This window comes from Pseudomonas koreensis, assembly GCF_025447595.1.
GTDB classification, from domain to species: Bacteria; Pseudomonadota; Gammaproteobacteria; order Pseudomonadales; family Pseudomonadaceae; genus Aquipseudomonas; species Aquipseudomonas koreensis_H.
This window is the reverse complement of sequence record NZ_JAOEJU010000027.1, coordinates 1-81,709: the sequence shown is the minus strand read 5'-3', so window position 1 is coordinate 81,709 and position 81,709 is coordinate 1. Positions and strand designations below refer to the sequence as shown.

The following is an 81,709-nucleotide window of genomic DNA, read 5'->3' as shown; positions in this document are numbered from 1 at the left end:
GCGCTGTTGAAGGGGCAAAGCGAATATCAGCCGAAGGCCGGTTGAGGGTTTCCCCTCAACCATAGAATCTCCCACAGTTGTTATTTCAGTGCAGCGAGAATCTCGTCCGGATCAAACCCGCGAATCAGCGTGCCATTGACGTCGATCAGTGGAATTCCGCGTCCGCCCAACGCTTCATACGCCTTGCGTGCCTCGGCATCTTTCTCGATATCGAACTCCTTGAACGGAATGCCTTTCTGATCGAGAAAGCGCTTGGTCTGCTTGCAGTAGCCACACCAGTCCGTTGCATACAGCACGACATTGGCGTTGGCGCGGACCTGTTCCGACGCCATCTGCGACGGGTTGAACACCCGCTCGATCTTGCCCCAGTTTTGATAGACCACGATTACCAGCAGAACCAGCAGAACCTTTTTCAACACATTGCCGAGCATCAGTTGCGACGCTTCAGCTGATCGGTGAGTGAGGTCGGCAGGCCTTTGATGACCAGCGTCCCGGCTTCTTCGTCGTATTCGATCTTCGAACCCAGCAGGTGCGCTTCGAAACTGATCGACAGGCCTTCGGCGCGGCCGGTGAAGCGACGGAACTGGTTGAGTGTGCGTTTATCCGCCGGAATCTCCGGCGACAGGCCGTAATCCTTGTTGCGGATGTGATCGTAGAAGGCCTTCGGGCGTTCTTCGTCGATCAGCTCCGAGAGTTCTTCCAGACCCATCGGCTCGCCGAGTTTGGCCTGGCTGCTGGCGTAGTCGACCAGGGTTTTGGTCTTTTCGCGCGCGGAGTCTTCCGGCAGGTCTTCGCTCTCGACGAAGTCGCTGAAGGCCTTGAGCAGGGTGCGGGTCTCGCCCGGGCCGTCGACGCCTTCCTGGCAGCCGATGAAGTCGCGGAAGTACTCCGAGACCTTCTTGCCGTTCTTGCCCTTGATGAACGAGATGTATTGCTTGGACTGCTTGTTGTTCTGCCACTCGGAAACGTTGATTCGCGCCGCCAGGTGCAGTTGGCCGAGGTCGAGGTGGCGCGACGGGGTCACGTCCAGTTGGTCGGTTACCGCCACGCCTTCGCTGTGGTGCAGCAGGGCGATGGCCAGGTAATCGGTCATGCCTTGCTGATAGTGGGCGAACAACACGTGGCCGCCGACCGACAGGTTCGACTCTTCCATCAGCTTCTGCAGGTGCTCGACCGCGACTTTGCTGAACGCGGTGAAGTCCTTGCCGCCTTCCATGTATTCCTTCAGCCAGCCGCTGAACGGGAACGCGCCGGACTCCGGATGGAACAACCCCCAGGCTTTACCCTGTTTGGCGTTATAGCTTTCGTTGAGGTCGGCGAGCATGTTCTCGATGGCGGCGGACTCAGCCAGTTCGGAATCACGGGCGTGCAGGACTGCGGGTGTGCCGTCGGGTTTTTTGTCGATCAAATGGACAATGCAATGACGGATCGGCATAGGCTTCTCGGCTGGTGGAAGGGAGGAGGGCGGGCTCCCCCGAAAAAGCGCTCAGTGTACCGCAACCACTGGATTTGGCGCGGGGTGAAGGGCAAATCCGGGTCACCCGACGGCCCTTATGCATTTATTTACCGATTTAGCGCAATAAACCTGACCATTTGGCTAGCTAGAGGCGGATATTTCCTTGTCTCTGTGCTAGTTTTGCCCGGTCTTGTGCGAAGTCACCGCGACAAGCATGCATTCAGCTTTTGTCAGGTCGAACCAAACCTTGATTTCGGCATCTATAACCCCGACTCGTCGTGGTTATCGCCGAGGGTGCCAGATCCAGAAGATCGGGCTCGATGGCTGACACTGCACTCTGCAATCCATATGAATTTGATAGGGAAGGAACACTACATGGCTCTTACTAAAGACCAACTGATCGCCGACATCGCTGAAGCTATCGACGCGCCGAAAACCACCGCGCGTGCCGCTCTGGACCAACTGGGCCAAATCGTTGCCGATCAGCTGGAAAACGGTGCCGAAATCACTTTGCCAGGTATCGGCAAGCTGAAAGTGACCGAGCGTCCTGCCCGCACTGGCCGTAACCCATCGACTGGCGCTGCCATCGAAATCCCTGCCAAGAAAGTGATCAAGCTGGTTGTGGCCAAAGGCCTGACCGACGCTGTGAACAAGTAAGACGCAGCGATAAAAAAAACCGTGCGCCGGAGTGATCCGGGCACGGTTTTTTTATGCCTGCTGTTTGTGTTTCAGCAGTAGTGGCGGCCGCTTTGCACTCAAACGCCGCCCCGGTTAAAACGTCTTACTTGCGCACCCAGCGTTCGCGCCGCCAGATCTGCTGCTCGGACTTGGTCTGGAAGGTCCAGGCAACGAACCGGCTCTGCTTCTGCCCCTGGGACATTTCCACCACCTGGCTTTCCAGTGCACCGGCCTTTTTCAGCGCGGTTTCGATGGCAGGCAGGTTCGAGGCTTTCGAGACCAGGGTGCTGAACCACAACACCTTGTGCGCAAAGTTCGCACTTTCGGCGATCAGTTGCGTCACGAAACGCGCTTCGCCGCCTTCACACCACAGTTCAGCCGACTGACCGCCGAAGTTCAGCACCGGCAATTTGCGTTTCGGGTCGGCCTTGCCCAGGGCTCGCCATTTACGCTCGCTGCCATTGGTGGCTTCTTCCATCGACGCGTGGAACGGCGGGTTGCACATGGTCAGGTCAAAGCGCTCGCCGGGCTCCAGCAGGCCGATCAGGATGTGCTTGCGGTTTTCCTGTTGGCGCAGCTGGATGACCTTGTTCAGGTCGTTGGACTGGACGATGGCCCTGGCGGCGGCCACGGCGGTCGGATCGATCTCCGAGCCGAGGAAGTGCCAGCGATATTCGCTGTTACCGATCAGCGGGTACACGCAGTTGGCACCCATGCCAATATCCAGCACGTTGACGATAGCGCCGCGTGGAACCACGCCGTCGTTGTTGCTGGCCAGCAGGTCAGCCAGAAAGTGGATGTAGTCGGCGCGGCCCGGCACCGGCGGGCACAGGTAATCGGCCGGGATGTCCCAATGCTGGATGCCGTAGAACGACTTGAGCAGCGCCCGGTTGAACACACGCACCGCATCGGGACTGGCGAAGTCGATGCTTTCCTTGCCGTACGGGTTGGTGATCACGAACTTCGCCAGTTCCGGCGTAGTCTTGATCAGCGCCGGGAAGTCGTAACGACCCTGATGGCGATTGCGCGGATGCAGGCTGGCTTCTTTACGCGGTTCCACGGGCTTGGCCGGGGTGGCGGAGTCAGGCTTCTTGCGCGCAGGTTTCGGTGTACGTGGGGCGTTCATGGGCGTGGTCGATTCGGGTAGGGCTGAAAGTGGCGGCCATTGTCCCACAGGGAGCCGAGTTGTTGGCCGGAAAAGTGCCGGGCACAAAAAAGGGAGGCCGTTGCGGGCCTCCCTTTTTCAGTGCGATTTGCCGTTACAGGCTGGCAATCCGCGCGTGCTGCTCGGCCAGCTTGGCCAGAGCCTGTTCGGCTTCGGCCAGTTTGGCGCGTTCCTTCTCGATGACTTCGGCCGGGGCCTTGTCAACGAAACCGGCGTTGGACAGCTTGCCGCCAACGCGCTGGACTTCGCCCTGCAGACGCAGGATTTCCTTGTCCAGACGCGCTAGCTCGGCGTTCTTGTCGATCAGGCCGGCCATCGGCACCAGCACTTCCATCTCGCCAACCAGCGCGGTGGCGGACAGCGGCGCTTCTTCGCCGGCCGCCAGTACGGTGATCGATTCCAGACGCGCCAGCTTTTTCAGCAGCGCTTCGTTCTCGGTCAGGCGGCGCTGGTCTTCAGCGGTGACGTTCTTCAGGTAGATCGGCAGCGGTTTGCCCGGGCCGATGTTCATCTCGCCACGGATGTTGCGCGTGCCGAGCATCAGGCCCTTGAGCCATTCGATGTCGTCTTCGGCCGCCGGATCGATGCGCTCTTCGTTGGCCACCGGCCACGCTTGCAGCATGATCGTCTTGCCCTGAATGCCGGCCAGCGGCGCGATGCGCTGCCAGATTTCTTCAGTGATGAACGGCATGAACGGATGCGCCAGACGCAGCGCCACTTCCAGTACGCGAACCAGCGTGCGGCGGGTGCCGCGCTGACGCTCGACCGGCGCGTTTTCGTCCCACAGCACTGGCTTGGACAGTTCCAGGTACCAGTCGCAATATTGGTTCCAGATGAACTCGTACAGCGCTTGCGCCGCCAGGTCGAAACGGAACTGATCCAGTTGACGGGTCACTTCGGCTTCGGTGCGTTGCAGTTGCGAGATGATCCAGCGGTCTGCCAGCGACAGCTCGTACGCTTCGCCGTTCTGGCCGCAGTCTTCGCCCTTGTCCAGAACATAACGCGCGGCGTTCCAGATCTTGTTGCAGAAGTTGCGGTAGCCCTCGACGCGGCCCATGTCGAACTTGATGTCGCGACCGGTGGACGCCAGCGAGCAGAAGGTGAAGCGCAGGGCGTCGGTGCCGTAGCTGGCGATGCCGTCGGCGAACTCGTCGCGGGTCTGCTTCTCGATCTTCTTCGCCAGTTTCGGCTGCATCAGACCGGAGGTGCGTTTCTGCACCAGGGTTTCGAGCTCGATACCGTCGATGATGTCCAGCGGGTCCAGGACGTTGCCCTTGGACTTGGACATCTTCTGGCCCTGGCCATCACGCACCAGACCGTGCACATAAACGGTCTTGAACGGAACCTGCGGTGTGCCGTCCTCGTTCTTGATCAGGTGCATGGTCAGCATGATCATCCGGGCGACCCAGAAGAAAATGATGTCGAAGCCCGTCACCAGCACGTCGGTAGAGTGGAATTTCTTCAGGAACTCGGTCTTTTCCGGCCAGCCCAGGGTGGAGAAGGTCCACAGGCCCGAACTGAACCAGGTGTCGAGAACGTCGTTGTCCTGTTGCAGCGCAACGTCCGGGCCGAGGTTGTGCTTGGCGCGCACTTCGGCTTCATCGCGACCGACGTAGACTTTGCCCGACTCGTCATACCAGGCCGGAATCCGGTGGCCCCACCACAGCTGACGGCTGATGCACCAGTCCTGGATGTCACGCATCCACGAGAAGTACATGTTTTCGTACTGCTTCGGTACGAACTGGATGCGGCCGTCTTCTACGGCGGCAATCGCAGGCTCGGCCAGCGGTTTGGTGGACACGTACCACTGGTCGGTCAGCCAAGGCTCGATGACGGTGCCGGAGCGGTCGCCTTTCGGCACTTTCAGGTTGTGGTCGTCGACGCTGACCAGCAGGCCGGCGGCGTCGAACGCAGCCACGATCTGCTTGCGCGCTTCGAAACGCTCGAGGCCGGCGTATTCGGTCGGAATCTTGCCGTCGATGCTGTCGTTCAGCGTGCCGTCGAGGTTGAACACTTGCGCTGCTGGCAGCACGTTGGCGTTCTTGTCAAAGATGTTCAGCAGCGGCAGGTTGTGACGCTTGCCGACTTCGTAGTCGTTGAAATCGTGGGCCGGGGTGATTTTCACGCAGCCGGTGCCGAATTCAGGATCGCAGTAATCGTCGGCGATGATCGGGATGCGGCGGCCGACCAGCGGCAGCTCGACAAACTTGCCGATCAGGGCTTTGTAGCGCTCGTCGTTCGGGTTCACCGCGACGGCGGAGTCGCCGAGCATGGTTTCCGGACGGGTGGTCGCGACGATCAGGAAATCGTTGCCTTCAGCGGTTTTCGCGCCATCGGCCAGCGGGTACTTCAGGTTCCACAGAAATCCTTTCTCGTCGTGGTTTTCCACTTCGAGGTCGGAAATCGCCGTGTGCAGCTTGGTGTCCCAGTTGACCAGACGCTTGCCGCGATAGATCAGACCGTCTTCGTGCAGGCGCACGAAGGCTTCTTTAACGGCTTCCGAGAGGCCGTCATCCATGGTGAAGCGCTCGCGGCTCCAGTCCACGGACGAGCCGAGGCGGCGGATCTGACGGCTGATGTTGCCGCCGGATTGATCCTTCCATTCCCAGACTTTCTCGAGGAATTTTTCGCGTCCCAGATCATGGCGGTTCTGACCCTGGGCTTCGAGTTGGCGCTCCACCAGCATCTGCGTGGCGATACCGGCGTGGTCGGTGCCCGGCTGCCACAGGGTGTTGCGACCCTGCATGCGGCGGAAACGGATCAGGGCGTCCATGATCGCGTTGTTGAAACCGTGACCCATGTGCAGGCTGCCGGTGACGTTCGGCGGCGGGATCATGATGGTGTAGGAGTCGCCCGCGCCTTGCGGGGCGAAGTAGTTCTCGGACTCCCAGGTGTTGTACCAGGAAGTTTCAATGGCGTGCGGCTGGTAGGTCTTATCCATGCGCGGCGGGACCCTATTGGCATTTATTCAGGAAAAGCCGGGAAGTATAGCGGGGCATGGGGCGCAGGGCGAGCGAGTGGCGACTGGACGTGGAACTAAATGTGGGAGCGAGCTTGCTCGCGATGGCATCGCCGCGATATTAGGAAAGATCGCAGTGCCTGCATCGCGAGCAAGCTCGCTCCCACAAGGGATTGGGGGATTATTCGTACTGGCCGAGAAGCCGTTCCATCCGCGCCTCGAGGCGACGTTTGATTTCGGTTTCGATGTGCGGAGCGAAATCGTCGATCACGTCCTGCATGATCAGTTGCGCGGCGGCGCGCAGTTCGCTGTCCAGGTGCAGGAGGGCGTCGGGGCCCTTATCCACAACAGCAGCGGCAGGTTGCGGGGTATGCGTCGGCGCGGGTGCAGCTTCGACGGCTTGCGGTGTGTTGTCGACCGAATCGAACAACATCGGAATCTGTTCCTGTTCGCCATCATCGACCGTGTCGGTCAACAGCGGTGGTTGCAGGTTGTCATCGCCCAGCAACTGGCGGATCGACTCGAGGTCATCCAGCAGGTGCGCGGGTTTTTGCAGCGGTTTTGGAGTGTCCATCGGCGTACTCAGAGTCGCTGTAAACGGTGGTCTTGCAGAGGATAGCCCTGTTCGCGGTAGAAACGGAAACTCTCCCGCGCCGCAGTGCGGATCGCCGGATCTTCCACCACAACCTCCGCCACCCGGGCGAATTTGTTGGCGAAAACCGGGACTTTCAGGTCGAGGTTGACCAGCAGATCCGTGTGTTGGCCACAGTCCTCGCCCAGTCCCAACACGATCAAACCTTCCGGTTCGCTTTCAGCCGGGCCGTGAGGCACGAAGGTTTCGCCCTTGAACGCCCACAGTCGCGCATCGAGATCATCACGCTGGGCGGCATCGCTGCAATGCAGGTAGATGCGGTGGCCCATGCGCCAGGCTTTATCGGTGAGCTTGCAGGCAAAGTCCAGGCGAGCCGAAGGATCGGCGCTGGGCAGGATATAAAAGTCGACTTTGGTCATTGCGGTTCCTGAGCTGAAAGCGGCGCCCCTCAAGAGAGGCGCCGCTCGCAGTCATCGGTTTCAGGCTTTGGCGCGGTCCAGCAGGTACTGGGTCAGCAGCGGAACCGGACGGCCGGTTGCGCCCTTGTCCTTGCCGCCGCTGGTCCAGGCGGTGCCTGCGATGTCCAGGTGCGCCCAGTTCAGGTTCTTGGTGAAGCGCGACAGGAAGCAGGCAGCAGTGATGGTGCCGGCTTTCGGACCGCCGATGTTGGCGATGTCGGCGAACGGGCTGTCCAGTTGCTCCTGGTACTCGTCGAACAGCGGCAGTTGCCAGGCGCGGTCATCGGCAGCCTTGCCGGCGCTCAGCAGTTGCTCGATCAGTTCGTCGTTGTTGCCCAGCAGGCCCGAAGTGTGGGCGCCCAGCGCAACGACGCAGGCGCCGGTCAGGGTGGCGATGTCGATCACCGCTTGCGGTTTGAAGCGCTCGGAGTAGGTCAGGGCGTCGCACAGCACCAGACGGCCTTCGGCGTCGGTGTTGAGGATTTCCACGGTCTGGCCGCTCATGGTGGTGACGATGTCGCCCGGACGCGAAGCGGTGCCGCTCGGCATGTTCTCGGCGCAGGCCAGGATGCACACCAGATTGATCGGCAGTTTCAGTTCCAGCACGGCGCGCAGGGTACCGAACACGCTGGCGGCGCCACCCATGTCGTACTTCATCTCGTCCATGCCGGCGCCCGGCTTCAGGCTGATGCCGCCGGTGTCGAAGGTGATGCCTTTGCCGACCAGTGCGTACGGCTTCTCGGATTTCTTGCCGCCGTTGTATTGCATGACGATCAGGCGCGGTGGCTGGGCGCTGCCCTGGCCGACGGCGTAGAAGGAGCCCATGCCCAGGGACTTGATCTTCTTCTCGTCGAGGACTTCGACTTTCAGATCCTTGAACTCTTTGCCGAGGTTCTTGGCTTGCTCGCCGAGGAAGGTCGGGTGGCAGATGTTCGGTGGCAGGTTGCCCAGGTTACGGGTGAATGCCATGCCGTTGGCAATCGCGGTGGCGTGGTTCACGGCGCGCTGCACTTCGGCCTGAGCGGCCTTGATGGTCAGCAGGGTGATTTTCTTCAGGGCGCGCGGTTCGGCTTTCTGGCTCTTGAACTGGTCGAAGGTGTATTCGCCGTCGACCAGGGTTTCGGCCAGCAGGCGGGTCTTGCCGTAGCTGTCGCGGTTCTTGACGATGATTTCATCGAGTGCCAGTACGGCGTCGCTGCCGGCCAGGCCTTTGAGGGTGTTGAGGATGCCGGCGACGATCTTGCGGAACGGACGGTCGCCCAGTTCTTCGTCCTTGCCCACGCCGACCAGCAGCACGCGCTCGGCTTTCAGGTTCGGCAGGCTGTGCAGCAACAGGCTTTGGCCGACCTTGCCGGCCAGGTCGCCACGCTTGAGCACGGCGCTGATGGCGCCACCGCTCAGTTCGTCGACCTGTTTGGCGGCGACGCCGAGTTTGCGGCCTTCGCCGACGGCAACCACCAGGGTGGCGGTTTTCAACGTTTCTGGGCTAACGCTTTTTACAACCAGTTCCATGTCCGGATCCCTGAATGAATGGTCAACACGCAGGCGTTCGACGGTGTCCGCCGTCGCCTGCTTATAGAGAGAAGAGGCGCAGGCCAGTGCCTGCGACAGAGGCGGCAGTTTGAACCTCGCTCACCGCGCCTGACAACCCTCGGTTGTACGATCTTCAACGGATTGCATGCTTGCGTGAGTGTGTGCAGTGACAGGCGCCCTCAATCACAGGATAATGCCGCATCTTTTTTCGACGGCTCTGCCTTGCGGGCCCGTCGATACGTTTGCTTGTTTGGCCGCCTTAGCCTGACAACCCTGGAGTGTCTGGTTTGATCGTCTTCCGTTATCTGTCCCGCGAAGTCCTGTTGACCCTGAGTGCGGTAAGCGCCGTGCTGCTGGTCATCATCATGAGCGGTCGCTTCATCAAATACCTCGCCCAGGCCGCCGCGGGCCAGCTCGATCCGGGATCGCTGTTCCTGATCATGGGCTTCCGTCTGCCGGGTTTCCTGCAACTGATCCTGCCGCTGGGCCTGTTTCTCGGGATCCTGCTGGCGTACGGCCGGTTGTACCTGGAAAGCGAGATGACCGTGCTCTCGGCCACCGGCATGAGCCAGCAGCGTCTGTTTCGCATGACCCTGTTCCCGGCCACCCTGGTGGCACTGGTGGTTGCGTGGCTGAGCCTGAGCCTGGCCCCGCAAGGCGCCAACCAGTTCCAGTTGCTGCTGAACAAGCAGGACGCCCTGACCGAATTCGACACACTCGAGCCCGGCCGCTTCCAGGCCCTGCGCGACGGTACGCGGGTGACCTACACCGAAACCCTGAGCGATGACCGGGTCAACCTCGGCAGCGTGTTCATCTCGCAGAAGAACCTCGGCGCCAACCAGAAAGATCGCGGAATTTCCGTGCTGGTGGCGGAAAAGGGCCGTCAGGAAGTGCGTCCCGACGGCAACCGCTACCTGATTCTCGACAACGGCTACCGCTACGACGGCAGCCCGGGTCAGGCCAACTACCGCGCCATTCACTACGAAACCTACGGCGTGCTGCTGCCCAAGCCGGATGTCAGCGAGGAAGTCACCGACCGTGACGCCATGCCGACCTCGTCTCTGGTGGGCAGCGATGACATCCGCTCGAAAACCGAACTGCAATGGCGCCTGTCGCTGCCGTTGCTGGTATTCATCGTGACCCTGATGGCGGTGCCGCTGTCGCGGGTCAATCCGCGTCAGGGGCGTTTCCTCAAGCTGCTGCCGGCGATTCTTCTTTATATGGCTTATCTGACCATCCTGATTGCCGCCCGCGGCGCCCTCGAGAAAGGCAAGATTCCACCGGCGCTCGGCTTGTGGTGGGTGCATGCAATCTTCCTGGTCATCGGTCTCGGCCTGCTGTACTGGGAACCTCTGCGCCTGAAACTGGCCAGCCGTCGCAGCGCAGCGCTGGAGGTGGCCCGTGGTTAAACTCGACCGCTACATCGGCAGCAGCGTGTTCATGGCGATCATCGCGGTGCTGGCGATCATTCTTGGCCTGGCAACCTTGTTCGCGTTCATCGACGAGATGGGCGACGTCAGTGACACCTACACCCTGGTCGATGTCCTGAGCTTCGTACTCTTGACCGCGCCGCGCCGCATGTACGACATGTTGCCGATGGCGGCGCTGATCGGTTGCCTGATCGGCCTCGGCAGTCTGGCGAGCAGCAGCGAGCTGACTGTGATGCGTGCAGCGGGTGTGTCCATCGGGCGTATCGTCTGGGCGGTGATGAAGCCGATGCTGGTACTGATGCTGGCCGGCGTGCTGATCGGCGAGTACGTTGCCCCGGCCACCGAGAGCATGGCCCAGGCCAACCGTTCGCTGGCGCAAGGCAGCGGCGATGCGCAAAGCGCCAAGCACGGCATGTGGCACCGTCAGGGCGAGGAGTTCATTCACATCAACTCCGTGCAGCCCAACGGTCGCCTGTATGGCGTGACCCGCTATCACTTCGACAAGGAGCGTCATCTGCTGAGCTCGAGCTTCGCCAAGCGCGCCGAGTTCGACACCGATCACTGGCAGCTGACCGACGTGACCACCACCAAATTCCACGAGCGCAGCACTGAAGTGGTCAATACGCCGGTCGAGCGCTGGGATGTGTCCCTGAGTCCGCAATTGCTGAGCACTGTGGTAATGGCGCCGGAATCGCTGTCGATCACCGGCCTGTGGGGTTATATCCACTATCTGGCCGATCAGGGTCTGAGCAACGGCCGTTACTGGCTGGCATTTTGGGTCAAGGTGTTGCAGCCGCTGGTGACCGCCGCGCTGGTACTGATGGCGATCTCCTTCATCTTCGGTCCGCTGCGTTCGGTGACCCTCGGTCAGCGGGTGTTCACTGGTGTGCTGGTGGGCTTCACCTTCCGCATCGTTCAGGATCTGCTGGGGCCATCCAGTCTGGTGTTCGGCTTCTCGCCGCTGTTCGCGGTGCTGGTGCCGGCTGGCGTGTGTGCGCTGGCGGGTGTCTGGTTGTTGCGTCGAGCCGGTTGATGAACAAGGTTTCACTATCGCTTTAGCCTTGAAAACGCCTCGGTCGCCAGACCGGGGCGTTTTTGCATGCAATCCGGGTGACAGGCGAACGTGACGCTTGCGCCGTGTATCAGGTACAATTCCCGGCTATTTTTCGGCGGGCCAAGCCTGCAGCCTTTTTGAGTGTTGATCCGTGAGTGATTTGAGTCATATCCGCAATTTCTCCATCATCGCCCACATTGACCATGGCAAGTCGACGCTGGCTGACCGTTTCATCCAGATGTGCGGTGGCCTGGCCGAGCGTGAAATGGAAGCCCAGGTACTGGATTCCATGGATCTGGAGCGCGAACGCGGGATCACCATCAAGGCCCACAGCGTTACTCTCTATTACAAGGCCAAAGACGGCGTCACCTACCAGCTGAACTTCATTGACACCCCGGGCCACGTCGACTTCACCTACGAAGTCAGCCGTTCCCTGGCGGCCTGTGAAGGTGCGTTGCTGGTGGTCGATGCGGGTCAGGGCGTTGAAGCCCAGTCCGTGGCCAACTGCTACACCGCCATCGAGCAGGGCCTCGAGGTCATGCCGGTCCTGAACAAGATCGACCTGCCGCAGGCCGAGCCTGATCGCGTGAAGGACGAGATCGAAAAGATCATCGGTATCGACGCCACCGACGCCGTCACTTGCAGCGCCAAGACCGGCCTGGGGGTCGACGAAGTGCTCGAGCGTCTGGTCGCGACCATTCCTGCGCCGACCGGCAACATCGAAGATCCGCTGCAAGCGTTGATCATCGACTCCTGGTTCGACAACTACCTGGGCGTTGTTTCTCTGGTGCGTGTGCGTCACGGCCGCGTGAAGAAGGGCGACAAGATCCTGGTGAAGTCCACCGGCAAGGTGCATCTGGTCGACAGCGTCGGTGTGTTCAACCCGAAACACACCGCCACCGCTGACCTGAAGGCCGGCGAAGTGGGCTTCATCATCGCCAGCATCAAGGACATTCATGGTGCGCCGGTCGGTGACACCCTGACCCTGAGCTCCACCCCGGACGTTCCGGTGCTGCCAGGTTTCAAACGCATCCAGCCACAGGTTTACGCCGGTCTGTTCCCGGTCAGCTCCGACGACTTCGAGGACTTCCGCGAAGCGCTGCAGAAACTGACCCTGAACGACTCGTCGCTGCAGTACACCCCGGAAAGCTCCGACGCACTGGGCTTCGGCTTCCGTTGCGGCTTCCTCGGCATGCTGCACATGGAGATCATCCAGGAGCGCCTGGAGCGCGAATACGACCTGGACCTGATCACCACGGCGCCGACGGTAATCTTCGAACTGGTGCTGAAAACCGGTGAAACGATTTACGTCGACAACCCGTCGAAGCTGCCGGACGTGTCTGCAATCGAAGACATGCGCGAGCCGATCGTGCGCGCCAACATCCTGGTACCGCAGGAGCACCTGGGCAACGTCATCACCCTGTGCATCGAGAAACGCGGTGTGCAGGTCGACATGCTGTTCCTCGGCAATCAGGTGCAAGTGACCTACGACCTGCCGATGAACGAAGTGGTCCTGGACTTCTTCGATCGTCTGAAATCCACCAGCCGCGGCTATGCTTCGCTGGACTACCATTTCGATCGCTACCAATCGGCTAATCTGGTGAAACTGGACGTGCTGATCAACGGCGACAAGGTCGACGCTCTGGCGCTGATCGTGCACCGTGACAATTCGCACTTCAAAGGTCGCCAGTTGACCGAGAAGATGAAAGAACTGATTCCTCGTCAGATGTTCGACGTGGCCATCCAGGCTGCCATTGGCGGTCAGATCGTCGCCCGGACAACCGTCAAGGCACTCAGAAAGAACGTATTGGCCAAGTGCTACGGCGGCGACGTCAGCCGTAAGAAAAAACTGCTTGAGAAGCAGAAGGCCGGTAAGAAACGCATGAAACAGGTCGGCAACGTGGAAATTCCACAAGAAGCCTTCCTCGCCGTGCTCAGGTTGGAATAGTCAGGTCCTATGTCACTAAATTTCCCGCTGTTGCTGGTCATTGCCGTGTTCGTCTGCGGTCTGTTGGCGTTGCTCGATCTGTTGATCCTGGCACCGCGTCGGCGTGCTGCCATTGCCTCCTATCAGGGCAGCGTCAGCCAGCCTGACGTGGTGGTGGTCGAGAAGCTGAACAAGGAACCGCTGCTGGTCGAGTACGGCAAGTCGTTCTTCCCGGTGTTGTTCATCGTGCTGGTGCTGCGTTCGTTCCTGGTGGAGCCGTTCCAGATTCCGTCCGGCTCGATGAAACCGACCCTGGACGTCGGCGACTTCATTCTGGTGAACAAGTTTTCCTACGGGATCCGCTTGCCGGTGATCGACAAGAAGGTCATCGAAGTCGGTGACCCGCAGCGCGGCGATGTGATGGTTTTCCGCTATCCGAGCGATCCGAACGTCAACTACATCAAGCGTGTGGTCGGCCTGCCGGGCGACACCGTTCGGTACACCGCCGACAAGCGTCTGTTCGTCAATGGCGAGTCGATTGCCGAGCAACTGGTCGGCTCCGAGCCGGGCACCCTTGGCAGCGCGGAACTCTACAAGGAAAAACTCGGCGTCGCCGAGCACCTGATCCGCAAGGAAATGAGCCGCTACCGCGCCACGCCGGACCATACCTGGACCGTGCCGGCCGGGCACTACTTCATGATGGGCGACAACCGCGACAACTCGAACGACAGTCGCTACTGGGATGATCCGAACATTCCCAAGGATCTGCTGGGCATGGTTCCCGACCAGAACATCGTCGGCAAGGCCTTCGCGGTCTGGATGAGCTGGCCGGAACCGAAACTCAGCCACCTGCCGAACTTCTCGCGGGTCGGCCTGATCAAGTAAACAAACACGGCGCTGTTGACCACAGCGCCGAATGCATTTCTGGCGTCGGCACAACCGGCTCCGGGGCATGAAGCCACGATATTCAGGACGTCATTTTTGAACACAGCGTTAATTGTCCCAGGCCTGCGTCGTATCCCGGCGATGGCAGTGGAATCCAGCCACGAACTCAGCGTGGGTAAACCGTGAGCGTTTCTCTAAGCCGTCTCGAGCGTCAGCTCGGTTACACCTTCAAGGACCAGGAACTGATGGTCCTGGCCCTTACGCACCGCAGCTTTGCCGGACGCAACAACGAGCGTCTGGAATTCCTCGGCGATGCGATCCTCAACTTTGTTGCCGGCGAAGCCCTGTTCGACCGTTTCCCGCTGGCGCGCGAAGGCCAGTTGTCGCGTTTGCGCGCACGGCTGGTAAAAGGTGAGACGCTGGCGGTGCTGGCCCGCGGTTTCGATCTGGGCGATTACCTGCGTCTGGGTTCCGGCGAGTTGAAGAGCGGCGGTTTCCGTCGCGAGTCGATTCTGGCCGACGCCCTGGAAGCACTGATCGGTGCGATCTACCTCGATGCCGGCATGGAAGTCGCCCGCGAGCGCGTACTGGCCTGGCTGGCCGGCGAGTTCGAAGGTCTGACGCTGGTCGACACCAACAAGGATCCGAAGACCCGCCTGCAGGAATTCCTGCAATCGCGCGGCTGCGAACTGCCGCGTTATGAAGTGGTGGATATCCAGGGCGAGCCGCACTGCCGTACCTTCTTCGTCGAGTGCGAAGTTGTCCTATTGAATGAAAAAAGCCGGGGTCAGGGTGTGAGCCGTCGTATTGCCGAACAGGTAGCGGCCGCCGCAGCTCTGATTGCCCTGGGTGTGGAGAATGGCAATGACTGATACAAACGCAACGCGCTGTGGCTATGTTGCCATCGTCGGCCGTCCCAACGTGGGCAAGTCCACGCTGCTGAACCACATCCTCGGCCAGAAGCTCGCGATCACTTCGCGCAAGCCGCAGACCACTCGCCACAACATGCTCGGGATCAAGACCGAGGGTGACGTGCAGGCGATTTACGTCGACACCCCCGGCATGCACAAAGGTGGCGAAAAGGCCCTGAACCGCTACATGAACAAGACCGCTTCGGCGGCGTTGAAAGACGTCGACGTGGTGATCTTCGTGGTCGACCGCACCAAGTGGACCGAAGAGGACCAGATGGTGCTGGAACGCGTGCAGTACGTGACCGGCCCGCTGATCGTCGCGCTGAACAAGACCGACCGTATCGAAGACAAGGCCGAGCTGATGCCGCACCTGTCGTGGTTGCAGGAACAGCTGCCGAACGCGCAGATCATTCCGATCTCGGCGCAACACGGGCACAACCTCGACGCGCTGGAAAAGGTCATCGCCGACCATCTGCCGGAGAACGATCACTTCTTCCCGGAAGACCAGATCACCGACCGCAGCAGCCGTTTCCTCGCCGCCGAACTGGTACGCGAGAAGATCATGCGCCAGCTCGGCGCCGAGCTGCCGTACCAGATCACCGTGGAAATCGAAGAGTTCAAGCAGCAGGGTGCGACGCTGCACATCCATGCGCTGATCCTCGTCGAGCGTGACGGCCAGAAGAAAATCATCATTGGCGACAAGGGCGAGCGCATCAAGCGCATCGGCACCGAGGCGCGCAAGGACATGGAGCTGCTGTTCGACTCCAAGATCATGCTCAACTTGTGGGTCAAGGTGAAGGGCGGCTGGTCCGACGACGAGCGTGCGCTGCGTTCGCTGGGTTACGGCGACCTGTAAAGCAATACATCGATCCATTGTGGGAGCGAGCTTGCTCGCGAAGACGATGTAACATTCGGCATTGATGTTGACTGTTGCACCGCTTTCGCGAGCAAGCTCGCTCCCACATTGGTTTTGGGTGATGAGTAAACCGCGTTTCCCTCAACGAGAAATCCATGTCTCAAGCGCCTCCCGCCCAACCCGCGTACGTCCTCCACTCCCGCGCCTACCGCGAAACCAGCGCATTGGTGGATTTCCTCACGCCGCAAGGTCGGCTGCGAGCGGTGTTGCGCAGCGCGCGGGGCAAGGCGGGAACGCTGGCGCGGCCGTTCGTGCCGCTGGAAGTGGAGTTTCGCGGCAAGGGTGAGTTGAAGAATGTCGGGCGCATGGAAAGCGTCGGCAACGCAACCTGGATGGTCGGCGAGGCGCTGTTCAGTGGCTTGTATCTCAATGAACTGCTGATTCGCCTGTTGCCCGCAGAAGACCCGCACCCTGCGGTGTTTGATCATTACGCCGCGACCTTGCTCGCATTGGCCGAAGGCCGGCCGCTGGAACCGCTGTTGCGTTCCTTCGAATGGCGGCTGCTCGACGACCTTGGTTACGGTTTTTCCCTGAACACTGACATCAATGACGAGCCTATCGCTGCGGACGGTCTCTACCGCTTGCAGGTGGATGCCGGACTCGAGCGGGTCTATCTGCTGCAACCCGGTCTGTTCAACGGCACCGAACTGTTGGCCATGGCTGAAGCCGACTGGTCCGCTCCCGGTGCGTTGTCCGCCGCCAAGCGTCTAATGCGCCAAGCCTTGGCCGTGCATCTGGGCGGTCGTCCCCTCGTCAGTCGAGAGCTGTTTCGCAAGCCCTGATATGCTGTGCGCCGAATCTTTCCATTCAGGAGCGCATCCGTGACCACCAGCAATCGCATTCTTCTTGGCGTGAACATCGACCACGTCGCCACCCTGCGTCAGGCCCGTGGCACGCGCTATCCGGATCCGGTCAAGGCTGCGCTGGACGCGGAAGAGGCGGGCGCCGACGGCATCACCGTGCACCTGCGCGAAGACCGCCGGCATATTCAGGAGCGCGACGTGCTGCTGCTCAAGGATGTGCTGCAAACCCGCATGAACTTCGAAATGGGCGTCACCGAGGAAATGATGGCGTTCGCCGAACGCATCCGTCCGGCGCACATCTGTCTGGTGCCGGAAACCCGTCAGGAGCTGACCACCGAAGGCGGTCTGGATGTGGCGGGGCAGGAGGAGCGGATCAGGGCGGCGGTTGAGCGTCTGTCGAAGATCGGCAGCGAGGTATCGCTGTTCATCGACGCCGACGAGCGGCAGATCGCTGCGTCGAAGCGTGTCGGCGCACCGGCCATCGAACTGCACACAGGGCGTTACGCCGATGCCGAAACGCCGACCGAAGTGGCTGAAGAGCTCAAGCGTGTGGCGGACGGCGTGGCCTTCGGTCTGGCCCAGGGCCTGATCGTCAATGCCGGCCATGGCCTGCACTATCACAACGTCGAGGCGGTTGCCGCGATCAAGGGCATCAACGAGCTGAACATCGGCCATGCGCTGGTGGCGCATGCGTTGTTCGTAGGCTTCAAGTCTGCTGTCTCTGAAATGAAAGCGCTGATCCTGGCCGCCGCCAAGCACTAAGCCTCAACATATCCCCTGTGGGAGCGAGCTTGCTCGCGATAGCGGTGTATCAGCCAAAGAATTTGTTGACTGACACTACGCATTCGCGAGCAGGCTCGCTCCCACTTAGGGTTCTTGGTGATGATTAAAGCGGAGCGGGCTCTTGAGCGGGTTTCGACTTGTCGATCCCCGGCACATGCAGATTGCCCTCGGCCACCTGATCGCCTTCAAGCTGCGGCTGGGTCACCCAGGTCAGGATGTCGTAGTAGCGGCGGATGTTCGCCACGAAATGCACCGGCTCGCCGCCTCGGGCGTAGCCGTAGCGTGTCTTGCTGTACCACTGCTTTTGCGAAAGGCGCGGCAGGATCTTTTTCACATCCAGCCACTTGTCCGGGTTCAACCCTTCCTTGGCCGCCAGTTTGCGTGCGTCATCCAGATGACCGCTGCCGACGTTGTAGGCCGCCAGGGCAAACCAGGTGCGATCCGGCTCCTGGATCGACTCGTCGAGCTGATCCTTCATGTAGGCCAGGTACTTGGCGCCGCCCATGATGCTCTGCTTCGGATCGAGCCGGTTGGACACGCCCATGGCCTGAGCGGTGTTCTGGGTCAGCATCATCAGGCCGCGCACGCCGGTCTTCGAGGTGACCGCAGGTTGCCACAGCGATTCCTGATAACCGATGGCCGCCAGCAGGCGCCAGTCGACTTTCTCTTTCTTGGCGTAGGCCTTGAAGTGCTGTTCGTATTTGGGCAGCCGTTGCTGCAAATGCTGGGCAAAGGTGGTGGCGCCCATGTAGCCGAGGACGTCGACGTGGCCGTAATAACGGTCTTTCAGGCGTTGCAGGGTGCCGTTCTTCTGCACCTTGTCCAGATAACTGTTGATCTCGTTGAGCAGGCTGTTGTCTTCGCCAGCCGCCACGGCCCAGCTCTGGCTGCGCGCGTCGCCGAGGTCGAAGGCAACGCGGATGTTGGTGAAGTACACCTGGTTCATCGCCACTTCGTTGGAATCGACGAGGGTCAGGTCGATCTGACCTTCATCGACCATCCGCAGCAGGTCGACCACTTCAACGGCGTCGGATTCTTCGTACTGGATGCCAGGATATTTCTGTTTCAGCTCCGCCAGTTGTTCGGCGTGGGTGCTGCCCTTGAGCACCATGATTTTCTTGCCCACCAGATCGCCGGCGTCGGTGGGGCGTGACTGGCCGTTGCGATAGATGATCTGCGGGGTGACTTCGAGGTAAGAGCGAGAGAAGCGCACCTGTTTCTTGCGCTGTTCGCTGCTGACCAGACCGGCGGCCGCCAGTACCGGGCCGTTGGGTTTGCCGATCTGGTCAAAGAGATCGTCGAGATTGTCGGCGGTTTCGATCTTCAGCTCGACCCCCAAATCGTCGGCGAAGCGCTTCACCAGCTCGTATTCGAAGCCGGTTTCACCGCTGCGATCCTGAAAGTAGGTGGCGGGGCTGTTTCGGGTGACCACCCGCAGCACGCCATCCTCCTTTACGCGCTCGAGTGTGTTGGGTTTATCAACACAGCCACTGAGCATCAGGAAGAGTCCGGTAGCGATCAGCCATTTGGCGTACCGCGGACGCAAAGCCGTTGGGGAAAACATGTGCGCAGTATACGCAAAGGACAACGGGCGCCATATCTCGACAGTTGCGGGGTTGTCTGCTAGGGATCACAAAACCGCGCGAAACCCCGCAGGAACGGGCCCGAAAGGCATTTTGTGACAGAAAAAATAACCCGCGTTCCAACACTCCATAAATTTGACCCTCAAGGCAGGAACACCACTCGACATCCGGGTGTAACCGTGCGTAGCGTTTCGGGTGATGTTGAGGGCGGTTTAGGCTAGAATGCACGGCCTCAAAGCACACCCCTTCCCGAGGCTGTCCCGAAGATGTTGATCCTGCGCGGCGCTCCTGCCCTTTCTGCCTTTCGCCACAGCAAACTCCTTGAGCAACTGAGCCAGAAGGTTCCGGCTGTCAGTGGCTTGTATGCTGAATTCGCTCACTTCGCCGAAGTCACCGGCGTCCTGACCGGCGACGAACAGCAGGTGCTTGCGCGCCTTCTGAAGTACGGTCCAAGCGTTCCGGTTCAAGAGCCGACCGGTCGTCTGTTCCTGGTGTTGCCGCGTTTCGGCACCATCTCGCCATGGTCGAGCAAGGCCAGCGACATCGCCCGCAACTGCGGCCTGAGCAAGATCCAGCGTCTGGAGCGCGGCATCGCGTTCTACGTGACCGGCCAGTTCAGCGAAGCCCAAGCGCAACAGATTGCAGACGTACTGCATGACCGCATGACTCAGATCGTTCTGGCCAACCTCGAGCAGGCCGCCGGTCTGTTCAGCCACGCCGAACCGAAGCCGCTGACCGCCATCGACATCCTCGGCGGTGGTCGCGCCGCGCTGGAAAAAGCCAACGTCGAACTGGGCCTGGCCCTGGCCGAAGACGAGATCGATTATCTGGTCAACGCTTTCAACGGTCTCAAGCGCAACCCGCACGACATCGAACTGATGATGTTCGCCCAGGCCAACTCCGAGCACTGCCGCCACAAGATCTTCAACGCCAGTTGGGATATTGACGGCGAGAGCCAGGAAAAAAGCCTGTTCGGCATGATCAAGAACACCTATCAGATGCACAGCGAAGGCGTGCTGTCCGCGTACAAGGACAACGCTTCGGTGATCGTCGGTAACGTCGCCGGCCGCTTCTTCCCGGATCCGGAAACCCGCCAGTACGGCGCGGTGCAGGAGCCGGTGCACATCCTGATGAAGGTTGAAACCCACAACCACCCGACCGCGATCGCTCCATTCCCGGGCGCGTCCACCGGTTCCGGCGGCGAGATCCGCGACGAAGGTGCAACCGGTCGTGGCGCCAAGCCGAAAGCCGGCCTGACCGGTTTCACCGTGTCGAACCTGCAGATCCCGGGCTTCGAACAGCCGTGGGAAGTGCCGTACGGCAAGCCTGAGCGCATCGTCAACGCGCTGGACATCATGATCGAAGGCCCGCTGGGCGGTGCTGCGTTCAACAACGAATTCGGCCGTCCGGCCCTGACCGGTTACTTCCGTACCTTCGAACAGTCGATCACCACCCCGCACGGTGATGAAGTTCGCGGTTACCACAAGCCGATCATGCTCGCTGGCGGCATGGGCAACATCCGTGAAGAGCACGTCAAGAAAGGCGAGATTCTGGTCGGCTCCAAGCTGATCGTCCTCGGCGGCCCGGCGATGCTGATCGGTCTGGGCGGCGGCGCTGCTTCCTCCATGGCCACCGGCACCAGTTCGGCGGATCTGGACTTCGCTTCCGTTCAGCGTGAAAACCCTGAAATGGAGCGTCGCTGCCAGGAAGTCATCGACCGTTGCTGGCAGCTGGGTGACAAAAACCCGATCAGCTTCATTCACGACGTGGGTGCGGGCGGTCTGTCCAACGCCTTCCCGGAACTGGTCAACGACGGCGACCGCGGTGGCCGTTTCGAACTGCGCAATATTCCAAACGACGAGCCGGGCATGGCCCCGCACGAAATCTGGTCCAACGAATCTCAGGAACGTTATGTTCTGGCAGTCGGCCCGGCCGACTTCGAGCGCTTCAAGGCGATCTGCGAACGTGAGCGTTGCCCGTTCGCCGTCGTCGGTGAAGCCACCGCCGAGCCGCAACTGACCGTGACCGACAGCCACTTCGGCAACAACCCGGTGGACATGCCACTGGAAGTGTTGCTGGGCAAGGCCCCGCGCATGCACCGTTCGGTGGTTCGCGAAGCCGAGCTGGGCGATGACTTCGATCCGTCGAGCCTTGACATCGGCGAAAGCATCGAACGCGTTCTGCATCACCCGGCCGTGGCGAGCAAAAGCTTCCTGATCACCATCGGCGACCGCACCATCACCGGTCTCGTGGCCCGTGACCAGATGGTCGGCCCATGGCAGGTTCCGGTGGCCGACGTTGCCGTCACCGCCACCAGTTTCGACGTCTACACCGGTGAAGCGATGGCGATGGGCGAGCGCACTCCGCTGGCGCTGCTGGACGCTCCGGCGTCGGGCCGCATGGCCATCGGCGAAACCCTGACCAACATTGCCGCTTCGCGCATCAACAAGCTCTCCGACATCAAACTGTCGGCGAACTGGATGTCCGCTGCCGGCCACCCGGGCGAAGACGCGCGTCTGTACGACACCGTGAAAGCGGTCGGCATGGAACTGTGCCCTGAGCTGGGCATCACCATTCCGGTCGGCAAGGACTCGATGTCCATGGCCACCCGCTGGAACGACAACGGCGAAGACAAGACCGTCACCTCGCCGATGTCCCTGATCGTGACCGGTTTCGCGCCAGTGGCTGACATCCGTCAGACCCTGACCCCGGAACTGCGTATGGACAAGGGCACCACCGACCTGATCTTGATCGACCTCGGTCGCGGCCAGAACCGCATGGGCGCCTCGATCCTGGCGCAGGTTCACGGCAAGCTCGGCAAGCAGGCTCCCGACGTCGACGACGCCGAAGACCTGAAAGCGTTCTTCGCCGTGATCCAGGGCCTCAACGCCGACGGCCACCTGCTGGCTTACCACGACCGTTCCGACGGTGGTCTGCTGACCTCCGTGGTGGAAATGGCCTTCGCCGGCCACTGCGGTCTGAGCCTGAACCTCGACAGCGTTGCCGAAAGCTCCGCTGAAATCGCTGCCATCCTGTTCAACGAAGAACTGGGTGCCGTGATCCAGGTTCGCCAGGACGCCACCCCGGACATCCTCGCGCAATTCAGCGCGGCCGGTCTGGGCGACTGCGTTTCGGTGATCGGTCAGCCGATCAACAACGGCCAGATCAACATCACCTTCAACGGTGACACCGTGTTCGAAGGCCAGCGTCGTCTGCTGCAACGTCAGTGGGCCGAGACCAGCTACCAGATCCAGCGTCTGCGCGACAACGCCGACTGCGCCGAGCAAGAGTTCGATGCGCTGCTGGAAGAAGACAACCCGGGCCTGAGCGTCAAGCTGAGCTACGACGTCAACCAGGACATCGCCGCGCCTTACATCAAGAAAGGTATCCGCCCACAGGTTGCCGTGCTGCGTGAGCAGGGCGTCAACGGTCAGGTGGAAATGGCGGCAGCGTTCGACCGCGCCGGTTTCAACGCGATCGACGTGCACATGAGCGATATTCTGGCCGGCCGTGTCGACCTGAACGAGTTCAAAGGTCTGGTGGCCTGCGGTGGTTTCTCCTACGGCGACGTTCTCGGCGCCGGTGAAGGCTGGGCCAAGTCCGCACTGTTCAACAGCCGTGCGCGCGATGCGTTCCAGGGCTTCTTCGAGCGTAACGACAGCTTCACCCTCGGCGTGTGCAACGGTTGCCAGATGATGTCCAACCTGCACGAGCTGATCCCGGGCAGCGAGTTCTGGCCGCACTTCGTGCGCAACCGCTCCGAGCAGTTCGAAGCGCGTGTGGCGATGGTCCAGGTTCAGGAGTCGAACTCGATCTTCCTGCAGGGCATGGCCGGTTCGCGCATGCCGATCGCCATCGCTCACGGCGAAGGTCATGCCGAATTCGAAAGCGAAGAGGCACTGCTCGAAGCCGATCTGTCGGGTTGCGTGGCGATGCGTTTCGTCGACAACCACGGCAAGGTCACCGAAGCCTACCCGGCCAACCCGAACGGTTCGCCGCGCGGGATCACCGGTCTCACCAGCCGCGACGGTCGCGTGACGATCATGATGCCGCACCCGGAGCGTGTGTTCCGTGCCGTGCAGAACTCGTGGCGTTCGGAAGACTGGAACGAAGACGCTCCTTGGATGCGTATGTTCCGTAATGCTCGTGTGTGGGTGAACTAAGCGCTGTGTACAAGCTCGCTTTTTTTGTTCCCGACAGTCATGTCGAGGTGGTCAAGGATGCTGTGTTCGCTGCCGGTGGTGGGCGGATCGGTGATTATGACCACTGTGCGTGGCAGGTGCTTGGATCTGGTCAGTTTCGGCCTCTGGACGGCAGTCAGCCGTTCATCGGTGAGGCGGGGCGGGTTGAGCGGGTCGAGGAGTGGAAGGTTGAGCTTGTTGTTGGCGATGAGTTGATTCGCTCGGTAGTGGCGGCTCTTAAGTTGAGCCATCCCTACGAGACGCCGGCTTATGAAGTGTGGCGGTTGGAGGATTTTTGATCTTCCTTGGCTGCTGAAACGGGAAACCCGCTGAGAGTGATTTCAGCGGGTTTTTTGTTGTTTGGGGTTTGGGTTGAGTGAATATCCGTTTCTTCGGGTGCGGCGGCTTATGGTTCCGCCCTTACGGCGGGTCACTTTGGCAAACGCCCCAAAGTAACCAAAGGTCTGGGCCCCTGCGTTCGGCACCTCGCTTTGGCTCGGTGTTCCTTCGTTCCGGGATTCATCCGGGGGCATCGCCTACGGTTTGCTTCGCTGCACCTCCTCTCGATGCATGCGGCTGCGCCGCACGGTCGCTGCGCTCCCACCCCCGGATAAATCCCTCCACTCAGCCTTCCGATGGGGCCGGCACGTCAAAAGCTTTACTCGAGCTAACGCTCATTGTGTTGAGTGGTGAGAAGCGGGAAGCGAATGCGGGCTCCTTTTGATCTTTCCCACGTTTTGCGTGGGAATGCCGCCCGGGACGCTCCGCGTTCCATTTTCGAATGTTTAAAGATGTGGAGGATTTACCGAGACTTCCCATAGGCTTTTCAGGTTGCCCCTCGGAAGTCCCGGTCCTATTGTGGTCGGGGTGTCTCAAATGGCCTGTCAGCTCTACTTACAACAGCACGAAGTGACTACCTGGAGGAATCAGATGTTGAAGTCATTTGACGATCACGTCCTTTCATCCGCATTGGACACTTTGGTCAGAAGTCCTCTGGATCAGGCTGATGGCGTAGCGTTGGTGAATGCGGCCAAAGAAGTCTGGTATTCAGAGTCGAATCTTGAGAATGAGGTCAAAACCTTCCTCACGTTTCATTGCGATGAAACCGAGCGCCGTCGGGCGGCTTATCTGCTTGAGCGATTCACTCGTTTTGCTTGCGTATCGGATAACCGCGTAATGGAAACTCTTCACGCGCTTGAGCTTTTTACCCATTCAACACCCAAGCAGAAGGTGACGCCTCAAAAAGCGGTTTCTTTACGCAATCGTCGTGACGAGTTGGCTGTCGCTTGGGGATTGAAAGAAAGTCTGGGTTTGAAAGTTCAGACTCTCATGCCATTACAGACCCGGCATTACGAGGCAGAGCAGCGAGGAAAGCTCTCTTGAGGTTAATGCGCATAAACAGGAAACCCGGCTTAGGCCGGGTTTCCTGTTTGTAATCGCTTCAAGTCAAAACTTGATGGCAACCATCAGACCTTGGCACTCACCTCACTCCGATTAACCAACCCCTCCAGCGCCGCACTCAAGCTCTGCGCCCGCTCGCCCACCAGCAAGTGCCACACGCCATCTTCCAGCGCGCTCACACCCAGACATCCAAGCTCTTTCAATCGGCTTTCCGACAGCGCCTTGCCATCGGCCAGTTGCAGGCGGATCCGGCTCATGGCGATGCAGTCGAGTTGCAGCACGTTGTCGCTGCCGCCCAAGGCGGTCAGCCATTGTTGGGCCTGGGGTGTGGAGACTGCGATGGGTTCGCTGGTTTCGACGACGGCGACAGGAGAAGTAGTCGCTGCGGCTCGGCCCAATGCGGGCATTGCCAGGCGGATTTCGTCGGCAATGCTGTCGGCCATCGGCCCCACAACAACCTGCAAACTGCCCCCCTTGCCCGGACGTACCACGGCCATCGCGCCCAGTGCTTTCAAGTCCGCATCGGAGGCTTTGTTGCGATCGACCATTTCCAGTCGCAGTCGCGTAGTGCACGCGCCAACCGTAACCAGATTCTCCGCACCACCAAGTGCCTTGATGTAAGCCCCGGCGCGTTCGTTTTCGGTCAGGACCGCTTTGTCGGCGGTGGCGACGTCTTCGCGGCCCGGGGTTTTCAGGTTGAAGCGGCGGATGCAGAAGTCGAACACCGCGTAGTAGATGACGGCATACGCCAAGCCCACTGGCACCACCAGCCAGCCGTTGGTCGAGCGTCCCCAACCCAGCACCATGTCGATGAAGCCGCCGGAGAAGGTGAAGCCCAGGTGGATGTTCAGTGCGTTGGTGATTGCCATCGACAATCCGGTCAGCAGCGCATGCAGCAGAAACAGCAATGGTGCGAGGAACATGAAGGCGAATTCGATGGGCTCGGTGACGCCAGTGAGGAAGGCGGTCAGGGCCATCGACAGGAAGATCCCGCCCATGACTTTGCGTCGCTCCGGCAGGGCGTTGCGGTACATCGCCAGGCAGGCGGCGGGGAGTCCGAAGATCATGACCGGGAACATGCCGGTCATGAACTGGCCGCCTTTCGGGTCGCCGGCGAAGTAGCGGGACAGGTCGCCGGTGACCAGCGCGCCCGTGGTCGGGTCGGTGAAGTTGCCAAACACGAACCACGCCATGTTGTTGAGGATGTGGTGCAGGCCGGTGACGATCAGCAGGCGGTTGAACACGCCGAAGACGAAGGCGCCGAAGCTGCCACTTTCCATCAGCAAGGTGCCGAAACTGTTGATGCCGTGCTGGATCGGCGGCCAGATGTAGCCGAACAGCACGCCCAGGCCGACCGCGCTGAAACCGGTGACGATGGGAACAAAACGCCGGCCGCCGAAGAACGCCAGGTACTCCGGCAGCTTGATGTCCTTAAAGCGGTTGTACAGCGCGCCGGCCATCAGGCCGCTGACGATACCGGCGAGCATACCCATGTTGATGCTCGCATCGAGCACCTTGAGGGTGGAGATCATCACCAGGTAACCGATCACACCGGCGAGGCCGGCGGTGCCGTTGTTGTCACGGGCGAAACCGACGGCGATGCCGATGGCGAAGATCATCGCCAGGTTGGCGAAGATCACCTGACCGGCGTCGTGGATGATCGCGATGTTCAGGAGGTCGGTGTCGCCCAGGCGCAGCAGCAGGCCGGCGATCGGCAGGATCGCGATCGGCAGCATCAGTGCCCGGCCGAGGCGTTGCAGGCCTTCGATGAAGAGTTGGTACATGGCGTTTGTCCTTGTTGTTTTTGTTAGCGCAGAGGCCAATGTTGATGACAGGCATGACGCACCGCGGCGGCGCTGCTCAGCTTGAGCAGATCCCGGGCGAGGCGTTGGCATTCGGCTTCGTGCAGCTGGCGCACGCGATCCTTGATTTCGCCGATCTGTACCGGGCTCACCGACAGTTCGGTCACGCCCAGGCCGATCAACACCGGCGTCGCCAGCGGATCGGAAGCCAGGGCGCCGCACACGCCGACCCAGCGTTTATGCACCGCCGCGCCTTCGCAGGTCATGGCGATCAGGCGCAGCAGCGCCGGGTGCAGGGCATCGACCCGTGCGGCGAGGCCGGCGTGGTCGCGGTCCATGGCCAGGGTGTATTGCGACAGGTCGTTGGTGCCGATGGACAGGAAGTCCGCGTGTTCGGCCAGTTGTTCGGCTTGCAGGGCGGCGGCCGGGACTTCGATCATCACGCCGATTTCCGGACGTTGATTGATGCCCAGTTCCAGGCACAGCGCATCGACCCGCTGGCGGATGTGCAGCAGTTCGTCGACCTCGGTGACCATCGGTAACAGGATCCGGCAGCGCTGCAACGGGCTGACTTGCAGTAGCGCACGCAGTTGCTGATCGAGGATTTCCGGGCGGGCCTGGGCCAGGCGAATGCCGCGTAGGCCGAGTACCGGGTTGGCTTCCACGGGCAGTGGCAGGTAGTCGAGTTGTTTGTCGCCACCGACGTCGATGGTGCGGATGATCACCGACTTGTCGCCCATGGCATCGATCACGGCTTGATAGGCGGCGCGTTGCTCTTCGACGTCCGGCGCAGTGTGGCGATCGACGAACAGGAACTCGGTGCGCAACAGGCCGACGCCGTCGGCGCCATTGGCAAACGCGTCCGCCGCTTCATGGCTGGAGGCGACGTTGGCGACCACTTCGATGGCCACGCCATTGCGGGTTTCGGCTGGCAGATGGGCCTGGGCCTGCTGGGCATCGCGCCGTTGTTGGCGGTCGATCTGCGCCTGGCGGACTTCGGCCAGACGCTCGGCATTCGGCGTCAGTTCGAGGCGACCACCGTCGGCGTCGAGGACCACCGATTGGCCTTGTGCTCGATCCAGCAGCGCCGAGCCCAGTGCGACCATGCACGGCAGGCCTTTGCCCCGGGCCAGAATCGCCACGTGGGAAGTCGCGCCACCTTCGGCCATGCACAACCCGGCGACACCTTGCGCGCTCAGTTGCAGCAGGTCCGACGGCGTCAGTTCGTGGGCGGCGACGATGGCGCCGGCTGGCACTTCGTAATGCCAGGCTTCGCCGAGCAGTGCGCGCAGCACCCGTTGCTTGAGGTCGCGCAGATCGTTGGCGCGTTCGGCCAGCAGCGCGCTGCCGGTGTTTTGCAGCACCTCGCATTGCGCGTCGATGGACTGGCTCCAGGCGTGAGTCGCCGCCGTGCCGGTTTCAATCGATTGCTGGGCGGCGTCGAGCAGTGCCGGGTCTTCCAGCAAGGCCAGATGCGCGGCGAAGATGGCTTCTTCGTCGGCATTACGGTGTTTTTTCGCCTGGGCGAGGGTGCCGTCGATTTCGCTGCGAACCTGGTTCAGCGCGGTGTCGAGGATCTGCAATTGTTGCTCGGGCTGATGATTGCCGCTGTCCGCCGGCAGGCTGATCGCGTTCAAGCGAAACAGCGGCCCGCCGACCAGACCCGGTGCGGCGCAAACACCGTGCAACACGCCAGCCTCGGCCGGGCGGTTGCGTGGGGTGGCGGCTACCGGTGCAGCAGCGTGATGATCTTCGGGCAGGGCGGTGGCCAACGCGGTGAGCAAGGCTTGCAACGCAGCCTGTGCGTCCGGCCCCTGGCAACTGACCTGCACTTCGTCCTGCTCGCCAATCGCCAGGCCCATCAAACCGATGAGGCTGTTGCACGACGCCGACTTGCCGGCGAAATGCAGCTGTGACTGGCTCTTGAAACCTTGCGCCGTCTGGCGGATCAACGCCGCCGGGCGTGCATGCAGCCCGCCGCGATGGGCGACCTGCACGTGACCGTGAACTTTCGGGCCGCCGAGTTCTTCTGTGTTCGCCGCGGCAGTATGACGAGCGACGATGTGCAGCAGCGGTTCGCCCACCTTCACCGTTTTCAGGGTGATGGGGCGCGCCTGGAAATCCTGGCTGTTGGTCAGGATCAGCAGGCTGACCAGGCTTTTGCACTGGCGGCCGACCTTGTCCAGGTCATAGCGCAGCAGCGGCTGGCCATTGCTGACCCGCGCGCCTTCCTTGACCAGCATCGAGAACCCTTCGCCTTGCAACTCCACCGTGTCCAGACCGAGGTGCAGCAACAGCTCGGCGCCGTTGTCGGCGCGCACGGTCAGTGCGTGGCCGGTGCGGGCGACGTGGATCACCACCCCGGCGCAGGGCGAGTACAAGGTGTCGTTCAGCGGATCGATGGCAATGCCGTCGCCCATCGCGCCGCTGGCGAACACCGCGTCCGGGACTTTGGCGAGCGTGAGCACCGGGCCGCTGAGCGGGGCGCTTAAAGTCAGCTCTTTATTGTTGTTGTGCATGGCTCGGTCTCATCAGGAAAACGTTCGGTTCGGACTCAGTGCGTACGGGTGACTTTGCTCAGGTGTCGCGGCTGATCCGGGTCCATGCCACGGGCCACGGCCAGACCGGCCGCCATCACGTAGAAACTCTGGATCGCCAGGATCGGATCGAGGGCCGGATGCTCGGCACGGCTCAGGGTCAGGTCGCGTTCGCTGACGTCGTCTGGCGCGGCCAGCAGCACCCGGGCGCCACGCTGGCGCATCTCGGCTGCCAGGCTCAGCAGGCCGGCCTGTTCGGCACCGCGCGGGGCGAACACCAGCAATGGGTAGTGTTCGTCGATCAGGGCCATCGGGCCGTGACGGACTTCGGCGCTGCTGAAGGCTTCGGCCTGGATCGCCGAGGTTTCCTTGAATTTCAGTGCGGCTTCCTGGGCAATGGCGAAACCGGCGCCACGGCCGATCACCATCAACCGTTCGCAATCGCGCAGGGCGTCGATGGCCGGGCTCCAGTCCTGTTGCGCGGCTTCGCGCAGGCCTTCGGGCAGGGCGTTGTGCGCTTCCAGCAATTCGCTGTCTTCTTTCCAGTGCGCGATCAGACGGGCGCTGGCGCTGAGGGTGGCGATGAAACTCTTGGTCGCGGCGACGCTGCTTTCGGTGCCGGCCAGCAATGGCAGGCTGAATTCACAGGCAGCTTCCAGCGGCGAATCGGCGGCGTTGACCATCGACACGCTGAGGGCACCGCGCTTGCGCAGCAGACGCAGGCTGTTGACCAGATCCGGGCTCTGGCCCGATTGGGAGAACGCGAACGCAACCTGACCGCTGACCTTCAACGGCGCCTGCTGCATGGTCACCACCGACATCGGCAGCGACGCCACTGGTACGCCGAGTTGCTGCATCGTCAGGTAAGCGAAGTAGCTCGCCGCATGATCGGAGCTGCCACGGGCAACGGTCATCGCCACTTGCGGCGGCTGACGGCGCAGGCGCCCGGCGATCTCGATCATTTGCGGGTCGAGCTGTTGCAGTTGGGCTTGCACGGCCTCGAACGAGGACAGCGCCTCCTCAAGCATTTTTGAAGTCAATGTCTTCTCCTTCGACCATGACGGCGGTCAGTGTGAGTGAGCGATCCAGCCGCACGCAGTCGGCCCAGGCGCCTGGTTCAAGGCGCCCGCGTTCGGTGATGCCGAGGTAGTCGGCGGGGAATTGCGAAAGACGTTGCGAGGCCTCGGCGATCGGCAAACCGATCTTCACCAGGTTGCGCAGGGCCTGATCCATGGTCAGGGTGCTGCCGGCCAAGGTGCCGTCGGGCAGGCGCACGCCGCCCAGGCATTTGGTGACGGTGTGGCTGCCGAGCTTGTACTCGCCGTCGGGCATGCCGGCAGCGGCGGTCGAATCAGTGACGCAGTACAGGCACGGAATCGAGCGCAGGGCGACGCGGATTGCACCCGGGTGTACGTGCAGCAGATCCGGAATCAGCTCGGCGAATTTGGCGTGGGCCAGTGCCGCGCCGACGATGCCCGGTTCGCGGTGATGCAGCGGGCTCATGGCGTTGTAAAGGTGGGTGAAACTGGTGGCGCCAGCTTCGAGGGCGGCGACGCCTTCCTCGTAACTGCCGAGGGTGTGGCCGATCTGCATGCGGATGCCCCGGCTGCTGAGTTCACGAATCAAACCGTCATGGCCGGCGATTTCCGGCGCGATGGTAATCACCCGGATTGGCGCGAGTGCCAGATAGTCTTCGACCTCAGCCATCAACGCGGTGTGGGCGAAGTTCGGCTGGGCGCCGAGCTTGCCGGGATTGATGTACGGGCCTTCGAGGTGAACGCCGAGGACTCGGGCGGCACCTTTCGGACGCTGCTCGCAGAACTCGCCGACCTCCTTGAGCACGCTGGCAATCTCGGCACTCGGCGCGGTCATGGTGGTGGCCAGCAGCGAGGTGGTGCCGAAGCGCACGTGGGTCTTGGTGATGGTCTCGAACGCGCTGGCGCCTTCCATGATGTCCTTGCCGCCACCGCCGTGGACGTGCAGGTCGATGAAACCCGGCAGCAGATACGGCAAGTCATTGGTCGCCGGATCGCAAGGCACGCCGTCGATCGACACGACTCTGCCGTGTTCGTGGATCAGCCGGCCGCGAATCCAGCCGTCAGCGGTAAGGATGTTGTCTTCGGACATTTCGCTTCTCTCGTTTGGCCTGGCTGCTGATCAGCGGCGAAGCTCTGCAACAAAGTCGTAGTAGTCGTTGCGGCAATAGGTGTCGGTGACTTCGATCGGCGTGTTGTCTTCCAGGTAGCCGACCCGGGTCATCAGCAGCATCGCGGTGCCGGGGGCGATGCCGACGAGAGCGGCGAACTCGTCCGAGGCGTTGATTGCCTGGATGTGCTGCAAGGCACGCACGATCGGTTTGCCGATGCTGTCGAGGTGTTCGTAGAGGGAATCGCCCACCACCTGTGGCTTGGGCATGATCGAGGCGGGCAGGGTGCTCATCTCGATGGCCATCACGGTGTCGTCGGCTTTGCGCAGGCGTTTCATGCGCGCGACCTTGTCGTTAGGCGACAGGCCCAGTCGGATCAGTTCTTCGTGGGTGGGCAGGGTGACCTCACGCTCGAGCCAATGCGAACTGGGCACGAAGCCCTTGAGGCGCAGCATCTCGCTGAAACCCGACAGGCGCGACAGCGGTTGCTCAAGGCGCGGGGTGATGAAGGTGCCGGAACCTTGCAGGCGGCGAATCAAACCTTGATCGAGCAGGACTTCCAGCGCCTTGCGGGCGGTGACCCGGGAGATTCCGAGCATTTCGCTGAGGTTGCGCTCCGAGGGCATCGCCTGTTCGGCTTTCCACTGGCCGGCATGGATCGCCGCTTCCAGGTTGCGCGCCAGTTGCAGGTACAGCGGCGTCGGCTGGGAGTCGTCGGGACGTAGGGCGTGGAGGTCGTTCATGTAAGGCATTTCCGGCGCTGATATAGGATTGTTGTCGCTCGGTATTTCGGCGAAAACTAATACCACTTGCATACCATGTCAACGCGTCGGAAAGGCCTGTAGTCCTTTGGATTCGGGTGTTACAGGGTGGGTGGTTTGAAGTGGTATTAGAGGTGAGGGCTGGAAAGCAAAAGATCGCAGCCTGCGGCAGTTCTGGCGGGTGAAAGTGGTATCACCGTTCGGACGTTGCCGCAGGCTGCGATCTTTTTGATTTATTTTTTTGCGAGCGACCAATGGTCGGGAGAGAGGGCCGTTTGGCGGCCCCTCGGGAGCGTGCTCCCTGGATGACAGAGTCAGGGGCGGATTTCAATCATCGTGCCGTCCGGCACCAGGTTCCAGACTTCGCGCATGTCGACGTTGCGCATTGCGATGCAGCCATCGGTCCAGTCCAGGGTGTGGAACAGTTGTTCCGGGTTGTCCTCGGAGTCCGGCGTGCCGTGGATCATGATCATTCCGCCAGGCTCGACGCCTTCGCGGCGGGCGCGGGCGGAGTCGCTGATGTTCGGGTAGGAGATGTGCATCGACAGGTTGAATTTGTCGCTGGTCTTGCGCCAGTCGATCCAATAGAAACCTTCCGGTGTGCGTTTGTCGCCTTCAATCAGCTTCGGGCCTTTTTTCGCGCCTTTGCCCAGGGAGATGCGATAGCTCTTGAGTGGCTTGCCGTCGGCGATCAACTGCAGTTGATGGGCCGATTTGAGCACCAGTACTTTTTCGATGAGCGGGGTGTTCGAAGGCGTCACGGTGGTCACGAATGACGCTTGGGAGACGGTGACGAACGACAGGCAGAACAGGGCAAGCAACCAGCGCATTGAAACGATTCCCCAAGAATGAAGCAGATACGTTATCTATTTATAGGTGTCATGCAGGCGCTTTCGCGAGCTGCGTGCGCTGGTTATCGGCAGGCTGGCGGTGAAATCAAGTGATGACCGGTTGAGCGAGCGGCGGTATCGACTCCGAACGAACCGGGTAGGTCTCGGCGCGCCGATCAGCGAAGAAGCATTCTAAGGTACGGCCCACCGTGCGGAAAGCCAGCTCGTCCCAAGGGATGTCCGCTTCGTCGAACAGTTGCACTTCCAGGCTTTCGGGGCCGGCGGCGAAGTCCAGATCCGCCAGCTCGGCGCGGAAAAACACATGGACCTGGCTGATGTGCGGCACGTCGATCAGGGTGTAAATGCTCAGGTTACGCACCCGGGCGCAGGCTTCCTCGGCGGTTTCGCGAATAGCGGCCTGTTCGATGGTCTCGCCGTTCTCCATGAAGCCGGCGGGCAGCGTCCAGTAACCGAGGCGAGGCTCGATGGCGCGGCGGCACAGCAGCACTTTGCTGCCCCAGGTCGGTACACAACCGGCCACGATGTTGGGGTTCTGGTAATGAATGGTCTGACAGCTGTCGCAGACGAATCGCAGCCGCGAGTCGCCTTCGGGAATGCGCTGGGTGACCGGGTTGCCGCACTGGCTGCAAAATTTCATGCTGGGGTTCCTGAATGCTGCGCCTATCTTGGCGTGCAGCGGTGGCAGTCGGCAAGTTGTCGTTTCGCGACATGACGCCCGTTCGGGGCTTGGGCGGTCGCATTGATTGGTGCATGATGCAGGGCAAGGCACCGATCGAGAACACCTATGCTGGACGAGCTATTGCACCGGGTAAGCAATCACACGCCGCGCACGCTGGAGACCGACACGCGTTTCCCCGAGGCCGCTGTCCTAGTGCCGATTACTCGCAGTGACGAACCTGAACTTGTCCTGACCTTGCGCGCCAGCGGGCTCTCGACCCACGGTGGCGAAGTTGCCTTTCCCGGCGGTCGACGGGATCCGGAGGATCCAGACCTGATCTTCACCGCGCTGCGTGAAGCCGAAGAAGAAATCGGCCTGCCACCGGGACTGGTCGAAGTGATCGGTCCGCTCAGCCCGCTGATTTCCTTGCATGGCATCAAGGTCACGCCGTATGTCGGGGTGATTCCGGACTTTGTCGAATACCAGGCCAATGATGCCGAGATCGCTGCGGTGTTCAGTGTTCCGCTGGAGTTCTTCCGCAAGGACCCGCGTGAACATACCCACCGCATCGACTATCAGGGTCGCAGTTGGTACGTGCCGAGCTATCGTTACGGCGAATACAAGATCTGGGGGCTGACGGCGATCATGATCGTCGAGTTGATCAACCTGCTCTATGACGCCAGAATCAGCCTGCATCAGCCGCCTAAAACTTTCATTAATACTTGAAAGCACCAATACCTGAAGCCATCGTTCGAATGGCCAGCCATCGTGAGCCCCTGAGGAAAACAAGATGAAATACCGCCTGGGCGACGCCCGTGTCGAAACCCATCCGCAGAGCTGGGTCGCCCCCAATGCCGTGCTGGTGGGCAAGGTCAAACTGGAAGAGGGCGCCAACGTCTGGTTCAACGCCGTCCTGCGCGGTGACAACGAACTGATCCTGATCGGCAAGAACAGCAACGTGCAGGACGGCACAGTGATGCACACCGACATGGGGTATCCGCTGACCATCGGCACCGGCGTAACCATCGGCCACAACGCCATGCTCCATGGCTGCACGGTCGGCGACTACAGCCTGATCGGCATCAACGCCGTCATCCTCAATGGCGCGAAGATCGGCAAGAACTGCATCATCGGCGCCAACTCGCTGATCGGCGAAGGCAAGGAAATCCCTGACGGTTCACTGGTGATGGGCTCGCCGGGCAAGGTCGTGCGTGAACTCACCGAGCCGCAGAAGAAGATGCTCGAAGCCAGTGCCGCGCACTATGTGCATAACTCCCAGCGCTATGCGCGCGATCTGGTCGAGCAGGAAGAATGACAACCCCGGAAAGACCCGTCGCCTCGCCGTGCGTGAGCATTTGCGCGCTGGACGAGGACGACATTTGCACCGGTTGCCAGCGCACGGTCGAGGAGATCACTCGCTGGAGCCGGATGACGAATGATGAGCGCCGGGTTGTACTCGGGCTCTGTCATGAGCGGGCGAAGGCCAGTGGCCTGGTCTGGATGATCGGCAAAACGCCAGGGCAATAGCCGATTTGATTGGCGTCATCGAAGGGCTGAAGTAACCTGTGCGCCAAATTGACAGGTCACGCCCATGATTTTCCTCATCGCTTACATCAGCAGCGTCGTGCTGATCAACTTCGCCTTCTCCACCGCGCCGCACCTGGACATCATCTGGTCGGCCTGGGGCGGGCTGGTGTTCGTGCTGCGCGACATGGTGCAGATCCGTTTCGGCCACGGTGCGATCGTGGCGATGCTGGCGGCGCTGGTGCTGTCCTATATCACGTCCGATCCGTCGATTGCGCTGGCCAGCGCCACGGCATTCGCGGTCTCCGAGTGCATCGACTGGCTGGTGTTCACCATCACCAAACGCCCGCTGCGCGACCGCTTGTGGATCAGCTCGGCGCTGAGCATTCCCCTCGATACCTTCATCTTCTTCGGCATGATCGACCTGCTGACGCCGCCGGTGCTGATCACCGCGCTGGCCTCGAAGTTCGCCGGCGTTACTGCGGTCTGGCTGATCATGGCCTGGCGTGAACGCAAACAGGCTGTCGCCGGCTGAAGCCAAACCCTCAGGTTCATGTAAAATGCCGCGCTTTCTCCCCATGGAAAGCGCGTCTGGCGTTGCTTTCCTCGATGATCCGCTTCTTTGAGGACCTGAGATGACCCGTATCGGAACTCCATTGTCGCCGACCGCGACCCGCGTATTGCTGTGTGGCTGTGGTGAGTTGGGCAAGGAAGTGGTAATCGAGCTGCAACGCCTGGGCGTTGAAGTGATCGCCGTTGACCGCTACGCCAATGCGCCGGCCATGCAGGTTGCCCATCGCAGCCACGTGATCAACATGCTCGACGGCGCCGCCCTGCGTGCAGTGATCGAAGCCGAGAAGCCGCACTTCATCGTGCCGGAAATCGAAGCCATCGCCACCGCCACTCTGGTCGAACTGGAAGCCGAAGGCTTCACCGTGATCCCGACCGCTCGCGCTGCGCAACTGACCATGAACCGCGAAGGCATCCGTCGTCTGGCCGCCGAAGAGCTGGACCTGCCGACTTCTCCGTATCACTTCGCCGACACTTTCGAGGATTACAGCAAGGCCGTTCAGGATCTTGGCTTCCCGTGCGTCGTCAAACCAGTGATGAGTTCGTCGGGCAAAGGCCAAAGCCTGCTGCGCAGCGCCGATGACGTGCAGAAAGCCTGGGATTACGCCCAAGAGGGCGGTCGCGCCGGTAAAGGTCGCGTGATCATCGAAGGCTTTATCGATTTCGATTACGAAATCACTCTGCTGACCGTGCGTCATGTCGGCGGCACCACGTTCTGTGCGCCTGTCGGTCACCGTCAGGAGAAGGGTGACTACCAGGAATCCTGGCAGCCACAAGCCATGAGTCCGATCGCACTGGCTGAATCCGAGCGCGTTGCCAAAGCCGTGACTGAAGCGTTGGGTGGTCGTGGTCTGTTCGGCGTCGAGCTGTTCATCAAGGGCGATCAGGTGTGGTTCAGCGAAGTGTCGCCGCGTCCGCACGACACCGGTCTGGTGACCCTGATTTCCCAGGACCTGTCGCAGTTCGCCCTGCACGCCCGGGCAATTCTTGGTCTGCCGGTGCCGCTGATCCGTCAGTTCGGCCCATCGGCTTCGGCGGTAATTCTGGTGGAAGGCCAGTCGACCCAGACCGCATTCGCCAACCTCGGCGCTGCACTGAGCGAGCCGGATACCGCGCTGCGCCTGTTCGGCAAGCCTGAAGTCAATGGTCAGCGCCGCATGGGTGTTGCGTTGGCCCGTGACGAGTCGATTGAGGCCGCTCGTGCCAAGGCGACCCGTGCTTCCCAGGCTGTTGTTGTAGAGCTGTAAACCGAGTCACATCTATCGCGAGCAAGCTCGCTCCCACAGGTTCGGCGGTGGACACAAGTTATGTGTGTGGCACGGACAATGTGGGAGCGAGCTTGCTCGCGAAGCTTTTGATCTAAGATCAGGCAACCTGATTCAAATCGTTATTGCGCGTTTCCTTCAGGCACAGCACGGCGATCAAGCTGAGCACTGCGGCCGCAGACACATACCCGCCCACGTAACTCAAACCACCCATCGCCACCAGTTTCTGCGCGAAGAACGGTGCTGCCGAGGCCCCGACAATGCCGCCGAGGTTGTAGGCCGCCGATGCGCCGGTATACCGGACGTGCGTCGGGAACAGCTCCGGCAGCAGCGCGCCCATCGGGGCGAATGTCACCCCCATCAGAAACAGTTCGATGCATAGAAACAGCGCCACGCCCCAGGTTGAGCCCTGAGTCAGCAACGGCTCCATCAGAAATCCGGAAAGAATCGCCAGCACACCGCCGACGATCAGCACCGGCTTGCGCCCGTAGCGATCACTGGCCCACGCCGACAACGGCGTAGCGGCTGCCATGAACAGCACCGCGAAGCACAGCAGCCCGAGGAACGTCTCGCGGCTGTAACCCAATGTGGAGACGCCGTAGCTCAGGGAAAACACGGTCGAGATGTAGAACAGCGCGTAGCACACCACCATGGCGGCGGCGCCCAGCAGCGTCGGTGCCCAGTACTGGCTGAACAGCTCGACCAGCGGCACTTTCACCCGTTCCTGGCGGGCGATGGCATTGGCGAACACCGGGGTTTCGTGCAGTTTGAGGCGCACGTACAAGCCGACCATCACCAGCACGGCGCTGAGCAGGAACGGAATCCGCCAGCCCCAGCTGCGGAACTGATCGTCACTCAGGCTCATGGCCAGCGTCAGGAACAGACCGTTGGCCGCCAGAAAACCAATCGAAGGCCCAAGTTGCGGGAACATGCCGAACCACGCCCGTTTACCTTTCGGGGCATTTTCGGTCGCCAGCAGCGCTGCGCCGCCCCATTCGCCACCCAATCCCAGGCCCTGGCCGAAGCGCAGCACGCACAGCAGGATCGGCGCCCAGGCCCCGATGCTGTCGTAACCCGGCAGCACGCCGATCAGGGTGGTGCAGACACCCATCAGCAGCAGCGAAGCGACCAAAGTCGATTTGCGCCCGATCCGGTCGCCGAAGTGGCCGAACAGCGCCGAACCCAAAGGTCGGGCGAGGAAGGCGATGCCGAAGGTCAGGAACGCCGAGAGCATCTGCGCGGTGCCGGAGGTCTGCGGGAAGAACACCGGCCCGATCACCAGCGCAGCGGCGGTGGCGTAGACGTAAAAATCGTAGAACTCGATGGCCGTGCCGATGAAACTCGCGGTGGCCACGCGGGTGGCGGAGTTGGTCGGTTGGGCAGGCGTGGTGTCGCTGTAAGCGGTACTGGTCGTCATGCGGTGATCCCTGACAGTCATGAGCTCCGTTGGAGCGAATTATTATGGTCGAACACCCAGGGATGTGGGATGAGGCGCGATCGCTGCTTCAGGTAGGAACAGTCGTCGGTGTGATGCGGATATTGCCGATGAACCGGCCGGAACTTGTCGGGTGCGGGGTAAGCACGCGGTTCGGCGGGGCTTGGGTAAGCACCGCGATTATAGGAAGGTGGCTAACGATTGAACAAGGGGCTGTCTAGCGCGCCGTGGCCAGCGCCGGGGAGGAAGTGGTGTGCCAGATCAAGACCTTGCTCACCCGGTTCTCCTCGGTTTCGAGAATCTCCAGGCGATAGCGGCCGATCTTCAGGCAGACCGCGCTTTCCGGGATGGTTTCCAGCGCTTCGGTCACCAGGCCATTGAGGGTCCGGGGTCCGTCGCTGGGCAGGTGCCAGCCCAGGCATTTGTTCAGTTCGCGGATCGATGCCGCGCCATCGATCACCATGCGGCCATCGGCTTGCGGGTGGATGTGCGGGTTGTCGAGGCTGTGCTCGCTTTCGAATTCGCCGACGATCTCTTCGAGAATATCTTCCAGGGTGACAATCCCCAGCACTTCGCCGTACTCGTCCACCACCATGCCCAGACGCCGCTGCTGCTTGTGGAAATTCAGCAGTTGCAGTTGCAGCGGAGTGCTTTCAGGGACGAAATACGGCTCGTAACTGGCTGCCAGCAACGCTTCGCGGGTCAGGCTGCGATTGTCCAGCAGGTGCCGGATCTGCCGGGTGTTGAGCACCGCTTCGACCTGATTGATATCGCTGTGGAAGACCGGCAGGCGAGTGCGCCGGTTCTTGCGCAATTGCTCGATGATTTCTTCGATCGGATCGTCGAGGTTGATGCCGTCGACATCGCTGCGCGGCACCAGAATGTCGTTGACCGTGATGTTGTCCAGCGCATGGATGCCTGAAACCGGGTGCGGACGCACCGGATGATCCGGATCGTCATGACGCTCCGCCGGCACATCGTCTTCGCTCTGTTGCACCACCTGGGCCTTGCGGATAAACGGGCGCATCAGCAAACCACTTGCGTGAGCGAGCAACCACGCAAGCGGGTAAACCGCTTTTAGCGGTACCGCCAGCAACGTATTGCCGAACGACAACACCGCATCCGGATACCGCTGGGCGAGCGCGCGTGGGAAATAGTCGGCAAAGACCAACAGCAGGGCGCCGGCGCCGAGGCAAGCCGCCCAAGGGCCGTTTTCTTCACAGAGAAAGATTGCCAGCAGCGTGGCCAGGATCACGGCGAGGGCGCGGCACAGAGTATTGCAGAGGATCAGGCTGTCGAGCGGGAAGCTGAGCTTCGCCAGCGGTTTGTCGCTGGCGCGGGAGGCGGTGCGTTGCGCGAGCAGGTGCTGTTGCGCCGCTTCGACGGCGGTAAACAGCCCTGACCAGAGAATCAGCAGGACAAATACCGCGAGCATCGGCCCTATGGGCAAACCGTCCATTTATGCCGCCCGTCAGATGTGCAGGATGTATTCACGGACCAGTTTGCTGCCGAAATACGCCAACATCAGCAGACAGAAACCGGCGAGGGTCCAGCGGATTGCCTTGTGGCCGCGCCAGCCGAGGCGGTTACGGCCCCACAGCAGGACGCTGAACACGACCCAGGCCAGGCAGGCCAGCAGGGTTTTGTGCACCAGGTGCTGGGCAAACAGGTTCTCGACGAACAGCCAGCCGGAGATCAGCGACAGCGACAACAAAGTCCAGCCGGCCCAGAGGAAACCGAACAGCAGGCTTTCCATGGTTTGCAGCGGAGGGAAGTTCTTGATCAGCCCGGACGGGTGCTTGTGCTTGAGCTGGTGATCCTGCACCAACAGCAGCAACGCCTGGAACACCGCGATGGTGAACATGCCGTAGGCGAGGATCGACAACAGGATGTGCGCGAGGATCCCCGGCTCTTCGTCGATGATCTGCACCGTGCCGGTCGGCGCAAATTGCGCCAGCAGCACCGTGATCGCACCCAGCGGGAACAGTAGCACCAGCAGGTTTTCCACCGGGATCCGCGAGCAGGCCAGCAGGGTCAGGGCGATGACGGCCGCAGCAATCAGGCTCGAGGCGCTGAAGAAGTCCAGGCCCAGGCCGATCGGCGTCAATAAATGGGTGAGCAGGCTGGCGCTGTGGGCCAGCACGGCGAGGACGCCGAGCGAGACCAGCAGGCGCTTGTTGGCCTTGGCGCCAGTGGCCAGGCGGGTGCCCTGATAGAGAGTCGCAGCGGCATAGAGAAGGGCGGCGGCGAGGGTGGTCAGCAAACTCGGTGACAAGGGGAGCATAAATCCTGTTAGGCAAGCCCGAAAGGGGCTGAGTTTGGCATAGAACCGCCATTGCACGAAAGACCGACAAGCTGACAGCGAGGTGTCCGCCAGACGCAGTCTTCGCTATAATCCGCGACCTGCCCACGCCGCAGGCTCGCCGAGCACATGTTGATTCCGGTCTGGGCCGCCATTATCCCGGTCTACACAGGGCCTGAAAGGATCGCGCAATGTTTGAAAACTTAACCGACCGTCTCTCGCAGACGCTGCGCCATGTCACCGGCAAGGCGAAGCTGACCGAGGACAATATAAAAGACACCCTGCGCGAAGTGCGCATGGCGTTGCTCGAAGCCGACGTCGCCCTGCCGGTGGTCAAGGACTTCGTCAATTCGGTCAAGGAACGCGCTGTCGGCACCGAGGTGTCGCGCAGCCTGACGCCGGGCCAGGCGTTCGTGAAGATCGTCCAGGCCGAACTCGAAAGCCTGATGGGCGCGGCCAACGAAGACCTGAACCTGAGCGCCGTGCCGCCCGCCGTCATTCTGATGGCCGGTCTGCAGGGCGCTGGTAAAACCACTACCGCCGGCAAGCTGGCGCGCTTCCTTAAAGAGCGCAAGAAGAAGTCGGTCATGGTCGTGTCGGCGGACATCTACCGTCCTGCTGCTATTAAACAGCTGGAAACCCTGGCCAACGACATCGGCGTGACGTTCTTTCCGTCCGACCTGAGCCAGAAACCGGTCGACATCGCCAACGCGGCTATTAAAGAAGCAAAACTGAAATTCATCGACGTGGTCATCGTCGATACCGCCGGTCGTCTGCACATCGACGAAGAGATGATGGGCGAGATCAAGGCGCTGCACGCCGCGATCAATCCGGTTGAAACCCTGTTCGTGGTCGACGCCATGACCGGTCAGGACGCGGCCAACACGGCCAAGGCCTTCGGTGATGCGCTGCCGCTGACCGGTGTGATCCTGACCAAGGTCGACGGTGATGCCCGTGGCGGTGCCGCGCTGTCCGTTCGCGCGATCACCGGCAAGCCGATCAAGTTCATCGGTATGGGCGAGAAGAGCGAAGCGCTCGATCCATTCCACCCTGAGCGTATCGCTTCGCGGATCCTCGGCATGGGCGACGTGCTCAGCCTGATCGAACAGGCTGAAGCGACCCTCGACAAGGACAAGGCCGACAAGCTTGCCAAGAAGCTGAAGAAGGGCAAGGGCTTCGACCTCGAAGACTTCCGTGATCAGCTGCAACAGATGAAGAACATGGGCGGCCTCGGCGGGCTCATGGACAAACTGCCGAACATCGGTGGCGTCAATCTCTCGCAAATGGGCAACGCCCAGAACGCCGCAGAGAAGCAGTTCAAGCAGATGGAAGCCATCATCAACTCCATGACCCCGGCCGAGCGCCGCGACCCTGAGCTGATCAGCGGTTCGCGCAAGCGCCGGATCGCCATGGGTTCCGGCACCCAGGTGCAGGACATCGGTCGCTTGATCAAGCAGCACAAGCAGATGCAGAAGATGATGAAGAAATTCTCCGCCAAGGGCGGAATGGCGAAAATGATGCGCGGCATGGGCGGAATGTTGCCCGGCGGCGGCATGCCAAAAATGTAAAGAACTCGCCGGTCGTCGCACCGGCGCAGAACCCGCAGGGACGCGGGATCTCCAGTAAACCCGCATATGGCGGGAGCTGACCGGCCGTTTTGAACGACGGCTCAATATGCAAATCTGCACGGCATGCCACAGGCGCCGGAAAAAGTCATTTGCAAAAGTCCGGATATTCCTTAGAATATGCGGCCTTTCGGGCACCCATGCCCGCTGTGCATTTAGATTTGCAGCACCGACTACAGGAACGATGTTCACATGCTAACAATCCGTCTTGCCCTTGGCGGCTCCAAAAAGCGCCCGTTTTACCACCTGACCGTAACCGACTCCCGCAACCCGCGTGACGGTTCCCACAAAGAACAGATTGGTTTCTTCAATCCTGTTGCCCGTGGTCAGGAAATCCGTCTGTCCGTGAACCAAGAGCGCGTTGCCTACTGGCTGAGCGTTGGTGCACAGCCTTCTGAGCGTGTTGCTCAGTTGCTGAAGGAATCGGCTAAGGCTGCGGCCTGAGCAATATGAACGCGACGCCTGCTGTTGCCGATGATTTGATCGTTATTGGCAAAATTTACTCTGTTCACGGCGTTCGCGGCGAAGTGAAGGTTTATTCCTTTACTGATCCGACTGAAAACCTGTTGCAGTACAAAACCTGGACGCTCAGGCGCGAAGGTAATGTCAAGCAGGTCGAGCTGGTCAGTGGACGCGGGAGCGACAAGTTCCTGGTCGCAAAGCTCAAAGGTCTTGATGATCGTGAAGAAGCTCGTCTTCTGGCCGGTTACGAGATTTGCGTGCCGCGCAATCTGTTCGCTGAATTGACCGAAGGCGAGTACTACTGGTACCAGCTGGAAGGTCTGAAGGTCATCGATACGCTTGGGCAATTGCTCGGGAAAATCGATCATCTTCTGGAAACCGGCGCCAATGATGTAATGGTAGTCAAGCCTTGCGCTGGCAGCCTGGATGATCGCGAACGCCTGTTGCCCTATACGGAGCAATGCGTGTTGGCAGTCGACCTCGCAGCGGGCGAGATGAAGGTGGATTGGGACGCGGACTTCTAAGCGTGGCTAACTTGCGCGTAGAAGTGATCAGTTTGTTTCCCGAGATGTTTTCCGCCATCGGCGACTACGGCATCACCAGTCGTGCGGTCAAACAGGGGCTCTTGCAGCTGACCTGTTGGAATCCGCGGGATTACACGACGGATCGGCATCACACTGTGGACGATCGCCCGTTTGGCGGTGGTCCGGGCATGGTGATGAAGATCAAGCCCCTGGAAGATGCTCTGGTTCAGGCCAAGGCAGCAGCCGGGGAGGCGGCGAAGGTGATTTACCTGTCCCCCCAAGGCCGTCAACTGACTCAGTCGGCGGTACGCGAACTGGCTAAATCGGATGCATTGATCCTGATTGCCGGTCGCTATGAAGGCATTGACGAGCGTTTTATTGATGCTCATGTCGATGAAGAGTGGTCGATTGGTGACTATGTGTTGTCTGGCGGCGAGCTGCCGGCCATGGTCATGATCGATGCGGTTACACGACTGCTGCCCGGAGCTTTAGGGCATGCGGATTCCGCTGAGGAAGATTCCTTTACGGATGGTCTGCTGGATTGCCCGCACTACACCCGACCTGAGGTGTATGCGGATCAGCGTGTTCCCGACGTGTTGCTGAGTGGCAATCACGCGCATATCCGGCGTTGGCGTTTACAGCAGTCCCTTGGTAGGACCTATGAACGGCGCGCCGATCTTCTGGAAAGCCGCTCGCTTTCTGGAGAAGAGAAGAAGCTGCTCGAGGAATACATCCGCGAGCGGGACGATAGTTAACAACGTATCGATGGTAGATCAGACGATTTACCTTAGGAGCACAGCATGACTAACAAAATCATCCTTGCACTCGAAGCAGAGCAGATGACCAAAGAAATCCCTACCTTTGCCCCAGGCGACACCATCGTCGTTCAGGTGAAAGTGAAGGAAGGCGATCGTTCCCGTCTGCAAGCGTTCGAAGGCGTTGTAATCGCCAAGCGTAACCGCGGCGTGAACAGTGCGTTCACCGTTCGTAAAATCTCCAACGGTGTTGGCGTAGAACGTACTTTCCAGACCTACTCCCCGCAGATCGACAGCATGGCTGTTAAACGTCGCGGTGACGTACGTAAAGCCAAGCTGTACTACCTGCGCGACCTGTCGGGTAAAGCAGCTCGCATCAAGGAAAAACTGGCTTAAGTCCAGCTTCCGATGCAGAAAAAAGCAGCCTACGGGCTGCTTTTTTGTTGCCCGCCATTTATCCACAGCACTCTGTTTCAGGCCAGGCCCATGACCCCTCGCGAGCAAGAAATCGAACGCCGCACCGAGCTCTCGGTGACCCGCGTGACCAAGGCGGTTTTCCCGCCGACCACCAACCACCACAACACCCTGTTCGGCGGCACTGCGCTGGCCTGGATGGACGAAGTGTCGTTCATCACTGCTACGCGGTTTTGCCGTTTGCCTTTGGTGACCGTGTCCACCGACCGCATCGATTTCAATCATGCGATCCCGGCGGGTTCCATCGTCGAACTGGTCGGGCGGGTGATCAAGGTCGGCAACACCAGTCTCAAGGTCGAGGTGGAAGTGTTCGTCGAAAGCATGAGCTGCGACGGCCGTGAGAAAGCCATTCACGGGCAGTTCAGCTTTGTTGCGATTGATGATGACAAGCGTCCGGTGCCAGTGCTGCCCGGGTTTGCAGCCTGATTCAAAATCGAGTCGCGGCATTCGCGGGCAAGCTCGCTCCTACAGATTTTGTGTAGTCCGTTGATGTTGCGTTTGAAACGGATACTCTGGGAACGGGCTTGCCCGCGATTTGATCTTTCAGGCGCTGACGCTCTCAGGCTGAATCAGCGCCAGCAGCGTCCACCCCGGCCCTGGTTTCAACACGGTTTCCGGCGAGACGACGTGCACCCAGTCGCTGTCATCGCGCATGAACAGCAGCGTCGCGCGGTTGCCATGCAACGCACGGTAATCGTCCCAGCCAAAACCGTCCGTCAGCGTCGTGCTGTACAACTCGGCACCCTGACTCAGTTGGCTGGCCAATCTGGCGTAAGTCAGCGCTTCGCTCCCCAGTTGATTACCGCGATGTTCAAGGCTGGCGCGGTGCTTGGCGCTGCGACGGCTTTCCTGGCCGCTGGCCAGACCAAACAGGCGCTGGTGGCCGAAATCATGGCGAAAGCGCATGGCGGCCAACGTATTGAGTTCGCCGGACGGTGACAGCGCCAGCAAATGTCCCAGCCCCACCAGATCCAGGTGCGCATCGGCATGCTGCGAGGCCGGGTTGCCGAAGTAGGTCGGCAAGCCTTCCATGCGCGCCGCGCGGATGTTTTCCCAGCTCGAATCGGTCAGCAGCACGCGGCTGCCCAGTTGCTGCAAATACTTGCCCAGCAGGCGGGCCGGACCGTTGGCACCGACGATCAGAAAGCCACTGGGCGCAGGCTCCGCTACTTTAAGAAAACGTGCCAAAGGGCGAGCGGTAGCACTTTGCAGCACTACGGTGCCAATGATTACGGCGAATGTCAGTGGAACCAATAACAAGGCGCCTTCGTGCCCTGCCTCATCCAGGCGAATGGCGAAAATCGCCGACACGGCTGCTGCCACAATTCCCCGTGGGGCAATCCAGCACAACAGTGCGCGCTCGCGCCAGCTCAGCGTGGAGCCAGCCGTACTCAGCAATACGTTCAATGGCCGCGCAATCAGTTGAATCACCAGAAGCAGTATCAGTACCAGTGGCCCCAGGCCGATCAGTGCGTTCAAGTCCAGACGCGCCGCCAGCAGAATGAACAACCCGGAAATCAGCAGTACGCTGAGATTCTCCTTGAAGTGGAGGATATGTCTTACATCCACGCCCTTCATGTTCGCCAGCCACATGCCCATTAATGTCACTGCGAGCAGACCCGACTCGTTCATCACCTCGCTGGATGCAATGAATATCCCCAAGACCGCCGCCAATGAAGCGAGGTTGTGCAAGTATTCTGGCAACCAGTGTCGGCGAATGACGGTGCCGAGCAGCCAGCCACCGGCTATCCCGAATGCGCCTCCACACAGAATCACACCGGCGAACGTAATCAGGCTTTGCTTGAGCCCGTGGCCCTCGGCACTCGCGATGATGAAGCTGTAGACGACCACAGCGAGCAGCGCGCCAATAGGGTCGATAACGATGCCTTCCCAGCGCAGGATATTGGCGATCGAGGCTTTGGGGCGTACTACGCGCAGCATTGGCACGATCACCGTGGGCCCGGTGACGAGCGTCAGGCTGCCGAACAGGATTGCCAGCAGCCAGTCGAACCCGAGCAGCCAGTGAGTCGCCAGTGTAATGATGACCCAGGTTGAAATTGCCCCGATGGTCACCAGCCGGCGGACCACACTGCCAATTTCGCGCCATTCCGAGAGATGCAGGGTCAGGCTGCCTTCGAATAGAATCAGCGCCACCGCCAGCGACACCAATGGCATCAGCAGTGGTCCGAACATTTCCTGTGGGTCGAGCCAGCCAACTACCGGCCCGATGAAAATGCCCGTTAACAATAAAAACAAAATCGCCGGTAGCTTCAAACGCCACGCAAGCCACTGGCAACCCAGCGCCGCAACGCCGATTGCGCCGAACACCAAGAGAATTTGCTGTTCGCTCATTTAGGCTCCCTGTTCCTTGAAATAGCGGGCTATGAAAGACTAGCGGCCATTTCAACCGTTCACTCTTTATTTGCGCGCAGTGCCAAGCCTGCGTGTCTTGAGCGCCCATGCCTGCCATCGACCACCCACTGATTGACCAGTTTCTCGACGCCCTCTGGCTGGAGAAAGGCCTGTCCGACAACACCCGCGACGCCTATCGCAGCGATCTCGCGCTGTTCAACGGCTGGTTGCAGGACAAAGGCCTCGAGCTGATCAATGCCGGTCGCGAACTGATCCTCGATCACCTGGCCTGGCGTCTGGAACAGAACTACAAACCTCGCTCCACCGCGCGATTCCTCTCCGGTGTGCGTGGCTTTTATCGCTACCTGCTGCGGGAAAAACTGATTTCGGTCGATCCGACCTTGCGCGTTGATATGCCGCAACTCGGTCGGCCGCTGCCCAAATCCTTGTCGGAAGCCGACGTTGAAGCATTGCTTAAGGCGCCAGACTTGAGTGAAGCCATCGGCCAGCGCGACCGCGCCATGCTCGAAGTGCTTTACGCCTGTGGACTGCGGGTGACCGAGTTGATCAGTCTGACCCTGGAACAGGTCAACCTGCGTCAGGGCGTGTTGCGGGTGATGGGCAAGGGCAGCAAGGAACGGCTGGTGCCGATGGGCGAGGAGGCGATTGTCTGGGTCGAACGCTACCTGCGCGATGGTCGCGACGAGTTGCTGGGCGGGCGCCCCAGTGATGTGCTGTTCCCCAGCCAGCGTGGCGAGCAGATGACCCGCCAGACCTTCTGGCACCGTATCAAGCATCAGGCCAAGGTCGCCGGGATCGGCAAGTCGCTGTCGCCACACACCTTGCGTCACGCGTTTGCCACGCACTTGCTCAACCATGGCGCCGACCTGCGGGTGGTGCAGATGCTGTTGGGCCACAGCGACCTGTCGACCACGCAGATCTACACTCACGTCGCCCGGGCACGTTTGCAGGATCTGCATGCCAAACATCACCCGCGTGGCTGAGCGCCGTTTGTCTTGCGACAGGCGCATTCGGCCACGGGAGCCTTATGTGGTAGGCTTTGCCGGTTTGCACGATGGGCGGTTATGACCCGGTGTTCCGGCACGGGCGTTCTGATCGTTCCATTTGTCCGCCTTCAGGAGTTCTCATGCGTCTGACCCAGATTTTCGCCGCCGCAGCCATTGCGTTGGTCAGCACCTTTGCCGTCGCCGATGACGCGGCCGACAAAGCGATTCGCCAAAGCCTGGAAAACCTCCAGCTCGATGTGCCGGTGGACACCATTACCGCCAGCCCGCTGCCGGGCCTGTATGAAGTCAAGCTCAAGGGTAGCCGCGTGCTCTACGCCAGCGCCGACGGCCAGTACATCGTTCAGGGCTACATGTTCCAGCTCAAGGACGGCAAACCGGTCAACCTGACCGAGAAGACCGAGCGCCTGGGCATTTCCAAACTGATCAATGCGATCCCGGTGGCCGAGACCGTGGTTTACCCGGCCGTGGGCGAGACCAAGTCGCACATCACCGTTTTCACCGACACCACGTGCCCGTACTGCCACAAGCTGCACGCCGAAGTGCCCGAGCTGAACAAGCGCGGCATCGAAGTGCGCTACGTGGCGTTCCCGCGTCAGGGCCTCGGTTCGCCGGGTGACGAACAACTGCAAGCCGTGTGGTGCTCGAAAGACAAGAAAGCCGCCATGGACAAAATGGTCGATGGCAAGGAAATCAAGGCCGCCAAGTGCGAGAACCCGGTTTCCAAGCAGTTCGCCCTCGGTCAGTCGATCGGCGTGAACGGCACACCGGCCATCGTTTTGGCTGACGGACAAGTCATTCCGGGCTACCAGCCTGCGCCACAAGTCGCCAAACTGGCGCTGGGCGCGAAGTAATTCGCATCGTCACGCTCAGGCGTTGACGAGCGTGGTCCGGCGGCAGGATTGCCGGGCCATCAACAGAGAGCCGCGAACCTGCGGTTGTTTTCACGGCCGGCCTCGTGTCGGCCGTTTTATGGGGAGTTCACAGTGAAACCGGTCAAAGTAGGCATCTGTGGGTTAGGGACCGTCGGTGGCGGAACCTTCAACGTACTTCAGCGCAACGCCGAGGAAATTGCTCGTCGTGCCGGGCGTGGAATCGAAGTGGCACAAATTGCCATGCGCACGCCAAAGCCTCAGTTCCAGACGACCGGTATTGCGATTACCAACGATGTCTTCGAAGTGGCCACGAACCCTGAGATCGACATCGTCATAGAGCTGATGGGCGGCTACACCGTTGCCCGCGAGCTGGTACTCAAGGCCATCGAGAATGGCAAGCATGTGGTCACCGCGAACAAGGCTCTGATTGCCGTTCACGGTAATGAAATTTTCGCCAAGGCACGCGAGAAAGGCGTGATCGTGGCATTCGAAGCGGCGGTAGCCGGCGGCATTCCGGTGATCAAGGCGATCCGTGAAGGCCTGTCCGCCAACCGTATCAACTGGGTCGCCGGGATCATCAACGGCACCGGCAACTTCATCCTCACCGAAATGCGCGAGAAGGGTCGCACCTTCGAAGACGTGCTGGCCGAGGCGCAAGCGCTGGGCTACGCCGAAGCCGATCCGACGTTCGATGTCGAAGGTATCGACGCCGCGCACAAACTGACGATCCTGGCATCGATTGCATTCGGTATTCCGCTGCAGTTCGACAAGGCTTACACCGAAGGCATCACCAAGCTGACCACCGCCGACGTGAACTACGCCGAAGCGCTGGGCTACCGCATCAAGCACCTGGGCGTGGCACGCAGCACCGCCGCCGGTATCGAGCTGCGCGTACACCCGACGCTGATCCCGGCCGATCGCCTGATCGCCAACGTCAACGGCGTGATGAACGCGGTGATGGTCAACGGTGACGCTGCCGGTTCGACCCTGTTCTACGGCGCCGGCGCCGGCATGGAGCCGACCGCTTCGTCGGTGATCGCGGATCTGGTGGACGTGGTTCGCGCCATGACCTCCGACCCGGAGAACCGCGTGCCGCACCTGGCCTTCCAGCCGGACTCGCTGTCGGCGCATCCGATCCTGCCGATCGAAGCCTGCGAAAGCGCCTATTACCTGCGCATCCAGGCCAAGGACCATCCGGGCGTGCTCGCTCAGGTGGCGAGCATCCTCTCGGAGCGCGGCATCAACATCGAGTCGATCATGCAGAAGGAAGTCGAGGAACACGACGGCCTGGTGCCGATGATCCTGCTGACCCACCGCGTGCTGGAACAGCACATCAACGATGCGATCGCCGCCCTCGAAGCGCTGGCGGGCGTGGTCGGTCCGGTTGTGCGGATCCGCGTCGAGCACTTGAACTAAGCCGATCTCCTTCACCGGTCCCGCCAGCGGGGCCGGTGTCGTGAACACTGTCCATTGGAGTCAGTCATGCGTTACATCAGTACCCGCGGCCAGGCACCGGCCCTGAATTTCGAAGACGTCCTGCTGGCCGGTCTTGCCACCGACGGCGGTCTGTACGTCCCGGAAAACCTGCCACGTTTCACCCAGGAAGAAATCGCTTCCTGGGCCGGCCTGCCGTACCACGAGCTGGCCTTCCGCGTCATGCGCCCGTTCGTCACCGGCAGCATTCCGGACGCCGATTTCAAAAAGATTCTTGAAGAAACCTATGGTGTGTTCGCCCACAACGCCGTTGCGCCGCTGCGTCAGCTGAACGGCAACGAATGGGTGCTGGAGCTGTTCCACGGCCCGACCCTGGCGTTCAAGGACTTCGCCCTGCAACTGCTCGGTCGTTTGCTCGACTACGTGCTGGAAAAGCGTGGCGAGCGCGTGGTAATCGTCGGCGCCACCTCCGGTGACACCGGTTCGGCCGCCATCGAAGGCTGCAAGCACTGCGAAAACGTCGACATTTTCATCCTGCACCCGCACAACCGCGTGTCCGAAGTGCAGCGTCGGCAGATGACCACCATCCTCGGTGAGAACATCCACAACATCGCCATCGAAGGCAACTTCGACGACTGCCAGGAAATGGTCAAGGCCAGCTTCGCCGACCAGAGCTTCCTCAAGGGCACGCGCCTGGTGGCGGTGAACTCGATCAACTGGGCGCGGATCATGGCCCAGATCGTTTACTACTTCCACGCAGCCCTGCAACTGGGCGGCCCGGCGCGTTCGGTGTCGTTCTCGGTGCCGACCGGCAACTTCGGCGACATCTTCGCCGGCTACCTGGCGCGCAACATGGGCCTGCCGATCAATCAGTTGATCGTCGCCACCAACCGCAACGACATCCTGCACCGCTTCATGAGCGGCAACCAGTACGTCAAGGAAACCCTGCACGCCACGCTGTCGCCGTCGATGGACATCATGGTCTCGTCGAACTTCGAACGCCTGCTGTTCGACCTGCACGGTCGCAACGGCGCGGCGATTGCCGGGCTGATGGATTCGTTCAAGCAGGGCGGCGGCTTCAGCGTCGAACAGGAACGCTGGACCGAAGCACGCAAACTGTTTGACTCGCTGGCCGTGGACGATGCGCAAACCTGCGAAACCATTGCTGAAGTCTACGAACAGACCGGTGAAGTGCTGGATCCGCACACCGCCATCGGCGTAAAAGCCGCTCGCGAATGCCGTCGCAGTCTGGACATCCCGATGGTGATTCTGGGCACGGCGCATCCGGTCAAGTTCCCGGACGCGGTGGAGAAAGCAGGCGTAGGAAAAGCTCTCGAGCTACCTGCACATCTTTCTGATTTGTTTGAGAGAGAAGAGCGCTGCACTGTCCTGCCGAACGAGCTCAAAGCCGTGCAAGCCTTTGTCAGTCAGCATGGCAACCGCGGCAAGCCTTTTTAAGCCCGCAAAGCTGTCACATTTTGAAGCCCGTCTCCTGACGGGCTTTCTTGTTTTTGCATGCCACACTGCGCGCGTTTCGCCCACCAAGGACGGGCGAGTCGATGACGAAGGATGTGGCAATGCGGTTTTTTTCAGGATTGAAACCAGCCCTGTGCTGGTTGTTTTTATTGGGCTGCTTCGGGTTGTCACAGTGGGCCGAAGCAGCCCATCTGGCGAAGCATTCCGATGCGCTGGAGGCTGTTCAGCCCATTGAGCTCGATGAGCACGAGCGTCAGTGGATTCGAGATAACCCTCGGGTGACCGTTGCTTCGGTGCAATACCCGTTGTACCTGTTTCAGGATGAGCATGGCCATTGGAGCGGCTTGAACAATGATGTGCTCAAGCACATCAGCGCCATGACCGGGTTGCAGTTCGTGCATCAGGAGTCGTTTTCCACCGATCACATGCTGGAGCGGCTCCAGGGCGGAGTGGCTGACATCAGCACGACATTGGCAATGAACGACGAACGCAAGGCGTTTCTGGATTTCAGTCACGCGTTCGGCGGTGCCGGCTGGGTGTTCGTCGGGCATGCCGACGAAGCTGCGATACAGTCGCTTGCGGCGCTGGCCAAGCGGGTACTGGTACTGCCGGCCCGGCATGCGCTGGAGGACAGCATTCGGCGCGACTACCCGTCGATCCAGATCCGCTCGGTCAAGACCTATGCCGAGGCTCGGGCGCTGGTCGAAAGCGGCGAGGCCTACGCCACCATTGAAAACGAGATTGGCGCACAGCTGTTTCCCTCCGGTCTGCTTAAGGTCGGTGGTCTCGTGGAGGGCAAGTGGGAGGCGGATCACCTGGCGGTCCGCAAAGGGATGCCTGAGCTTCTGAGCATCCTCAACAAGGCATTGGGCGCCTTCTCGGCCGCCGAGTTGCGGGCCATGCGCCTGAAATGGCTGGATGGTATTTCACCGGTGCCCCCCCTTTCGCTCGGGGCGCGACTGGTGATGTGGGGATGCTGGGCGATGGGAGGGCTCGGATTATTCGGTCTGCTGTCGCTGATCTGGAATCGCCGTCTGGCGGCCGAAATCAGACAGCGTCGTGTGGCCGAAAAGGATCTGGGCGATCAACTGGCCTTCCAACATGCATTGATCGACGCGATGCCCGACCCCGTATTCGTTCGAGACCTGCAGGGACGACTGGTCATGTGCAATCGCAGTTATGAAGATGCATTGTCGGTTCGACAGGAGCAGGTGCTGGGTCTGACACTGTTCGAGTTCGATGCCCTTCCACAATCCACGGCATTGATGCTGCACGACGAGTTCATGGTGCAACTGCGTACGCGCAAGACTCGCTTCAGCAAACGGCAGTTGTTGTTCAAAAGTGGGTCCCGTCACATCTACCAGTGGACGGTGCCGTTTTACAGTGCCAATGGAAACCTGCGCGGCCTGCTCGGTGGCTGGACCGACATCACTGAGCGGAGGAAAGAAAGCGGGTGCCAGTGTCTGCCTTGAAGATGGGAAAAGTCCTATAAAACGCGGCTACTTTTCTGATGGGAGGCTTAGGACGACTGCCCTAGAGTGACAAGCCACTGCGGCGTGAATCCGCGATTGTCGTCCAGAGGTCGTCCCATGCGCTCGCTCAAAGTCCTGATTCTCGAACCCAATCCGTTCCAGCTCATGGCGCTGCATCAGATGCTCAACGCCATCGGTATCTACGATGTGCTGACCGCGCCGTCGCTGGGTTCGGCAAAGCGTTCATTGGCGCGTCGTGGCGCCGTTGACATCACCCTGTGCAATCCACAGTTGCAGAGCGGTGACGGACTGGCGCTGATCCGGCACCTGACCGACCGGCAGGACACGCGAGCGTTGATTCTGCTGGGGGGTGTGGCGCCGGGCCTGCTGGCCGATCTGGAAACCTCGCTGGGTGAACACGGGATCCTGTTGTTGGGTCGCCTGCACACACCGGTCTCGGCGGTCCTGATGAGGGCACTCCTGGATAGCTACATGACGATCCCCCCGCGTTCCGTCGACGTTTAGCCTCACGGTTATTTTTCTGTCATCTTCCCCATGCATGCTCAGATAGGCCGGGTGACGCTCCGGGAGAGGCCGGCGACAGGCGAACTTTCCTCTCGGGCCGGTGGTCATTTACTGTGAGCACGCCCCAGACGCTGTGTTTTCGGACTATTGAGTGGAGATCGAGATGGAAAGTATCAGTCTATTGCTCGGTGAGGCTCTGAGCCCGTATCAGGTGACGTTGACCCCTTGCGGTCGCCACGGCGAATGCCTGGTGACCTTGAAGAACGGCAGCGGCGCGATCGTGGTAGAGCGCGAATTCAATCAGGCGCAATTGAGTGACAAGCGCCAGCTGACGGATGTGGTCGACGGCTTGCACCGTGACATCCTGATTGCCGAAGGCCGGCTGGAACCCTGTGTGATCGCCGCGTTGCGAAACGCTGCCCTCGACAAGCATCCGACCCTCTGAAACTGATTTTTAATTTGTGGGAACCTTCCTGCATCCAAGTCAGTCAGACCCCGTAACAGCAGGATCAAGCATTGTGCTCCGGTGCTTGTCGCTTGCTGCTACGGGTCTTTGATACAGGCCACGTTTAACCCCGAGTCGTCTCCCCACTTCTCGGGGTTTCTTTTTGTCCGGATTTCACTGCGCGGCTTGTTGCTGGAAGAAAATCCGCGCCTGTTCCAGGTAGTCTGGCCGCATGTCCGGATCAAGCCAGTCGGCGTAGAGCTGGTTGAGGTGTTCGTGGGGCAGGGTGCGCAACAGCTGATTGATCTCAGTGATCGCCTGCCGGCCCGCCGTGGTGTCGGTGCAGCCAACATGGCCTGACAGGTACTTGCCCGTGCCGCGAATCGGGAAGAACAGCAGTTCGTCTTCGGCTATCTCGGCCTGGCGCGCCTGGTAACGGATCTCCGGCCAGTAACCCAGCACCACCTGCAACCGCCCCAGACGCTGCATCGACAGCAGGCTACTGAGCGCATCGTTGCCGTAGTGCGGCGTCAGTGCGCCAGTCGGTGCCTGATGCAGCAATGTATCGATGTACTCGCCATAACTGCGTTCCGCGACCACTCCGACTTTTCGCTCGCCGTTGGCCAGAAACGCCGACAGATCGACCTCGCCCTCGACCAGAAACGGCTCCAGCACTTCGCGATCTCTCTGGCGCACTACCAGACCATTGCTGACAGCGCGAAACGCGGGAATGGAGAAGGCGATCCACTGTGCCCGTTCCTTGTTCCAGATCAGTGACGGATCGCAGGCGAAGGGATGTTCATGCAGCATTTGAATGCCACGGGCGCGATTGACCCGCATCAAGGTGTGTTCGTATTGCGGCATGCCGGCAATCAGCATCGGCATCAATTGATCGATAACGCCCTGGCCCTTTTTCGGGCCTTCGAAGATCGTCAGTGGCGGCAGGTCGCGCAACAGCCAGATCAACGTCGGTTTGGCCTGCGCCCACGCCGGCAGCACCAGCAGAAATAGCAGGCCGAACAACCGCCAGGTCCACCAATGGTGGGCGCGGTTCGAGGCCGAGGGCATCAGGCGCTTCAGCTCAGATGGCTCCGTCTTCGCGCAGCCGGGCGATCTGCTTCTCGTCGTAGCCAAGATCGTGGAGTACCTGCGCATTATGTTCACCGAGCTGCGGTCCGACCCATTCGGACGTGCCGGGTGTATCAGAGAGTTTCGGCACGATGCCCGGCATCTTGAAGGGTTTACCGTCCGGCAGTTTGGCGTGCAGGAACATTTCCCGGGCCAGGTACTGCGGATCGTTGAACATGTCTTCAGCACTGAAAATCCGGCTGGCCGGGACTTCGGCCTGGTTCAACAGGTCCAGCACGGTTTGCAGCGGCAGCGAATTGACCCAGCGGTCGATCACGCCGTACAACTCGTCACGGCGGGTGTCGCGCCCATCATTGCTGGCCAGCGCCGGGTCATTGGCCAGATCTTCGCGGCCGATGATCAGCATGAAACGCTTGAAGATCGCATCGCCGTTGGCGCCGATCTGCACGTGTTTGCCGTCGGCGCTGGTGTGGATCGAGGAGGGCGTAATGCCCGGCATGATGTTGCCGGTGCGCTCGCGAATGAATCCGAACACATCGAACTCCGGCACCATGCTTTCCATCATGGCAAAGATCGCTTCGTAAAGCGCGACATCAACCACTTGGCCGAGGCCGCCGTTGACCTCGCGATGACGCAAAGCCATCAACGCGCCGATCACGCCCCACAGGGCGGCAATCGAGTCGCCGATGGAAATCCCGGTACGCACTGGCGGGCGGTCTTCGAAACCGGTGATGTAGCGCAATCCGCCCATGGATTCACCGACAGCACCGAAACCTGGCTGATCCTTCATCGGCCCGGTCTGACCGAAACCGGACAGGCGCACCATCACCAGTTTCGGATTCAGTGCGTGCAGGGTTTCCCAGCTCAGGCCGAGTTTTTCCAGAACGTCGGGGCGGAAGTTCTCGATCAGGATGTCGGCTTCGCCCAGCAGTTTTTTCAGGATTGCCAGGCCGTCGGGGTGTTTCAGGTTCAGGGTCAGGGACTTTTTGTTGCGAGCCTGGACGAACCACCACAACGAAGTACCTTCATACAGCTTGCGCCACTTGCGCAGCGGATCACCGCCGTCCGGCGATTCGATTTTGATCACTTCGGCACCGAACTCGCCGCAAATGCGCGAGGCAAACGGCCCGGCAATCAAAGTACCCAATTCAATGACTTTCAGACCGCTGAGCGGTTTGTTGGCGAACGGCATGCGAGATCCTGTAGGACAAGGCTGAGCAGATACAGCGTTTTAACATAGCCGGCTGTCAGTCGCGCAAGGTTGATCGCCATCAATTCGTGGATTGCCTACAGCATCGGTTAGACTTGCCGACTTTCCTCGTATCAAGAAGCCCGTTCATGGCCCAGCCGTCCACTACTTACAAATTCGAACTGAACCTCACCGATCTCGACCGCAGCGTCTACGAGAACGTGAAGCAGACTATCGCCCGTCACCCTTCGGAAACCGAAGAACGCATGACCGTGCGCCTGTTGGCCTACGCGCTCTGGTACAACGAGCAGCTGTCGTTCGGTCGTGGTCTGTCGGACGTGGATGAACCTGCGCTGTGGGAAAAGAGCCTGGATGATCGTGTCCTGCACTGGATCGAAGTCGGCCAGCCGGACGCGGATCGCCTGACCTGGTGCTCCCGTCGCACCGAACGCACCAGCCTGCTGGCCTACGGCAGCCTGCGCGTCTGGGAAGGCAAGGTGATCCCGGCGATCAAGAACCTGAAGAACGTCAACATTGCTGCTGTTCCTCAGGAAGTGCTGGAAACCCTGGCTCAGGACATGCCCCGTGTCATCAAGTGGGACGTGATGATCAGCGAAGGCACGATCTTCGTTACCGACGATCGCGGACAGCACGAAGTGCAGCTCACCTGGCTGCAAGGCGAGCGCGGTTGAGTCCGCGCTACTTCCGAAAAATCCCACGTATTCAAGAGAAGCTTCTGTCACCCCATGCGTATCGATCCTCGCCCGTTGCCCGCCACTCTGCCTTTTCTCGGTGAACTGCCACCGCTACTGACCCGCCTGTACGCGGCGCGGGGCGTGCAGTCCGAGGCAGAGCTGGACAAGAGCCTGGCGCGGCTGATTCCGTTCCAGCAGCTCAAAGGGATCGATGCAGCGGTGGACCTGCTGGTGACGGCACTGGAGCAGCGTCAGCGGATCCTGATCGTCGGCGACTTCGACGCCGACGGCGCGACGGCCAGCACTGTGGGCGTGCTTGGCCTGCGCTTGTTGGGCGCGGCGCATGTCGATTATCTGGTGCCGAACCGCTTCGAATACGGCTACGGCCTGACCCCGGAAATCGTCGAAGTCGCGATGACCCGCGAGCCGCAACTGTTGATCACTGTCGACAATGGTATTTCCAGTGTCGAAGGTGTGGCGGCCGCGAAGCGTCATGGCCTGAAAGTCTTGATCACCGACCACCACTTGCCCGGCGATGAGTTGCCGCAAGCCGATGCACTGGTCAATCCGAACCAGCCCGGCTGCGAGTTCCCGAGCAAGGCGCTGGCCGGGGTCGGGGTGATTTTCTATGTACTGATGGCCTTGCGCGCGCGCCTGCGCAGCCTCGGCTGGTACGAGAACAAACCACAGCCGAACATCGGCGAACTGCTGGATCTGGTGGCGCTGGGCAGCGTTGCCGACGTGGTGCCGCTGGATGCCAACAACCGGATTCTGGTGCATCAGGGGCTGGAACGAATTCGCGCCGGACGTGCGCGGCCGGGGATCAAGGCGATCCTGGAAGTGGCCAAGCGTGAAGCCTCGCGCATTACCTCTACCGACCTCGGTTTCATCGTCGGCCCGCGCCTGAACGCGGCGGGGCGTCTGGATGACATGAGCCTGGGCATCGAGTGCCTGCTGACCCACGACGCTGCGCTGGCCCGGGAAATGGCGGCGCAGTTGGACGGCATGAACCAGGATCGCAAATCCATTGAGCAAGGCATGCAGCGTGAAGCGCTGGCCCAGCTCAAGGACTTGCCGGTCGAGTCGATGCCGTTCGGCCTGTGCCTGTTCGATCCGGAATGGCACCAGGGTGTTATCGGTATTCTGGCTTCGCGGATGAAGGAGCGTTATTTCCGCCCGACCATCGCCTTCGCCGATGCTGGCGACGGTTTGCTCAAGGGCTCGGGGCGTTCGGTTCAGGGTTTCCATATCCGTGATGCGCTGAGTGTGGTCGCGGCGCAGCATCCGGATCTGATCGCCAAGTACGGTGGTCATGCGATGGCGGCCGGTCTGACCTTGCCGCAGGAGAATTTTCCGTTGTTCGCCGAGGCATTTGACGCCGAAGTACGTAGGCAACTTCGCGAAGAAGACCTGACCGGGCGCCTGCTGTCGGACGGCACGCTGGCGGTCGAGGAGTTTCATCTGGAATTGGCTCGGGCCCTGCGTCACGCCGGGCCATGGGGTCAGCATTTCCCGGAGCCGCTGTTTCACGGCGTGTTCCAGTTGGTCGAGCAGCGGGTAGTCGGCGAGCGACATCTGAAAGTGGTGCTGAAAACCGAATGCGGTTCGGTGAAGCTGGATGGCATCGCCTTCGGCATTGATCGCGATATCTGGCCGAACCCGACGATCAAATGGGTTGAGCTGGCCTACAAACTCGATCTCAACGAGTTTCGCGGCAATGAAACCGTGCAACTGATGATTGCCCACATCGAACCGCGCTGACCCCTTCGCGAGCAGGCTCGCTCCCACAGGTACGCTGTTGTCCTTGTGGGAGCGAGCCTGCTCCGGGCGGCGTTCCGACGATGGCGGACTTACACACACACAGAATCACTCTGAACCCTCCCTCATCCCCGGATGTCGACTAGGCTCTAAGCACTGCTTGATTGGCCTTGTGACGTCTTGTCGAATTTTTTGCCCGCGGGGGCGGGTGCTGCACCTTTTTCCTGTCACTCGTCGACTTTTCAAACAGAACCCTGGAGCCTGCCCACTGATTTGAGAGGTGCCCCATGAGTCTGCTGCTTGAACCCTTTACCCTTCGCCAACTGACCCTGTCCAACCGCATCGCCGTGTCGCCCATGTGCCAGTACTCCAGCGTCGATGGCCTGGCCAACGACTGGCATTTGGTACACCTCGGCAGCCGTGCCGTGGGGGGCGCTGGACTGGTATTTACCGAAGCCACGGCGATCACGGCCGACGGGCGAATCACCGCCGAAGACCTGGGCCTGTGGAACGACGAACAGATCGCACCGCTGCAACGCATCACCCGTTTCATCAATGCGCAGGGCGCAGTGGCCGGCATTCAACTGGCCCACGCCGGGCGCAAGGCCAGCACCCATCGGCCGTGGATCGGCAAGCACGGCAGCGTCAAACCGGATGACGGCGGCTGGACGCCGGTCGGGCCTTCGCCGATTGCCTTCGACCCGCAACACACCCAACCGAAACAACTTGATGAGAGTCAGATCGCCCAGGTCATTCAGGACTTCGTGGCAGCAGCCAAACGTGCTCTGACCGCCGGTTTCAGTGTGGTCGAGGTGCATGCGGCGCACGGTTATCTGTTGCACCAGTTTCTTTCGCCGCTGAGCAATCAGCGCCGTGATCAGTACGGTGGTTCGTTCGAAAACCGGATTCGTCTGGTGCTGCAAGTGACCGAGGCGGTGCGCGCGGTGTGGCCGGAAGAACTGCCGGTGTTTGTGCGCCTTTCGGCCACCGACTGGGTTGAAGACGGCTGGAATCCGGATGAAACCGTGGAGCTGGCGCGACGATTGAAAGCCTTGGGGGCTGACCTGATCGATGTGTCATCGGGCGGTACGGCGGCCAACGCTGAAATTCCTGTGGGGCCCGGCTATCAGACGCGCTTCGCCGAACGGGTGCGCAAGGAGTCAGGCATTGCCACCGGCACCGTGGGAATGATTACCGAGCCGGCCCAAGCCGAGCACATCCTGCGGACCTGTCAGGCCGATATTATCTTCCTCGCCCGTGAGCTGCTGCGTGATCCGTACTGGCCGCTGCATGCCGACGATGATCTGGGTGGACGCAAAGCAGTGTGGCCGGCGCAGTATCAACGTGCGACCCATCGGGATCAGCCGATTCACGAGTCTGATCTGCGGGATTGATTCCGATCCGCCGCCCAGCCTATAAAACCCGCCATTGAACTGGCGGGTTTTTTCTTGCCTGTCGTTTGGCGTTGCAAAGGAAGGGGCCCAATGTTGATCGAACGAACGCTGACTGAATCGGACTTGCCGCTGCTGGCGTTGATCGACCGCAGCGAGTTGATCGAGGAATGTTATCGCGTGGAAAACGGTGAGCTGATTCTGTATCCGGCGCGTTTCGACATGCGCGGCTGGCCCGCAGGGGAAGCGGAGGAGAACGCGCAGGTATTGGAGAAATGCTGGCGCAGCGGAGGGTGGCTACACGGTTTTTTCGATGGCGAGACAATGGTGGCGGCGGTGGTTGTGGATAACCGGGTTATACACAATCAGGGCCTGAGGATGCGGCAGTTGAAGTTTTTGCACATCAGCCGTGCTTACCGTGGACAGGGCCTCGGCGGGCGTTTGTTTGCCCTTGCTTGCGAGCATGGCCGGGAAGTCGGTGCCGAGGCGTTGTACGTCTCGGCGACCGAGTCGCGCAATACTGTGGAGTTCTATCAGCGCCAGGGTTGCCGGTTGCTGGCGCAACCGGATCCCGAGCTGTTTGCACTCGAACCTCACGATATCCACTTTTACTGTCGCCTGGATTGACGCCATCGCGAGCAAGCTCGCTCCCACAGGTTTTCGGTTGTACACAAGCTCTGTGATCAATCGATATCCATGTGGGAGCTGGCTTGCCAGCGATGAGACCCGATCTGCCGCCAGCGAATCATCAAGGATACTTGCGCTTGTCCGGCGCCGGCGGGAAGTACTGGTACAGCCAGGTCTCGCTCAACGTGCGGTCGTTGGTGCGGATGAACAGACGCAGTTCCACCGGCTCCACGCTGTCATTGGTCGGGTACCAGTCGAACAGGATCCGGTATCCCTTGATGTCATCCAGCACCAGCACGCTGAAGTCCTGCACCTTGCCGTTGGAGCAAGTGACCACCGGTTCGATCCCGGTGCCCTGCGGCAGGCGATCCAGGCCGCCACCCGTGAAGTCCACGGCGAAACGACGAGCCCAGACCGGCGGGTAATGCTCGCCCGGTGCCCAGCCTTCGACGAATCCACCCATGCCCGAACGGGTCGCATGCACTCGCGCCAGCGGTGTACCTACTGGCGGTAGGGCGCTCCAGTAGAGCTTGTAGCCGTAGTTCAGCGAATCGCCGGCGGCCACCGGTTTTTTCGGTGTCCAGAACGCAACGATGTTGTCGAGGGTTTCGCCGGTTGTAGGAATTTCCAGCAGATCGATAGAGCCTTCGCCCCACGCGGTTGTAGGTTCTACCCATAGGCTCGGGCGCTTGCTGTACCAGTCGACGGTGTCTTGGTAGTTGGCGAATTCGTGGTCGGTCTGCACCAGACCGAAACCTTTCGGATCGGTATCGGCGAAGGCGTTGAATTGCAGGGTTGCCGGGTTGTTCAGCGGGCGGCAGATCCACTCGCCGTTGCCGCGCCACATGGCCAGACGATCCGAGTCATGGATCTGCGGGTGGATGGTGTCGCACATCCGGCGTTCGTGGGTGCCGCAGCTGAACATGCTGGTCATCGGGGCGATGCCCAGTTGTTCGATGGCGGTACGGGCATTGATGTGGGCGTCGACTTCCATCACCACGCGCTCGGCCTGGCAATCGATGTCGAAGCGATAGGCGCCGGTCGCGCTCGGCGAGTCGAGCAGGGCGTAGACCACGAAGCGGGTCGCGTTCTGATCCGGAGTTTCGAACCAAAACTTGGTGAAGTCGGGGAATTCTTCGCGTTTCTTGGCGTAGGTGTCGACGGCCAGGCCACGGGCGGAGAGGCCATATTGGCCAGTGGCATCCACCGCGCGGAAGTAGCTGGCGCCGAGGAACGACACCACGTCATGCCGATCCAGTTCCGGCGCCTTGAACAGCTTGAAGCCGGCAAAACCCAGGTCGCCCTTGAGCTGCTGGGTGTCGACGGAGGTGTTTTCATAGTTGAACAGCTGAGGGCGGAAATGCACCTCGCGGGCCGTGCGGGTCTTGGGATCGACGCTGTACATGCGCACCGGCTGGCGGAAACCCATGCCGACGTGGAAGAACTGCACATCGAGCTGACCCTTGTTCTCTTTCCACAGCGAATGCTCGCCGTCGTAGCGGATCGCGTTGAAGTTCTGCGGGGTCATGGTCGCCAGGGTCGGCGGCAGCACCTGTTTGGTGTCCTGATACGCGCTGCCGGCCAATTGCTTGGCCTGGCGCTTCAGCGTCTCGAAGTCGAAGGCCTGGGCTTCACCGTCGGCGGCACCGCCAGAGGCGGCCCAGGCGCGTGCGGCGAGCAGGCCGGAGGCGGAAAGGCCGGTGTAAGCCGCAATGGCCATGGACGCTTTGAGCAAATTCCTGCGGTGCATAGATACAACCTGTCGTGGACAATCCCGCGCCGTTCCTGGCACGTACTGGATCAGAAATTACGGTTCGGACAAGCCTTCGGCCAAACGCTACGGACTAGTAACAGATGCCCGCTAGCTTAATCCGTTCGCTGATTTTGCAAAATTCATTGATAGCACGGCGACAGCGTCTCAATGAAACAAGACGTTACGGTTACTTATCCCACAGCCTTTTCTGATTTATAGGGCATATCTGCTTTTTTCGACTAATTACTCTAAAAACAGCTTTTCAGCGCCGATTTAATTTCTATTCTATGGGCATCGCCGGTCACGACACATCCGACCGGCAGGGCTCAAATCGCTGCTTAAAGGAGCAGGGCGATGCGGTTTTCGAAAATTTCTGACGTACTGGAAAAGGACATCGTCCATGACAAAAGGACAAGGCATCACCGAAATGTTGGGCATCTTTCCCTGCCTCACCAACGTCCGGCGAAGACGCCGGCTCAGTCCTGACGAACTGAAACTGGTGGAGCGTTACCGCGAGTTGTCGGAAAGCGACCGGATTGCGATGCGGTATCTGGTGGATGCGATGAGGAGTGTTTCGCGGTTTTGAAACAGGAGGTTCACCGTGAAAGCCATTTGGCTTTCACGGTGGCCAGATCAATCAACTTACCCGCGTCAGCATCGGCGAGGCCGACATGGATTGCGTGCAGATGCTCGGCAACCGCGCATTGTTTGACGAATTTTTGCAGGTAGTCTTCAGCAAAACTCTCGTCGCTCGGGATGATTTCGAGAATGGGCGGTAGTGCAGGGATGGCGTTGTGCATCTGTTAGGGGCGCGCTCAGAAATGCGTCGAGGTTGATGGTGAACATTGAAGGGGCGGACTCTGGAGTCCGCCCCTTTTTCATTAGCTCAAGTGAGGCCGTCAGCTACATGTCCCCGATACCTGATAGGGCTGCTGACCGAGCACCAATTCCGGCATATCACGCCATTTCACCCAGGCCTGTTGTTGCCAGTGGAGCAGCGGTACGGTGACTCCGGCCCAATGCACCGAGCTCAGGCTCGGGCAGTTTTCCGCTGTTGTTGAGCCGGTTTCCCGCAGGATGGGAATCACCTCATTGCTCAGCCATTGCCGCAGGTTGCGGTTTTCCGGGATGAAGTGGTGAACCAGCAGCGCATACATGCCGGATTCGCTGACCATCGGAGTCTCGACAACGTCGCCGTCCTTGCGCAGGCGGACGGTTCGGCGTTGGTCGGGGTCGAGTTTGAGCGTGACGCGTGGGTTCAAGGGATGGCCCATCATGCGGCCCAGATCTTGAGCGCAGAACCAGGCTTGATGATCAAGCAGGAGGGCGTGGAGGAAGCGGTTGTGGCGGGTGAATACGGTGGGGATGAAGTAAGGATGATCTTTAGAGGAATTTTGAGTTTGATTGGGCATTTGTCGACTCCAATATTGAGAATAGAGCCGCCACTCGGATGAGTGCGGTTGCGCCGTTTTGATTTTGTTCCGGCTTCGACACCGGGCTGCTGACTTCGCTGCCGAAAGGAAGCGTATCGGTCAGGTGCTTATGGTGCCAAGCCCGGTTAATCGACGCTTGTTGTCGGAATTGAAGATCTTTCTCGTAGGCAGCATCTGTAGGAATTTCCTGTTTTTGCATGTTCTGCAGAGAGGAGGCCCCTGAGCCACAATTTTTCCTATATTCATTCGAATCCTCGGAACGAACCTCAGGTTTCTTCCCGACGATCCAATATTCGGTTTCCAGTTACGGCTTGTTTCAGGCGGGTCACTGCGACCTATGGCAGCTGTTTATCGTCAGAGCAAAACGCTTTAAAGCACTGCGCTGTCGTCCTTTAAATCGGTCGGAATAGTCCTACGATCAGCGGCGGTTGCAGATCCCGAAACCAAGTATTACGTTGGTGTGGCGAGTAATACTCAAGGAGCATGAAATGACGACAACCATGACGAGTAAGGGGCAAGTGACGATTCCCAAGCCAATCCGTGATGCCTTGCATCTCACGCCGGGCTCGGCGATTGAGTTCAGTGTCAATGAGCAGGGAGAGGTGGTACTGCACAGTGCGAAGCCCGATACAGGTAAAGCAAAAATTCCGGATCGATTTGATGCTGTTCGTGGCAAAGCCGATATCAAATGGCGAACCGATGATTTGATGGCGTTGCTTCGGGGTGATGATTAATGGTGTTGGTTGATACCAATGTGTTGATTGACGTTTTGGAGGACGACCCAGCTTGGGCTGACTGGTCTATCCAGCAACTTCGCGCTCAGTCGCTAATTCATGAGTTGGTCATTAACCCGATCGTCTATGCAGAGTTATCCCAGACTTTTTCAACGTTTGAAGCTCTGGATGGGGTGGTTAATCAGCTCGGCTTGGTCATGCAGGAAATTCCGCGACCTGCGCTCTTTTTGGCTGGTAAAGCGTTCGTTCGTTATCGAAAGGTAGGCGGAGGAAAACACAACGTGTTGGCGGACTTTTTCATTGGTGCTCATGCAGCTGTAAAAAAACTACCTTTGTTGACACGAGACTCTAAGCGCTACCGCAATTACTTCCCCTCCGTCGAGTTGATTACACCTTCCTGATTTGTAGTTACGTTTTTAAGTAGCCTGGATTCGTAAATCGCCCCGGAAGTATCTGAATCTCCGGGGCGATTGTGTTTAGCGACCCACCTTCCACGCATCCCCAGCCGGCGCCTTCCCATGGTCATACGGCTTGCCAATCCACATGTAAACCAGCCCCAGCCCAATCACGATCGCCGTGCTCAGGACCATCGCGTAATTGATGTACCACGCGGCATCCGGCGTGCGGGGCCAGGCCATGTTGATGATTGCGCCGACGCCGTACACCAGCGCGCCGATGTTCACCGGCCAGCCCCAGGCACCGAGGGTGAATTTGCCGCTGGGTTTCCAGCCTTTGCTGCGGGCGTACAGGGCGGCGAGGACGATCATCTGGAACGCGAGGTAGATGCCGATGGCGGCGAAGCTGACGATGGTGGCCACGGCGTCTTGCAGGAAGAAGCCGAGGGCGATGATCAGGCCGGGCAGGACGCCGGACACGAACTGCGCAGCAACCGGTACCTGGGTCGTAGGAGAAATCTTTTTCAGCAGTCGGCTGCCGATGACCATTTCATCGCGAGCGTAGGAATACAGCAGACGACTCGCCGCCGCTTGCAGGCTGATGACGCAGGAGATGAAGGAAATCATCACCACGCCCATCACCACTTTCGAACCGACCGGGCCGAAGGCGTTGTTGAGGATGGTGGTGACCGGGTCCTTGTCGGTGCCGTTGATCACCGCTTGCATGTCCGGCACGGCGAGGATCAGCGCCAGGCAAGCGAACATCGCTGCGATGCCGCCGATGTAGATGGTCATGCGCATGGCCACCGGGATTTTTGCGCTCGGGTTCGGGGTTTCTTCGGCGACATCGCCGCAGGCTTCGAAGCCGTAGTAGAGGAACATCCCCGCTAGCGACGCGGTGAGGAAGGCCGGCAGGTAGGAGCCGTCGACGCTGATGTCGAAAGTGTTGAACAGCACGCTGATCGGTTGGTGACGCTCGAAAATCAGCAGGTACACGCCAACGATCACCGCGCCCACCAGTTCGCAGAGGAAACCGAACATGGCGATCCGCGCCAGCACTTTGGTGCCGCTGAGATTCACCACGGTGGCGAACAGCGTCAGCACCAGGGCGATGACGATGTTGGTGTTGTTGCTCGGTTCAAAACCCAGCATGGCGGCGAGGTACGGGCCGGCGCCGACAGCAACGGCGGCGATGGTCACGCACAGGGCGATGGAGTAAATCCAGCCGACCATCCATGCCCATTTCTTGCCCACCAGACGCCGCGCCCAAGGATAAACGCCACCGGAAATCGGGAACTGCGACACCACTTCGCCGAAGATCAGGCACACCAGCAATTGCCCGCAACCGACCAGCAAATAAGCCCAGAACATCGGTGGCCCGCCAGCGGCCAGGCACAGGCCGAACAGGGTATAAACCCCTACGACCGGTGACAGATACGTGAAGCCCAACGCGAAGTTTTCCCACAGGCTCATGCTGCGGTTGAAGTTGGAGGTGTAGCCCAGTTGGCGCAGTTGTTCGGCATCGCTGTCGGCAACGGTGGCTGAGAGATCGGGTGATGCACTCATGTGTGTTTGCTCCGTGAAATCGGCAGATTTCGGATGGCCGAAACCGTGGCGGGGCTTGGTGAGCGCCGCCCGGATCGGTAGTTATTGTTAGGTGTTGAATCCTGGTGGTGCGCAGAGCCGGTTTCTGCCTTGAATCCGGGTTGACGCCATCGCGAGCAAGCTCGCTCCCACATTTGAAATGCATTCCCCTGTGGGAGCGAGCTTGCTCGCGAAGCTTTTGACTTTTAGTGCTTGAACATCACATGCCGAACCGTGGTGTAGTCCTCCAGCCCGTACATGGACATGTCCTTGCCGTAGCCGGACAGTTTCTGACCGCCATGGGGCATTTCGCTGACAAGCATGAAGTGCGTATTCACCCAGGTGCAGCCGTACTGCAACCGAGCGGACAGTCGATGCGCACGTCCTACATCCGCCGTCCACACCGAGGACGCCAGGCCGTAGTCCGAATCGTTGGCCCATTCCAGCGCCTGAGCCTCATCGGTGAACTTGGTCACAGACACCACCGGTCCGAACACTTCGCGGCGGACGATTTCGTCGTCCTGCTGCGCGTCGGCCAGAACGGTCGGTTCGAAGAAGAAACCGTTGCCGTCCACCGCCTTGCCGCCGGTAATCAAACGAATGTGCGGTTGTGCCACGGCGCGTTCGACAAACCCGGCCACGCGGTCGCGATGCTGGGCGGTGATCAGCGGCCCGAGTTCGGTCGACGGATCATCCTGCAAGCCGTACTTGATGCTGCTGACCGCTGCGCCGAGCTTCTCGACGAACTTGTCGTAGATGCCTTGCTGGGCGTAGATCCGGCACGCGGCGGTGCAGTCCTGGCCGGCGTTGTAGAAACCGAAGGTACGAATGCCTTCGACCGCTGCGTCGATGTCGGCGTCGTCGAAGATGATCACAGGCGCCTTGCCGCCCAGTTCCATGTGCATGCGTTTGACGCTGTCGGCAGTGCTGGAAATGATGTTCGAACCGGTCGCGATGGAGCCGGTCAGCGACACCATGCGCACTTTCGGATGGGTCACCAGCGGACTGCCCACGCTCGGCCCACGACCGAACACCAGATTGAGCACACCGGCCGGGAAAATCTCCGACGCCAGTTCGGCCAGACGCAACGCGGTCAGCGGGGTTTGTTCCGACGGCTTGAGCACCACGGTATTACCGGCGGCGAGGGCCGGGGCGATTTTCCAGGCGACCATCATCAGCGGGTAGTTCCACGGCGCAATGGAGGCGATCACGCCCACCGGGTCGCGGCGGATCATCGAGGTGTGACCGGGCAGGTATTCGCCGCCGGCGGAGCCGCTCATGCAACGACTGGCGCCGGCGAAGAAACGGAACACATCGGCAATCGCTGGGATCTCGTCATTCAGCGCAGCGCTGTAGGGTTTTCCGCAGTTGTCCGATTCCAGTTTCGCCAGTTCTTCGCCATGGGCTTCGATGGCGTCGGCGAGTTTGAGCAGCAACAGCGAACGGTCTTTCGGCGTGGTCTGCGACCATTCGGCGAAGGCACTGTCGGCGGCACGCACGGCGGCATCGACCTGGGCCTCGGTGGCTTCGTTGATTTCCACCAGCACTTCACCGCGCGCCGGGTTGAGCACCGGTTGCGCCGGGCCTTCGCCGTTGACCAGTTGGCCGTTGATCAAGAGTTTGGTTTGCATGTTGTTGTCCTCACTAACACTTTTATTTTTCTGCCTGAACCGAATTGAAACTGTGGGAGCGAGCTTGCTCGCGAAAGCGTTGCTCCAGCCGGCATCAATGCTGGATGTGACGGCCTCATCGCGAGCAAGCTCGCTCCCACAGGGAGTTGTGGTTTGTGTTTTCTGTGTAGATGTTCATTTGCCGCCGCTGCCGGCCACGCTCTCGCCACCCCGGGTCAGGTAGTAGGCGCCGAGGATCGGCAGCATGGTCACCAGCATCACGAGCATCGCCACGACGTTGGTCACCGGCACGTCCCGTGGGCGGCTCAGTTGATTCAGCAGCCACAGCGGCAAGGTGCGTTCATGGCCGGCGGTGAAGGTGGTGACGATGATTTCGTCGAACGACAGCGCAAACGCGAGCATGCCGCCGGCGAGCAAAGCCGAGCCGAGGTTCGGCAGGATGATGTAGCGGAAGGTCTGCCAGCCGTCGGCGCCGAGGTCCATCGACGCCTCGATCAAGCTGTGTGAGGTGCGGCGCAGACGGGCGATGACGTTGTTGTAGACGATCACCACGCAGAAGGTCGCGTGGCCGACGATGATGGTGAACATCCCCGGCTCGATCCCCAGTGTCTTGAAGGTCGCCAGCAGCGCGATCCCGGTGATGATCCCCGGCAATGCAATCGGCAGGATCAGCATCAGCGAAATGCCCTGTTTGCCGAAGAAGTCCCGGCGATAAAGCGCAGCGGAAGCGAGGGTGCCGAGCACCATCGCGATCAGCGTGGCGATGGCTGCGATCTGCAACGACAGCTTGATCGCTTCCAGCACGTCCGGCCGGGAAAACGCCACGCTGAACCAGTGCAGCGTGAAGCCTTTCGGTGGAAAGCTGAACGCCGCGTCTTCGGTGTTGAAGGCGTAGAGGAAGATGATCAGGATCGGGAAGTGCAGAAACACCAACCCGCCCCAGGCTGCGATTTTTAAGCCAATTGAGGCCTTTTCAGAGTGCATCGAAAGCCCCCAGTCGTTTGACGATGGACAGGTAAATGGCGATGAGCACGATCGGCACCAGCGTGAACGCCGCAGCCATCGGCATGTTGCCGATCGCGCCTTGCTGCGCGTAAACCATGCTGCCGACGAAGTAGCCCGGCGGACCCACCAGTTGCGGCACGATGAAGTCGCCCAACGTCAGCGAGAACGTGAAGATCGAACCGGCCGCGATCCCCGGCACCGACAGCGGCAGAATCACCTGCATGAAGGTCTGGCGCGGCTTGGCGCCGAGGTCGGCGGAAGCTTGCAGCAACGACGGCGGTAGGCGCTCCAGCGAGGCCTGGATCGGCAGGATCATGAACGGCAGCCAGATGTAGACGAACACCATGAAGCGCCCCAGATGCGAGGTCGACAAGGTGCTGCCGCCGACCCCGGGAATCCCCAGAATGAACTGCAGAACCGGCTCCAGCCCCAGGTGCTGAACGAACCACTGCGCCACGCCGCCCTTGGCCAGCAGCAGCGTCCAGGCGTAGGCCTTGACGATGTAACTGGCCCACATCGGCATCATCACCGCGATGTAGAAAAACGCCTTGGTCTTCCCGGTGGTGTAGCGCGCCATGTAGTAGGCAATCGGAAACGCGACGATGGCGCTGGCGATCGACACCACGACAGCCATGCTCAAGGTGCGCAGGATGATGTCGAAATTCGACGGCTGAAACAGCGCGGCGAAGTTGGCCAGAGTCAGGTCGGGCGTGATCGCCATGGTGAAGTCGTCGAAGGTGTAGAAACCTTGCCACAACAGCACCAGCAGCGAGCCCAGATAGATCGCGCCGAACCACAGCAGCGGCGGCACCAGCAGCATCGACAGATACAGATTCGGCTTGCGATAAAGCAGGTTGGAAAACCTGCGCAACGGCGCCGATTGAGGGAGGGCGAGGGCGGTCATGTCACACCCCGCTCGCAACGGTGTCGTGCAGCGGAATCATCGCTTCCCGCGCCCAGCGTGCACTGACGCGCTGACCGGTCTGGTGCTGCGCGCTGCTGTCGATCCATTGATTGTTGGCCTGGCTGATGCTCAGGGTCTGGCCGTTTTCCAGCTTCAGTTCGTAGCGCGTGGCGCTGCCCTGATACTGGATGTCGTGGAGCAGGCCGCTGACTTCGATTTCATGGCTGGCCAATGGGCCTTCGGCGAAACGCACGTGTTCCGGGCGGATCGAAAACGGCTGCGGATGGCCGCTGAGCTGGCGCGCCAGATCGCCGCGAATCACATTCGAAGTGCCGACGAATTCGGCGACGAACGTCGTGCTGGGTTTCATGTACAGATTGCGCGGGGTGTCGACCTGTTCGATGCGGCCCTTGTTGAATACGGCCACGCGGTCGGACATCGACAGCGCTTCGGTCTGGTCGTGGGTGACGAAGATGAAGGTGATGCCGAGCTGGCGTTGCAGCTTCTTCAGTTCACTCTGCATCTGTTCGCGCAGCTTCAGATCGAGGGCGCCCAACGGCTCGTCGAGCAACAGCACTCGCGGGCGATTGACCAAGGCGCGGGCGAGGGCGACACGCTGGCGCTGACCGCCGGATAACTGCACCGGTTTACGCGCGCCGTAGCCGCCGAGGGCGACCATGTCCAACGCTTCTTCGGCGCGTTTGTGGCGCTCGTTCTTGTTCACGCCTTTGACTTTCAAACCGTAGGCGACGTTGTCCAGCACGTTCATGTGCGGGAACAGCGCGTAATCCTGAAACACCGTGTTTACGTCGCGTTGGTAGGGCGGCAGACCGGCGGCTTCGGCGCCGTGAATGCGGATCGAGCCCGCGCTCGGTTGCTCGAACCCGGCGATCAGGCGCAGGCACGTGGTCTTGCCCGAACCGGAAGGGCCGAGCATGGAAAAGAACTCGCCGTCCTGAATGTCGATGGAAACCCGGTCAACGGCCTTCACCTCGCCGAACTGCCGGGAAACGTTGGTGAACTGGACTGCAAGCGTCATGGTGCGGTGCTCCGAAAAGGCGAGGGCCGTCGCAGCGGCCCTGCCTGGACTTCTGAAAAACGAACAACGGTTATCTGTTGCCAGGTGAGATCGCGGTATTGGCGGTGATCTCATGTGGGAGCGAGCTTGCTCGCGAAGACGGTGGGTCAGTCACCTGCAATGTTGGATGTGATACCCACTTCGCGAGCAAGCTCGCTCCCACAGAAAAGATCGATTACCTACCGCCCATAATCGCAATGTAGTCCTGCGTCCACCGGCTATAAGGCACAAACTTCCCACCCTCAGCCTGCGGGGTTTTCCAGAACGCGATCTTGTCGAACTGATCGAACCCGTTGGTCTTGCAGCCTTCAGCGCCGAGCAAATCACTGCCCTGGCAAGCCGCCGGAACTGCCGGCAACGAGCCGAACCACGCCGCCACATCACCCTGGACTTTCGGTTGCAGCGACCAGTCCATCCATTTGTACGCGCAGTTCGGGTGCTTGGCCTCGGCGTGCAGCATGGTGGTATCGGCCCAACCGGTGGCGCCTTCTTTCGGCACGGTCGAAGCGATCGGCTGTTTGTCATTGATGAGGCCGTTGACCTGATACGGCCAGGCGCTGGACGCGACCACCCCTTCGTTCTTGAAGTCGCTCATCTGCACCGTGGTGTCGTGCCAGTAGCGGTGGATCAGCTTCTGCTGGGCGCGCAACAGTTCCAGCACGGCTTTGTACTGATCTTCGGTGAGCTGGTACGGATCCTTGATCCCCAGTTCAGGCTTGGTGGATTTCAGGTACAGCGCCGCATCGGCGATGTAGATCGGGCCGTCGTAGGCTTGCACGCGACCTTTGTTCGGCTTGCCGTCAGGCAGGTTCTGCGCGTCGAACACCACGTTCCAGCTGGTCGGTGCGGTCTTGAACACGTTAGTGTTGTACATCAGCACGTTCGGGCCCCACTGGTACGGGGTGCCGTAAGTCTGGTTGTTGACCACGTACCACGGCGCGTCTTTCAGACGCGGGTCGAGGGATTTCCAGTTCGGGATCAACGCGGTGTTGATCGGTTGCACACGCTTGCCGACGATCAGCCGCAGCGAGGCATCGCCCGACGCGGTCACCAGGTCGTAACCGCCCTTGGCCATCAGGCTGACCATTTCGTCAGACGTGGCGGCGGTTTTCACATTGACCTTGCAGCCGGTTTCCTTCTCGAAACCGGTCACCCAGTCGTAGGCCTTGTCGCTTTCACCGCGTTCGATGTAGCCGGGCCAGGCGACGATATCCAGCTGGCCTTCGCCGGCGCCGACGGCTTTCAGCGGCTCGGCGGCCTGCAGGCTGGCGCTGGCCAGCAGGGCCATGGTGATTGCACTGAGCAGTGCGGTCTTGTGCACGAACATGGTGAACCCTCTTCTTTAAATTATGGTCGGGGCAGTTGTGAACGCGGTGAAGCATGGCCGTGGTCGGCTTGTTATTAGCGTAGTCAGAGATGCTGGCCGTGGCGGGCCATGATGTGCCGCACCACGCTGTAGTCCTGTAGCGAATCGCTGGATAAGTCTTTGCCGTAACCGGAGCGTTTCAGGCCTCCGTGGGGCATTTCGCTGACCAGCATGAAATGGCTGTTGATCCAGGTGCAGCCGTATTGCAGGCGCGCGGCGACCTGCATCGCCTTGTCCAGATTCTGGGTCCAGACCGACGAAGCGAGGCCGTATTCCGAGTCGTTGGCCCAGTCCACCGCTTGCGCCAGTTCGTCGAAGCGGGTCACGGTCACCACCGGGCCGAACACTTCGCGCTGGACGATTTCATCGCTCTGTTTGCAACCGGCCAGCAGCGTCGGCTGATAGAAGAACCCGGCGCCGGAATGTACGGCCGCTCCGGTCACCCGCTCGATGTGCGGCTGGCCGAGGGCGCGCTCGACGAAACTGGCCACGCGGTCGCGCTGGCGGGTGCTGATCAGCGGCCCAATCTCGTTGTCGGCGTCGCGTTTGCCGGCGAAGCGCAAACTGCTGACCGCTGCGCCGAGTTCGGCGACCAATTTGTCGTGAATCCCGGCCTGGGCGTAGATCCGGCAAGCCGCCGTGCAATCCTGCCCGGCGTTGTAATAACCATAAGTGCGCACGCCTTCGACAACGGCTTTGAGATCCGCATCGTTGCACACGATCACCGGGGCCTTGCCGCCGAGTTCGAGGTGCGTGCGTTTGAGGGTTTTGGCGGCGGCCTGCAATATTTTCTGGCCAGTGACGATATCGCCGGTCAGCGACACCATGCGCACTTTCGGATGGCCGACCAGGTGACTGCCAACGCCTTCACCGCCACCGCACACGATGTTGATCACCCCGCGCGGCAGAATCTCGGCCAGCGCTGGTGCCAGCGCCAGAATCGACAGCGGCGTGTGCTCGGACGGCTTGAACACCAGCGTATTGCCGGCGGCGAGGGCCGGGGCGATCTTCCACGCGGCCATCATGATCGGGTAGTTCCACGGTGCAATCGAGGCGACCACGCCAATCGGATCGCGGCGCACCATGCTGGTGTAGCCCGGCACGTATTCGCCGCTGAGCTGACCGGTCTGGCAACGCACGGCGCCAGCGAAAAAACGAAACACATCGACGGTGGCGGTCAAGTCGTCCTGACGCGCCAGGTGCAAAGGCTTGCCGCAGTTCAGGGCTTCGAGGCGGGCGAGGTGATCGGCGTGCTTTTCGACGGCGTTGGCGATTTCCAGCAGCAGATTCGAGCGTTGTTGCGGGGTGGTGCGCGACCACTCGGCAAAGGCGCGGTGGGCGGCGAGGATGGCGGCTTCGACTTGCTCGGTGCTGGCTTCGGCGATCTGGGTCAGGACTTCGCCGGTGGCCGGGTTGAGGATCGGTTCGACAAAACCCTGGCCGGCGACCAGTTCGCCGTCGATCAGCAACGCGGTGTGCATGTGGGTCTGCGCGCCAGCCATTTTCCGGGATCTCTTTTCTTGTATGGCCATGTTGCTCCCTGTTCCGGGAGCCGACCGTCTTTTAGATGCAGCAAGACTAGTGCGCGGCTCCGGGGTCGACAAATTCTAAATACTGAAGGTGGCATTCGATTAAATAGATGGCTTGCGTCCGCCGTGAGGCTGTTCGCGGGCCACGGTCAGGAAAGGATCGACCAGCGCGGGGCGCGCGGTGCCGCGACGCCAAGCCAGACCGACGTCGAGGGTCTGGTTGAGGTCGGCAATTGGCCGGGCTTCGATGATGTCGCCTTCCAGCGACCATGGACGGTAGGTCATGTCGGGCTGGATCGACACGCCCAATCCCGCCGCCACCAGACTTCGCACTGCTTCGGTGGACGCGGTTCTGAGGGTGATCTTCGGTTGCAGCCCGGCGCCGCGCCATAGACGTTGGGCGTTGCGATCCATCTCGTCGACGTTCAGCTGAATCAACGGCTCCCGGGCGACATCGGCGAGGTTGATGCTGTCGTGTTCCAGCAGCGGATGCTGGGCCGGCAGCCACAGACGGTGCGGCGAGTGGGTCAGCACTTCGGTCTGCAGGGCGTGGCGGTCTTCGAGGTTGGAGAGGATCAGCACCCCGACATCGATCTCGCCGCTGACCAGCAAATGCTCGATGTACGGCCGCTCGTCCTCCATCACCCGGATCTCGACATTGGGATAGGCGCGTTGGAAACGGGTCAGTAAATCCGCCAGGTAATAACCGGCCACCAGGCTGGTCACCCCGACGATCAACTGTCCGGCGACCTGATCGGTGCTCTGTTGCAGGCTGCGTTTGGCGTTGTCCACGGTCGCCAGAATCAGGTGCGCCTGGCGTAGGAATTGATGTCCCTGATGAGTAAGGGTCATGCCCTTGGCGTGGCGATTGAACAGGCTGACGCCGATTTCTTCCTCCAGTTGCTGGATGGCCAGGGTCAGGGTCGATTGGGAAATGAACGCGGTTTGCGCGGCGGCGGAGATCGAGCCGGTCTCGGCCACTGCGATGAAATGGCGGATCTGACGCAAGGTCATCATGGAAGGTTTACCCGGTGGGCGGTTTTTATAGATTGCCTCGAGTGTATATCTATTTTCGCGAATGGCTGCTCCGGGCTAAGCAACATCTGGAAGCACACTCGCACCCAAGTCACGGGCACTTTCGAACTAGGCTGAGGGCCTTATTGATCCGGATAACCCTGTTTGGAGACGGAACATGAACACCCGTGGATTGCTCGATCAACTCCTCAAGTCCGGCCAGGATCTGCTGCAGAACAAGGCCGGCGGGGCGCAGAACAAACCGGCTGCCGGTGGTTTGGGCGGCTTGCTGGGCGGATCTTCCAGTAATGGCGCACTCGGCGGTTTACTGTCAGGCGCAGGCGGTGGTGCCCTGGCAGCCGGCGCCATGGGCCTGTTGCTGGGCAGCAAAAAGGCCCGCAAGGTTGGCGGTAAAGTCGCCATCTACGGTGGCCTCGCCGCACTGGGCGTGATCGCCTACAAAGCCTACGGCAACTGGAACGCCCAAAAAGGCACCGCCCCGCAAAGCGAACCGCAAACCCTCGATCGCCTGCCGCCGGCGCAAGTCGAACAACACAGCCAGGCGATCCTCAAGGCCCTGGTCGCCGCCGCCAAGGCCGACGGCCACATCGACGACCGCGAACGCCAGCTGATCGAAGGCGAATTCACCAAACTCGACAACGATCAGGAGCTCAAACACTGGCTCCATGCCGAACTCAACAAACCCCTCGACCCCACCGACGTCGCCCGCGCGGCAAGCACGCCGGAGATGGCGGCCGAGATGTACGTGGCGAGCGTGATGATGGTGGATGAGGAGAACTTCATGGAGAAGAGCTATCTGGACGAACTGGCGCGGCAGTTGAAGCTGGAGCCGGGGTTGAAGGTTGAGTTGGAGAGGCAGGTGAGGGTGGCTGTTGCGTAACCGAAAGACTTGATGAATCCCCGGCGAGGGGCTAGCACCGCTCGCCGGGTTTTCTTCAGTGCAAACCTGCGGCTTTGCAAGCCTCGACAAAGGTCGCGCCTTTCTTGTCCATAGCGCTTTTGACCAACTGATTGGCTTTCACCAGTGCCGCACTGGGTTTGGCCCACTGCTCCGGCGGCAGTTGCTGCGACCAGGCTTGAACCAGTTCTGGCAGAACGGGACGGCCCTTGCGGTGAGCCGATTCGGCGAGGATGTAGAAGAAAAAGGTGGCAGATCTATTTGCTAGAAAATGGATCTGCCATCTTTCTGTTATTTATATATTTAGATAAGCAGTCAGTGTAATCATGAAGTTTTCAATAATCACCATTGCCAGCCTTTTTCTGTATATATGGCGCTGTTTGGTAGTACTGCTTTTAAAATGTTCAAGTAACGATCGAATGTAGCCGTTTCTTGGAAGCGTGCTTCGAATCCCACTGATTGGTTGGTTCTATGGGTGACTATCATGAGTCTAGACCGATCTACAGTTACAAAATTGTATTCCGCCCAAGGGGAGCTGCGCGAGTTGGTTATTTTGTTTTTCCAGCCGAGAAGGAATTTTGCTGCTCCTAGCGCCATAGCTGCCGGGCCGATCATAAAGGCTAAGGATCCTGTATAAATCGCAACGCCTGAGAAAAATAATATTATAAAAATAGCGAGGCTTTTGAAGATGGTTCCGGAAGACTCTGGATAATACCGAAAATATTCGACTTTTCCATAGTTCTCTGTAATGGAGTAATTGAATACTGTTTTTTGGCGTAATATAAGTATGAAGTAGATGGTTAGTGCGTACGAAAATACATACGCCGACAAAAGTCCAAGCATATATTGTGGCAGGTTGTTCCAAGTGATGGCTGTTACAAAAATATTCATTAGCGTCGCGCCAGCAAAGAGCCAGAGCTGTGCTTTCATGATTTCTTTAGGTGGAGATTTTATTGTTTTTGCCGACCATTCCATAAGGACGCGTTCATGTGCATTTGATTTTTCTTCAACGGCTCGGCATGGAGTCTGGTTGAATGAGTTGTCACTGGGTTTTGTCATGTTCGTATTATTCCGCTACGGCCAGGATCATCGCGCCTTTACGACTAACAGATTTTACTTGAAGCTCTGTAATGCTCAGCCCGTCGACGGAGGTGCTTCCTACTTTGTCAAGCTCTAATTGGTAGAGGTAACCTTGATCTTCAACGCCAGCTGCTAAAACGTTTGTAGGATACCAAATTTGCAATTCAATAAAGTCAGCACTTTTGTCAACCGGGATCCATGTCCGCCAGACAATGTCTTGGCCGGAGGCAGGCATTGGCGGAAAGCGCGCAGCGCGTACATCCGCAGTGTATGGTGAGTTTGTGTCTGTGCCAAATGCACTGGTGCTCGTAAATTGCCCTTTGTCCAGAAACGGATCTTGTACAGGATCATCCATTTTTCTAACAGGTAGCAGGGGTAGAATACGTTTGCTATCGATCACATTAAATTGGATGAGTTGACCGCGTACTGCACTTGGCAATCGAAGATGTACCCAAGCTCCATTCAGTATTTCTTCGTTTTGATATCCAAATCTTCCTCTGAATACGCGCCTGGTATCGAAGGTGCTCTTAACGTAGATCTGTGGGCTTAGTTGAATTTCCAGCAGAGCACGCTTTTCCTCCGCTTGGCCTTCAAGAGTAGACTGGTACTGCAACTCTTTTGAGCGTGACCAACAACATTTTCGCAACCACCAGCCCACACCGTCCGATTTGAAATAATTAAGTGCCAGCGTCGCTGCCAAATAGACAGCGCCAAGTACCAGCATCGCAACTGCAAACCAAGGATTCATGACTAATACAACCATGTCACCTGCAAGTGTTACTCCTGTAAGTAACTGTGCAATCCCTGCGATTCCCATTCCAAATACGGCGAGGCCTTTCACCCACATTGCGGCCTTTTCCTCGGAACTTCTCGCGTTTCCATAATCGTCTTGGATGTCCCATATCTCGAGAATTGTGGAAATGACTGCAAATGCCCCCATTGCGACCATTCTTCGGCTAAAAGCACGGACAGTCGCTGCCCACGCTGCCTTGCCTTCTGCCGTCCAGAACGCTGCTGATCTGCTTAATATTCCGACTTCCACTTCGTCAATTAAAACCGGGGCCGCATTTTTTATCGTTTTCCAAGGAGTTTCGACAAAAACCGCCATCAATAAGTTGAAGCTGTATCCCAACCCGTAGCTTATTTTGGCGACGTCTTTTTTACTGAACTGGCCGTCTTTTGTAAGGTCGCGGTAAGTGAGGGCGGTGTTTATAAAGTTCAGCAGCACTACGCCCCAAACTATTGCTCCTGCATTCAATCCCCACTTTTCGCTCCAGGCTTTGGCTTTTGCTTGCCAGTTTTTCACGACGTCTGCACGGGAGGAGGCAAAATTCTTGATTTCTTCTCTTAGTAGTTCCGCGTACTTGTTGTTTTGGTAGTCGAGTATTCCTGGCATGTTCAATTCATGCATTTGCAGCTTTGCTTCCTGCTGCTGCAGTACGCGAGCGAGATTCTTTCGTTTTCCAGGTCGGTCCGGATAGATCCACTGTTTACGTGTATCAGCAATTTTTTTGTTCAACAAGAGCCATTCGTTTTTCCAGGTCCTGAGCTTTTCAGAAACTTTTACATCAATCGCTGGGCGATCTGGTGAGTTAATTAAAACTTGTCCGATCATTAGGTTTCTAATGAGAGCGCTGATGTTCTGGTTTTTTCCCAAGGCCATTCGGCTATCTGATGGGATCAGTGCTATCAGAATGGACTCTGCAGTTGCTTTACCTTCTTTGCTCGCTAGTTCACGCAAAGCTTTGAACGTGTCTTGAACAGGCTTTTTTAATGCCTGCATCCAGGGCTTTTCAGCGAACCCCTCCTGGTTCAGTACACTGTTAAATTCACCAACTCTCGTTGCAAGTGTGGTCATGTCCCCCATGCCATTAAGCAAAAGATTGGCTTGTGTATCCAAAGCGTCTTTCAGAGCAGGTGAAAAACCATACCGAACAGTGCCGAAGAGACTTTCTGCATTAGCGTCTTCTTTTGAAAGCCAAATACTCGAGTTTGCGTCTTGGCAGTATATTGAGAGGAGACTCGCCACTGTCTCCTGGAGGTATAAAAGCTGTTTCTTGTTCGTAGTGTCGATGAACAATCGTAGAGGGTCGTTGCCTACGTATTTGGCCAGGGCTTGAAAGTCATTCTGGGTGTTATGAATGTTTTTAAGCAGAGCTTCACCATCGCCTTGATAGGTCTGGATATAAGCGTGGGCTCCATCAAGATCAATTTCGCGTCGCCATTTACTTCGATCAGACCAAGCCTGATAGTCAGATTCCGTTGGAGACTGACCATATTTTGATTTGATTGCATCCGCCATTTCAAAGGACTTGAAGCTTCCCGGCAATGTGATAGCCGTGTTTGTGCCACCCATGGCGCTAAGAACGGATTGAGTATTTTCATGCTCTCTTTGAGCATAATAAGCATCCAAATCCCGTTGGAATTCCCGTGTTTTCGACGCGTCCCCACGGATAGATGCTGGCAGTTTGTCCGGGGCCACGCTTGCACCGCACAACGCCTCCACTGTTTGAGCAATCTGTATTTTATGTTCGTGTTTTTGCTTCCAGCCCTCATAAGCGGCTTGATCGGCAGCTAATTGCATCCCGATGTCATTCAAAATGGCTATTGGATCATCTAGAACAATGGCTAGAGCACTTTCTTTGTCAGGTACACTACCTGTCCAATAAGTATCAGCTGCCAATGTGCTGAAAATCGCTTTGCCGTTCGATTTACCTTCGGTCGCATAGGGTGGAATGGCTGAGTCAGCGAGTCGTTTATCGGAAATTACTGCTCCCTTATCAACATCGGCAACTGCGTCAGCAAGCGACACCAGAGGTAAGGTTTCAGCCGCTGACATGCTGATGCAATAGCTCGGCAGGTCGAGGGTTTTCATCCACTGTTTACGGCTGCCAGGATTTGATCTCATATGCTCGCATACACGCCAAGTCCACTGAACCGGAGAGTACGCAATATGCAGCTTGTTCTTACGCGGATATATCAGATGGCTTTTGCTTTCTCCGGAGGCTTTACGCTCGTCTTTACCGGTGTCAGCGTCACTCAGTTGTACTCGGGTTAATACACCGTGAGTGGCGGAAAATTCGTATTCGTGAAAGGTTTTTGCGGTTTCGTCGTAAACGTAGACATAACCGTCGTATAGCTGGCGCAAAGTGTAGTTACGTGTTTTCAGTGCAGGTAGTACAGCCCACTTGCCAGACTTCATTAATGGCTTAAGCTTTGCTGGGTTCTCATCGTACCGGGAGCGATCCAACGCATAACGCATCGGAACGATTGCTACATCTGGTCCGTTAAGAGGGCAGCCGCCGGTGGCTTTGGCCGGAGTCGTCGGGAAGGACGCATTGCGCTGTTGTTGGAGTGTTCCGTTTTTGTCAGCCATTTGCAGTGTCCTTTGCTTCCAGCCTTTGGTGGCGATAATCATCCAGTGCTTCGATGCGCAATTCGGGTGCGAGGCGCCCATTTTCGGGGTTCTGGGTCAACCATTCCTGGTAGGGGCTATCAAGGCGTTCGGCGAAGTCTCGTCCCCAATCAACGCAGGTTTCTGCCCATGTTACCAATCCTCGCTCACTGACCAGTCCCCAGGCAGTGCCACTTTCTAAAACATGTTCAAGCCACCATTCCGTTTGATTGCTGTTCAACAGGGAAAAGGTTGCGCGATTCCGGGTCTCCAACCACGCATATAGGCGCTCTTTGAACTGCCACCTATATGCAAGTTCAAGTGCTGTGAGTTGTTGCTCTCCAAGCAGGGCAAATTTTTTGTCACGAGTCTCTTTTGACATTGGGCATGCGAACGATTCAATTTGTGAAGCGCCCTCCCGCTGCCAAGTATGGATCGGCGTCTTTACCCATATCGTTTTGATCGGCCCCAATACGTGACTGAGATGTTCGGACCCGTAGCTGGAGAGCCAGTGGTAAGTGACTATAGGGTCTGCAAAACGTAGCAGGCCGCTGTTGCCGTTCACGTCTGGTGGGCAGATAAAGTGTCGAAGATGATCTGCGACGTCACTGAGTGAGGCTGGACTGTACAATGGGCAAGAGTCCAAATGAGACAGATGGTTTTGCTGCCAGTCTTGGAGAATTGTTGAGCCACCTTGTGGCTTTACCAAAATGGGCCCTAAATCGTTCAGTTCAGTCCAGCGAGTTCCCACGTACAACGGTTCGATTTCCAACGGCTCTCCACGCTGATACAAACTAGCGATTGCGTTGGGGCGCAGGACCCCATCAATCAGCAAAAAATTTGCGTTAGAAAGATTGCTCATGTGGCGGAACCCTTCGCAAATTCGGCGGCGGCCTTTTCACAAATCTCACAACGAGGCGTACCTCGCATCAACGCCTGCCTCTGCGCCGGCACCAACAAACTCCCGGCTTTATCCATATCCGCCTGCTTCAACGGCCCCGGCATCAACGGTGCAGCACCGGTCCCGCTCCCCGGTCCACCGCCGGAGTTGATATTGATCGCCGGCCCGCTCATGGTCACGCCGCCGCCATCGATCTTGATGAAGCTGCCACCGCCGACCAGTGTCAGTTC

At 59.8% G+C, this 81,709-nt stretch carries 73 protein-coding genes and 1 pseudogene; 38 read left to right on the top strand and 36 right to left on the bottom strand.

Going from position 1 to position 81,709, the window contains the following annotated elements; all coding sequences use genetic code 11:
* Nucleotides 1-80 precede the first annotated feature (80 nt).
* Nucleotides 81-431: a glutaredoxin family protein gene (locus tag N8H71_RS25120; RefSeq protein WP_262196059.1), complete on the bottom strand. Its 351-nt coding sequence runs from the start codon at nucleotides 429-431 to the stop codon at nucleotides 81-83.
* Complete coding sequence (gene yejK, locus N8H71_RS25115; protein WP_007957356.1) at nucleotides 431-1,435, bottom strand: nucleoid-associated protein YejK; 1,005 nt, start codon at nucleotides 1,433-1,435, stop codon at nucleotides 431-433. Before yejK ends, N8H71_RS25120 begins: the two co-directional genes overlap by 1 nt.
* Nucleotides 1,436-1,831: 396 nt before the next feature.
* Between yejK and N8H71_RS25110 the strand changes: the two genes are divergently transcribed.
* Nucleotides 1,832-2,113 carry an HU family DNA-binding protein gene (locus N8H71_RS25110; RefSeq protein WP_007957357.1) on the top strand — a complete coding sequence of 94 codons (282 nt, stop codon included), beginning with the start codon at nucleotides 1,832-1,834 and terminating at the stop codon, nucleotides 2,111-2,113.
* A gap of 124 nt (nucleotides 2,114-2,237) precedes the next feature.
* Here N8H71_RS25110 and rlmF read toward each other — a convergent pair whose 3' ends face one another.
* The 5 genes from rlmF to N8H71_RS25085 form a co-directional block, all read right to left on the bottom strand.
* Nucleotides 2,238-3,260: a 23S rRNA (adenine(1618)-N(6))-methyltransferase RlmF gene (gene rlmF / locus N8H71_RS25105; RefSeq protein ID WP_262196058.1), complete on the bottom strand. Its 1,023-nt coding sequence runs from the start codon at nucleotides 3,258-3,260 to the stop codon at nucleotides 2,238-2,240.
* Between the two features lie 133 nt (nucleotides 3,261-3,393).
* Nucleotides 3,394-6,240, bottom strand: coding sequence for a valine--tRNA ligase (locus N8H71_RS25100; protein ID WP_262196057.1), 2,847 nt, complete (start codon nucleotides 6,238-6,240; stop codon nucleotides 3,394-3,396).
* A 199-nt stretch (nucleotides 6,241-6,439) separates the two neighbouring features.
* A complete protein-coding gene (locus N8H71_RS25095) occupies nucleotides 6,440-6,832 on the bottom strand; it encodes a DNA polymerase III subunit chi (protein ID WP_262196056.1) in 393 nt (130 codons plus the stop codon).
* 8 nt (nucleotides 6,833-6,840) lie between these two features.
* Entirely contained in the window at nucleotides 6,841-7,269 is a 429-nt protein-coding gene (locus tag N8H71_RS25090; RefSeq protein ID WP_236189739.1) for a DNA polymerase III subunit chi, read from the bottom strand.
* 60 nt (nucleotides 7,270-7,329) lie between these two features.
* Nucleotides 7,330-8,820: a leucyl aminopeptidase gene (locus N8H71_RS25085; RefSeq protein ID WP_262196055.1), complete on the bottom strand. Its 1,491-nt coding sequence runs from the start codon at nucleotides 8,818-8,820 to the stop codon at nucleotides 7,330-7,332.
* A 308-nt stretch (nucleotides 8,821-9,128) separates the two neighbouring features.
* Between N8H71_RS25085 and lptF the strand changes: the two genes are divergently transcribed.
* From lptF to pdxJ, 8 genes are all read left to right on the top strand, one after another.
* Complete coding sequence (lptF, locus tag N8H71_RS25080) at nucleotides 9,129-10,250, top strand: LPS export ABC transporter permease LptF (RefSeq protein ID WP_007957364.1); 1,122 nt, start codon at nucleotides 9,129-9,131, stop codon at nucleotides 10,248-10,250.
* Nucleotides 10,243-11,304, top strand: coding sequence for an LPS export ABC transporter permease LptG (lptG, locus tag N8H71_RS25075; RefSeq protein ID WP_007957365.1), 1,062 nt, complete (start codon nucleotides 10,243-10,245; stop codon nucleotides 11,302-11,304). The genes lptF and lptG overlap by 8 nt, the downstream gene beginning before the upstream one ends.
* A 172-nt stretch (nucleotides 11,305-11,476) precedes the next feature.
* Nucleotides 11,477-13,273, top strand: a complete 1,797-nt coding sequence (gene lepA, locus N8H71_RS25070) for a translation elongation factor 4 (protein WP_085608162.1) — start codon at nucleotides 11,477-11,479, stop codon at nucleotides 13,271-13,273.
* Nucleotides 13,274-13,282: 9 nt separating this feature from the next.
* On the top strand, nucleotides 13,283-14,137 hold the full coding sequence (gene lepB, locus N8H71_RS25065) for a signal peptidase I (RefSeq protein WP_262196054.1): 855 nt from the start codon (nucleotides 13,283-13,285) through the stop codon (nucleotides 14,135-14,137).
* A gap of 182 nt (nucleotides 14,138-14,319) precedes the next feature.
* Nucleotides 14,320-15,009: a ribonuclease III gene (gene rnc / locus N8H71_RS25060; RefSeq protein ID WP_011332589.1), complete on the top strand. Its 690-nt coding sequence runs from the start codon at nucleotides 14,320-14,322 to the stop codon at nucleotides 15,007-15,009.
* The gene (gene era, locus N8H71_RS25055; RefSeq protein ID WP_039769512.1) at nucleotides 15,002-15,904 is read left to right on the top strand and encodes a GTPase Era; all 903 of its coding nucleotides are present in this window, start codon (nucleotides 15,002-15,004) and stop codon (nucleotides 15,902-15,904) included. The genes rnc and era overlap by 8 nt, the downstream gene beginning before the upstream one ends.
* 155 nt (nucleotides 15,905-16,059) lie before the next feature.
* The gene (recO, locus tag N8H71_RS25050; protein ID WP_085688939.1) at nucleotides 16,060-16,746 is read left to right on the top strand and encodes a DNA repair protein RecO; all 687 of its coding nucleotides are present in this window, start codon (nucleotides 16,060-16,062) and stop codon (nucleotides 16,744-16,746) included.
* 39 nt (nucleotides 16,747-16,785) lie between these two features.
* Nucleotides 16,786-17,529, top strand: a complete 744-nt coding sequence (gene pdxJ / locus N8H71_RS25045; RefSeq protein ID WP_064382428.1) for a pyridoxine 5'-phosphate synthase — start codon at nucleotides 16,786-16,788, stop codon at nucleotides 17,527-17,529.
* 124 nt (nucleotides 17,530-17,653) lie between these two features.
* Here the strand turns inward: pdxJ and mltF are convergent, their stop codons facing one another.
* Nucleotides 17,654-19,114 carry a membrane-bound lytic murein transglycosylase MltF gene (gene mltF / locus N8H71_RS25040; protein WP_262196053.1) on the bottom strand — a complete coding sequence of 487 codons (1,461 nt, stop codon included), beginning with the start codon at nucleotides 19,112-19,114 and terminating at the stop codon, nucleotides 17,654-17,656.
* A gap of 285 nt (nucleotides 19,115-19,399) precedes the next feature.
* On the opposite strand from mltF, the gene purL reads away from it, so the two are divergent.
* From purL to N8H71_RS25025, 3 genes are all read left to right on the top strand, one after another.
* A complete protein-coding gene (purL, locus tag N8H71_RS25035) occupies nucleotides 19,400-23,296 on the top strand; it encodes a phosphoribosylformylglycinamidine synthase (RefSeq protein WP_262196052.1) in 3,897 nt (1,298 codons plus the stop codon).
* 5 nt (nucleotides 23,297-23,301) lie between these two features.
* Entirely contained in the window at nucleotides 23,302-23,613 is a 312-nt protein-coding gene (locus N8H71_RS25030) for a YqfO family protein (protein WP_240870051.1), read from the top strand.
* 631 nt (nucleotides 23,614-24,244) lie between these two features.
* Complete coding sequence (locus N8H71_RS25025; RefSeq protein WP_262196051.1) at nucleotides 24,245-24,697, top strand: hypothetical protein; 453 nt, start codon at nucleotides 24,245-24,247, stop codon at nucleotides 24,695-24,697.
* Between the two features lie 83 nt (nucleotides 24,698-24,780).
* Here the strand turns inward: N8H71_RS25025 and nagE are convergent, their stop codons facing one another.
* From nagE to N8H71_RS24990, 7 genes are all read right to left on the bottom strand, one after another.
* Nucleotides 24,781-26,499, bottom strand: a complete 1,719-nt coding sequence (gene nagE / locus N8H71_RS25020) for an N-acetylglucosamine-specific PTS transporter subunit IIBC (RefSeq protein ID WP_262196050.1) — start codon at nucleotides 26,497-26,499, stop codon at nucleotides 24,781-24,783.
* A 23-nt stretch (nucleotides 26,500-26,522) separates the two neighbouring features.
* On the bottom strand, nucleotides 26,523-29,036 hold the full coding sequence (ptsP, locus tag N8H71_RS25015) for a phosphoenolpyruvate--protein phosphotransferase (RefSeq protein ID WP_262196049.1): 2,514 nt from the start codon (nucleotides 29,034-29,036) through the stop codon (nucleotides 26,523-26,525).
* Nucleotides 29,037-29,071: 35 nt separating this feature from the next.
* Nucleotides 29,072-30,094: an SIS domain-containing protein gene (locus N8H71_RS25010; protein ID WP_007954611.1), complete on the bottom strand. Its 1,023-nt coding sequence runs from the start codon at nucleotides 30,092-30,094 to the stop codon at nucleotides 29,072-29,074.
* Nucleotides 30,075-31,181 (bottom strand): N-acetylglucosamine-6-phosphate deacetylase, encoded by a 1,107-nt coding sequence (gene nagA, locus N8H71_RS25005; protein ID WP_262196048.1) that lies wholly within the window; start codon nucleotides 31,179-31,181, stop codon nucleotides 30,075-30,077. The genes N8H71_RS25010 and nagA overlap by 20 nt, the downstream gene beginning before the upstream one ends.
* Before the next feature lie 30 nt (nucleotides 31,182-31,211).
* Nucleotides 31,212-31,943: a GntR family transcriptional regulator gene (locus N8H71_RS25000; protein WP_431768322.1), complete on the bottom strand. Its 732-nt coding sequence runs from the start codon at nucleotides 31,941-31,943 to the stop codon at nucleotides 31,212-31,214.
* 332 nt (nucleotides 31,944-32,275) lie between these two features.
* Nucleotides 32,276-32,791 (bottom strand): L,D-transpeptidase family protein, encoded by a 516-nt coding sequence (locus tag N8H71_RS24995; RefSeq protein ID WP_007954614.1) that lies wholly within the window; start codon nucleotides 32,789-32,791, stop codon nucleotides 32,276-32,278.
* A gap of 106 nt (nucleotides 32,792-32,897) precedes the next feature.
* A complete protein-coding gene (locus N8H71_RS24990; protein WP_262196046.1) occupies nucleotides 32,898-33,449 on the bottom strand; it encodes an NUDIX hydrolase in 552 nt (183 codons plus the stop codon).
* A 147-nt stretch (nucleotides 33,450-33,596) separates the two neighbouring features.
* On the opposite strand from N8H71_RS24990, the gene N8H71_RS24985 reads away from it, so the two are divergent.
* From N8H71_RS24985 to purT, 5 genes are all read left to right on the top strand, one after another.
* Nucleotides 33,597-34,196 (top strand): CoA pyrophosphatase, encoded by a 600-nt coding sequence (locus N8H71_RS24985; protein ID WP_262196045.1) that lies wholly within the window; start codon nucleotides 33,597-33,599, stop codon nucleotides 34,194-34,196.
* A 64-nt stretch (nucleotides 34,197-34,260) separates the two neighbouring features.
* Complete coding sequence (locus N8H71_RS24980; RefSeq protein ID WP_007954617.1) at nucleotides 34,261-34,785, top strand: gamma carbonic anhydrase family protein; 525 nt, start codon at nucleotides 34,261-34,263, stop codon at nucleotides 34,783-34,785.
* Entirely contained in the window at nucleotides 34,782-34,997 is a 216-nt protein-coding gene (locus N8H71_RS24975; protein WP_007954618.1) for a DUF1289 domain-containing protein, read from the top strand. Before N8H71_RS24980 ends, N8H71_RS24975 begins: the two co-directional genes overlap by 4 nt.
* Before the next feature lie 64 nt (nucleotides 34,998-35,061).
* Complete coding sequence (locus N8H71_RS24970) at nucleotides 35,062-35,529, top strand: preQ0 transporter (RefSeq protein WP_262196044.1); 468 nt, start codon at nucleotides 35,062-35,064, stop codon at nucleotides 35,527-35,529.
* A 100-nt stretch (nucleotides 35,530-35,629) separates the two neighbouring features.
* Nucleotides 35,630-36,811 carry a formate-dependent phosphoribosylglycinamide formyltransferase gene (purT, locus tag N8H71_RS24965; RefSeq protein ID WP_085697261.1) on the top strand — a complete coding sequence of 394 codons (1,182 nt, stop codon included), beginning with the start codon at nucleotides 35,630-35,632 and terminating at the stop codon, nucleotides 36,809-36,811.
* 118 nt (nucleotides 36,812-36,929) lie between these two features.
* Here the strand turns inward: purT and N8H71_RS24960 are convergent, their stop codons facing one another.
* The 3 genes from N8H71_RS24960 to N8H71_RS24950 all read right to left on the bottom strand — a co-directional run bounded on the left by N8H71_RS24960 (nucleotide 36,930) and on the right by N8H71_RS24950 (nucleotide 40,548).
* Nucleotides 36,930-38,246 carry an MFS transporter gene (locus tag N8H71_RS24960; RefSeq protein WP_085688908.1) on the bottom strand — a complete coding sequence of 439 codons (1,317 nt, stop codon included), beginning with the start codon at nucleotides 38,244-38,246 and terminating at the stop codon, nucleotides 36,930-36,932.
* Between the two features lie 235 nt (nucleotides 38,247-38,481).
* On the bottom strand, nucleotides 38,482-39,723 hold the full coding sequence (locus tag N8H71_RS24955; RefSeq protein WP_262196043.1) for a transporter associated domain-containing protein: 1,242 nt from the start codon (nucleotides 39,721-39,723) through the stop codon (nucleotides 38,482-38,484).
* A gap of 12 nt (nucleotides 39,724-39,735) precedes the next feature.
* Entirely contained in the window at nucleotides 39,736-40,548 is an 813-nt protein-coding gene (locus N8H71_RS24950) for a cytochrome C assembly family protein (protein ID WP_262196042.1), read from the bottom strand.
* 209 nt (nucleotides 40,549-40,757) lie between these two features.
* Here N8H71_RS24950 and ffh point away from each other — a divergent pair, with 209 nt between their 5' ends.
* From ffh to N8H71_RS24920, 6 genes are all read left to right on the top strand, one after another.
* On the top strand, nucleotides 40,758-42,134 hold the full coding sequence (gene ffh / locus N8H71_RS24945) for a signal recognition particle protein (RefSeq protein ID WP_007954627.1): 1,377 nt from the start codon (nucleotides 40,758-40,760) through the stop codon (nucleotides 42,132-42,134).
* A gap of 249 nt (nucleotides 42,135-42,383) precedes the next feature.
* Nucleotides 42,384-42,635 carry a 30S ribosomal protein S16 gene (rpsP, locus tag N8H71_RS24940; RefSeq protein WP_110949946.1) on the top strand — a complete coding sequence of 84 codons (252 nt, stop codon included), beginning with the start codon at nucleotides 42,384-42,386 and terminating at the stop codon, nucleotides 42,633-42,635.
* Nucleotides 42,636-42,640: 5 nt separating this feature from the next.
* On the top strand, nucleotides 42,641-43,177 hold the full coding sequence (gene rimM / locus N8H71_RS24935) for a ribosome maturation factor RimM (RefSeq protein ID WP_262196041.1): 537 nt from the start codon (nucleotides 42,641-42,643) through the stop codon (nucleotides 43,175-43,177).
* A 2-nt stretch (nucleotides 43,178-43,179) separates the two neighbouring features.
* Nucleotides 43,180-43,932, top strand: coding sequence for a tRNA (guanosine(37)-N1)-methyltransferase TrmD (trmD, locus tag N8H71_RS24930; RefSeq protein WP_085688893.1), 753 nt, complete (start codon nucleotides 43,180-43,182; stop codon nucleotides 43,930-43,932).
* A gap of 45 nt (nucleotides 43,933-43,977) precedes the next feature.
* Nucleotides 43,978-44,328, top strand: a complete 351-nt coding sequence (gene rplS, locus N8H71_RS24925) for a 50S ribosomal protein L19 (RefSeq protein ID WP_003175895.1) — start codon at nucleotides 43,978-43,980, stop codon at nucleotides 44,326-44,328.
* Between the two features lie 90 nt (nucleotides 44,329-44,418).
* On the top strand, nucleotides 44,419-44,832 hold the full coding sequence (locus N8H71_RS24920) for an acyl-CoA thioesterase (RefSeq protein WP_011332614.1): 414 nt from the start codon (nucleotides 44,419-44,421) through the stop codon (nucleotides 44,830-44,832).
* 117 nt (nucleotides 44,833-44,949) lie between these two features.
* Here N8H71_RS24920 and N8H71_RS24915 read toward each other — a convergent pair whose 3' ends face one another.
* Complete coding sequence (locus tag N8H71_RS24915; RefSeq protein ID WP_262196040.1) at nucleotides 44,950-46,758, bottom strand: cation:proton antiporter; 1,809 nt, start codon at nucleotides 46,756-46,758, stop codon at nucleotides 44,950-44,952.
* Nucleotides 46,759-46,865: 107 nt separating this feature from the next.
* On the opposite strand from N8H71_RS24915, the gene xerD reads away from it, so the two are divergent.
* From xerD to N8H71_RS24880, 7 genes are all read left to right on the top strand, one after another.
* Nucleotides 46,866-47,762, top strand: a complete 897-nt coding sequence (gene xerD, locus N8H71_RS24910; RefSeq protein WP_262196039.1) for a site-specific tyrosine recombinase XerD — start codon at nucleotides 46,866-46,868, stop codon at nucleotides 47,760-47,762.
* A gap of 143 nt (nucleotides 47,763-47,905) precedes the next feature.
* Nucleotides 47,906-48,637, top strand: a complete 732-nt coding sequence (gene dsbC, locus N8H71_RS24905; protein ID WP_007954633.1) for a bifunctional protein-disulfide isomerase/oxidoreductase DsbC — start codon at nucleotides 47,906-47,908, stop codon at nucleotides 48,635-48,637.
* 132 nt (nucleotides 48,638-48,769) lie between these two features.
* Nucleotides 48,770-50,074: a homoserine dehydrogenase gene (locus tag N8H71_RS24900; protein ID WP_018926703.1), complete on the top strand. Its 1,305-nt coding sequence runs from the start codon at nucleotides 48,770-48,772 to the stop codon at nucleotides 50,072-50,074.
* A 66-nt stretch (nucleotides 50,075-50,140) separates the two neighbouring features.
* Nucleotides 50,141-51,550: a threonine synthase gene (thrC, locus tag N8H71_RS24895; protein WP_262196038.1), complete on the top strand. Its 1,410-nt coding sequence runs from the start codon at nucleotides 50,141-50,143 to the stop codon at nucleotides 51,548-51,550.
* A 119-nt stretch (nucleotides 51,551-51,669) separates the two neighbouring features.
* The gene (locus N8H71_RS24890; protein WP_262196061.1) at nucleotides 51,670-53,040 is read left to right on the top strand and encodes a transporter substrate-binding domain-containing protein; all 1,371 of its coding nucleotides are present in this window, start codon (nucleotides 51,670-51,672) and stop codon (nucleotides 53,038-53,040) included.
* A gap of 117 nt (nucleotides 53,041-53,157) precedes the next feature.
* Nucleotides 53,158-53,565 (top strand): DNA-binding protein, encoded by a 408-nt coding sequence (locus N8H71_RS24885; RefSeq protein WP_262196037.1) that lies wholly within the window; start codon nucleotides 53,158-53,160, stop codon nucleotides 53,563-53,565.
* A gap of 163 nt (nucleotides 53,566-53,728) precedes the next feature.
* Entirely contained in the window at nucleotides 53,729-54,010 is a 282-nt protein-coding gene (locus N8H71_RS24880) for a DUF3509 domain-containing protein (protein WP_262196036.1), read from the top strand.
* Nucleotides 54,011-54,184: 174 nt separating this feature from the next.
* On the opposite strand, the gene N8H71_RS24875 is transcribed toward N8H71_RS24880, so the two are convergent.
* Nucleotides 54,185-55,078, bottom strand: coding sequence for a TIGR02285 family protein (locus N8H71_RS24875; protein WP_262196035.1), 894 nt, complete (start codon nucleotides 55,076-55,078; stop codon nucleotides 54,185-54,187).
* A gap of 13 nt (nucleotides 55,079-55,091) precedes the next feature.
* Complete coding sequence (locus tag N8H71_RS24870) at nucleotides 55,092-56,291, bottom strand: CaiB/BaiF CoA transferase family protein (RefSeq protein WP_262196034.1); 1,200 nt, start codon at nucleotides 56,289-56,291, stop codon at nucleotides 55,092-55,094.
* A 146-nt stretch (nucleotides 56,292-56,437) separates the two neighbouring features.
* On the opposite strand from N8H71_RS24870, the gene N8H71_RS24865 reads away from it, so the two are divergent.
* The 4 genes from N8H71_RS24865 (at nucleotide 56,438) to N8H71_RS24850 (ending at nucleotide 60,759) form a co-directional block, all read left to right on the top strand.
* Nucleotides 56,438-56,980, top strand: a complete 543-nt coding sequence (locus N8H71_RS24865; protein WP_007954646.1) for a YaeQ family protein — start codon at nucleotides 56,438-56,440, stop codon at nucleotides 56,978-56,980.
* Nucleotides 56,981-57,034: 54 nt separating this feature from the next.
* Nucleotides 57,035-58,744, top strand: coding sequence for a single-stranded-DNA-specific exonuclease RecJ (recJ, locus tag N8H71_RS24860; protein ID WP_262196033.1), 1,710 nt, complete (start codon nucleotides 57,035-57,037; stop codon nucleotides 58,742-58,744).
* Between the two features lie 284 nt (nucleotides 58,745-59,028).
* Nucleotides 59,029-60,135 (top strand): NADH:flavin oxidoreductase/NADH oxidase, encoded by a 1,107-nt coding sequence (locus N8H71_RS24855; protein ID WP_262196032.1) that lies wholly within the window; start codon nucleotides 59,029-59,031, stop codon nucleotides 60,133-60,135.
* Between the two features lie 90 nt (nucleotides 60,136-60,225).
* The gene (locus N8H71_RS24850; RefSeq protein ID WP_262196031.1) at nucleotides 60,226-60,759 is read left to right on the top strand and encodes a GNAT family N-acetyltransferase; all 534 of its coding nucleotides are present in this window, start codon (nucleotides 60,226-60,228) and stop codon (nucleotides 60,757-60,759) included.
* Nucleotides 60,760-60,880: 121 nt separating this feature from the next.
* On the opposite strand, the gene N8H71_RS24845 is transcribed toward N8H71_RS24850, so the two are convergent.
* The gene (locus N8H71_RS24845; protein WP_007954654.1) at nucleotides 60,881-62,509 is read right to left on the bottom strand and encodes a glucan biosynthesis protein D; all 1,629 of its coding nucleotides are present in this window, start codon (nucleotides 62,507-62,509) and stop codon (nucleotides 60,881-60,883) included.
* Between the two features lie 403 nt (nucleotides 62,510-62,912).
* Between N8H71_RS24845 and N8H71_RS24840 the strand changes: the two genes are divergently transcribed.
* Nucleotides 62,913-63,098: a hypothetical protein gene (locus tag N8H71_RS24840; RefSeq protein WP_007954656.1), complete on the top strand. Its 186-nt coding sequence runs from the start codon at nucleotides 62,913-62,915 to the stop codon at nucleotides 63,096-63,098.
* Between the two features lie 10 nt (nucleotides 63,099-63,108).
* On the opposite strand, the gene N8H71_RS24835 is transcribed toward N8H71_RS24840, so the two are convergent.
* Together N8H71_RS24835 and N8H71_RS24830 are read right to left on the bottom strand one after the other, a co-directional pair.
* Nucleotides 63,109-63,312: a hypothetical protein gene (locus N8H71_RS24835; RefSeq protein ID WP_262196030.1), complete on the bottom strand. Its 204-nt coding sequence runs from the start codon at nucleotides 63,310-63,312 to the stop codon at nucleotides 63,109-63,111.
* Nucleotides 63,313-63,411: 99 nt separating this feature from the next.
* Nucleotides 63,412-63,924: a BRO-N domain-containing protein gene (locus tag N8H71_RS24830; RefSeq protein ID WP_262196029.1), complete on the bottom strand. Its 513-nt coding sequence runs from the start codon at nucleotides 63,922-63,924 to the stop codon at nucleotides 63,412-63,414.
* A gap of 509 nt (nucleotides 63,925-64,433) precedes the next feature.
* Here N8H71_RS24830 and N8H71_RS24825 point away from each other — a divergent pair.
* Both N8H71_RS24825 and N8H71_RS24820 read left to right on the top strand, forming a co-directional pair.
* Nucleotides 64,434-64,679, top strand: coding sequence for an AbrB/MazE/SpoVT family DNA-binding domain-containing protein (locus tag N8H71_RS24825; protein WP_248744472.1), 246 nt, complete (start codon nucleotides 64,434-64,436; stop codon nucleotides 64,677-64,679).
* Nucleotides 64,679-65,080, top strand: a complete 402-nt coding sequence (locus N8H71_RS24820; protein WP_179692533.1) for a type II toxin-antitoxin system VapC family toxin — start codon at nucleotides 64,679-64,681, stop codon at nucleotides 65,078-65,080. Before N8H71_RS24825 ends, N8H71_RS24820 begins: the two co-directional genes overlap by 1 nt.
* A 75-nt stretch (nucleotides 65,081-65,155) precedes the next feature.
* Here N8H71_RS24820 and N8H71_RS24815 read toward each other — a convergent pair whose 3' ends face one another.
* The 8 genes from N8H71_RS24815 to N8H71_RS24780 all read right to left on the bottom strand — a co-directional run bounded on the left by N8H71_RS24815 (nucleotide 65,156) and on the right by N8H71_RS24780 (nucleotide 75,188).
* Nucleotides 65,156-66,640 carry an APC family permease gene (locus tag N8H71_RS24815; protein WP_262196028.1) on the bottom strand — a complete coding sequence of 495 codons (1,485 nt, stop codon included), beginning with the start codon at nucleotides 66,638-66,640 and terminating at the stop codon, nucleotides 65,156-65,158.
* A gap of 224 nt (nucleotides 66,641-66,864) precedes the next feature.
* Nucleotides 66,865-68,289, bottom strand: coding sequence for a gamma-aminobutyraldehyde dehydrogenase (locus N8H71_RS24810; protein ID WP_262196027.1), 1,425 nt, complete (start codon nucleotides 68,287-68,289; stop codon nucleotides 66,865-66,867).
* Nucleotides 68,290-68,463: 174 nt separating this feature from the next.
* On the bottom strand, nucleotides 68,464-69,273 hold the full coding sequence (locus tag N8H71_RS24805) for an ABC transporter permease (RefSeq protein WP_085647770.1): 810 nt from the start codon (nucleotides 69,271-69,273) through the stop codon (nucleotides 68,464-68,466).
* On the bottom strand, nucleotides 69,263-70,198 hold the full coding sequence (locus tag N8H71_RS24800) for an ABC transporter permease (RefSeq protein ID WP_262196026.1): 936 nt from the start codon (nucleotides 70,196-70,198) through the stop codon (nucleotides 69,263-69,265). The genes N8H71_RS24805 and N8H71_RS24800 overlap by 11 nt, the downstream gene beginning before the upstream one ends.
* A gap of 1 nt (nucleotide 70,199) precedes the next feature.
* Nucleotides 70,200-71,237, bottom strand: coding sequence for an ABC transporter ATP-binding protein (locus tag N8H71_RS24795; protein WP_262196025.1), 1,038 nt, complete (start codon nucleotides 71,235-71,237; stop codon nucleotides 70,200-70,202).
* Between the two features lie 214 nt (nucleotides 71,238-71,451).
* Complete coding sequence (gene ydcS / locus N8H71_RS24790; protein ID WP_262196024.1) at nucleotides 71,452-72,603, bottom strand: putative ABC transporter substrate-binding protein YdcS; 1,152 nt, start codon at nucleotides 72,601-72,603, stop codon at nucleotides 71,452-71,454.
* 83 nt (nucleotides 72,604-72,686) lie between these two features.
* The gene (locus N8H71_RS24785) at nucleotides 72,687-74,174 is read right to left on the bottom strand and encodes a gamma-aminobutyraldehyde dehydrogenase (protein WP_064593679.1); all 1,488 of its coding nucleotides are present in this window, start codon (nucleotides 74,172-74,174) and stop codon (nucleotides 72,687-72,689) included.
* Between the two features lie 99 nt (nucleotides 74,175-74,273).
* Complete coding sequence (locus N8H71_RS24780; RefSeq protein WP_007954670.1) at nucleotides 74,274-75,188, bottom strand: LysR family transcriptional regulator; 915 nt, start codon at nucleotides 75,186-75,188, stop codon at nucleotides 74,274-74,276.
* 175 nt (nucleotides 75,189-75,363) lie between these two features.
* On the opposite strand from N8H71_RS24780, the gene N8H71_RS24775 reads away from it, so the two are divergent.
* Nucleotides 75,364-76,086: a tellurite resistance TerB family protein gene (locus tag N8H71_RS24775; RefSeq protein ID WP_262196023.1), complete on the top strand. Its 723-nt coding sequence runs from the start codon at nucleotides 75,364-75,366 to the stop codon at nucleotides 76,084-76,086.
* Nucleotides 76,087-76,446: 360 nt separating this feature from the next.
* Here the strand turns inward: N8H71_RS24775 and N8H71_RS24770 are convergent, their stop codons facing one another.
* From N8H71_RS24770 to N8H71_RS24755, 4 genes and pseudogenes are all read right to left on the bottom strand, one after another.
* Nucleotides 76,447-77,163, bottom strand: coding sequence for a permease (locus N8H71_RS24770; protein WP_262196022.1), 717 nt, complete (start codon nucleotides 77,161-77,163; stop codon nucleotides 76,447-76,449).
* 7 nt (nucleotides 77,164-77,170) lie between these two features.
* Nucleotides 77,171-80,560 carry a T6SS effector BTH_I2691 family protein gene (locus tag N8H71_RS24765; protein ID WP_262196060.1) on the bottom strand — a complete coding sequence of 1,130 codons (3,390 nt, stop codon included), beginning with the start codon at nucleotides 80,558-80,560 and terminating at the stop codon, nucleotides 77,171-77,173.
* On the bottom strand, nucleotides 80,553-81,440 hold the full coding sequence (locus N8H71_RS24760; protein ID WP_262196021.1) for a DUF4123 domain-containing protein: 888 nt from the start codon (nucleotides 81,438-81,440) through the stop codon (nucleotides 80,553-80,555). The genes N8H71_RS24765 and N8H71_RS24760 overlap by 8 nt, the downstream gene beginning before the upstream one ends.
* Nucleotides 81,437-81,709, bottom strand: a pseudogene (locus N8H71_RS24755) (type VI secretion system tip protein VgrG); the annotation flags it as partial. The gene N8H71_RS24760 and the pseudogene N8H71_RS24755, both read right to left, overlap by 4 nt.

What these genes read in the sequence shown, in the direction of transcription:
- ptsP (WP_262196049.1), bottom strand. Translation starts at nt 29,036, where the DNA reads ATGCACAACAACAATAAAGAGCTGACTTTAAGCGCCCCGCTCAGCGGC.
- N8H71_RS24835 (WP_262196030.1), bottom strand. Translation starts at nt 63,312, where the DNA reads ATGCACAACGCCATCCCTGCACTACCGCCCATTCTCGAAATCATCCCG.
- purT (WP_085697261.1), top strand. Translation starts at nt 35,630, where the DNA reads ATGACCCGTATCGGAACTCCATTGTCGCCGACCGCGACCCGCGTATTG.
- N8H71_RS25025 (WP_262196051.1), top strand. Translation starts at nt 24,245, where the DNA reads ATGTTGAAGTCATTTGACGATCACGTCCTTTCATCCGCATTGGACACT.
- N8H71_RS25120 (WP_262196059.1), bottom strand. Translation starts at nt 431, where the DNA reads ATGCTCGGCAATGTGTTGAAAAAGGTTCTGCTGGTTCTGCTGGTAATC.
- N8H71_RS24840 (WP_007954656.1), top strand. Translation starts at nt 62,913, where the DNA reads ATGACAAAAGGACAAGGCATCACCGAAATGTTGGGCATCTTTCCCTGC.
- N8H71_RS24805 (WP_085647770.1), bottom strand. Translation starts at nt 69,273, where the DNA reads ATGCACTCTGAAAAGGCCTCAATTGGCTTAAAAATCGCAGCCTGGGGC.
- N8H71_RS24995 (WP_007954614.1), bottom strand. Translation starts at nt 32,791, where the DNA reads ATGCGCTGGTTGCTTGCCCTGTTCTGCCTGTCGTTCGTCACCGTCTCC.
- N8H71_RS25085 (WP_262196055.1), bottom strand. Translation starts at nt 8,820, where the DNA reads ATGGAACTGGTTGTAAAAAGCGTTAGCCCAGAAACGTTGAAAACCGCC.
- N8H71_RS25100 (WP_262196057.1), bottom strand. Translation starts at nt 6,240, where the DNA reads ATGGATAAGACCTACCAGCCGCACGCCATTGAAACTTCCTGGTACAAC.
- recO (WP_085688939.1), top strand. Translation starts at nt 16,060, where the DNA reads ATGTCTCAAGCGCCTCCCGCCCAACCCGCGTACGTCCTCCACTCCCGC.
- rpsP (WP_110949946.1), top strand. Translation starts at nt 42,384, where the DNA reads ATGCTAACAATCCGTCTTGCCCTTGGCGGCTCCAAAAAGCGCCCGTTT.
- N8H71_RS24970 (WP_262196044.1), top strand. Translation starts at nt 35,062, where the DNA reads ATGATTTTCCTCATCGCTTACATCAGCAGCGTCGTGCTGATCAACTTC.
- N8H71_RS24880 (WP_262196036.1), top strand. Translation starts at nt 53,729, where the DNA reads ATGGAAAGTATCAGTCTATTGCTCGGTGAGGCTCTGAGCCCGTATCAG.
- N8H71_RS24950 (WP_262196042.1), bottom strand. Translation starts at nt 40,548, where the DNA reads ATGCTCCCCTTGTCACCGAGTTTGCTGACCACCCTCGCCGCCGCCCTT.
- N8H71_RS24780 (WP_007954670.1), bottom strand. Translation starts at nt 75,188, where the DNA reads ATGATGACCTTGCGTCAGATCCGCCATTTCATCGCAGTGGCCGAGACC.
- mltF (WP_262196053.1), bottom strand. Translation starts at nt 19,114, where the DNA reads ATGTTTTCCCCAACGGCTTTGCGTCCGCGGTACGCCAAATGGCTGATC.
- dsbC (WP_007954633.1), top strand. Translation starts at nt 47,906, where the DNA reads ATGCGTCTGACCCAGATTTTCGCCGCCGCAGCCATTGCGTTGGTCAGC.
- N8H71_RS24800 (WP_262196026.1), bottom strand. Translation starts at nt 70,198, where the DNA reads ATGACCGCCCTCGCCCTCCCTCAATCGGCGCCGTTGCGCAGGTTTTCC.
- N8H71_RS24960 (WP_085688908.1), bottom strand. Translation starts at nt 38,246, where the DNA reads ATGACGACCAGTACCGCTTACAGCGACACCACGCCTGCCCAACCGACC.
- N8H71_RS24990 (WP_262196046.1), bottom strand. Translation starts at nt 33,449, where the DNA reads ATGAAATTTTGCAGCCAGTGCGGCAACCCGGTCACCCAGCGCATTCCC.
- yejK (WP_007957356.1), bottom strand. Translation starts at nt 1,435, where the DNA reads ATGCCGATCCGTCATTGCATTGTCCATTTGATCGACAAAAAACCCGAC.
- N8H71_RS24850 (WP_262196031.1), top strand. Translation starts at nt 60,226, where the DNA reads ATGTTGATCGAACGAACGCTGACTGAATCGGACTTGCCGCTGCTGGCG.
- nagE (WP_262196050.1), bottom strand. Translation starts at nt 26,499, where the DNA reads ATGTACCAACTCTTCATCGAAGGCCTGCAACGCCTCGGCCGGGCACTG.
- ydcS (WP_262196024.1), bottom strand. Translation starts at nt 72,603, where the DNA reads ATGTTCGTGCACAAGACCGCACTGCTCAGTGCAATCACCATGGCCCTG.
- N8H71_RS24820 (WP_179692533.1), top strand. Translation starts at nt 64,679, where the DNA reads ATGGTGTTGGTTGATACCAATGTGTTGATTGACGTTTTGGAGGACGAC.
- nagA (WP_262196048.1), bottom strand. Translation starts at nt 31,181, where the DNA reads ATGTCCGAAGACAACATCCTTACCGCTGACGGCTGGATTCGCGGCCGG.
- lepB (WP_262196054.1), top strand. Translation starts at nt 13,283, where the DNA reads ATGTCACTAAATTTCCCGCTGTTGCTGGTCATTGCCGTGTTCGTCTGC.
- N8H71_RS24980 (WP_007954617.1), top strand. Translation starts at nt 34,261, where the DNA reads ATGAAATACCGCCTGGGCGACGCCCGTGTCGAAACCCATCCGCAGAGC.
- N8H71_RS24845 (WP_007954654.1), bottom strand. Translation starts at nt 62,509, where the DNA reads ATGCACCGCAGGAATTTGCTCAAAGCGTCCATGGCCATTGCGGCTTAC.
- N8H71_RS24955 (WP_262196043.1), bottom strand. Translation starts at nt 39,723, where the DNA reads ATGGACGGTTTGCCCATAGGGCCGATGCTCGCGGTATTTGTCCTGCTG.
- thrC (WP_262196038.1), top strand. Translation starts at nt 50,141, where the DNA reads ATGCGTTACATCAGTACCCGCGGCCAGGCACCGGCCCTGAATTTCGAA.
- N8H71_RS24815 (WP_262196028.1), bottom strand. Translation starts at nt 66,640, where the DNA reads ATGAGTGCATCACCCGATCTCTCAGCCACCGTTGCCGACAGCGATGCC.
- N8H71_RS24775 (WP_262196023.1), top strand. Translation starts at nt 75,364, where the DNA reads ATGAACACCCGTGGATTGCTCGATCAACTCCTCAAGTCCGGCCAGGAT.
- rimM (WP_262196041.1), top strand. Translation starts at nt 42,641, where the DNA reads ATGAACGCGACGCCTGCTGTTGCCGATGATTTGATCGTTATTGGCAAA.
- N8H71_RS24760 (WP_262196021.1), bottom strand. Translation starts at nt 81,440, where the DNA reads ATGAGCAATCTTTCTAACGCAAATTTTTTGCTGATTGATGGGGTCCTG.
- N8H71_RS24875 (WP_262196035.1), bottom strand. Translation starts at nt 55,078, where the DNA reads ATGCCCTCGGCCTCGAACCGCGCCCACCATTGGTGGACCTGGCGGTTG.
- era (WP_039769512.1), top strand. Translation starts at nt 15,002, where the DNA reads ATGACTGATACAAACGCAACGCGCTGTGGCTATGTTGCCATCGTCGGC.
- N8H71_RS24825 (WP_248744472.1), top strand. Translation starts at nt 64,434, where the DNA reads ATGACGACAACCATGACGAGTAAGGGGCAAGTGACGATTCCCAAGCCA.
- xerD (WP_262196039.1), top strand. Translation starts at nt 46,866, where the DNA reads ATGCCTGCCATCGACCACCCACTGATTGACCAGTTTCTCGACGCCCTC.
- N8H71_RS24795 (WP_262196025.1), bottom strand. Translation starts at nt 71,237, where the DNA reads ATGACGCTTGCAGTCCAGTTCACCAACGTTTCCCGGCAGTTCGGCGAG.
- N8H71_RS24785 (WP_064593679.1), bottom strand. Translation starts at nt 74,174, where the DNA reads ATGGCCATACAAGAAAAGAGATCCCGGAAAATGGCTGGCGCGCAGACC.
- N8H71_RS24765 (WP_262196060.1), bottom strand. Translation starts at nt 80,560, where the DNA reads ATGGCTGACAAAAACGGAACACTCCAACAACAGCGCAATGCGTCCTTC.
- N8H71_RS24830 (WP_262196029.1), bottom strand. Translation starts at nt 63,924, where the DNA reads ATGCCCAATCAAACTCAAAATTCCTCTAAAGATCATCCTTACTTCATC.
- N8H71_RS25090 (WP_236189739.1), bottom strand. Translation starts at nt 7,269, where the DNA reads ATGACCAAAGTCGACTTTTATATCCTGCCCAGCGCCGATCCTTCGGCT.
- N8H71_RS24920 (WP_011332614.1), top strand. Translation starts at nt 44,419, where the DNA reads ATGACCCCTCGCGAGCAAGAAATCGAACGCCGCACCGAGCTCTCGGTG.
- N8H71_RS25095 (WP_262196056.1), bottom strand. Translation starts at nt 6,832, where the DNA reads ATGGACACTCCAAAACCGCTGCAAAAACCCGCGCACCTGCTGGATGAC.
- purL (WP_262196052.1), top strand. Translation starts at nt 19,400, where the DNA reads ATGTTGATCCTGCGCGGCGCTCCTGCCCTTTCTGCCTTTCGCCACAGC.
- N8H71_RS24770 (WP_262196022.1), bottom strand. Translation starts at nt 77,163, where the DNA reads ATGACAAAACCCAGTGACAACTCATTCAACCAGACTCCATGCCGAGCC.
- N8H71_RS24915 (WP_262196040.1), bottom strand. Translation starts at nt 46,758, where the DNA reads ATGAGCGAACAGCAAATTCTCTTGGTGTTCGGCGCAATCGGCGTTGCG.
- rplS (WP_003175895.1), top strand. Translation starts at nt 43,978, where the DNA reads ATGACTAACAAAATCATCCTTGCACTCGAAGCAGAGCAGATGACCAAA.
- recJ (WP_262196033.1), top strand. Translation starts at nt 57,035, where the DNA reads ATGCGTATCGATCCTCGCCCGTTGCCCGCCACTCTGCCTTTTCTCGGT.
- rlmF (WP_262196058.1), bottom strand. Translation starts at nt 3,260, where the DNA reads ATGAACGCCCCACGTACACCGAAACCTGCGCGCAAGAAGCCTGACTCC.
- N8H71_RS24810 (WP_262196027.1), bottom strand. Translation starts at nt 68,289, where the DNA reads ATGCAAACCAAACTCTTGATCAACGGCCAACTGGTCAACGGCGAAGGC.
- N8H71_RS24870 (WP_262196034.1), bottom strand. Translation starts at nt 56,291, where the DNA reads ATGCCGTTCGCCAACAAACCGCTCAGCGGTCTGAAAGTCATTGAATTG.
- N8H71_RS25110 (WP_007957357.1), top strand. Translation starts at nt 1,832, where the DNA reads ATGGCTCTTACTAAAGACCAACTGATCGCCGACATCGCTGAAGCTATC.
- N8H71_RS24985 (WP_262196045.1), top strand. Translation starts at nt 33,597, where the DNA reads ATGCTGGACGAGCTATTGCACCGGGTAAGCAATCACACGCCGCGCACG.
- ffh (WP_007954627.1), top strand. Translation starts at nt 40,758, where the DNA reads ATGTTTGAAAACTTAACCGACCGTCTCTCGCAGACGCTGCGCCATGTC.
- N8H71_RS24885 (WP_262196037.1), top strand. Translation starts at nt 53,158, where the DNA reads ATGCGCTCGCTCAAAGTCCTGATTCTCGAACCCAATCCGTTCCAGCTC.
- N8H71_RS24890 (WP_262196061.1), top strand. Translation starts at nt 51,670, where the DNA reads ATGCGGTTTTTTTCAGGATTGAAACCAGCCCTGTGCTGGTTGTTTTTA.
- N8H71_RS25000 (WP_431768322.1), bottom strand. Translation starts at nt 31,943, where the DNA reads ATGAACGACCTCCACGCCCTACGTCCCGACGACTCCCAGCCGACGCCG.
- N8H71_RS24855 (WP_262196032.1), top strand. Translation starts at nt 59,029, where the DNA reads ATGAGTCTGCTGCTTGAACCCTTTACCCTTCGCCAACTGACCCTGTCC.
- N8H71_RS24865 (WP_007954646.1), top strand. Translation starts at nt 56,438, where the DNA reads ATGGCCCAGCCGTCCACTACTTACAAATTCGAACTGAACCTCACCGAT.
- N8H71_RS24975 (WP_007954618.1), top strand. Translation starts at nt 34,782, where the DNA reads ATGACAACCCCGGAAAGACCCGTCGCCTCGCCGTGCGTGAGCATTTGC.